The sequence below is a fragment of the Persicobacter sp. CCB-QB2 genome, from assembly GCF_001274635.1.
GTDB lineage: Bacteria > Bacteroidota > Bacteroidia > Cytophagales > Cyclobacteriaceae > Persicobacter > Persicobacter diffluens.
In genome coordinates, this window is the sequence record NZ_LBGV01000001.1 from 3,690,979 (window position 1) to 3,806,321 (window position 115,343).

The following is a 115,343-nucleotide window of genomic DNA, read 5'->3' on the forward strand; positions in this document are numbered from 1 at the left end:
CAATGATATCCCGGCGGCCGGTGAGTAATTGAGAAGTGGCTTTTAAACGCAACTTTTCAATTTCTTCATTGATCATCAGGTCTTTTTCGATGAAGGTATTGGTGGCGGCGATGTAAGCTTCCGGCTGGTAGTAATCGTAATATGAAATGAAATACTCCACCGCATTTTCCGGGAAAAATTGCTTGAATTCTCCATAAAGCTGGGCTGCAAGTGTTTTGTTGTGTGCCAATACCAGCGTCGGACGTCCTGACTCCGCAATCACATTGGCCATGGTAAAGGTTTTACCTGTTCCCGTGGCGCCCAGAAGGGTTTGAAATTTTTCCTGCCCCTCGATTCCTTCCACCAATTGCGCAATGGCTTGGGGTTGGTCTCCCATGGGTTTGTATTCCGAAGTCAGTTTGAAGTCCATATGGATGTTGATTTTGATTGGAGGGTACTCAATAATATCGCGGTTTTTTGCCGAAATAGCCAGCCATTACGCTTCTTCCCCGGTTTTTTCCGCCTGCCAGATTTCCCAGCTTTTCTCCGCCTGAAGCACCAGCATTTCATAGCCGTTTTTCGCTTTTGCACCTTTTCTCAGGCCTTCCTGCATAAAGGCGGTGATTTCCGGATTATACACCAAATCATAAAGAAAATGTTGATCGGTAATTTCTTCATAGGGCAGATCCGGCTTTTCTGCTTCATTGGGGAAAGTGCCTAGCGGAGTGGTGTTGACCACCAATTTACACTGCTTTAAAATCTGAGGATTTTCAGCAATTTCTGTATAAGTAAGATCGGCATTTTCGGCGGAACGAGAGACCATCTTGACCGTGATGCCCAGGTCTTCCAGTGCAACCCTTACGGCTTTGGAAGCTCCACCAGTCCCCAATACCAATGCGGTTTGGATTTCCGATTGTTGGGCTCCCAGCCATTTTTCAAGAGAATTTTTAAAGCCATAATAGTCCGAGTTATACCCTTCCAACTGACCGTTCTCCATAATCTTCACCACATTTACCGCTCCAATTTTCTTCGCACTTTGATCCAGCCGATCCATAAAAGGGAGTACCTCATTTTTATATGGAATGGTGACGTTGATGCCCTGCAGTCCGGCAGTCTCCTGAATGAGTTTTGGTAAAGCAGCTATTTCCGGAATTTCAAAAAGGTCATATTGGCAATCCTCAATGTCCTCTTTTTTGAATTTCTCAGTGAAATACTTTTTAGAGAAAGAATGGGTCAGTTTTTTGCCGATTAATCCAAATTGTTTCATAAAAAATGCGGTCGGTTTATTTCAATTTAGCTTTTCCACGAGCAGCGACATAATCCAGGCCATATACGAAGGCTATGGCTCCGAATATGCAGGCAATGGCGATGATGGTTTGCGGTTCGCCCTCATAAGTGGAAGGTAAAATATTTTTGGTTATTAGGGGTACTTGTTCTCCATGAGAATTGGTGCGGAAGGATAATACTTCTTTCCATGGCCATACTTTGTTCAGCGAACCGATCATGAAACCTGCCAAAAGTGCTACGGCAAGGTCATGGTATTTGGCCAGTAGCCAGGAGATAAATCGGCTGAATAAACCCAAACCCAGGATACACCCCATACCGAATACGGCGATTACATCCAGTTTAAAGTCTTTTATAGCGTTGAGGATAAATTCATATTTCCCCAAAATCAGTAAAAGAAAGCTTCCCGAAATTCCGGGCAAAATCATGGCGCAGATGGCAATGGCTCCGGATAAGAAAATGTACCCATATCCTTCCGGCGTTTCGGTGGGGGTGGCTACCGTTACAAAGTAGGCGATTAAAATGCCCAAAATTCCACTTAACAGCACTTTCCAATTCCAGTTCCGGATTTGTTTACTGACCAGAATGGCGGAGATGATGATCAGTCCGAAGAAAAAAGACCAGATGGGAATTGGGTGATTCCCTAAAAGATAGGTGATGACTTTCGCCAGAGAAATGACACTAGTGGCAATCCCGGCAAAAAGTATCAGAAGGAAGGTTCCATTGATATGATTCCAGAAGCCTTTTATATCCAATTTAAATAAAAGCCGGATGGCTGTTGCATCCACGGATTTAATGGAATTAATCAGCGTTTCGTAAATGCCGGTAATAAAAGCAATGGTTCCGCCGGAAACACCCGGTACGACATCGGCTGCGCCCATGCCCATGCCCTTCAAAAATAAAGTGAAATAGGATTTCATGATTAATAATCGTCTTTGCTTGGATCAAGCCATTTTTTGCAGCCTAAGCCGAATTATTCACCGCTAAATTCATCAGATCAAGCCAAAGGACTTATCTTCAGTTCGTTATTGGTGTTTTTCTTTGATTTTTAATAGCCCAAATTCGGGCAGGCTTGCTTTCTCTTTATTCCTCTGCTTCTTTGGCGAAAACTCGAAATCGGAAAAATTCCTTCATTTTTCCCGCCTTGCAGCTCAACGAGGATTTAAGCAGGCCTAATTCGGGCTAAATATACCCAAATGCCGTCGATCAAAAAATAAAAAAGCGAAGACCCCGGAGAATCTTCGCTTTTGGTAAGGAGGCGCTATAAATTACTGGATAGCTTCCTCAATGTTTTTGTTGGAAAGGAAATCCATGAAGGTGTCTCCTCTCAATCCTAAGCGAATGGTCTCCAAAGGAATTACCTCATTAGGGGCGAGGTTCCCTAGGTTAACATTTGGCCCGCAAAGCTTGATAAACCAAACCTGCTGCCCTTTCTTAGGGGCTTCCCAAATAATTTTTTCTGAAGGGATTTTGGTCAAAATTTCTTCCACCAAACCCGAGCGTACTTCACCGGAGGAACGGAACAAGCCCACATTGCCACCTTCACGCGCTTCTCCAATAACCTTCCAGGCACCGGCATCCAATTCCGCCTGCATAAACTCAATCCACTTATAAGGAGGAATGATTTTTTCAGCATCTTTGGACCCTACTTCAGAAAGCACAGTGAAATCCTGTGCCAGTCTCGAAATGTATTCACACTTTACATCGTGTGGCAATTCGATGGATCCGTCAGAAACTTCCACATATTCCACCCCGAATTTCTGCATGGTGCGGATATAGTCATCAAACTGTCCGCGAACCAAAAAGGCTTCAAATAATGTTCCACCAAAATAGGTAGGGATTCCTGCTTCCTTATAAAGGTTGATTTTTTCCTGAAGATTAGGAGTCACCGCAGAAGTTCCAAACCCCAACTTAACGATATCCGTGTAAGCTCCTGCAACGCTTAAGAAGTCTTCCACTTCTCTTAAAGAAAGACCCTTATCCATGACCATGGTAAAACCAGACTGTCTTGGCTTTTGGGTTCTCTCTGGAAGATCCTTCAAAAAGTAGTTCATTCTATCTGATCTTTTCTATACTGATTAATAAATTCAAACAAGGCCTTTTGCGTTTTCCTGGAAGGAAAAAAATCCAAAAGGGCATCGAATTTTTCCTGATCCAGCGAAAGAGCGGTTTTCAGGTAATCGATGGCTTCGTCGTATTGGTGTCCGAGTAATAAATAAGCGGCTGCAATATAGTGCAGTCGCGCATTTTTCTCGAGTATTTGCATACCCTCAGACACTTTCTCAAAGGCTTTGGAAAAATCATTGCGCTGGTAATACATCATGGACCAGTGCACATACAATTCCTCATTAATGCCTCCAATGGAACGGGCTCTTTCAAAACAAAGCTCCGCCTTTTCCCAATTATTGAGCATGCGTTCGGCTTCCGCCGCAATCATCCAATAAACGGGCTTGTCTTCCGTTAGCGCAATGGCTTTTTCAATAAAGTGTTTTGCCTCCGAAGGACGGTCGGTTTTGATACAACAGGAAGCCAGGCCAAACCAGCCGTCATCGTAATTTTTATCAAAACTAACTGACTTTTTATAATGGCGGGAAGCCTCCCGGGTAAGCCCCTGATGCTCATACGCCGCGCCAAGATAGCAATAAGTTTCACCGGAACTCCCTTCCAGCTCCAAAACTTTTTCATAACAACGGATCGCCTTGTCGAATTTTTCCAAATTCATGTAAACATTGCCCAGGTTGAAGTGGGCAGAGGCAAAATCGTCTTCCAAAGTAATGGCAAAATCGTAAGCATTTACTGCTTTATCCAAATGGTCAAGCTTACAACACACCACGCCAAGATTAAACCAGGCGGTAGCGGAAAACGGATCTAAATCCAGATAGTGCTCATAGCACCTCATGGCCTCCTCCGGCCGGTCGACCATTTCGAGGTTATAGCCCAGGTCTAGCCAGACATTTTCCAGATTAGGGTCAATTTCCAGCGCCTTGTTAAAGTTTTCAATGGCGATTTCGGGTTTTTGAGTGGCCTGCGCAACCAAACCCAAATTATAATGGATTTCGGCAGGTTCGTGGTGATAGAGCAAGGCTTGTTGTAAAGCATCTTCTGCCTGCTCATATTTTTCAGTAATGATCAGAATCTCCCCTTTGGCGGTCAGTAAGTCCGCATTGGTAGGGCTCATCATTAATCGTTGATCTAAAATGGAGAGGGCATCATCGTATTGAAGCATGAAGGATTTGATTTCTACCAGCATTAGTTGGGCTTCTTCCGAAAAAGGAAACTGCTCCATTAATACTTCTTCCAAATGATTCAATCCTTCCTCATGAGCGTTCTCCACAAAGATCTCCAGCAATAATTCACATTGCTCAAGACTAAGCATAGGCATGCTGCCTTCGGAAATTTCTTCCAAAAAGGCATTGGCCAGTTCTTGCTTTTCTTTCTTTTTGTGATTCGGCTCTTTCATATCTTTCCTTCAGTGCACTATTTCACCAATGGTCCTAAATAATTGGAAAATTGGTGATAACCAAACCCATTATATGAAAAATATTTAATGGATTTCGTCAAATGTCCTCAAAATTGATTTCTAATCAAAGGAATTAAGGGGAGAAGCGTATAAAACCGCTTCGATGCAAGGTAATTAGGTGTCGAAAGATTGGCAAGTCCAATCCAGGGTTTCCGCTAAGGGACGGAACTGAAAGTCCAGAAAGTCCATGACTTTGTCACTGGAGTAATAATTACTCTCGCCCACCTGTCTAATCATGTCTTTGCTGATTTTGGCCTGTCGACCGGAAATTAGTCCAATAAGCTTTTCTATAGCACGGAGGGAGGTAAGTCTTTTTTTGCCAATTTTTTTCAAAGACATGGTCAGGCCCCAGCGTTGGCGCACTTCCTTGAAAAATTCCTGATAGCCCTTAGAGGCAGCAGAAAGAATGAAACGTTCACCCAAAATTTCCTTTTCCATTAGTAAACGGACCACCTCTGCCACATCCCGGACATCCACCAGAGAAATCGTTCCCTCGGTATAGAAACGGTTGCCTTCTTTGAGATAGGCCAGTAATTTACCGGAACTTTGATTTGCCGGGCAGGGGCCCAAAACCACCGAGGGGTTTACGATGACAGCATTCAGGCCTTCATAAACACCTCTCCATACCTCCATTTCCGCTCGCTGCTTACTTAAGGCATAGGCAGATGATCCATCAGACTTTTCTTCCCAATGGTGGCTTTCATCGGTAATTTCCCCTTCCGGGGCATTCCCAATGGCGGCTATAGAGCTGATGTGAACAAATTGTTTGATTTGTTTTTCCAGCGCCAGATTGACCAGTTGGTGCGTACCCTGAATATTAGTGTGGTACATTTCGGAAGGGTCTTCATCCCCGAAGGATACCATGGCCGCGGCATGGACAATTTTGTCAACTCCTTCCAGCTGTCGTTCCAGCCACAGGAGGTCCATCAGGTCACCTTCCACCCACTCTATCAGATGCGCTACATCTTCCAAAAGCTTCATATTACTTTGAGCTCTTTTCAGACAGCGAAGCTGATGTCCGTGTAGCAATAATGACCGACAAATATAGCTGCCGATGAATCCTGTAGCGCCGGTGACAAATACCATAAAATCCGGAGTTGTTGTATCGTTTTAATTACCCGCAGGGCCTATCCCGATAAGGAAAGGGGAAGGATGCGTCAGAAAAATATCCCGTAAATATCATGAAAAAAAAAGGATATTCAGGCCTGGTGAATATCCTTTTTGGCTTTATAGCCCTTCCGCGGCTTTGTATGCTGCAAAAGTTGGTAGGATTTTATCTTTATCGGAGATATTGGGCTGTTGGATCAAATCACTGCCCCAATCAATGTTTAATTCCGGGTCATTGTAAATAATGCCGCCTTCCGCCTCTTTATTATAGCCATTGGTGCATTTATAGCTAAAAATACTGTCTTCCAAAGCCAGAAAGCCGTGTGCAAAGCCGGGTGGAACATAGAACTGATTATGTTTTTGGGCATCTAAAATGCAGGAGTCCCATTGACCAAAAGTAGAAGAGTCCGGTCTGAGGTCTACCGCAATATCCAGTACTTTTCCCATGACTACACGCACCAGTTTTCCCTGGGCATGAGGATCGCGCTGAAAGTGTAATCCCCGGAGTACTCCTTTGGTAGAAAAAGACTGATTGTCCTGAACAAATTTTTCCTTAATTCCGGCATTCATGTACTTTTCTTCTGAATAAGATTCTAAAAAATACCCCCGGGCATCTCCAAAAACGTCCGGTTGGATTTCCACCAATCCGGCTATACTTGTTTCTATTACTTTCATTGCATCATTTTTATAGTCGTAAATATTGGGAAATAGATTAGCAAATCAAACTGATCTGCTACTTGACTGTTTTTAGGATTTTTTAGCGGATCGCTGGTAATAGTGAAAAAAATAGGAAAAAGAATACTTTTTCAACCTCTTTGCTTTATTTCAATAAAAAGTTTTTGTTATCGAGGCAAATTAATCGAGTTAGATCCCAACGAAATGCAATTTAACTTGTTTAGCATACGAACTAAACCAACAAGTTATGAATCACCAATACTATAAAAATTTTATAGTGCTGCTGATCTTCGTTTTTGCTGTCACGCTTTCTTTTGGACAGGGATCGACTACCTCGAGTATGAATGGTCGGGTAACAGATGAAAATGGAGATGCGCTGCCGGGCGCCACGGTTGTTGCGACGGACACCAGGACCGGAGCAGAATACGGAAGTATTACTGATTTTAATGGATTTTATCGTATCAATGGGATGAGCGTAGGGGGACCATATAAACTGGAGGTCTCTTTTGTCGGTTATGACGCTTATTTAAAAGTTGATTTATTTTTGACCTTAGGGCAGACTTTCAAGGTGGATGTGGCCATGGGCGAATCGGTTATGGCGCTGGAGGGGGTGGAAGTAACCGCTTCCGCTGAGGACGATTTTGATGGCAACCGAACGGGAGCGCAGACAGTGGTTGGTTCAGATAAGATTGAAGCCTTACCGACAGTGGCCAGGGACCTGAATGATTTTACCCGCCTGACCCCACAAGCGAAAGTCGATAACAATGGCGGCTTATCTATTGCAGGGATTAATAACCGTTATAATGCTATTTTTATTGACGGAGCAGTAAATAATGACGTTTTTGGACTCTCCTCCCAGGGGACCAATGGTGGGCAGACCGGTATTTCACCGGTTAGTATTGATGCCATTGAACAATTCCAAGTGGTGATCGCACCTTATGATGTGCGTCAGGGTGGATTCGCCGGTGGAGGGATTAATGCGGTGACCCGTTCCGGTTCAAATCAATTTGAAGGTTCGGCTTATTGGTTGTTCAGGAATCAGAACATAGCAGGAAAAACGCCGACGGATGACCCTAATGTGGAGCGGGAGAAGCTTTCTGACTTTTCTGCTCAAACCTATGGCGCCAGGCTGGGCGGCCCGATAATAAAGAATAAGCTGTTTTTCTTCGCTAATGTAGAGATACAAAGAGATGAAACGCCTCAGCCATATAATCCTGTTGGCTATCTGGGTGACACCGATGCCGCTGGCCTGGATGACTTGCGACAAGCTTTAATTTCTCGTTACGACTATGATCCGGGAGATTTCAGAAACAATACACAGGAACTGCGGGGAGAGAAATTTTTATTGAGATTTGATTATAATATCAATCGCAATCATAAGCTGACCGCCCGCCATTCTTACACCAAAGGGGAGGCGCTGCAGCCTGACCGTTCGAGTAACACCAGTATCAGTTATTTCAATGCAGGACGTACTTTCCCTTCCGTTACAAATTCTACCGCTATTGAGCTGAACAGTAACTTCGGTTCTAAATTTTCCAATAATCTCATTTTAGGTTATACCCATGTATTGGATGACCGAACCTGGCTGGGGGGAGCCTTTCCTTCTGTACAAATTACAGACGGAGCCGGTAGAATTACTTTTGGTTCTGAGCCATTTTCCACCGCCAATAAATTGGAGCAGGATATTTTTACGATCACCGATAACTTTAGTATCTATAAGGGGCGGCATACCATCACCATCGGAACGCATAATGAGTTTTATAAGGTATTCAATCTTTTCGTTCGCCAGAATTTTGGGGAATATAGTTATAACTCAGTGGCAGATTTTTTAACCGGAGACACCGATTCTACCGCGGTGGTACAGTATAGAAGAGGGTACTCCATTTTAAACCCACCGGCTTTAGGCAATGAAAATACCACTTCGGCAGCGGACTTTAATGCGATGCAGTTGGGCTTTTATGTTCAGGATGAAATTGAAGTCAATGATAAGTTGAAGGTGACCGCCGGATTACGGGTCGATATTCCCATTTATACTGATGATCCTATAGAAAATACTAAATTTAATCAGGAGACGCTTCCTCAGATTGCAGCAGCGGGTTGGGATGTGAATGGCGTAAAATCCGGCCAGCTATTTAAAGTGCGACCCTTGTTTGCACCCAGGGTAGGTTTCAATTTTGATGTATTTGGCAATCAAACCACTCAGCTGCGTGGTGGTACCGGAATTTTTAACAGTAGAATTCCTTTGGTTTGGTTAGGAGGAGCATACACCAATACCGGTTTGTCAGTGGGTACATATACGGCGGATGATCGTTTTTTTGATCCCGATATCAGTAAACAGCCGCCATTTGGTCCGTTTCCCGATAATCCGGAACCTTCCGGACAGATGGATTTATTCCGGGATGATTTTAAATTGCCCCAGATATGGAGATCCAACCTTGCGGTGGATCAAAAATTACCTGCTGGTTTAGTGGCTACGGTAGAGTTTATGTATACCAAAACACTGAATGATGTGGTCTATAAAAATTTAAATGTGAGTCCTAATCCTTCAGGTAATTTGGAAGGTCCGGGAGATCAGCGCCCGTTTTATGATCGTGCCAATAGAATAGACGCTGATTATACGGATATTATTTTGGGAGAAAACACGAGTAAAGGGCATTCCTATAATATTTCTGCCACCATAAAACAAAGTACCGCTTTTGGTTTGGATTGGAGTCTCTCTTATACCTATGGGCAAAGTAAAGTATTGACTGACGGTACTTCCTCCCAAAACTCTTCCCAGTGGAGATTTACAGAAAACGTTAATGGTAAAAATAATCTGGATTTATCATTTTCTGATTTTGATCCGGGCCACCGAATTGTGGGTTTTGTTTCTTACCGGAAAGAATACCTGAAAAGCATGGCGACCACCATTTCCTTATTTGGAAATGCTGAATCCGGAAAACGATTTTCTTATGTTTATGGCGGGTCCACCGTGCAGGGGACTGATGGCACCACCAAAAGAGGCACAGGTCAAATTGCTTTTGATGATCCAGGGTCTTCCACCACAACCTCTGATTTGATTTATGTTCCCCGATCTGCAGACGAAATTAATTTGATTGACTATGTTCAGGATGGACGTACGATCACCGCTGAAGAGCAGTGGGAGCAATTGGATGCCTATATTCGTGGTGATGATTACCTTTCTGAAAGAAGAGGAGATTATGTGGAAAGAAATGGGGACCGCTTGCCTTTTACCTTTACAATGGACTTAAAATTGGCGCAGGAATTCTTCATCAATACCAATAATGGCAGAAGACATAAACTGACGGTTTCGTTTGATATTTTCAACTTCACCAATTTCCTGAATAAAGATTGGGGTAGAAAGTATTTCATGAGTTTTGATCAATTTCCTCTGATCCGAAATGTTGGCGGAGAAGGAACCGATCGTCCTGAGTTTATTTTTAATACGCCTTCAGGGGATATCTGGAATATTGATGATTCGGGTGTGAACGGCGCCAGATGGCAGGCGCAGTTAGGGGTGAGGTATACGTTTTGATGATTAATCCATGAACTTTTAAAAGGATCCGGCTCTTCGGGTCCTTTTTTTTATGAAAAGTATCTCCTAGTCACCTTCGTGTTTTAAAAAAGAAAGGTCTCTCGCATTTGAATTATTTTCAATTCTAAAAAAGAAAGTCGATGTGTTGAAATAATATTGAAACGAAGTTAGTTTTTCGCTTTCGATTAATCTAATTGCCAGTAGGACTGATGGTTGGTGATTACAATTACATTATGAGTGAAAAAGTAAACTCAAAAGGGTGCTTTATGTTATTTATGCGTTAACATTTATGGTGAAAACAAGTTATTATCGATCCAAAAATGTTGAAAATGAGGGCTGAGCAATAAATAAAGGGAGTTGAAAATGGCCAAATTTTAATTTTTAAGCATATTTTATTTTTAAGTCTTATAAATTACGAACACCCCAAAATATAAATAATTACTTGTGTTTAGATAAGTTGATTTTATCCATAATATATTTGTGGTATAAACTACTTTAAAACTTAATCGAAAATGCAACAAAAATTACGTCTTTTTGTCTTGGGTGTCTTTATGATGCTAGTAAGTGCAAAAGTTTTTGCTCAAGGGGTGACTACCTCATCAATTGCTGGGTCAGTGGTTGATACTAATGGAGCGGCTTTGCCAGGCGCTAACGTTTCTGTACTTCATGAACCCACCGGAGCGAAGTATGGGGTGGTGACTGATATCTCAGGGAACTTTTTTATAAACAACATTAGAGTTGGTGGGCCGTATCGTGTAAATATTTCATTTGTTGGATATAGAACGGTAGAATTTACTAATATACATCTAAAATTAGGACAGCAATTTCCCTTGAATGCTTATCTGGAGGACGAAGCAACAGAGTTAGCTACGGTAGTTATTTCAGCTGACCATTTTATGGATGCTGATAAAACGGGTGCGACAACATCTATTGGAAGTGAAGATTTTAATAAGCTACCAACACTAAGTCGCTCGATGGATGATATTACTCGCTTGACTCCTCAAATGCAAGGGGGCGGCTTTGGTGGACGTTCCAATAAGTTTAATAATATTACCGTTGATGGTGCGATATTTAATAATGCCTTTGGTCTTTCGAATTCTATTGGAGGGCAATCAGGGGCAGAACCGATTTCTCTGGATGCTATTGATCAGATTCAGGTATCCATAGCTCCTTTTGATGTTACGCAAGGGTCATTTACAGGTGCAGGAATTAATGCTGTTACGCGCTCAGGTTCCAATACTTTTGAGGGGTCAGCCTATACTTTTATCCGAAGTGGTAATTTGCAAGGCACTAAAGTGTCAGATGTAGAAGTAAACAATGGCGAGTTTTTAAGGCAACAATTTGGTTTTCGCCTTGGAGGGGCTTTGGTGAAAGATAAATTGTTCTTCTTTGTCAATGGTGAGTATGAAAATGATATTTCCCCAGCTACTACTTGGCGTTCCAGAGCAGCGGGTGAAAGTGATGATCAGTCTACACAAGTTTCTCAGATTTATACTTCTGAGATTAGTCGCCTTAGAGGTGTTTTGAATGATAAATATAGTTTTGATCCTGGATCTGTTGAGAATTTCGATAAAGTGTCAAAAAATTACAAATTTACAGCACGTTTGGATTGGCATATTAATGAGTCTCATGATTTTAATATTAAGATGAATACTTTGCGAGCATCATCTGATAATGGGTCTGGATTAAATTGGACCACTGCTAATTTTGCTTCTGGTAATATGTATCGAATGAATAATAATATGACTTCGGTAATTGCAGAGTTAAACTCAAGAATTTCGCAAAAGTATTCCAATAAGTTTCAGGTAGGGTATAATCGTCAACGTGATTTTCGAGAAAGTTTGGGGAATCAAATTTTTCCAAATGTAAAAATTGGAGACGGTCCAGGGACCTCTTTCCGTGTTCCAATGTATAACTTTGGTTCTGAAACCTATTCTGCTAATAACAAACTGGATACCGATATTTTCCAGATTTCCGACAATTTGACTGCATTTTTTGGTCAACATACGGTCACATTGGGAACATATAATGAATTTTATAAATTCAGTAATGGGTTTATGCGAAATTATTATGGAGAGTACTGGTTTGATTCTATAGAGGATTTCTCAAATGGGGGAGCACCAACGCAATATAGAGTGTCTTATTCAGCCCGACCTGATGGGCAAGATCCTTTCGCAGAGCTGTCTGCAGCTCAATTGGGTTTTTATGCCCAGGATGAATATAAGGTAACCAAGAATTTTAAATTGTTGGCAGGCTTACGAATCGATGTGCCTATTATTACCTCTGATTTGGCGGAAAACCCCGTAATTACAGATTTTTCTGAAAGAGGTTTGTGGCAAAATGGAGAGTATATTAATACCTCTGTTGCTCCTAAAACTCGTGTTATGTGGTCGCCACGTATAGGTTTTAACTGGAATGTTGGAGGAAATGATAAAACACAAATTAGGGGTGGTAGTGGCGTATTTACAGGTAGGGTACCATTTGTTTGGATAGCAAATCAAGCTAGTAATAATGGATTAAATATGGGTGAATTAGATGTTCGTGATGCTTCAGACCTTGCAGGTTACGAATTTAATCCAGATGTGAATTACTACAAACCAGAAGGGGGGGAGGCTGCTCGATCAATGGATATAAATGTGAGTGATCCAAACTTTAAATTTCCTCAGACATGGAGGACAAATTTAGCCGTAGATCATAGGTTCCCTTGGGGTACTTTAGCTACAGTTGAGGCTATTTATTCCAAAGATATTAATGGGGTTTCAATTAGAAATGTAGCCTTAAGTGAACCATCAGGTGTCGATGAGTTTGGTCGGAATTTATACTCGCACAATAGAGTGCAAGAAGATGGGTATACTATAAATGGTGCATATGTTTTGGGTAATACTAATAAGGGGTATTCGATTAATTTGACCGCTAAGTTAGAACACGAATTTCAAAGTGGTCTTTATTTGATGGGTGCTTATACCTGGTCAGATACACGAGCTGTAAATGATTTGAATTCCTCTCAATCATCTTCTCTTTGGCGATATAATTTTATCTCGAAAGATCCCAATAACCCTGACTTGGCGAGAACGTCCTTCTTGAAAGATCATAGGATTGTGATGAACGTAGGTTATACCGCTAATTACTCTAAGTATGCTTCAACTACGGTGAGTCTTTTTGGTGACTTTTCGTCTGGAATGAGATATCATTTTAGTACATCCCGCGATGTTTCAGGAGACTATCAGAACAATAATCTTTGGTTTATACCCGCTACTTTTGAGCAAGCGAATCTTGTGGATTTTGAAAAGGATGGTCAAGTGGTAACTGCACAAGAACAATGGACTTCTTTGGAAAATTACATTAATGAACATCCCTATTTATCAGAAAATAAAGGGTCATTTTCTGAGCGAAATGGCGGCCGATCACCATGGAACTTCCACTTTGATTTTCGCTTAACGCAGGATTTTTACATTTATACAGGTCAAAATAGTAAAAAGCATAATCTGCAATTTACTTTTGATGTTTTCAATGTTGGGAATATGTTGAGTAGCAATTGGGGAATAGAGCAAATTCCTACGAATCATATTAGCCATGGTCAGGTTCAGTTGGTTAGCTATAATGGAAATCCAAAATATGGTCCAGTAGGTTATACTTATGATGCCAATTTAGCTCCTGGCGAAAACTATATCAATAGTTTGGGGATTTCATCTCGTTGGAGAATGCAAATTGGAGCTAGATATACTTTCTAACAAATGAAAGGGGAAGGCTTTGTTATTTATTAATACTCGATAAATTTTGATCAGGATGATAATTTGATTCCTGTGTTTAAAAAAAGGCTGCCCAAAGGGTGGCTTTTTTTAGATGATTAAGGTATGCGTTTATAACATTGGGGTTTGTTGGATTGCTGTATGGTGTAAGGGGACTTTAATTGTTGAAATAGGGTGGAGCTATCAGTGTTTGTTTGCTCAATTTGTGGCTCAAACAATAATTCTAAATATCAATCACTTTTAAGGGGGATCAATTTTTTTCAAAATTGTCTAAAAAAAGAGGCTTGCTTACAGGTCTCTCTTTTTTTGATCCAAAAGTTTGAGTGAACAGCCTCTTTTTAGAGTTCGAATGAGGCGGAAATTTAATGGGGATAATTTACTGGTAGTTAGTGATTAGCTGATGGTGAGGGAAATAAGAAGGATTAGGATTATCCTTATTCCGTGTATTTTGTCCAGATTCGGTTTCCCGGAGGTTTTTTTTAGTGAAATTCAGTGGGATTTTGTTTAAAATTAAGAAATTTCAACAATTCGACCGATTAACCAAATTCTAATCTCTTTTTGCGTTTTATTTTAGTTTTTGGAAATTTATTCATAATCCCAATCGCTGATTTTGAGCTTTTATATCCCTTAAAAAGGTTTGAGTAGAATAATAGTAAGGGGGTGGTAAATAAATAGTAACGCTCTCATTTGAGTATTAAAATCTTACCAAAAAAGGAGGGTAATAGACCGATACAGAGCGCTTAAGCTAGATTAAAATGGCGTTTTTTGATCGCTTTGGTTTTACCGTTCTTTCGCCTTGTAATCAGAGGACTTTTTTTAGCCGAACATCTTTGCAGTGAAAATTCATTGAACTCTTCAATTCATTTTAAATGCAAAGACAATTCTACTTTCTTGTAGGACTGATGTTGATGGTCTTCACAGCGACCTTCGCTCAGGCACAGTCCGTCCTAAAAGGGCAAATTTTAGAAGACGGAACCGATGAGCCCATTATCGGTGCAAACGTAATCATTTCAAAATCTTCACAAGGTACCATCACGGATATTGATGGTAACTTTGAGCTTTCCACTAGCAAAAGCGGCAAGCAAACCATCCTGGTATCTTTCGTAGGTATGGTTACGGAAGAAATTCAGGTGGAGTTGTCTGGATCTACCGTAGATTTAGGGCAAATTGTATTAAAGTCTGATGCTGTCGGTTTAGCAGAGGTACAGATTATTGCTTCCGTAGCGCAGGACCGTAAAACGCCTGTTGCGGTGTCTAATGTAACACCAAAAGAGTTGGAAGCAAAATTAAGTAATGCAGAATTTCCATCCGTATTGAAAACCACTCCGGGTGTTTATACCACAAACCAAGGTGGTGGATTTGGTGATTCCCGTATTACTTTGCGTGGTTTCGGTAATGACAACATCGCGGTAATGATCAATGGTATCCCAGTTAACGATATGGAAAACAGTGCGGTATACTGGTCCAACTGGGCAGGTTTGTCTGATGTAACGCGTACCATGCAGGTACAGCGTGGTATGGGTGCTTCCAAATTAGCAGTACCAACTGCGGGTGGTACCATCAACATTTTGACAAAAACGACTGATGCCGAAGCAGGTGGTAATGTTGGAGTAACAATGGGTAACAATGGTTATCAGAAGTTATCATTCACTACTTCTACCGGTTTGATGGATAATGGCTGGGCGATTACTGTGTCCGGTTCAAAGACTGAAGGTGAAGGATATATCGACGGGACAGCATTTGAAGGTTATTCTTACTTTGCGAACATATCGAAAATTATTAACGAGAACCATACATTAGCTTTTAGTGCTTTTGGTGCAAATCAGTGGCACGGCCAGAACCGAACGATGCAGCAGTTGCAGACTTATGAGAACAATGGTCGTCGTTACAACGGAGACTGGGGTATTTTAAACGGGAGCCAGTACCATGCACGTGAGAACTTTTACAGCAAGCCTCAGCTTTCTTTGAATCACTACTGGACGATAAACGAGAAAATGAACTTGTCTACTTCCCTTTATGCTTCTTTTGGTCGCGGTGGAGGAAGAAGTCTGAATGAGACAGATAACAGTAAGTTGTACTACATTGGTGACAACCCGAATAACCCGATTGATTTCACTCGTCACTATGAGGAGAACGGTCAGGCAGGAGAGTCTTCATTGTACAGAATATCCGGTATGAACAACCACAACTGGTATGGTGGTATTTCTACTTTGAGCTGGGAAATCAATGATGAATTGAACTTTGTAGGTGGAGCTGATGTACGTTATTACTATGGTGAGCATTACCAAATGCTGGATGATGCCATTGGTGGTGATTATATCGTAGTTAACAGAAATATTTTCGGAGAGCGCACCGAACACGTTGCCAGAGAAGGAGAGAAAATGGGTTATGATAACGACGGTGAAGTGATTTGGGGATCTCTTTTCGGTCAGTTGGAATATGACAAAAATGATATTTCTGCATTTGCTAATGCGGCTTTGGCGAATGTTTCTTACAGAAGATACGATTATGGAAACTACGCTGAGGGTGAGCATATCTCTGATTTCGTAAATAACCAAACGGTTAGTATCAAAGGTGGAGCGAACTACAATCTGGATGCACACCACAATGTGTTTGCTAATGCTGGATTCTTCCAGCGTCCTCCAATGATGAACGCCGTGTTTATGAACCACACCAACCGTATCAATGACGGAGCCAACAATGAAGGTATTATGTCTTTTGAATTAGGTTATGGTTACCGTTCTTCTACTTTCGCCGCAAATCTGAACGCTTACTATACCAAGTGGATGGATAAGTCAATGGTAAGAACGCAGCGTGCAGGTACTCCTGGTCCGGGTGGTGAGCCATTACCAGAAGATATTTATGCCAATATCATGGGCATGAACGCAATTCATATGGGTATTGAGGCGGATTTCACCTGGAAGCCAACTCACCGTTTAACGGTTACTGGTATGGCCTCTGTTGGTGACTGGAGATGGGATAACAATGTAGATGCAACTTTCTTCGATCAGAACCAAAACCAGATTGGTGATACTGAAATCCTTTACATCAAGGATATGAAAGTTGGAAATGCTGCTCAATTGGCTGCTTCTATCGGTGCTGACTACGAGATGTTCACTAACTTCAAGATTGGTGCGGACTATGTTTACAATGGTAACAACTACTCTAATTTTGATCCTACCAGAAGAACGAATCCTGAATTAGAAGGCGAGCAGGTATTGAAATTGCCTGGTTTCGGTTTGATGGACCTGAGAGCAAACTACCGCTTCAAAATGGGTAAATTGGATGCTGTTCTTTCAGGTAACGTGAATAACCTGTTTGATACAGAGTACATCGCAGATGCTAACGATGGCGCTGACCTGATGTCTATGTACGGTTATATGGGAATGGGTAGAACTTACACTATTGGTTTCCGAATCGAATTCTAATTTTTAAGCCGGTGAATTACCGGCTCCCCCTATCTGTTAAAAGAGGAAATACAAATGAAAAATATCAATAAATTCTTCGCTTTCATGCTTTTTGGAAGCTTGATAGCCTGTGATCCACTTTCTGATGTTCGTGAGGATTTAGAGCACGGAACGGATTGGTTGAAAGAAAAGCAGATGTTCCAAAGAAGCCGTGAGCGTATGGAGGAAGATCAGATTGTATTGGAGGAAGGCGATTACTCCCTGTCATCAAATGAGTTCATCCGCCGCGACGGAACTTTCTCTGAAGAATATCCTGCTACGGAGTTTATGCCGGAAATTTTGACTAAAAAGTATTTTGGTGAGCACGTTCAGTTCCTTTCGGTAATCTACAATGAGATTCACGAGAGTAATACCGAATTGATCGAAAATGATTTGGAGTTTGAGGCTGATGATTACGCAAATACGGGTAATACTTACGGTTCTATTACCTTAGGGCGTGAGGATGAGTCTATGAATTTCTTTTTAAAGGAGAAACTGAGTAACCAGATGCCGGGTACTCGTCAGACCGTTCAATATATTGCTTATGGAACAGGAAATCGTTTCGCGAAATGGGCGAAAGTTGATGGCCAGTGGGCACAGGTAGGTGCGGAAGCTGTTCCGGCAACGGAGGAAGAGTTTGATACATCAGGTGCGTACGAATTGACCATCGCTGATTATCAGACAATGACTTCGGAAGATGAGGATGAAAGAACTCCAGCTGATAACAATAACTTCTCCGACTCTGTGCGTCCTGCAAAATGGTTGCCTGCTTTCCTTGAGAAAGCGTTCAATGATAAAAATGAAGTGACGTTGAAATATGCTTACTTCGGTAACTTTGAGAATATCCTGACTTATGCTTACGACGGCACGAACTGGGAGCGTTTTACTGCTAACGGTCATGATTGGGATTACGCTGCAGTGAGCTGGAACAGCACGCAGCTGGAGAATTCAAGCAATTTTATTTTCATGGAAGATGCAAAGGATTATTCGAATACCGAGTGGATTTCGGATCCTTATATCCTGAAGCATGTTACAGAAGGAGCGCCAACAGCTTCATACACTTTGAAGAATGAAGATTACTACTTTGTAGGTGAGGCTTATCCTAACTTTGATTTGCGTTACAATACAAATGAGTCTTTAACAGAAAAAATTGGTACCGCACTAAAAGCGAACCTTTTCAATCAAATGAAAGTAGGAGATATCTACAGAGTGGAATTTGCTACTTACGGAAACAATGATGAAATCACGATCAGTTCTCCGGCATTATTTGAAATTCTTCCTGCTAACTAATTAGCAGGAAACATATCCTTAAAAAGGCTGTCTGTTCCGGACAGCCTTTTTTATTGCCTATGAAACAGGACTATTCATGTTTAAATCCTCTTTTTGGGTAAGGCGGGAAAATGGAGGAATAGTTCCCTATTTTAAGTTTTTTTGAATAAAGTAGATGAATGATGAGAAAGCAAGTTTGCTCAAACTTAGGTTATTAATAAATAAGCAAAACCAATCCAATCCAATCTAATAGGGTTGAAAATAAACTCCTTTTATGATCTACTTAATCTGGAAGTGAATAATTCGGTTGAAGTCTGTCACCTATAAAGCAAAAGCTCTCCTTCAACAGGGGAAGGGTTTTAGTTTTACCACGTTTTGTTTTTGAACCTTTTCAGAGGGCAAAAAAAAGAGCACCGAATGATGCTCTCCAAAGATTGTTAATGCTTTCACAAAGGTAATTTTTGATAATACCATTGGTTATTTTTCTTTTCCTGAGGTTCAGGTCCAGTAGGCATTCCCCCTCTTAATCCGGTTCCGCCCATGTCAATAGCCCCCGGGGAATTTGGGTCCTGCCACCTTCCCTGCATCATCTGAGCCTGGGTATAAGATCTTTTACCTCCGAATTCACGATTGTACACCTGATCCAAGTCATCACCCATTTTACCCTCATTCTTTTTGAAATAAGGAATCTCAAGCGTTACCCCCAGATTTTTTTTAGTTTGAGCAAAAAGCACCTTCGGTACCCGAAATCGCACGGTCATTCCTGTTTCCACTGCTTCAAAATGGGCGTCAATCATATTGGGGTTTTTAGTGCGGGTAAAATCTTCTGCTTTGAAGCCTCTCAGGGTAACTTTCTTATTCTGGTTAAAGCTTTCGGCTACCACTTCGGCCAGTTTCCCGGCCAGTTGTTTGCGGTTCATTTTTTGATCTCCCGCCATAGCCAGGGCCTGCTCTAAAAGCTCTTCTTCGGTGGAAAGCATCGTCGCCCGGCACAATAAGCCGACCTCCCGCTTTTTGCCTCCCTTTGTATCAATCCACAAGTTCACACCGGCATCCAGCATTTGCATGACGATTTTAGGATCTTCGGCCTTAAAATAAAATTCAAATGCCTGATCATCAAATTGGTGATCTGCTTTAATGGACGGTCGCTCCCGAACAATAACTTCGTAAGCAAGGGGCTTTTCTGGATTATTTTGACTCAGGGCAGGGGATACTATTCCCATAGCCGCCCAAAGAAGGAGTGTTTTTTTCATTTTTTCCTGTTACCGGCAATTTTGACTTCACAAGGTACAAATTTCGTTCCCCTTTTGGTTGGTGGACTTTGCTATGGAATTAAGATGATTTCATTGGAAAGACATTAAGTCTGCTGACTGAAAATTGGGCGCTGTGGGTCACCAGAATGGCCCCATTCAGCTATTTCTCTGAAAAAGCTTAAAAATCAAATTGATGTCGGTTACGCCAATGATTTTTCTGACTTTTATAAAGGGCCAGTTCCCGGTTAGTATACATGATCTCAAAAACCTCCTGATCTTTCACCAATCTGGGATCGGTATCTACGATGGTCAGCAGGCTGGTTACAATGTCCTGCATAGCTTCCTTGATGCTGTAAAAAACCCAGTGATCCTGCTTACGGCTGTTCAGTAAGCCGGCATTTTTCAGGTAGTTCAGGTGACGGGAGGTTTTGGTCTGAGTGAAGTCCAGAATGATTTCCAAATCACTGATGCACATTTCCTCATTTCTATAAATTAAATGCAGGATACGGAGACGGGCGTCCTCGCTTAATGCTTTGAACAGATGACAGCCGGTAGGGAGGTTGACTTTTTTAATGCGCATTGTGAATGGCAGTTAAAAGTGATTAAAATTATGTCCACTTCATTTAGAAATGGAGCTGATTTTGCGTATAGTTAGGTAAATAAGTATATTTTTGGGAAAAGGAATCAAGGCAGATGCAAAAATTTATGCAATATATTTTTTCAATAATCCTCTTATTCGGTTTTTTATTTTCTGTTCAGGAGGTTTTAGCACAGGAAGGGAAGGATCGAAAGGAGCGGGCTATCATTCAGTTTTCCGGGGTGATTTTAGAAACAGGCTCAGAGCGTGGGGTTCAGGGCGTGCACGTTTTTGTGCCCAGCACCGGGCGAGGAACCACTACGAATGCCTATGGATATTTCACCATGCCTGTTTTGCCGGGAGATAGCATTATTGTCAGTTCTATTAACTATGTCAATCGGGCGATTATTATTCCTAAGGACCGCAATACCAATATTAGTGTAGCTTTGCATTTGGAACCGGATGTGCTGATGCTGCCGAATATGGATGTTTTGCCATATGCCACCGAGGAAGATGCTAAGGATGCGATTGCCCAAATGCGTTTTCCTGATGAACAACAAAGAGTAGTCATGGGGAATGTAAATCAGCAACAGGCGCAGGTATGGCAGGGGCAACAAAACTATGGCGCCACTCCAATGACGAACTATCAACAATCATTAAACCGACATTTCGACCAATATCAGGGCTTTTCAATTCCATTGCTGAACAATGGTACCTGGAAAAGATTTATCAAATCAATTGAGGGAGAGTAAAATGCGCTTCCGGGTCAGAAATGTATAAGCCGATAAAGTAGATGGAAGATTTAATCAAACAAGTGATCGCCAAAAGCCGGGGTCGGCGCAAGAGTGTCGCCGTCATTCACCGGTACCTGAGGATGAAGTATGGTATTTCTATTGACCTTTCCTTGTTGAAAGCCAGACTGGAGGCTACGCCCTCACAGTTTGCCTGAAAGAATTATTAGATTTGCGCCCCGATTATTTAGTAAAAGCCGAAAGGAGGAAGTACTTTTGTATTTCCTTTTTTTTTGGTCAAACAATTGCTTTTCAGAATCTTTAATGAGGTTTATTTATTTTCTATTAATTATTTTTTGCTATTCAGGCTTAGGTTGGGCAGACACTTACAAGGTGGTAGAAAAGTCCGCGAAGAAGGGTTTGGTAGATGAGGGTGGCAATACAATATTGCCGATGGTTTATGATGATCTGGGCTGGACGAATGGCATTAAAGAGGTTGATCCCAAAAAAGTGATTGGCTATCAGGAGTCGGGCTTGTGGGGGATATTGAATTTAGAAAATATTCGTGTAACCAAAGCCAAATACAATACCATGTATCCGGTGGGTAGTTATTTTTTGGCGGGCTATCTGGATCGGTTTTCTCAACACACTTTGTACGGGCTTTTAGATGCTAAGGGGAAGGTGGTATTGCCTTTCAGCTTTGTGAATTTGTGGCCGGTGGAAGGCAGTGAAAGCTTTTTAGCGCGTAAAAAGATAGGCAATCAGGTGTATTTTGGCGTAATCGACAAAAAAGGAAAACCACTATTAAATTTTCAGTATCCAAAAATTCAGCCATTAAAACAGCAGTTGCTGGCGGTTCAAAATAAGGAAGGAAAATATGCCCTTTCAAAAGCTGATGGAGAACTGCTCACCGCATTTCGTTTCGATAGTCTGGAAGGCTTGGGAGATCAGGCATTGAAAGTATATGAAGACGGAATGGCCGGCATTATTGATTTTAAGGGAAATCCCCTGGAGGATGCGGCATTTAAATCCATTGAATTATCGGGCCAACAGCTGACCTTGTCACCTTATGCTTCTTTAATTCAGCTGTCACTGGAGAACAAAAAACAAAATATTTACAGAGGAGATAGCCTGGTGCCGGTATCCAATACTAGTTGGGTGTTGCATCGAGGGGAGATGTGTATGTTGGTGAATGCTGAACAGAGCGATTCTTCTGAAGTAATTTATCCTTTTTTACGCCCTTTAAATGAAAATGTACTGCTGACGAAGCAGGGGAGCCGCATGGGCCTGGTCAGTACCACAGGAGAAGTATTAGCGCCCTTTGAATATGATTCCGGCCATGTACAGCATGGCTTTATCATTATGAGCAGGAATCGACAGTTCATGACCGTTTTTAATAAAGAAGGGAAAAGATTAAGCGCCCCTCATAAGGGTTTGAAAATCATTAATGAACGCTATTGGGCCTTCCAGCAAGGGAAATACTGGGGAGTAACGGATACAGAAAATAAACGCGTGCTCTATGCTCGCTACGATGATATACTGGAAGAGCATCAGGGACAGTTTTTGGTGAAATATTTAGGTAAAAATGCGGTGGTCAATGCAGAACAGCGCTGGATTGTAGCGCCACGACCTGCCGAAGTACAGTGGCATCACGGTCTTTGGTTTTCAAAAGACCAGTTTGGTTATAAGCTCATCAATACGGAGGGCAAGGAAGTGTATTTTTCCTTCGATCCAATGGAAGTCCATCCATTAGGTTTTTTAATAACTGATCATCGCCATAAAATAGGCCTGCTGGATCAAGAGGGAAAGCTGAATTTTTTCACGGAATATGACAGCCTGAGCCCAGTAGGTAATGGTTACTTTGCCATTTATCAGGAGGGGCGAGCGGCCCTGTTAGATGATAGTGGTGACGTGAAGATTCCATTTTCCCGGGGAGTGAAGCAATATGGAGCTTTTGGAGAAACGTACATTGGCGCAAAACTTGATCATCAGTATGGCTTTTTGGACATGACAGGCCTACTGCGTCTGGCCAATCGCTATGATGGGGTTGGACGCTTTTATGAAAACCGGGCGCCGGTAAAAATGCGCGGACATTGGGGCTTTATGAACGAAAGAGAGCAAATTGTGGTGCAGCCCATCTATGATGAAGTGGGGGATTTCCATCATGGTTATGTAGCAGTGAAAAGAGGGGCGCTTTGGGGGTTGGTCAACCATCAGGGAAAAGAGGTGATTCCTACGAAATATGACCAAATTCAACCGCTGCCTGCAGGAGGCTTCCTCGTGAGTTTAAACGGAAAACAGGGATTTGTCAATAAAGCCGGGCAGTTGCGATTGTCAGTGAAGTTTGATGAGATCAAGCAGGTCAATGAGGATTTTTTAATCATCCGCCGGAAGGGAAAATTCGGAGTGAGTAATACTTCGGGTATAGACCTGATTCCCATGATATATCAGGAATTATCATTTGATTATTTGTCCGGGCAATTTATTGGAAAACAGCAAGCTACGGTTCAGCATAAGCAGCTATAGGGAATCTGTGGCTCATAAAGGCTTCAAGCTATCCATTTTTTGATATATTTGTGTCTTTGGTATCTATAAATCCCTATGCAAAAGTACTTTCCTTCTGATTTCAATTTCCCGCTATGGAATATGCAGCAGCAATGTCAGGAATCCCTGATCTTGGAATTGGTGAGGTTTACGCGTGCATTTTATTACCAGCAGAGTAATCCGCTGGGGCTGGTGGATGATACCATTGCTTCTCTGCAGGATTGTCAGCAGTATCATGTGGAGGGTTTATCGGAAATCTATCAATTAATGGCGGCTATTTACCGATTTCAGAATACGGATAATCAGTTGGAGTTTATTTTCGATGGCCGTTCTTTGGAAGAAAAATTACAGGATGACTGGAAAGAGGCTTTTCATAAAATGCTTTTCGACCTGAATCTTAAAACCAGTTTTACCCGCATCATTCTCGATTATTGTATTTTGAATAAAGGAAAGAATGCCGCGGCATTAAGCACCCTCAAATCTACCGTACTCTCTTTTTTCAAAATAAAGTGGAGTAAGAAAACAGGCATAGCATTGGCTACTGCCTGAAAAGAAAAAATCGCTTTTTCTTACGGGGTAAATACCCCTTTTCTCTAAGCGCTGAAATGGTCGCTTTTTTTCCAGCCTCTATCATTTCATCAATCTTATAAAAATCTAAAGTTCCGCAGGCTTTTCTCGAAATTTTAATCAATACATCGGGGGATGGTTTTGTAACATTTGCTCGGCCATATGATCCTGCATAATGTCAAAGGAGCGGTTAATTAATTCAAAAAATCCTAATTCGTTGGAAGTGATTTGTTGCTTTTGGGCAGAAACGGTTTGATTCTGGGTGAAAAAGGAGATGAAAGTTTTGATGTTTTTTTCATAGGTTCCCTGCTCTCCCTGAATATTTAATTCACTCGGCATATTTTGTTTCATCGGTGGAGCTTCATAGGGAATGTTGGCATTGATGTCCACTGCAATGCAAATATCTCCCCGGTGCCGATGCACCCTGTTAATGGGCAATGGATTGCAAATCCCCCCATCTACCAGTTCTTTACCATGATAAAAAAAAGGGGTAATAAAAGAAGGAATAGCCACAGAGGCGCGCATGGCGGTAAAAAGACTGCCATGCCGGAAGATGATTTCTTTACTCTGATTAATGTCAGTAGCGATGGCTACATAGGGCAGATAGAGATCATCAATAAGGCGGTCGCCGATAATGGTCTTCAGGTTATCAAAGAGTTTATCCCCTTTCACTAAACCCTGCCGGGAGAGGGTAAAATCTAAAAGACCAAAAAGTCCGAATTTATCCAAAGCCCCAAACCAGTTTTTGGCAGCATCAAGTTTTCCTCTGGCATAACAGCCTCCCACCACCGCTCCTATGGAGCTTCCTGCCAGTGAGCTGATTTCAAAACCATTAGCCATTAGGGCTTCAATCACGCCAATGTGGGCCAATCCCCTGGCACCACCACTACCTAAGACTAATGCTACTTTTTGATTCATTTAAAGAAAATTTTTCATCTATTGTGCTTAAATAGATTAACGTAGGAGTTGAAGAGGGGAGAGGTGGATATAGCTGAATATAAAAAGCATGTAAGAAAAAAAGCGTTTTTCAATAAAAAAGCGAACCAATGTGGTTCGCTTCTCTTATCTATTGTAAAATTTTTTGAATCTCTTAAGCCGGATTATTCATGCTTAATCCTCGTTTAGCTGCTAGGCGGGAAAAATGAAGGAATAGTTTCCTATTTCGAGTTTTTCCCAACGAGGCAGATGAATGAGGAGAAAGCAAGCATACCCAAATTTGAGCTATTGATAATTCGATAGGGTTAGCTGCAAAATCCTGGTAACGAAACACTTATAATGGTTCGCTAAATCTAGCGGTGAGTAATTCGGGTTAATGGCTAAGTTTAATAATAAATTCATCGTCAATTCTGATCTGCATCGTTGGAGAGAAAATATTGTCCGGCTTCTCAAATAATCTGTATTTGTCCAGAACTGCCCGAATCTTTTGCTCCTTCTGCCTTTTAGTTTCACTAATTGCAATTTTGAGTGCTTTTGTAAAGCTCAAAATTGGCTCTACATTATCTTTACCCAAAATTCTGATTTGTCTTTGAATACTATTAATCAACTGATTGAAAAGGTCGAAGTCATTCATCAAACAATATTGTAATGCCAAAAGCACTTTGATCTCTAACTGTGCCATTGGATACTTTTTAAGGCTTACTTCATTCAGCAGGTTGTTGATCCATCGGGCTGCTTCCGAATACTTCCCGGCATAATAGCAACTTAAGGCACGGTAGGCAATGTAGTTTAAAAGCTTAGGAATATCCTGCATGTCCGGTTCGTAGATGGCGAAAATCGCATCATTCTCCTCATATAATTCCTGCTCATTACCTAATCGTAAAGCGCGTTCCAGTTTGGTGTTCAAAAAGTGCGACGGGAAAGTAAACAAGCTGTAGTTGCTCATCAGGGTAGGAATATTTTCATTCACCTCCTCAAAGTATTTCTCCGCCTTACGGAATACATGGTAGTGGTTGTAATACTCCAGCTTCAAGTATTCAAAGACCACACGCAGGTGATAGTAAATGGAATCCAGATGGTATTCATCCAGAATTTTATCCACCTTCAACAGCATGTCTTCTACCGGCTCCAGCTCCTCTTCACTGACATTTTCATCCGGCTCCACAAATAGTCGGTGCCAAATGTTAATGCAGCTCTTGTATACATAAAGGCGGTGAGAATCATAGAGTGAACAGGTCGAATTCACTTCTTTATTGATCAGGGAAAGCTCTAGTAAATCCGTAGGTCCCTGAGTCAATGTGTAATGACCATATTTTTTAAAGTAGTCAGCCACCAAATCTTCCGCTTTATCCACCGCAAGCATATAAGCCACATGACGGTTGTATAATTGGGAATAATTGAAATAATCAGGGCTGTGAACCTGCAATTTTTTTAAAGATTTATAGACGATCGTTAATTCATTAGAAAGATCATAGTCTAATAATTCTTTTTCCAGCTTCTTTAGCGTTGCAATGGCAATCGCCCGCTTTTTCGTAAAAATGATTTCATTAATATTCGCTACTTTTTTAAGAATATCCGTTCTCGGATTTTCCATTTGCTGTAACAAATACTCTTCAATTTTTTGATTCAAGCGAGAGCGAAGGGTATAATAAGCATTCGTATTCACTTCAAGCTCTTCCATGATTTTGCTGTCAGGAAGAGACTTTTCTCGCATCGATTTTAAAAGGTAGGCAGACTTCTCAGCATTACTGTCTATAAGGGAGTTATAAACCGCATTAAAATCTTTTTCCGAAAGTTGCCTAATTATATTCTTCAGTTTCGCCATAATCCGATACTATTTTTATTTGGGGGAGCCAAATATGGATCAATTGAGGATTAATATAGTTATTGTTGATTTAATGAAAAAAATGCCGAGTGTAATGTTTTTCGTATAGTTACAATAATTTTTATTGGAATAAGTAAACTTTTTAACAGTAAACATCAATTATACAACTCCTGTCATCATGAAATGTTGCTTTTTGTCCAAAAAAAATCATTTTTATTTAATTTTACTTCCTTCGTCTTCAGGTGTTTACGCTTTTTGGCAAGTAATGATCCGACGAAAAATGGGAGGGTTGAGTCAAAATGACATAAAAAAGGGGGATTTATGAACAAGACAGCATTTTTGATTTTTCAGTCAAAATGACCGAAAGCGTGTCATTTTTTCTCAAAACTTAGCTTGGAATGGAATTTGGGAAATGAGTCTTGTAAAAAATTAGACGATAACTATAAATAACACAGGTCATGCAAGAGAAAGGCTCTATTTCTATTCATACCGAGAATATTTTTCCCATCATTAAGAAATTCTTATACTCAGATCATGAGATTTTCTTAAGAGAATTGGTGTCCAATGCAGTAGATGCTAGCCAGAAAATTCAAAAATTGAGTTCTATCGGAGAGTTCACTGGTGAGCTGGGCGATTTGACTGTAGCGGTGGAGGTAGACAAAGAGGCGAAGACCATTACCATCAAGGATCGCGGTATTGGTATGACAGCCGAAGAGGTTAAAAAATATATTAACCAAATTGCTTTTTCAGGAGCTACTGAGTTTGTAGAAAAGTATAAAGAAACCGGTGAAGAAGGTCAGCTGATTGGGATGTTCGGATTAGGCTTCTACTCTGCCTTTATGGTAGCTAAGGAAGTGGACATCATTACCAAATCCCATACCGGAGGCGCAGGAACTAAGTGGACTTGCGACGGTTCTACTTCTTATGAAATCTCGGAAGTGGAGAAGGAAGATCGTGGTACGGAGGTAGTCCTTCATATTGCGGATGATTCTGAAGAATTTTTGGAAGAGTTCCGCATTCGCCAGATCCTGGATAAATATTGCAAGTTCCTGCCTATCGCCATTAAATTTGGTAAGGATACCGAGTTTGTGAAAGATGAGGAAGGCAATAATGTAAAGGATGATAAAGGCGAGGATAAAAAGATCGAGACAGACCATATCATCAATGCGGATGCACCGATTTGGGTAAAATCTCCATCAGATCTGACCGATCAGGATTATCTGGATTTCTATAAGAAGATGTATCCGATGTCGGAGGATCCTTTGTTCTGGATTCACCTGAATGTGGATTATCCATTCAATTTGACCGGGGTATTGTATTTCCCTAAAGTGAAGAATGACTTTGATGTGAACAAGAACAAAATTCACTTGTACTCACGTCAGGTATTCATTACTGATGAGGTGAAGGATATTGTTCCTGAATTTTTGCAATTGTTGCACGGAATCATCGATTCTCCGGATATTCCATTGAACGTTTCCCGTTCATTCCTGCAGTCGGATAGTAATGTGAAGAAAATCAGTAATTACATTACCAAGAAGGTAGCAGATAAATTAAATGAGCAATTCAGAAACGACCGTGAAAACTACGAGAAGAAGTGGGATTCTATTGGTTTGTTTGTGAAATACGGAATGATCTCAGACGAAAAATTCTATGACAAGGCGAAGAAATTTGCTTTGGTAGAGTCAACGGAGGGTAAATTCTATACAGTTGACGAGTATAAAGAAGCATTTGGTGCGAACCAAACCGATAAAGACGGTAATTTGGTGGTATTGTATGCCACTGATCTGGATGCCCAATACGGATTCGTTGATGCCGCCAAGCAAAAAGGTTACGATGTAGTGAAAATGGATACACTTATCGATAACCACTTTGTGAATGGTGTGGAGCAGAAATTCGAGAAGGTGACCTTTAAGCGTGTGGATGCTGATGTAGTGGATAAGTTGATCGATAAGGACGAGAAGAAGGAAAGCGTACTTACTGAAGACGAATCGACCAAGGTGAAGGAGCTTTATGAAAGAGTAATCGCCGATAAGAACTACACCGTAACAGTGGATTCTATGGCTACGGATGACATGCCGGTAATCATCACCCGTCCGGAATTCATGCGTAGAATGAAAGATATGCAGGCCAATGGTGGCGGTGGCATGATGATGATGGGCGGTATGCCGGATATGTTCAACCTTTCCGTAAATGCTAACCACGGCATCATTCAGAAAATTTTGAAATCTGAAAACGAAGAAGAGCAGTCCAAATTGGCGAAACAAGCGATTGATTTGGCTAAGCTTTCTCAGAATATGTTGACTGGTGCTGATTTGAGTAATTTCATCAAGCGCTCTGTGAACATTGTTTTGGAAGACTAAATATTAAAAACATTGCAATAATGAAAGGCCGGCGATTCGTCGGCTTTTCTTTTGCCCTAAATTTTAATAATTTCGAAGAATGAATTAGATTGGATCTTTTTAAGAAAAACTGGCAGCATATTATCACCACCACACCTTCATGATGCTTAAACCCTTTGCGACCTCTTTATTTGTGATGTTGACGCTTCTGAGCCTGAAGCCGGAGCAGTCTTTGGCGCAGTCTGAGGATTTTAATCTGGCCAATTATCAGCCGGTCACCCTGACGCTGAACAGGGAGGAAGTGCCGGAGGTTGAGGAAACCAAGGTGAAGAAAAAGAAGAAGAAAAATGTCTTCTATGGGATTAAAACCAAAAAGGGCTTTACCCGCAAAGGCTTTGGTAATGACGCCGTGATCGAGCAATTCCATTATATTAAAGAACCGATGCCGGAAAAGGTGAGTCAGTATATTCCGGATTTATTCTGGATTGACTTTCGTACGGGAAAGGTGAAAAATTCCCGTAATATCAACTGGGAGTATGGGCGTTTGCTTCATGGTCCCTATAAATTAGTGAAGGGAGATCAAGTACTGGAACAGGGTATTTTCTACTATGGGGTGAAGCAGGGACGCTGGGTGAAGCTGGACAGTAAAGATATTCTGCAGGATAAAAAGAAATACTTTCATGGCTGGCTGAAAGAGTCCAAAGTGGCCTACTATGATAGTGCCAGAACAAAGGTGAAAGAGGTGATTCCGGTAAGCTATGGTAAAGTGGAAGGGACGTACTATCGCTTCTTTGAAAATGGGAACCTTGCCGTGAGGGGAGATTATTCCGAGGGGCGAAAAATAGGAAAGTGGACGGAATATTATTCAGTGGGAAATCGAAGAAAACGAGTAATTGTTTATCCCAAAAACCCCTATGATAAAAAATTCATTCCTTTTATGGAGAAGGAGTGGGATAAGCGGGGGCGGACTATTTATGATGCTGTCAAGCGGAAAACTTAGGGCAAAAAAGAAGGGGCGTAAGCCCCTGTTTTATTTGATCTCTATGCCATCCAGACCCAATGTTTTGATGGGGCGGAAATTTCTTTCTTTTATATTGTTAGCCTCAAAGATGAATTTCTTATCCAGCATTTGCCCTTCATAAAAAAAGCTGATCCAGTATTGGTTATTCAGGTGAAACACTTCCGGACTGATCATCTCTATTTTAGCCGCAGTACCTGCTTTCAAATTTTGAATGATATGTCTTAACTGAGAAGTTTTCTGACTTTTGCCGGAATGGTCTTTCCCGAAACCCTGCGAATTGATGATTACCGTGTCCAGATCATAAGCATTATGATTGATCAGATAAGCATGGTATACTTCCTCTCCTTCAATCAAGCTTTTAGCCACTGCCATACTGACACCCTCTACCGCAGGTACATTGATATCTTTCTTCATTTCGATTATTTTAATTCCATTTCAAATACTTCAGCCAGATGTTGCTTCAGGCGTGCTTCGGCCTCCGCAAAATTAACCTCCCGGCCCAATTCCATTTCCAGAGAAGTCACGGCCTTATCATCAATGCCACAAGGAATAATATTTTTGAAATACTCCATCTGTGTATTGATATTAAAGGCTAAACCATGCATGGTTACCCATCGGCTGGACTTTACCCCCAGGGCACAGATTTTTCGCGGGTTTTTCATGTCTTCATAGTCCAACCAAACCCCGGTAAGGCCTTCTACTCTTCCGGCATTTAAACCATAATCGGCACAGGTCCTGATAACCGCTTCTTCCATCAGGCGCATATATTTATGGATGTCTGTAAAGAAATTCTCCAGATCCAGAATCGGATAAGCGACGATCTGCCCCGGCCCATGATAAGTAATATCTCCGCCCCTGTTTATTTTATAATAGGTCGCTTCTTTTTCTTTTAAGCCTTGCTCATCGAGTAGCAGGTTCTCCGGCTTGCCACTTTTTCCCAGGGTGTAAACATGGGGGTGCTGGCAAAACAAAAGATAATTTGGCGTGATTTTCTGAGCGGATTCTTCAATTTTTCGATTCTCAATCTTTAAATCGACAATTTCTTTGAAGATTCTTTCCTGATAATCCCAGGCCTCCTGATAGTCCACCAAACCAAGCTGGCGGAATTCTACTTCTTTATTAATATTCGGGTTCATGGTATCATTTTAGGTTTGAAGCGCATGGCAACAAATTTCAATAGCAAAAATAAACAATTTGGTCAATTGGGCGAAGCCATAGCCAAAGAGCATCTGCAAAAACTGGGCTATAAGATTCTGGATGCCAATTTTCGTTATAGAAGAGGAGAAGTCGATTTAATCTGTCAGGATGGCACTTTTATGGTTTTTGTGGAAGTGAAAACCCGCTATAATGCCGCCTATGGTTATCCCGAACAGGCTTTGGGGAGAAAGCAGTTCCGGCAAATACAGGCAGTAGCAGAACATTATTTACAGGTGAAGCGCTGGAAAGGACCCATTCGTTTTGATGTCGTTGCGGTGCTTTTCTACCCCAGGCAAGAAATCAGGGTTTTTAAAGATTTTTTCCTTTAGCCTTAATTTATGTGTCAATATTGGTTTATTGTCCGGAGTAGAGTGTTTTTTAAGATCCTGCTGAATGATTATAATTTTTCTGCCCACCAAAAGAGTTGCTCCGAATCAAGGACTAGCACTCCGGCCTTTGGGAGCGTGAAATGGGGGGTAGCATTAGGGGGGATCTCATTTTCAAAATATATTGTCGCCTGAGGACTTTTGATTTCCTGTCCGGCATTGAACCATTTTTTAACCTTTCCCTGGCTCAATTTCCACACAAATCCATCTGAAACCCGGTAAATTTGGAAGGATTGTTTAATTATTGTATCAAAAAACGTGCAATATTGAAAGGCCCCGACAATCCAGAGTCCATTATAGGCCTTTTCGATGAGTTTTGGGAGAAGTGTGTCTAATAACGGCTTTTCCTTTTCCAAAGCCCAAAATTCCATTTGCATGGTCGATTCTTCCTGATGTTCTTCACCTAACAAAATATCAATTTTTATCCCCTTCATTTGAGCTTCTGGAAATAAATGCTCCGGAATAATGACGGTGGGCGACCATTCCAGTATTTGTCCTAATTGCTCAGAAGAACATGCATGGAAGTCCAGCACTAAAAGGGCGGGTTCTTGATTGTCCAGAATGATATGGTGGCTCGACATGGTTTTCAGGAATAATTTGACGTTCTTCGTATAGTGAAATAGAGAATCTTAAAGTCTTAAGATAATGATTGTTTATAATGTAACCGTCACCATTGAGGAGAATATTGAGGATCAATGGGTCAAGTGGATGAAAGAGGAACATATTCCTGAAGTAATGGCCACCGGATATTTTAAGGAAAATAAAATGTTCCGTTTAATATCTCATTTGAAGGAAGGTGAGGGCCTTACCTATGTGGTGCAGTATTTTGCCGAATCCAAAGGAATATTGAACCAATACATCACAAAAGCGGCTCCAGTACTGCAGCAAAAAGCCGCGGATAAATTCGGAGAAAAGGCATTGGCCTTCCGCTCCCTAATGGAGCAGATCGATTAATTCTTTTCCATAAATACCCTCTGTTTTGCAATGATTAGCGATTCCTGCCAATCTGGCGTGAATTTTATTGGAACGCTTATTGCAAATAATGAGGCGTAATAAATTTGAAACAGACTATTAAATATATAAATATAGAATTATGAGTGTAGCTGAAAAAGGTAACCAAGTAAAAGTACATTATACCGGTCGTTTAACTGAAGAGCAGGGCGGTACGCAATTTGACTCCTCAGCAGGACGTGAGCCGTTGGCTTTTGAATTGGGTGCTGGTCAGATGATCCCTGGTTTTGATGCAGCCGTTCACGGTATGGCCATTGGGGATAAGAAAACCGTTACTATTCCAGCTGCTGAGGCTTATGGTGAAGCTCGTCCGGAGATGATCCAGAAAATGCCTCGTACTGCATTACCAGAAGATATGGAAGTTGCTGTTGGACAAAAGCTTTATGCGCAAGCGCCAAACGGTCAGCCTTTCCCTGTTACGGTAATTGAGTTAACAGAAACTGAGGTAACTATCGACGGTAACCACGAGTTGGCAGGTAAGGATTTGGTATTCGAAATCGAATTGGTAGAGATCGCTTAATCGGATCTGGAGATATAAAAAAAATCCCTGCTTTTTCGGCAGGGATTTTTTTTGTCTTATTTATAAATCCGGGCCCGATTAAGGGCGTTTTGGAATCTTCGGGCATTGTTCAAATGATCCGTCAGGTTGGTGGCAAATTTATGGTAACCGGAGAAATCTTCACTGGCACAAAAGTACAGGTATTTGTGTTGTTCCAGGTTCAATACGCCGTCAATAGCAGTAATGGAAGGCATATTAATAGGCCCCGGCGGTAAGCCATAGTTTCGGTAGGTGTTGTAAGGGCTGTCAATTTCTTTATGCTTATTCAATACCCTTTTAATGCCGAAATCCCCATGCGCGTAGACTAAAGTAGGATCGGCGTCCAGGTGCATTCTTTTTTGTAGACGGTTGTAATAAACGCCGGCAATCCTGGGGTATTCATCCGATTTCTTGGATTCGGCGTAAACAATAGAGGCCAGAGTGGAGACTTCCTGCAGGCTTAAGCCCAGGCTATCAGCTTTGGCTTTGCGTTGATCCGTCCAGAATTGGCGGTACTCATAGTTCATCCTTTCTATCAGTTCTTCAGGGCTTAAATCCCAATAAACGGAATAGGTATTGGGAATAAACATGGATTTATAATTGGCCTGGTCAAAGCCAAATTTTTGCATTAAAACAGTGTCGGACAAGGCTTGAGCCAGCTGACTGCTGTCCATTTCCAATTTATCCGTGATTTTCGCAGGAAGATCCTTTAGGAATCTTAAATTGTTAAATGTAATATTGACTGCCGTCTGATTGCCTGAGCGAAAAATCGCAATGGCCTGCCGGTTATTCATATTGGGTTCCAGTTTATATTTACCCGGTTTTAGGCTGGCAGGGAGTTTCATGAGCTTAGCGACAAAACTAAAAGCCACCGCGTCATTGACAATGTCACGGTCGTACAATTGGTTTTGAAGATCTTTGAAGCTGTCTCCATTTGAAATATAAATATAGGCCGGTTCACTCTTTCCCACCAAAATGTTGGGCGACTTCAAAAGTTGGTAACCGTAAAATAAAAAAGTTGCACTCAGGACTGATCCGATTAAAAGTGCAATTGCAATGATTTTTCTCGTTTCCATACTTTTGCAATAATAAGGAAAATTTCAAACCTAATGCTTCAATATGGCTGCAGAACTTATACGATTATATCCTGAAAACCCTGAACCGCGAAAGATTATTCAAATCGCCGAGGCTTTGCGTGATGGCGCCGTGATCATTTATCCTACCGATACGGTCTATGGTATTGGTTGCGACATCATGAATGCTAAAGCGGTGGATAGGGTCTGCCGGATTAAAGGCGTCAAAACGAATAAAGCGCAATTGTCTTTCATATGTTATGATATCAGTGATATTGCCCAATACACCCGTTCCATCCCTACTCCGGTATTTAAAGTCCTGAAAAAGGCCCTTCCGGGTCCTTATACTTTTTTGTTTCCGGCTTCCACCCAGGTTCCTAAAATTATTTCCGCTAAAAAGAAAATGGTCGGTATTCGTATTCCTGATAATAATATTCCAAGGGATATTGTCCGGGAATTGGGGAATCCAATTGTAACCACCTCCATTCGCGATGAGGATGAGGTGATTGAATATACCACCGATCCGGAACTGATTTATGAGAAGTTTGGGAACTTAGTAGACATCATTATTGATGGCGGTTATGGTAATAATGTCGCCTCTACCATTTTGGATACTAGTTCCGGAAGCATTGAAGTGGTACGGGAAGGATTGGGAGATATCAGTATTTTATAATTTTAATTGTTCAATGAATCAAGCTTTTCAGAATAAGGATTTATTAATCGAATTGCATTATTTTCCTTCAGTGGAATATCTGGCCTGCATTCTTCAGGCGGACAAGGTGCTGTTGGAGGTCAAGGAAAACTTTGTGAAGCAAACCTATCGGAATCGCTGCCGGTTGCTTACTTCTCAGGGAGCCAGAGATCTGACCATTCCCATCGTTGCGGGTAATAAGAAGCAGCCCATGGAAAAAATCCAGGTTGATGATAGTCAAAATTGGAGAATGATTCACTGGAGGTCCATAAAAACAGCCTATGGTAAAGCCCCTTTCTATGAACATTATATTGATTACTTGGAGGATGTCTTTTTTTCTGAAGAAAGCAGCCTGTTACAGTTCAATTATCAACTTTTAAAACTTATATTAAAGTTAATGGGGATATCCAAAAAGCTGGAATTCACCACTGATTATGTCAAAGTTTCCGATTCTGAAAAAATTATTGACATGCGTGGCAGGCTAAACCCTAAAAAGTCCTATACAGAAAATGACATTTTGGAGCCTTTGGCCTATCCCCAACTGTTTGGTAATGAATTTGTAGCAAACCTCAGTGTATTGGATCTTCTTTTTTGTGAAGGGCCCAATGCAAAATATGTGATTCAACAATCGGTAAAGTGAGAGCAACTAATGGGTTTTTATTCCGTTTTAAATAGAATATAATCTAGAAGAAGTTTAATTGACAATCGCTTAAGCTAAGCCGCCAAAGCCCTAAGGTATGGAAGCAAAATTTTCAAATAGAGTAAAAGAGGTTATTTCCCTTAGCCGGGAGGAGGCGCTTCGACTCGGTCACGATTACATCGGGACGGAGCACCTGTTGCTGGGTATTATTCGCGAGGGCGAAGGAGTAGCGGTACATTTACTCAAAAAATTAGGGGTTACTTTAGAAGAACTTCGCCAAGCGGTGGAGCAATCTACTAAAGGTACTGCCCTGAGTAACGTAAAAAACCTGACGAACATTCCTCTTACTCGTCAGTCTGAAAAAGTATTAAAAATAACCTATCTGGAAGCCAAAATATTCAAGTCACAATTGATTGGGACAGAGCATTTATTGCTATCCATCCTAAGAGATGAGGATAATATTGCGACCCAGATTTTGGAAAAATTTGACGTTAATTATGACGTCGTCAAAGAATTACTAGAGTATCATATGGAAAACAGAAATTCTGGGGAAACTGACGAGAATAAATCGCCAGAAACGCCTCAAATTTTCGGTTCCGCAGGTACTTCCAGTGGTGGTGTTGGCGGTGGAAGTAGCAAGGAGTACTCTAAAGGAAACGAAAAATCCCGCACACCTGTATTGGATAATTTCGGACGAGATTTGACCAAGATGGCGGAAGATGGAAAATTGGATCCTATCGTTGGTCGTGACAAGGAGATTGAGCGCGTAGCCCAAATTCTTTCTCGCCGTAAGAAGAATAATCCTATTCTTATTGGAGAACCGGGTGTTGGTAAAACAGCCATCGCTGAAGGTTTGGCATTGAGAATCATCCAAAGAAAGGTGTCTCGTGTTTTATTTGACAAGCGTGTATTAACGCTTGATTTGGCTTCCTTGGTGGCTGGTACAAAATACCGTGGTCAGTTTGAGGAGCGAATGAAGGCGGTCATGAATGAATTGGAAAAATCTCCGGATGTTATTCTGTTCATTGATGAGTTACACACGATCGTGGGAGCTGGAGGAGCATCGGGCTCACTGGATGCGTCTAATATGTTCAAACCGGCATTGGCCAGGGGAGAAATACAATGTATCGGAGCGACGACTTTAGATGAGTACCGCCAATATATTGAAAAGGATGGCGCTTTGGCTCGTCGATTCCAGCAGGTAATGGTGGATGCGGCAACGCCGGAAGAAACCATCGAGATCCTGAATAATATTAAGTCCAAATATGAAGAGCACCACCATGTAAATTATACAGAGGAAGCGATTCAGGCATGTGTGAAGTTATCGGATCGTTATATCAGTGACCGATTCCTTCCGGATAAGGCCATTGATGTACTGGATGAGGCAGGTGCCCGTGTTCATATTAACAATATTCATGTACCGGATGATATTATCAAGCTTGAAGAAGCGATAGAGAATATCAAATCTGAGAAGAATCGTGTGGTAAAATCTCAGAAGTATGAAGAGGCGGCGCAATTGAGAGATCGCGAGAAGAAGCTGATCGAACAGTTGGATAAAGCTAAATCTTCATGGGAAGAAGAGACCAAGACCAAGCGCTACACGGTAAATGAAGATAATGTAGCCGAGGTGATTGCCATGATGACGGGTGTGCCTACTAAACGTGTTGCTCAGAATGAAAGCCTGAAATTGGTGGGTATGGGTGATGAGTTGAAAGGGAAGGTGATTGGTCAGGATGAGGCGATCAAGAAATTGACGAAAGCCATTCAGCGGACACGAGTAGGATTGAAAGATCCCAAGAAACCGATTGGTTCGTTTGTCTTCCTGGGACCTACCGGTGTTGGTAAAACAGAATTGGCCAAAGTGCTTTCTACTTATTTGTTCGATAAAGAAGATTCTTTAATTCGAATGGATATGTCGGAGTATATGGAGAAATTCTCCGTTAGTAGATTAGTAGGAGCGCCTCCGGGTTATGTCGGTTATGAGGAAGGTGGTCAATTGACGGAGAAAGTCAGACGTAAGCCTTATTCGGTGGTGCTATTGGATGAAATCGAAAAAGCTCACCCGGATATCTTCAATCTGCTTTTACAAGTATTGGATGATGGTATTCTTACTGATGGTTTGGGCCGTCGGGTAGATTTCAGAAATACGATTATCATTATGACCTCTAATATCGGTATCCGTGAATTGAAAGATTTCGGTACTGGAGTGGGTTTTGCAACCCAGGCTAAGAGAGAGGGCGTAGATGATCATATGAAGTCTACTATTCAAAATGCCCTGAAAAAGACTTTCAGTCCCGAGTTCTTAAATAGATTAGATGATGTGATTGTCTTCAATAATCTTAAACGTGAAGATATTCACAAGATCATTGACATCTCACTTCATAAGTTATTCAAGCGTATTGAAGATCTTGGATTTAAGATTGAGCTTACCGAGAAAGCAAAAGATTTCTTATCTGAAAAAGGTTATGATCCACAATATGGAGCAAGACCACTGAATCGCGCCATTCAGAAATACCTGGAAGATGCGGTGGCAGAAGAAATCCTTAAAGGTAGCCTTTCTGAGGGTGATGTGATCATGGCCGATCATAAGGCAAAAGCAAAAGGCTTGACACTGGAGATTAAGAAAGCGGTGAAATCATCTGAAGAGGAGTAAATTATCAATATCCATAAAATTACCAAAGGCCGGGGCATTAGTCTCGGCCTTTGTTTTGGATAATATTTTTTGAAAATGAAAAGCTGCGAATAGGGTGTACGCCTGTTTTTTGGGAGGATGTCGGATCTAAGGGGCATTATATGCGACTTAACCGATTGCTGCGCCGATAGATTAAGTGTCTTTTCAATCCGATAAGATTGTGTTTGCTGATTTTTTATAGCTCAAATTTGGGCAAGCTTGCTTATATCCTCATTCCTCTGCTTTGTTGAAAGAAACTCGAAAATAGAGAACTATTTCTTCTTTTTCATTTCTCCCGCCTCGCAGCTAAAGGCGGATTTAAGCAGGCATAATTTTGCTTGAATATGCAGCATGAAGCTTAATAACTACCATTTATTTTCCGGAAGAACCACTCTAATCCCAAAAGAAGGGTAAAGAGCATCAAGATCCAGCGCAGATCAATGATTGGCCTGAACGATTCTTCTGAATATATTACACCTTTAGCTTCATTTGGTGACCATAATTGCGGATCAAGTTGATCGATTGATTGAAATCCACCCTGATTTCCGGCTAAATTTTTTAAAAGGTTAAAGTCAGCCGTAATCTGTAGAGCTTCCAGTTCCTGTTTCTTGATGAGTAGCTCTCCCTGGTTTTTGAATACTTTACCATTAATGGTGGAGGTTGCGACATAAGCGTATAGACCTTCTGTCAGGTTTTTAACTCTGAAGCGAGCGTTATTTTCCCCAGGAACAAAATCATAATCGTGCTGCTCTCCTTCCTCATTTTCTAGACTCAACTTGATGGGGAGGTCGTAAATGGGCTCAAAAAGTTCATTATAAACCTGAGCCTGGAAGATGACCTGTTCATTTTCCCAATATTCATTTTTTTGGGGGTAAACCTTAAATTGTCTTTTGTCGGTTTTTTTGGTCAGTAACTGTAATACCTTTTTAAAGAAAGTGGTGGAGGTGATGGTTTCTCCCGTTTGGGCATATTCTTTTAATCTCCAGCGGAAGAATCCACTTCCCAAAAGAGTTGCAGATCGGGTTTCTTTGGAAGTGTTGATGGCCAGCAGGGGTTTGTCGGTACTCACACTTCCTACTTGTTGAAATAGCAAGGCCTGGCCCGCTCCTTTCAATTGAGTGTCGCCATAGGGAACGTCCAAAGGCGGAAGCTGTGAGAGCTGACTTTGATGTTCAGGAAGCAGGTTGAAGCCATCAAAACTGCTATTGAATTTGGCAAATACCTGATCCTGTTCTCCTCTATGTCCGATCAGGCTGATGGTTTCATTGATTTTATTCAACTCATTCAGCTGGCTGTTTCGTCCTACCATGAATAAGGTGGGGATACCACGTCTTTCGCATTCTGCAATCATTTTTTTGCCCAGTCCCTTTTTATTAGGAATCTGATGGAAAATCATGAGGTCGAAAGGATCTTTGGGCAGTGCTTGCGCTTCGGTAGTATACAAAAGGCTGAATTCGTAATTCTTATTTTCTTCGATAATGGATCTTAAAAATTTTAAATCCGGATGTGGAGCCAGTGCGAGGCATACAATTTTTTGTTTCCCTTCAATAATTTCAATATAGGCTTGCTTACTGTTGTTTTTGGAGGTGAATTCTTCCTCCAAAGCCACAAGCGTGAGCGCATACCTTTGCATGCCTTTTTCCTCAGCATCCAATTTAAAATCTACCTCTATGAGGTCCCGGTCTTTTTCAATTTGAATGGTCTTTTTTTCTAATAATTTTCCCTGATGCTTTATTTGAATTTCGGCTTGCTTTCCGGCAAGACCAAAAGCTTCTACCTGTGCCTCGATCGGGAATTGATTTCCCTGATAAACTACTTTATTAAATCTTAATTTTTTGAGGTTAAGATCCCGTTTGGGAATAGTGTCCCCGGCACCAATGACATAAACCGGTTCATTGATGGATTGGAAAGTGGGGTTAATGCCCTGATTGTACAAACCATCGCTTAATAGTACTATTCCTGCAAGATTCCTTCCTTCATAACTGGTTTTGATGCTTTGAATGGCACCGGAAAGATTGGTTGATGTGGCATTAAAGGAAAGTTGGTCCATTTTCCTTAAATGGTTTCCTTCTAAATCCTGCACATCTACGCGAAATCCAAGCTCATCCAATTCTTCTTTCCACTGCTCTAATTTTAGCAGTCCGTTAAAAAGACTGGTAGAATCGGAGTAATCCAGGATAGAAGCAGAGTTATCCATTAAAAACACCATGGTAGGGGCCTCCGTTTTATTGGCCACTGTTTTAATCAGAGGATTCATCAAAAGGAAGGCCAATACAGTCACGACGATAAAGCGCAGAAGTGCGAGGGCATTTCGAATGGGTTTAGAGAAACGTTGCGGTTGCTGGTATTGTAAAAATGCATAGGTGAAACCTAAAATTAATGCGGGAATAATCCACCAGGCCGAAACGGGTAACTGAATCTGAATAGACTCCATATTTGAGGAAAGAGGGTTGAAAATGGGCTAATAAAGCTAATATCCTTTTTTACGATAAAGTGGAAAAACTTTCTGTTAAAAATGCAAAAAAAATAGTGATTTGGAATGATCCATGGCGGCTTATTTCCCTAAACACAAAAAAGCCGATTCCTTATTAAAGAAATCGGCTATAAAATGTGTTGCGGTTTTATCAGGTGAGCATTCCACCATCTACCTGGAATACTTGACCGGTAGTATAGGCTGACATATCAGATGCTAAAAATACGCAGGTATTTGCCACATCCACAGGGTCGCCACCGCGCTTTAATGGAATAGCATCTCTCCAGCTTTGTACTTGTTTTTCGTCCAAAACAGCCGTCATCTCTGTTTCAATGAAGCCCGGCGCTACTACATTCGCACGAATTCCTCTGGATCCAAGTTCCAAAGCCACCGATTTTGTGAAGCCAATGATACCGGCCTTAGAAGCAGCATAGTTGGCCTGGCCGGCATTTCCTTTCACGCCAACCACAGAGGACATATTGATGATGGAACCACTACGTTGCTTCATTAATTGGCGCGTAGCAGCTTTCACCGTATTGAAAACGGATTTAAGGTTCACCTGAATGACCTGGTCAAATTGTTCCTCATTCATTCGCATCAACAAACCGTCCTTGGTAATTCCCGCATTGTTAACCAATACATCCAGGCTGCCAAATTCTGCAATAACATCATTGATTAATTGCTCTGCAGCTGCAAAGTCGGAAGCATCTGAACGAAAACCTTTGGCCTGAACCCCTTTGGCTTTCAATTCTTCCTCTAACGCCTGACCTTTTTCAATGCTGGAAAGAAATGTAAATGCAATATTGGCACCATGTGCCGCAAATGTTTCTGCAATGGCACGACCGATTCCTTTGGAGGCACCTGTAATTAAGGCAGTTTTACCTTCTAAAAGTTTCATGGTTTCTATTTATGATTTGAATATTAGTGACTTAAGTGTTCTGATGAATACTCAGTGTAAAAAGCGCTCCAAATATAAGGTTAATTTTTTTCCTTCAATCCAAAATGTAGAATTATTGGTAGGGGTCGATTTATTTTCAATTTGCTTCTTATTTCATTTTCATAAAGTTAGCATTATGACCAGCGATTCTGTTTTTGTTTAATTTGCAATTAATTGATACTGAATTGTAAAAGAATTCGATAAATACTGACATTAATCGTTTTTTTTGTTGGCGTACTTCTTATTAAGCCATAAATTCGCAGCAATCAAATCCATTAGAAATAATACCATATTATAATGTCAGCAAAACATGATGTAATTATCATCGGTAGTGGCCCTGGAGGTTATGTTGCCGCTATCCGTGCATCCCAATTGGGATTAAAAGTTGGAATCGTTGAGCGTGAAAATTTGGGTGGAATTTGCTTGAACTGGGGCTGTATCCCAACGAAAGCACTTTTGAAATCTGCTCAGGTATATGAGTATATTCAGCACGCTTCTGATTATGGAATCACTGTAGGTGAAGCTTCTGCTGACTTTGACGGTATGATCAACCGTTCTCGAGGCGTTGCCGAGAGCATGAGTAAAGGAGTTCAATTCTTGATGAAGAAGAACAAGATTGATGTGATCATGGGATCCGGAAAAATTAAGCCGGGTAAAAAAGTAGAGGTTACCGCTGAAGATGGTACCGTAACTGAATATTCCGCAGAACATATTATTTTGGCAACTGGTGGTCGTTCACGTGAATTACCTTCTTTGCCAATTGACAATAAAAAAATTATCGGATACCGTAAAGCGATGTCTTTGGAAACCCAGCCAAAGAAAATGGTCGTAGTAGGTTCCGGTGCGATTGGTGTTGAGTTTGCTTATTTCTATCACTCTATCGGTACAGAGGTTACGGTGGTAGAATTCATGGACCGTATCGTTCCTGTAGAGGATGCGGACGTTTCCAAGCAATTGGAGCGTGAATACAAGAAGAAAGGTATTAAGATCAAGACTTCTTCAGAGGTAACACATGTAGATACTTCGGGTGAAGGATGTGTGGTTACAGTGAAAACCAAAAAAGGTGAAGAGAAGATTGAGGCAGATATCGTCCTTTCAGCGGTGGGAGTAACTACTAACCTGGAGAACCTTGGACTGGAAGATGTAGGTGTAATGCATGACAGAGGTAAGGTGATCGTGGATGATTACTATAAAACCAATATTCCTGGCGTTTATGCTATCGGTGATATCGTTCATGGTCCTGCTTTGGCACACGTTGCATCTGCAGAAGGAATTATCTGTGTGGAGAAAATCGCTGGTGAATCCCCGGAGCCAATGGACTATAAAAATATCCCGGGCTGTACTTACTGTACTCCTGAGGTAGCTTCTGTTGGTTATACTGAGCAGGCAGCGATTGATGCGGGTTATGAAGTGAAAGTGGGTAAATTCCCATTCTCTGCTTCCGGAAAGGCCAAAGCAGCAGGCGCTAGTGAAGGTTTTGTAAAAGTGATTTACGATGCGAAATACGGCGAGTGGTTAGGGGCGCACATGATTGGTGCTAACGTAACGGAGATGATTGCTGAGGTAGTAGCGGCTCGTAAATTGGAGGCTACAGGTCATGAGATTCTGAAAGCAGTTCACCCTCACCCAACAATGTCTGAGGCGGTGATGGAAGCAACAGCAGCAGCTTATGATGAGGTGATTCACCTGTAAGCAGTCAGTTCAAAAATACATTATAAAGACCAGCACTTTTTCGTGCTGGTTTTTTTGTGGAAAATCTTTTGAGTATTGACTTCATTTAAAGTGGATTCCCTTCGTATGGACGATGAAGTCAATTTCTATTATGTAGTGAGCTTTTGCGAAAAGCCAGTCATTTTAAAAAGAACACCAGCTTTTTTGAGAAACACCCAGGAGCATTAGGAACCGATATTGGTCATCCGATTCTTTACTTTATGTCGATTAAAGGTGAGGTTTTTACCCGAATGATTCTTTTTGATAAGAGCTAGAGATAAAATGGTTGATATGATAGAGACCATTGCAGCACCGGTTATTCCGGTGAAAAGGAAACCTAAACCAAAAGAGGTGAGGAAAACTACTCCAAAGATTATCGCCCTATTTTTGATTAATTCCGTGATCGTATAATCTTCTGCTTTAATGTCATCTACCCCGTAAGTGTGAGTTTTGCCACAGGAATTACAGGTTAAATCAAAGGTCTCTCCATGTTTCTGGACTATCTTGATTCTGGTGGCGCCTGTAATCGGGCTGTCATTTTCGGCTCTACAAGTGGTGCATTTTACGATGAGCTTCATAAAAAATAGGTGTTAGTGTAAAAAATATAAAAGCACAAGTTAAAAAAAGCGCCAAAAAGTAGCAAAGTGTGGGCAGGTTGTCTCCGAAAATAAAAAAGCCGAACCTCAAAGGCCCGGCTTTCTTTGGAACAATTCCCTTACTTAAACGGTCATGATATCGTTTTCTTTCTTAGCGAAAACTTCTTCAATCTTACCGTAGTAGGTATTCGTTAATTTTTGAACGGAATCTTCCGCATCTTTGATCATGTCCTCAGAAGCGCCGTCTCCCTTCAGTTTTTTCAAAGCATCATTGGTTTCCTGACGTACGCGACGAACCCGGATTTTACCGTTTTCAGCCTCCGATTTCGCCTGCTTAACCAATTCCTTACGACGTTCCTCTGTTACTGGCGGGATGGTCAAAATGATCATCTCACCATTATTCATAGGAGCCAGACCCAAATCTGAGTTAATGATGGAACGCTCGATCTCATTGATCAAGGACTTCTCAAATGGTTTAATGGAAATCGTACGAGCGTCAGGTGTAGTAACTGAAGATACCTGGCTCAATGGAGTAACGGCACCGTAGTATTCCACTGTGATACCATCAAGCATAGAGGCACTGGCTTTTCCGGCACGGATACGCATCATTTCATGCGATACCGCGGCTACAGCTTTTTCCATTCCCTCCTTGGCTTCCTCCAAATAAAATTCGATCTCTTCCATGAGTATGTTATTTTTTTATTCTGAAATTAATGTTCCGATGTCTTCCCCTTTAACCAACTTGGTCAAGTTACCTTCTTTGTTCATATCAAAAACGATAATTGGAAGATTATTTTCTTTACAAAGGGTGAAGGCAGTCATATCCATCACGTTCAAGCCACGCTTGTATACTTCACCAAAAGAAATATTAGTGAATTTTTCTGCAGAAGGATCCTTCTCCGGGTCAGCAGTATAAACACCATCAACACGAGTGCCTTTCAACACAACATCTGCTTCAATCTCCACGGCTCTTAAAGAGGCGGTAGAATCTGTGGTGAAATAGGGGTTACCAATACCAGCTCCGAAAATAACCACACGGCCTTTTTCCAAATGACGCACTGCTTTTCGGCGAATGAACGGTTCACAAACCTGGTTGATCTGCAGGCCAGACATTAATCGGGTTTGAATACCCTGATTTTCCAACGCACTTTGTAGGGCCATTGCATTAATCAGTGTTGCTAACATGCCCATATAATCACCCTGAACACGGTCAACGCCTGATTTTTCGGCCTGTATACCACGGAAAATGTTACCACCGCCAATTACGATTGCAATTTCCACACCCTGATCCAATGCGTTTTTGATTTCTTGTGTATATTGAACCAATTGATCAGGAGAGATGCCGTGCTTGTCGGCACCCGCTAAAGCTTCACCACTCAGCTTTAAGAGAATTCTTTTATATTTCATAGGTCTGGCACTTGTCAAATAAATCAGACAAATATACGAGACCTCCCCGAGAATCCTAAACGACCTTTCTCATAAAAAAGGGCTGATGATAAGATTTTTAGTAAAGAGCCTGTAAATTGCAGTCCTTGTACATAAAAATATTACTATTTGCCCATGCAAATAAATTTTCCGCATTCGTTCACCCGATACTGCATGTTGATCGGGATTTTTTTCATGGCTTGTAAGCCTTCATCTCAAATTCCGGTAGAAAGTCCGCCACAGGCAGATCCGCCGATGCGCCCGATCATGACGATTCCCACGGAGGTAGAAGTGGAGGGCAAACGGCAGCCTGTATATCATGGTAGTCGGGAGATGTTGCATGATTTGTTGCACACCCGATTGGATTTATCTTTTGATTGGGAGCAAAAGGCGGTGATCGGCGAGGCTGCTTTGGATTTGAAAGCTCATTTTTATCCACAAAAGGAATTGGTTTTGGATGCGGTGGGCTTTGAAGTCAATTGGGTGAAGCTGTTGAAGGGGAGGAGTGGCAGGATGTGAGTTTTGAAAATGACAGCCTTCAATTAACCATTGATTTGGGGCGAGAATATGCCAAAGAAGAAATTTTGAAAGTGCGGGTGAATTATATTGCTCGTCCTTATGAAGTGCCCTCAGAAGGAAGCGATGCGATTACCGATGATAAGGGGTTGTATTTTATCAACGCCGACGGTTCTCAGCCTGGGGTGCCGAAGCAAATATGGTCTCAGGGAGAAACCCAGGCGAACAGTAAATGGTTTCCGACCATTGATAGTCCCAATCAAAAATCTACCCAGGAGATGTTCCTGACGGTGGATAATCGCTATACCACTTTGTCTAATGGGTTGTTAGTGTACACAAGGGAAAACGAAAACGGTACGCGGACAGATTATTGGAAAATGGACCTTCCCCACTCACCTTACTTATTTATGGTGGCTATTGGTGAATTTGAAGTGACCGAGGATCAGTGGGGGGATATTTCTTTACGCTATTTGATGGAAAAAGAATATGCGCCCTATGCGAAGCACATTTTTGGAAACACGCCGGAGATGATGACTTTTTTCTCGGATAAGCTGGACTATCCTTTTCCCTGGCCAAAATATGATCAGGTAGTGGTGCGTGAATATGTATCAGGAGCGATGGAGAATACCACCGCCTCCTTATATATGGATGCGCTGAATATGGATACCATTGCCTTAAATGACTATAATTGGGATTTTATCATTGCGCATGAATTATTCCATCACTGGTTCGGGGATTTGGTGACATGTGAATCCTGGTCAAACTTAAGCCTGAATGAAGCCTTCGCAAACTTTTGTGAAGCAGAATGGCTTGGCTACAAATACGGAGCGGCAGAGGCGGCCTACCATAATTACAGTGAATTGCAGACTTATTTAAATGAAGCCAGTAGCAAACAGGTGGACTTGATTCGTTATCGCTATGCAGACAAAGAAGATATGTTCGATGCGCACTCTTATTCCAAGGGTGGGTTGATTCTTCGGATGTTGAAAAATTATATTGGGGAGGAGGCGTTTTGGGCTTCGCTAAACTTGTATTTGAAAGACAATGCTTTCCAGACAGTGGAATTGGCGAATTTGAGATTGGCTTTTGAAAAAATCACCGGTCAGGATTTGAATTGGTTTTTTAACCAATGGTTTTTGGCTTCCGGACATCCTGACTTAGGTGTGACGGAAAATTACCTGCCGGGGAAATTAACCCTTACCATAGAGCAAAAACAAAATTTCAATACCACTCCTTTATATCAGCTTCCTCTCAGGGTAGATATTTGGAGCAATGGACAAAAGCAATCCCATCAGATCTGGTTGGAGGATGAAAGGCAGGATTTTGAGTTTAGCTTATCTGCTGCCCCTGAATTGGTATTACTAGATCCCGAACAGTTATTAGTGGGGGTGGTAGAGCATGAAAAGCCACAAACTACCTGGGAATACCAGTATCGCCATGCGGAAAATCCGGTGGCGCGCTTGAGTGCTTTAATGAATATAGATGAATTTGTGCCCGATACCCTGGATTCAGAACTCAAAGTGTATCATGAGGCGCTGGAGGATTCTGTTAGCTACATTAGGGACTGGGCCCTGAATCATATCCCAATTGAAGGCACTCCGGATAAAGCACAATATTTGAAAAAGGTGGCTAAGCTAGCCGAATTTGATTCGAATAATGAGGTGAGAAGTTCTGCGATGTGGGTGTTAGGAGAAGAAGCCCCTGCGGATTACCGCATGTTGTTTAAAAGAAACCTGACTTATCCTTCTTATCAGGTGAGAGGTACCGCTTTAATGGGCTATGTGCGTTCCCGCCCGGAAGATGCGGATGAGACGGTGGAGGAATACGCGGATGCCGCCGACCTGAATCTGATTGTGGCCGTAGCAAGTTATTATGCCGAGAACGGGAAAGTAGAAAAATTACCCTGGTTTGAAGAAAAAATCGATGCCGCCCAATCTCAGGAGTTATGGTACCTGTTGCAATACTATGGGGAGCTGCTAATGAATGCCCCGGAATCAGCCCAAAGAGAAGGGGCTGAAAGGTTGAAGAATCTGGCGATAAATGCTGATGATGAGTTTACCAGAATGGTTGCTTTCCAGTCCATGAACTTTTTGGAATTTAATGGTTTGCAGGAGTTGATGCAAGAAGTGGCTGCCTCCGAGAACAACCAAAAATTATTACGCCTTTATGATGGTTGGAATGAAGAATAAGCATATATTTGCACCCAAAACAAATGGGGCCTTTCAGTAGGCTAAAAATCAAAGGTTTAAGCTTTTTAAAATTTATCGGAATTATTTGATAAATGAAAAAAAGCGTATACCTTTGCAATCCGTTTGTTGGGGCGTTATTCGCTTATTCGCGGGGCTGAGGCTGATTTTCAGTGGTTTATCTCATAAATTACCGACAGCTTTCAGTTTAGGGTTTTGCCCTGTTGCTCGCTGATTAAATGAAGAAAACGCTTAAACGAGAATTACTCTTTACTATTAATAACAAAACTGAGGATTTAGAAACATGGCTAAAGAAACCTTTGACCGTTCGAAGCCGCACGTTAACATCGGTACTATCGGTCACGTTGACCACGGTAAAACCACTTTGACAGCGGCAATTTCTAGCGTATTGGCTGGTAAAGGACTTGCTGAGCAGAGAGATTTTGGTTCTATCGATAACGCTCCTGAAGAAGCTGAGCGTGGTATCACCATTAACACTTCTCACATCGAGTACCAAACTGAGAACCGTCACTATGCACACGTTGACTGTCCTGGTCACGCCGATTACGTGAAGAACATGGTAACTGGTGCTGCTCAGATGGACGGTGCGATCATCGTAGTTGCTGCTACTGACGGTCCAATGCCACAAACTCGTGAGCACATCTTGTTGTCTCGTCAGGTAGGTGTACCTGCATTGGTTGTGTTCTTGAACAAATGCGACATGGTAGACGACGAAGAGCTTCTTGAGTTGGTTGACATGGAGGTTCGTGAGTTGTTGTCTGAGTACGATTTCCCAGGTGATGATATTCCTGTAATCCAGGGTTCTGCTTTGGGTGCGTTGAATGGCGAGCCTGAGTGGGTTAAGACTGTAGAAGAATTGATGGATGCTGTTGATTCTTACATTCCAGAGCCTGAGCGTTTGACTGACCGTGACTTCTTGATGCCGGTAGAGGATGTATTCTCTATCACTGGTCGTGGTACTGTTGCAACTGGTCGTATCGAGCGTGGTACTATCAACTCTGGTGATCCTGTTGAAATCTTGGGTATGGGTGCTGAGGACATGACTTCTACCGTAACTGGTGTGGAGATGTTCCGTAAGATCTTGGATCAAGGTTTGGCTGGTGACAACGTTGGTTTGTTGCTTCGTGGTGTTGATAAAGCTGACATCAAGCGTGGTATGGTAATCGTTAAGCCTGGTTCCGTAACTCCACACGCTCATTTCAAAGCTGAGATTTACGTATTGTCTAAAGAAGAAGGTGGTCGTCACACTCCATTCTTTAACAACTACCGTCCTCAGTTCTACTTCCGTACAACAGATGTTACTGGTAACATCAAGTTGGCTGAAGGAGTTGAGATGGTAATGCCTGGTGATAACGTAACTATCGAGGTAGAATTGATCAACAAGATCGCTCTTGAGAAGAACTTGCGTTTCGCGATCCGTGAAGGTGGTCGTACTGTAGGTTCAGGTCAGGTAACTGAGATCTTGGACTAAGATAAAGCTATCAATTAGTGTTTGTTGTATCTTCTTTGGTACAGCGTTTGCACTACTGATAATAAATCTTTAAATTTGCGTCCCGCTATTTTGTGGGACGCTTTTTACGGGTGTAGCTCAATTGGTAGAGTAGTGGTCTCCAAAACCATTGGCTGAGGGTTCGAGTCCTTCCACCCGTGCTAAAATTTTTTAATTTTTCAGGTTATGTTGAAATTGAAAACGTTTATCAGCGAGTCGTACGTAGAAATGCGCGACAAAGTGACTTGGCCTCCGTACGGTGAGTTGCAGAATTCTACTATCCTTGTGATTGTAGGGTGCTTGGTGTTCACCGCCATGATTGGATTAATGGACCTGTCATTTGACAGCCTGATGAAATTTTTCTACGGACAGTTCTAATTTACGCTTAAAGGTAACTGATGAGTAGCGAGTTGAAATGGTATGTTGTTCGCGTAGTGAGCGGGCAAGAGAAAAAAGCAAAATCATATCTGGAAACAGAGGTTCAGCGCCATAATCTTGAGGATTATGTAGCGGAAGTTCTTATCCCAAGTGAGAAAGTTTATGAAATGCGTAACGGCAAGAAGCGCGTTCGTGAGCGTAACCATTTTCCGGGTTATGTGATCGTGTCTGCAGATCTTTCTCATGGTGAAGCGCTGCATATCGTAAACAGTACCCCAGGTGTAATTGGGTTTTTAGGAGATACCTCTGGTGCAAATGCCAAGCCAGTGCCATTAAGAGAGGCCGAGATTAATCGGATTCTGGGTGTTGGTCAGGAAGAAGAGCCAGAAATGGAAGAAGCCACTACGGATATGGTATTTACTGTGGGAGAGTCTGTGACTGTTATGGACGGGCCTTTCAGTGGTTTTACCGGTGCTGTGGAAGAGGTATACGAAGAGAGAAAGAAGCTTAAGGTGATGGTGAAGATCTTCGGTCGTAACACACCTGTTGAGCTGAATTATATACAAGTTGAAAAACAAGACTAGTTTAAAAAATGGCTAAAGAAATTGCCGGTTATTTAAAACTGCAAATTAAGGGAGGTGCTGCGAATCCATCGCCACCGGTTGGACCTGCGCTTGGTAGTAAGGGTATCAATATTATGGAGTTCTGTAAGCAGTTCAATGCTCGTACGCAGGACAAAGCAGGTCAAGTATTGCCTGTATTGGTGACTTACTACGCTGACAAGTCATTTGAGTTTGTTGTAAAAACTCCTCCAGCTGCTGTTCTATTGATGAACGCTGCCAAGTTGAAGAAAGGTTCTTCCGAGCCTAACCGTGTGAAAGTTGGTTCTGTATCTTGGGATCAAGTAAAAGAAATCGCTGAAACTAAAATGCCTGATTTGAATGCATTTACTGTTGAAGCGGCAATGCGCATGGTTGCAGGTACTGCTCGTAGTATGGGTCTTAAAGTAGAAGGAACCGCTCCTTGGGAAGCGTAAAAAACAGGAACAATGGCGAGATTAACTAAGAAAAGAAAAGATGCCTTAGCTAAATTCGACAGAGAAAAGGATTATTCTTTGTCTGAAGCTTCAGCTCTAGTAAAGGAGATTACATTCACTAAGTTCGATGCTTCTGTAGATATCGACGTGCGTTTGGGTGTAGATCCTCGTAAAGCAGACCAAATGGTACGTGGTGTTGTTGCCCTTCCTCATGGTACTGGTAAAAACGTTCGCGTTTTGGCCTTGGTAACTCCTGAGAAAGAAGAGGAAGCAAAAGCTGCCGGAGCGGATTACGTAGGTATGGATGAGTTTATCAAGAAGATCGAAGGTGGTTGGACTGATATCGATGTAATCATCACTATGCCAACAGTAATGGCGAAGATCGGTCGTTTGGGTCGTGTGTTAGGTCCTCGTGGTTTGATGCCTAACCCAAAAGCAGGTACTGTAACGATGGATGTTGCTAAAGCAGTAAAAGAAGTGAAAGCTGGTAAAATCGACTTCAAAGTTGATAAAACTGGTATTATTCACACTTCTATTGGTAAATCCAATTTCACTCCTGAGCAAATTCAAGAGAACGCGACAGAGTTGTTGAACACACTTTCTAAATTGAAGCCTGCTTCAGCGAAAGGGACTTACTTCAAGTCTATCAGCATCTCTTCTACTATGAGCCCAGGTATTAAAGTTGATAAAAGTAGCATAGCTGGATTGTAATTATGAATAGAGAAGAAAAACTTCAGATCATTAATGACCTGACTGCTAAGTTGAAAGAAAACAATGTCTTCTACATTACAGATGCAGCTGGGCTAAGCGTAGCCGATGTAAACGATTTACGTCGCGCGTGTTTCAACAAAGGTGTTGAGTACAAATTGTACAAAAATACTTTGATTCAAAAAGCATTGGAGAATTTAGGTGCTGATGTATCTGATTTCGAAGGTGGCAAGGTATTTGCTGGACAGTCGGGAATCATGTTCGCGACGGAGGAAACTGCTTCCATCCCGGCAAAAGTGATTAAAGAATTTAGAAAAACGAATGAGAAACCGATCCTTAAAGGTGCTTCCATCGATTTCGATCTGTTCGTTGGTGATGATAAAGTAGATACGCTGAGCAAGCTTAAATCTAAAGCCGAACTTATTGGCGAGGTTATTGGATTGCTTCAGTCTCCTGCGAAAAACGTTATCTCTGCACTTTCTTCAGGTGGAGACAACTTGGCAGGTATTATCAAAACCCTTTCTGAGCGTTAATATTAGATTTTAAAAGAAAACAATTTTAATTTTACAAAAAGATGGCAGATCTTAAAGAATTCGCAGAACAGCTAGTAAACCTATCCGTTAAAGACGTTAACGAATTAGCTACAATCCTAAAAGAGGAGTATGGTATCGAACCTGCTGCTGCTGCTGCACCTGTAATGGTTGCTGGTGGTGGTGAAGGTGAAGCTGCTGCTGAAAAAACTGAGTTCGATGTAGTATTGAAAGCAGCTGGTTCAGCTAAATTGAAAGTTGTTAAAGCGGTTAAAGAATTGGCTGGTCTTGGCTTGAAAGAAGCTAAAGAAGTAGTTGATGGTGCACCTTCTACTATCAAAGAAGGAATCGCTAAAGACGAAGCTGAAGCACTTAAGAAAGAATTGGAAGCTGTAGGTGCTGAAGTAGAGTTGAAATAATATACTCCGAATTTTGAAATGTCTAGCTTAAGCGGGCAATTCGAAATTTGATTTCGACCGGGCTTATCATAGTCCGGTCTTTTGCCGTTTATGCACATTTTCACTAAATTGTTATAAACGGTTTATTTTCCCGGATTCTCTCCTTTTCCAGTTTATCATTTAAATCTTACTGCCTTGGCTATTCAAACTGAAAGAAAAAGTTTCGCGTCGATTAAACACGTAATTGACTATCCTGACTTTCTGGATGTTCAACTTAAGTCGTTCAGGGACTTTTTCCAAATCGATACGCCTGCCGAAAAACGCGAGAATGAAGGCCTTTTTAAGGTTTTTCAAGAAAACTTCCCGATTAGCGACAGCCGTGAGAACTTCGTCCTGGAGTTTGTGGACTACATGATTGATCCTCCGAAATATACGGTGGATGAAAGCATAGACAGAGGCTTAACTTACTCTGTACCACTAAAAGCAAAGTTGCGCCTTTCCTGCAACGATGAGGACAATGAAGATTTCGAAACCCTTGAGCAAGAAGTATTCTTGGGGAACATCCCTTACATGACAGAGAAGGGATCCTTCGTGATCAACGGCGCTGAGCGTGTAATCGTATCCCAACTTCACCGTTCTCCTGGTGTGTTCTTTGCACAATCCAAGCACACCAACGGTACTACGTTATATTCGGCACGGATTATTCCTTTCAAAGGATCATGGATCGAGTTTGCTACAGACGTGAACAACGTGATGTTTGCTTACATCGACCGTAAAAAGAAATTTCCCGTAACAACATTGTTACGAGCTATTGGCTACGGATCGGATAAGGAGATTTTGGATCTCTTTGGTCTTTCCGAAGAGGTGGAAGCGACTGATGCTGCTTTGAAAAAAGTAGTAGGACGTAAGTTGGCCGCTCGTGTTTTACGTTCCTGGACAGAGGACTTCGTGGATGAAGATACCGGTGAGGTTATCTCTATCGATCGTAACGAAGTAATCTTTGAGCGTGATCACGTGATTGGCGAAGAGGATATCGAGGAAATCGTAGATTCAGGTCAGGATGCAATCGTTTTGCACCGTGATGACGTGAATATTGCGGAATTCCAGATTATCCACAATACGCTACAAAAAGACCCATCTAACTCCGAGAAAGAAGCGGTAGAGCAAATCTATCGTCAATTGCGTAATTCCGATGCACCGGATGAAGCAACTGCTCGTGAGATTATTCATAATTTGTTCTTCTCCGACAAGCGTTATGACTTGGGAGAGGTAGGACGTTATCGTATCAACCGCAAGCTGAAGATTGAAGAGTCTTTGGATATGCGCGTTTTGACGATTAAAGATATTGAGTTGATCGTGAAGTATTTGATTCACCTGATTAACTCTAAGGCGGTAGTGGATGATATTGACCACTTGTCCAACCGTCGTGTACGTACCGTAGGTGAGCAGCTTTACAGCCAGTTTGGTGTAGGTTTGGCGCGTATGGCACGTACCATTAAAGAGCGTATGAACGTTCGTGATAATGAAGACTTCAAGCCGGTTGATTTGATCAACGCGCGTACCTTGTCTTCTGTGATCAACTCTTTCTTCGGAACAAACCAGTTGTCACAGTTCATGGACCAAACTAACCCATTGGCAGAGATCACGCACAAGCGTCGTATGTCAGCTTTGGGTCCTGGAGGTCTTTCTCGTGAGCGTGCCGGTTTCGAGGTTCGTGATGTTCACTACACACACTACGGTCGTCTTTGTACTATTGAGACACCGGAGGGTCCAAACATTGGATTGATTTCTTCTCTTTGTGTTCACGCAAAAGTGAACGATATGGGATTCATCGAAACCCCATACCGTAAGATCAATGATGGTGTAATCTCTAATGAGGTTACTTATTTGACTGCCGAAGAGGAAGATTATAAAAACATTGCACAGGCCAATGCTCCACATGATGCGGAAGGTAACTTCGAAGAGCGTCAGATTAAGGTGCGTTATCAGGGTGACTTCCCATTGGAAGGTCCTGAAAATATCGCCTATATGGACGTTGCGCCTAACCAGATTGTATCCGTTGCAGCATCAATGATTCCTTTCTTGGAGCATGATGATGCCAACCGTGCATTGATGGGATCGAACATGCAGCGTCAGGCAGTGCCATTATTACGCCCTGAGGCTCCAATCGTAGGTACTGGATTGGAGAAACGTGTTGCTGAGGATTCTCGCGTATTGTTGAGAGCCGAAGGTGACGGTAGCGTTGCTTATGTAGATTCAGAGAAGATTACCATCCGTTACGATTTGACCGACGATGAAAAATTGTCCGGCTTCGATAATGAATTGGTGACTTACGAATTGGTGAAATTCCGTCGTACTAACCAGGATACCTGTGTTAACCTTCGCCCAATCGTATTGAAAGACGATCGCGTGTTTAAAGGTCAGGTATTGGTAGATGGCTATGCTACTGAAAAAGGGGAGTTGGCTTTAGGCCGTAACCTATTGGTAGGGTATATGCCATGGCAGGGATACAACTTTGAGGATGCGATTGTTATCTCTGAGCGTATCGTTCAGGATGATGTTTACACCTCTATTCACATTGATGAGTATGAGCTTGAAGTTCGTGATACTCGTCGTGGTGAGGAAGAATTAACTACTGAGATTCCTAACGTTTCTGAGGATTCAGTGAAAAACCTGGATGAGCATGGCGTTATCCGAGTGGGTGCTGAAATCAAAGAAGGGGATATTTTGGTAGGTAAGATTACCCCTAAAGGAGAGACTGATCCTACTCCTGAAGAGAAATTGTTGAGAGCGATCTTCGGTGATAAAGCCGGTGATGTGAAAGATGCATCATTGAAAGCTTCTCCATCATTAAATGGTGTAGTAATTGACACTAAATTATTCTCTCGTCCTAAGAAGGATAAGGATCTAAGAGCGAAAGCGAAGAAAGATGTTGAAGCTTTGAAGCAGCGTTATTCAAGTGATTTGAATAAGGTAAAAACAACCATGATTGAGAAAATGGTTCGTTTGCTTGAAGGCAAAACTTGTCAGGGTATCAAGCATAAGTTTGGCGATGAGATCATGAGCGCAGGCGTTACTTTCTCTGCGGCTAACATCACCAATAACTTGTTCCCGGAAGAAAACATCTATCGCGATGAGAGCTCTTATGCAGTATCAGCTGAAGCAAACTTGGTTGCGGACTTGAATCTGGACAACTGGACAGATGATGAGCGCATCAACGAGTTGATCGTGATCTTGGTGAAAAACTACATCAACAAGCGTAACAAAATTACTGGTTTCTTCAAACGCGACCGATTTACTTTGGAAGTGGGAGATGAATTGCCAGCAGGTATTGTTCAGTTGGCGAAAGTATATGTAGCCAAGAAGCGTAAGCTTAAAGTGGGTGATAAAATGGCGGGTCGTCACGGTAACAAAGGTGTGGTTGCGAAGATCGTACCTATTGCGGACATGCCATTCTTGGAAGACGGAACTCCATTGGATATCTGTTTGAACCCATTGGGTGTACCTTCCCGTATGAACATCGGTCAGATTTTCGAGACCGTATTGGGATGGGCAGGACGTAAACTAGGTAAAAAATATGCTACTCCTATCTTTGACGGTGGTACAATGGACGAAGTTCAAGGAGAATTGAGAGCAGCTGGATTGCCAGATTATGGACGTTCATTCTTGTTTGACGGACGTACAGGTGAGCGTTTTGACCAGCCGGTTACTGTTGGTATTGCATATATGCTGAAATTGGGTCACTTGGTGGATGATAAGATGCACGCGCGTTCTATCGGACCTTACTCTTTGATTACGCAGCAACCATTGGGTGGTAAAGCTCAGTTTGGTGGTCAGCGTTTTGGAGAGATGGAGGTTTGGGCACTGGAGGCATTCGGTGCGGCGCATATCCTTCAGGAGATTTTGACCATTAAGTCCGATGATGTTATCGGTCGTGCGAAAGCTTATGAGTCTATCGTTAAAGGAGACAATATGGGTAAACCAAATATTCCTGAGTCCTTTAACGTATTGGTACACGAGCTTCGTGGTCTTGCACTTGAAGTTACTTTAGACTAATCCATCTACTCGATTTAAAATATTCTCCTTAAGAAATATGAGTTTCAGAAAGAATAAAAAAATCAATAATGACTTCTCAAGAGTAACCATCTCATTGGCCTCTCCAGAATCTATTCTGGAGAGTTCATATGGAGAGGTAACTCAGCCAGAAACCATCAACTACCGTACTTACAAGCCGGAGATGGGTGGTCTTTTCTGTGAAAGAATCTTCGGTCCTGTAAAGGACTGGGAGTGTCATTGTGGAAAATATAAAAGAATTCGCTACAAGGGTATCGTTTGTGACCGTTGTGGTGTTGAAGTAACGGAGAAAAAAGTACGTCGTGAGCGTATGGGACACATCGAATTGGTGGTTCCGGTAGCACACATTTGGTACTTCCGTTCTTTGCCTAACAAGATTGGTTATTTGTTAGGTCTTCCTACCAAGAAGTTGGATCAGATTATTTACTACGAGCGTTATGTAGTAATTCAGCCAGGTATCAAGGAGGAAGATGAGATCCAGAAAATGGATTTCTTGACTGAGGATGAGTATTTGGAAATCATGGACAAATTGCCTCGTGAGAACCAAATGCTTGATGATGATGATCCAAGCAAGTTTATTGCGAAGATGGGTGCGGAAGCAATGGAAATGTTGTTGGCACGTACTGATCTGGATTCATTATCTTATTCATTGCGTCACCAGGCCGCGACCGATACCTCTCAGCAGCGTAAGGCAGAAGCTTTGAAGCGTTTGAAGGTGGTAGAAGCATTCCGTGATTCCCGTACACGTATTGATAACCGCCCAGAGTGGATGGTGATCCGTATGGTACCGGTTATTCCACCGGAATTGCGTCCATTGGTGCCATTGGATGGTGGTCGTTTCGCAACCTCTGATTTGAACGATCTTTACCGTCGTGTAATTATCCGTAACAACCGTTTGAAGCGTCTGATCGATATCAAAGCACCTGAGGTGATCTTGAGAAACGAGAAGCGTATGTTGCAAGAGGCTGTCGATTCTTTATTCGACAACTCTCGTAAAGTAAATGCGGTTCGTTCTGATGGTAACCGTGCGTTGAAATCCCTTTCTGATATGTTGAAAGGTAAGCAGGGTCGATTCCGTCAAAACCTATTGGGTAAGCGTGTTGATTACTCTGGTCGTTCGGTAATTGTTGTAGGTCCTGAATTAAGAATGCACGAATGTGGTTTGCCTAAGAATATGGCAGCCGAGCTATTTAAGCCATTCGTAATTCGTAAGTTGATTGAGCGTGGTATTGTAAAAACCGTGAAATCAGCGAAGAAAATTGTTGACCGCAAGGATCCTGTTGTTTGGGATATTTTGGAGAATGTACTGAAAGGACACCCTGTATTGTTGAACCGTGCTCCTACGCTTCACCGTTTGGGTATCCAGGCATTCCAGCCAAAGTTGATTGAAGGTAAAGCGATCCAGTTGCACCCATTAGTGTGTACTGCATTTAACGCCGATTTTGATGGTGACCAGATGGCGGTTCACGTTCCTCTAGGTCACGAAGCCGTGTTGGAAGCACAGGTATTGATGTTGTCTTCGCACAATATTCTGAACCCTGCCAACGGAGCTCCAATTGCGGTACCTTCTCAGGATATGGTATTGGGTCTTTACTATATGTCTAAAGGCCGTCCGAATACGGAAGCTTATCCGATTAAAGGAGAAGGCATGGTTTTCTATGGTGCAGAAGAGGTAATCATTGCGATTAACGAAGGCGCTTGTGATAAAAATGCCAATATTAAAGTAAGAACTCAGGTTCGTAATGACGAAACCGGTGAGTTGGAAACTAAAGTGATCGATACTGTTGCAGGTCGAGTTTTAGTGAACCAATTCGTTCCAACGGAAGTAGGTTTTGTTAACGAATTGTTGACCAAGAAGAAATTGCAGCAAATTATCGCCTATGTGTATAAAATCACAGGTATGGCGAAAACTGCTAAATTCTTGGATGATATTAAACACCTAGGATTCCAGACTGCATACGCAGGTGGTTTGTCCATGGGTCTTAATGATATCATGATCCCTGACCAAAAAGCACCATTGGTGTCTCAGGCACAGGAAGAGCGTGACGAAGTGATGATGAACTACCAGATGGGTCTTATCACGGATACGGAGCGTTACAACCAGATCATTGATATTTGGACGCGTATCAACAGCCAGTTGACTACCGTATTGATGAAGCAATTAGCAGAAGATCAAAACGGTTTCAACGCGATTTATATGATGATGGATTCCGGAGCCCGTGGTTCTCGTGAGCAGATTCGTCAGTTGGGTGGTATGCGTGGTCTGATGGCTAAGCCTCAGAAAAACGTAGCTTCATCTGTTGGAGCAATTATCGAAAACCCGATTCTTTCGAACTTTAAAGAAGGTTTGGATGTATTGGAGTACTTTATCTCTACTCACGGTGCGCGTAAAGGTTTGGCCGATACCGCATTGAAAACTGCCGATGCGGGTTATTTGACGCGTCGTTTGGTAGACGTAGCGCAGGATGTGGTGATTAACGAAGCAGACTGTGGTACTTTGAGAGGTATCGAGATGGAAGCACTTAAAGATAATGAGGAGATCGTGGAGCCATTAGGTGAGCGTATCCTGGGTCGTGTTTCTGTTCATGATGTTGAGGACCCTTTAACTGGAGATATCATCGTTGAGGCTGGTCAGGAGATCAGTGAAGTACTGGTACAGCGTATTGAAGAATCCGCTGTAGAAATGGTAGAAGTTCGTTCAGTATTGACTTGTGAAACCCGTAAGGGAGTTTGTTCGAAGTGTTACGGACGTAACCTGTCTACTTTGAGAATGGCGCAAGTCGGGGATTCAGTAGGGGTTGTGGCAGCACAATCTATTGGTGAGCCGGGTACACAGTTGACCCTTCGTACGTTCCACGTAGGGGGTACTGCATCTGCTATTGCAGCTGATGCTTCTGTAATTGCGAAATTCCCTGGTATTGTGAAATACGATGAGATCCGTTCTATTCCTGTAGATGCTGATTTGGATGATGAGCCAGCAGATGTAGTAATGGGCCGTACTGGTGAGGTTCGTATCGTAGATGAGAAAACGGGTAAAACTTTGATGACGAATAACGTACCTTACGGTTCTTATTTGAAATTGAAGGATGGCGCTAAAGTAGAAAAAGGCGATAAAATCTGTCAGTGGGATCCGTTTAACGCGGTTATTCTTTCTGAGTTCGGTGGTAAAATCGGCTTTGATGCTTTAGAGCAAGGATATACTTTCAAGGTGGAGATGGATGATACCACAGGTCACCAATCGAAAGTCGTAATGGATTCTAAGGATAAGACCAAGAACCCTGCGATTACGATTGAAGGCAGTGAAGGTATTATCAAATCTTACAACTTGCCTGTAGGTGCTTACATCAACGTGGATAACGGAGATCAGATTAAGCCAGGTACGATCATCGCTAAGATTCCTCGTGCTGCTGGTAAGTCTGCCGATATTACCGGGGGTCTTCCTCGAGTTACTGAGCTTTTCGAGGCACGTAACCCATCTAACCCAGCTGTAATTTCTGAGATTGATGGTGTGGTAACTTATGGTGGTATTAAGCGTGGTAACCGTGAGGTATTCATTGAATCTAAAGATGGCGTGAAGAAGCGTTACTTAGTATCACTTGCTAAGCACATCTTGGTTCAGGAGAATGACTTCGTTAAAGCGGGTATGCCATTGTCTGATGGAGCCAAGACACCAAATGATATCTTGAATGTAGAAGGACCAACTTCTGTTCAGGAGTACTTGGTGAATGAGATCCAGGCAGTATACCGTCTACAGGGTGTGAAGATTAACGATAAGCACATTGAGGTGATTGTTCGCCAGATGATGCAGAAAGTTACTGTTGTAGATTCAGGTGACACGATCTTCCTGACTAACCAAATTGTTGATAAATTCACTTTTCGTGAAGAGAACGACAAGATTTTGGATATGAAGGTCGTAACTGATGCCGGCGATTCTACCAATTTGGAGCCAGGTCAGATCATCACTGCGCGTCGTCTACGTGATGAGAACTCTAACTTACGTCGTCGTGATTTGAAATTGGTACAGGTACGTGATGCGCAAGCAGCCGTTTCTAAGCCAACCCTTCAGGGTATCACGCAGTCTTCTTTGGGTACTGATTCCTTCATCTCAGCGGCTTCCTTCCAGGAGACTACTAAGGTGTTGTCTGAAGCATCTATCCGCGGAAAGCGAGATGAGTTACTTGGATTGAAAGAAAACGTGATCGTAGGTCACCTGATTCCGGCAGGTACAGGTGTTCGTGATTTCCGTAAGTTGATTGTAACTCATGAAGATGAGGAGCAGGAATTGCGTGAAATTCGTGAGCGTAGAGCAGAAAGCGAGCGTGTTTAATCCATTGTGATGTACAACACTCAAAATATATTGATTTAAGAGTTATAGACTATCTCCAAATGGGGGTAGTCTATTCTTTTTTATACCCACATCAAATTTAACTTTTATGCAAGAGCAAGATCAAAACCCAAAAAATGCCGGGAAAATCGATATCGAACTTCCGGAGGATATGGCGGAAGGTGTATATGCCAATTTGGCCATGATCGCCCACTCCAACAGTGAATTTGTTTTGGATTTTATCCGTATCATGCCCGGGGTTCCAAAGGCGAAAGTAAAATCTCGTGTGGTATTGACCCCCGAACATGCGGTACGGTTATTGCAAGCATTGCAGGACAATGTAGCCAAGTACGAATCCATGCACGGTCCAATCGGTCGAAATGGTCAGCAAGATGGTGGGCCTTATAATTTTGGCGGGCCGGTAGGTGAAGCTTAAGCTGCAGGTTTTTGTGTTAGAATTTGCCTAAAAAGCAATATTTGATCGCTTGAAAAATGTGCTTCCAAATTATTTTTTCAAGCTTTCAGACAAATAAGGTTTAAAGGGTTTGATTAGTCTGTGATTATCAATACCTTTGCAAACCTATTTTAAAATAGTAATTTCATACTTTAAACGATTTCATTAAATGCCTACTATTCAGCAATTAGTACGCAAGGGCAGAAAAAGCTTGATTGATAAATCAAAATCTCCTGCCTTGGACTCATGTCCACAACGTCGTGGAGTATGTACTCGTGTTTACACGACTACTCCAAAGAAACCAAACTCAGCGATGCGTAAAGTAGCTCGTGTGCGTTTGACTAACGGTAAAGAGGTGAACGCCTACATTGGTGGTGAAGGTCACAACTTGCAAGAGCACTCGATCGTGTTGATCCGTGGTGGTCGTGTAAAGGATCTTCCTGGTGTGCGTTACCACGTAGTTCGCGGTGCTTTAGATACAGCCGGTGTTAGCGGTCGTCTTCAGGGACGTTCTAAGTACGGTGCTAAACGTCCTAAGGACAAAAAATAATTAAAAAATTAAAGTACATTATTGTAGTAAAAAGCAATGAGAAAGGCTAAACCAAAAAAGCGGTATATTCTTCCTGATCCAAAGTTCCAAGATACTTTGGTAACGAAATTCGTTAACTATTTAATGTTAGACGGGAAGAAGAGTATTGCCTATAATATTTTCTATGACGCCATCGACTTAGTTGAGGAGCGCGTAGGTGAGAACGGTCTTGAGGTTTGGAAAAAGGCTTTGAATAATGTAATGCCAGCTGTCGAGGTTAAATCTCGTCGTGTGGGTGGTGCTACATTCCAAGTGCCTATGGAAGTTCGACCTAGCCGTAAATCATATTTGGGAATCAAATGGTTGATTCGTTATTCACGTTCCCGTGGTGAGAAAACCATGAAAGAACGTTTGGCTGGGGAGATCATTGCTGCTTCCAAAGGCGAAGGCGCAGCGGTGAAGAAGAAGGATGATACACACCGCATGGCGGAAGCTAACAAAGCATTCTCTCACTTTAGATTCTAATACAAATGGCTAAGGATTTAACTTTCCTGCGTAACATCGGTATCATGGCTCACGTCGATGCCGGTAAGACCACTACCACTGAGCGTATCCTTTATTATACTGGATTGTCTCACAAAATTGGTGAAGTACACGATGGAGCTGCTACCATGGACTGGATGGAGCAAGAGCAAGAGCGTGGTATCACCATTACTTCTGCTGCAACTCAAACGCAGTGGCACTACCCAACTGATAAGGGTACACACGTAAAAGGTTTGACTAAGCCTTACACTGTTAACATCATTGATACTCCAGGTCACGTTGACTTTACTGTAGAGGTAGAGCGTTCATTGCGTGTATTGGATGGTGCTGTTGCATTGTTCTGTGCTTCTTCAGGTGTTGAGCCTCAGTCTGAGACTGTATGGCGTCAGGCTGATAAGTACCGTGTGCCACGTATCTGTTTTGTGAACAAAATGGACCGTGCTGGTGCTAACTTCTTGGGAACTGTTCAGGAAATCATCGACAAATTAGGTGGTAACCCTGTTCCATTGCAGTTGCCTATCGGAGCTGAAGATACTTTCACTGGAGTAGTTGACTTGATCAAAAACAAAGCAATCATCTGGAACGAAGAAGACATGGGTATGACCTATGTGGAGCAAGAAGTTCCTGAGGATATGCTTGATGAAGTTGCTGAGTGGAGACAGAAGTTGGTAGAGGCTGTAGCCGAGTATGATGAGGAGTTGTTGGAGAAATTCTTCGAAGACGCTGATTCTATTACTGAAGAAGAAATGATGGCCGCTATCCGTGCAGCTGTAATTGACATGTCAATGCAGCCTGTAATGTGTGGTTCAGCATTTAAGAATAAAGGTGTACAAGCAGTATTGGATGCTGTATGTTCATTCTTGCCATCTCCATTAGATCTTCCTGCTATCGAAGGTGTTAATCCTGATACTGACGAAGAAGTTGTGCGTAAGCCAACAGTAGAGGATCCATTTGCAGCATTGGCATTTAAAATTGCTACTGACCCATTCGTAGGTCGTTTGTGTTTCTTCCGTGTGTATTCTGGGTCATTGAACGCAGGTTCTTATGTATTGAATACGCGTACAGGTAAGAAAGAACGTATCTCTCGTTTGATGCAGATGCACTCTAACAAGCAAAACCCAATTGATATCGTAGAAGCTGGTGACATCTGTGCAGGTGTTGGTTTCAAGGATATCAAAACTGGAGACTCTTTGGTAGACGAGAAGAACCCGATCATCTTGGAGGAAATGACTTTCCCTGAGCCTGTAATCGGTATCGCTATCGAGCCTAAGAAGCAAGCTGATGTTGATAAACTAGGTATGGCTTTGGGTAAATTGATCGAAGAGGATCCAACCTTGCGTGTACAAACTGATGAGGAAACTGGTCAGACTGTATTGCGTGGTATGGGTGAGTTGCACTTGGAGATTATCTTGGATCGTTTGAAGCGTGAATTCAAGGTAGAGGTTTCTGAGGGTGCTCCTCAAGTAGCTTACCGTGAGCAAATCACTACTGCTGTTGAACACCGTGAGGTTTACAAAAAGCAGTCTGGTGGTCGAGGTAAGTTCGCAGACATCGTATTCGAATTGATGCCTCGCGAAGATGATAAAGTTGGCTTGGAATTTGTGAACGAAATTGTGGGTGGTGCTATTCCTCGTGAATTCATCCCTGCTGTACAAAAAGGATTTGAGTCTTCTATGGTGAATGGTCCTTTGGCTGGTTTCCCTGTAGAGGCGATCAAAGTTCGTTTATTCCACGGTTCCTTCCACGATGTCGATTCTGACTCTTTGTCTTTCGAATTGGCAGCACGTATGGGATTCCGTGAGGCAGCCAAATTGGCTAAGCCTCAAATTTTGGAGCCAATCATGGCGGTAGAAGTTGTTACTCCAGATGATTACACTGGTCCTGTAACAGGTGACTTGAACCGTCGTCGTGGTATCATGAAAGGTATGGATACTAAAGGTAACGCTTCCGTTATCAAGGCTGATGTACCTTTGTCTGAGTTGTTCGGTTATGTAACTGACCTACGTACCATTTCTTCTGGTCGTGCGTCTGCATCATTGACCTTCTCTCACTATGATCCGGTTCCAAACAACCTAGCTAAAGACATTATCGCAGAAGCGAAAGGAGAATAAGAGCGTTAGATAGATATGAATCAAAAAATTAGAATAAAATTGAAGTCTTACGATCACAACTTGGTAGACAAGTCTTCTGAGAAGATCGTAAAGGCGGTAAAGGCGACTGGAGCTGTGGTAAGCGGCCCAATTCCATTGCCAACTGAGAAAGAACGTTTCACTGTATTGCGTTCACCTCACGTAAACAAGAAATCTCGTGAGCAGTTCCAAATCTGCACTTACAAGCGTTTGGTAGATATCTACTCAAACTCTGCAAAGACTGTAGATGCTTTGATGAAATTGGAATTGCCTTCAGGTGTTGATGTAGAGATCAAAGTTTAATGGTCCCATCGCCTGAGCGATAAGTATTGAAAAGGTCTGGAACTTCGGTTTCAGGCCTTTTTTTGTGCCATTTGCGCAAAGAGGCTTGAGAAAAAGGTTGCGCTTTATTTGAAAAATGCAATTTGGTGGTCTTCTGAAAAAATCCTTAAAATTTATCTTTAAACCGTGTTTTCAGCATGCTTTTTGACTAAATGGCAAGGGGGTTGAAAAGGTCTGGAAGATTAATATTGTTGTAAGTGGCTTTTTTTAAGTTAGATGCAGTGTGATAAATCGGAAAATGTTTTGTTTCTGATATTAATTTCCTAACTTTGCAGTCCTTTAGAATGGCGAGCGAGTGTTCGTTCGTTAATTTTAATTTATTTTATACTAAAACGTTAGTATGTCTGGTATTATCGGTAAAAAAATCGGAATGACTAGCATCTACAGTGCCGATGGACAGAATGTCGCATGCACATTAGTAGAGGTTGGTCCTTGTGTAGTAACACAAGTAAAGACCGTCGAGACAGACGGCTATGATGCTGTTCAGCTTGGCTTCGGCGATAAGAAAGCTAAGAACACTTCAAAAGCGATGCAAGGGCATTTCGCTAAGGCAAACACTACTCCAAAGAGAAAGCTTGTTGAGTTCCGCAACTTCGAAGGTGAAGCTGCATTGGGCAACGAGATTCGAGTAGAGGAAGTATTTGCAGAAGGTGATTTCCTAGACGCTGTAGGAACCTCCAAAGGTAAAGGTTTCCAAGGTGTTGTGAAACGTCACGGTTTTGGTGGGGTTGGACAAGCTACCCACGGTCAGCATAACCGTCTTCGTGCGCCAGGTTCTATCGGTGCGGCTTCGTTCCCATCTCGTGTATTCAAAGGTCTTCGTATGGCTGGACGCATGGGTGGCGATCGCGTAAAGATTCAGAACTTGCGTGTTATGAAAGTGTATGGCGACAAGAACCTAATCGTAGTGAGCGGTTCTATCCCAGGCGCTAAAAATTCATTTGTAATTCTAGAAAAGTAATTCAATGGAGATTTCGGTATTAAAAGTTGACGGTAGCGAAAGCGGCAAAAAAGTTGAGTTGCAAGACTCGATCTTCGCTGTTGAGCCCAACGATCACGCAATCTACTTGGACGTGAAACAGTACTTGGCTAACCAAAGACAAGGTACGCACAAGTCTAAAGAACGTGCTGAGATCGCAGGTTCTACTAAAAAAATCAAGAAACAGAAGGGTACAGGTACTGCACGTGCAGGATCTTTGAAGTCTCCTGTTTTCGTTGGTGGTGGTAGAGTTTTCGGTCCAAAACCACGTAACTACGGCTTTAAGCTGAACAAAAAAGTAAAAGCTTTGGCTCGTATGTCTGCGCTTTCTTACAAGGCGAAAGGCCAGGACATCATCGTTATCGAGGATGTGACTATGGATGCGCCTAAGACTAAGGAGTTCGTGAACATTTTGAACGGATTGTCTTTGTCAGGTAAGAAAGTATTGGCTGTCACTGGTGATTTGAACGCAAACGTAAACTTGGCTGCGCGTAACATTCGCAAAGCTAAAGTTGCTGATGCAGCTTCAATTAACACTTATGATGTGTTGAACGCAGATAGCCTAGTGCTTTTCGAAAGTTCTATTGAGAAAATTGAAAAATTATTCGCTTAATCATGAGTGTACTTAAGAAACCTTTGGTTACCGAAAAAGCCTCTTTCCAAAATGAGAGTGGTGTTTATGGTTTCATCGTAGACCTTAACGCCAACAAATTGGAAATTAGAAAAGAGGTTGAGCGTATGTACGGCGTAAACGTTGTAGCTGTACGTACAGCACGCTACTTGGGCAAAAAACGCACACGTTATGCTAAGTCTTCGATCATTACTGGTCGTAGCAACAGCTATAAAAAGGCGTTTGTACAAGTTGCAGAAGGTGAAGTTATTGATTTTTACAGCGGAATCTAAAGAAGTTAGACAATGGCAGTAAAGAAATTGCGTCCTACAACTCCAGGACAAAGATTCAGAGTAGCGCCTTCATTCGAGGAAATCACTAAATCCACTCCAGAAAAATCTCTTACTGTAGGTTCACGTAAGTCTGGTGGTCGGAACAACAGTGGTCGTATGACGATGCGTTATTTAGGTGGTGGTCACAAGCGTAAATTGCGTTCTGTAGACTTCAAACGTCAGAAATTTGGCGTTCCAGCTACCGTAAAAGCGATCGAATATGATCCAAATCGTACAGCTTATCTTGCATTGCTTTTTTATGCAGATGGTGAGAAAGCCTATATTCTTGCACCGGAAGGATTGCAGGTAGGTACTCAGATTGTTTCTGGTGCTGATGCAGCTCCTGAAGTGGGTAACCACGTACTAATGGCCAACATTCCATTGGGTACTATTATCCACAACATTGAGCTTACTCCTGGTAAAGGTGGTTTGTTGGTACGTTCAGCTGGTGCTTATGCACAGTTGGTAGCGAAAGAGGGTAAATATGTTACCATCAAGCTTCCTTCTGGTGAAATGCGTTTAGTATTGGCTACTTGTTACGCTACGATCGGTGAGGTTTCTAACGGAGACCACATGAACGTTCGTTTGGGTAAAGCGGGTCGTAACCGTTGGTTAGGTCGTCGTCCACGTGTTCGTGGTGTTGCTATGAACCCGGTTGATCACCCAATGGGTGGTGGTGAAGGCCGTTCTTCTGGTGGTCACCCACGTTCTCGTAACGGTGTATACGCTAAAGGTGGTAAGAGCCGTAAAGCCAACAAGTACTCTGATAAATTGATCATTTCAAAGCGTAAGAAATAATGGCAAGATCACTTAAAAAAGGACCTTATATTGACTTCCGCCTTTCTAATAAGGTAGATGCCATGAACGAGGGTGGCAAGAAGACCGTGATCAAAACTTGGTCTCGTCGTTCTATGATTTCTCCTGAATTCGTAGGTCACACATTCGCAGTTCATAATGGAAATAAATTTATTCCAGTTTATGTAACTGAAAACATGGTAGGTCACAAGTTTGGAGAATTTGCTCCTACTCGTACCTATAAGGGTCATATTAATAAAAAAGACAAGGGCAAGAGATAATTATGAAAGCTGTTGCAAGACTAAGAAACTGTCCGACCTCGCCGCGTAAAATGCGCTTGGTAGCAGATATGATCCGCGGTCAGCGCGTGGACACAGCATTAAATATTTTGAAATTCGATCCAAGACATTCTTCGAATCGTCTGGAAAAGCTGTTGCTTTCTGCGATTGCTAACTGGGAAAATGCAAACGAGGGTGAGTCCTTGGAAACTGCAAACCTGGTAGTTAGCGAAATCTTCGTAGATAGCGCCCGTATGTTAAAGCGTTTGCGTCCAGCACCGCAAGGCCGAGCTCACCGTATTCGTAAGCGTTCGAATCACGTGACGCTTGTTGTGGATTCATTGTCAACCAAAACTGAAGAAAACTAATCAATTATGGGACAGAAAGTTAATCCAATTGGCCTGCGTTTAGGTATCGTAAGAGGCTGGGACTCTAACTGGTACGCGAACTCTCGCGATTTTTCTGACAAATTGATCGAAGATCAAAAAATCAGAAAATATGTATTGGCGCGTATTCCTAAAGGTGGAATCAGCCGTATCGTGATCGAGCGTACGTTGAAGCGTATTACTTTGACCATCCACACTGCCCGTCCGGGTGTTGTAATTGGTAAAGGTGGTGCAGAAGTGGATAGAATTAAAGAAGAGTTGAAGAAGTTGACATCTAAAGATGTTCAAATCAACATCTTCGAGATCAAGCGTCCTGAATTGGAAGCGAAATTGATCGGTGATTCTATCGCGCAACAACTACGTGCTCGTATTTCATACCGTCGTGCTATGAAGCAAGCGATTGCTTCTGCAATGCGTGTAGGTGCTCAAGGTATCAAAGTTAAATTGAGCGGTCGTTTGGGTGGTGCTGAGATGGCACGTACCGAAATGTACAAAGAAGGACGTATTCCTTTGCACACATTGCGTGCCGACATCGACTACGCAATCTGTGAGTCAGATACGATCTACGGTAAAATCGGTATCAAAGTTTGGATCTTCAAAGGTGAAGTTTACGGTAAGCGTGACTTGACTCCAGCTGGTGATAACGATCGTCGTGGACGTCGTCGCAAAGATGGTGGTAACAACAACCAACAAGGCGGCCGTCGCAGAAGAAAGTAATCGCATAAGAAAGTAAAACAGCTTAGAAATGTTACAACCGAGAAGAGTAAAACATAGAAAAGTTCAGAAAGGCCGCGTTAGAGGTCTTGCTGGAAGAGGCCATGAGATTGCCTTTGGTAGCTTCGGTATCAAGTCTCTTGAGGCAGGTTGGATTACCAGCCGTCAGATTGAGGCAGCTCGTATTGCGGTTACTCGTGCAATGAAACGTGAAGGTAAAGTTTGGATCCGTATCTTCCCTGACAAACCTATTACTAAGAAGCCTGCAGAGGTTCGTATGGGTAAGGGTAAAGGTGCTCCGGAATACTGGGTGGCTTGTATCAAGCCAGGTACCATTTTATTTGAATCAACAGGTGTACCTTTAGCACTAGCGCAAGAGTCAATGCGTTTAGCGGCACAGAAATTGCCTGTAAGAACTAAATTCGTTGTACGTAGAGATTACGTTGAAGCATAAGAGTTATGAAAAATTCTGAAATCGCACAACTAAGCAAGGAAGAGTTGATCCAAAAGATCACTGCTGAAAAGGAAGCTTTGCAAAAATTGCAGTTTGCGCACGCGATCTCTCCGATTGAGAATCCGATGAAGATCCGTAGCAGTCGTCGAATGATCGCAAGGTTGGAAACCGCATTACGTCAACTTGAAGCTAAGTAAGATCATGGAAAGAAACTTAAGAAAAGAACGTATCGGCGTTATCACTAGCAACAAAATGGATAAGTCCATCACTGTTCAGGTAACCCGTCGTGTAAAGCACCCTATATACGGTAAATTCGTAACTAAATCCACTAAATTCATGGCTCACGATGAGAACAATGATTGTGGTATTGGTGATACCGTACGCATTGCAGAGACACGTCCGTTGTCTCGCAACAAGCGCTGGAGATTGGTAGAAATCATTGAAAGAGCGAAGTAATTATGATCCAACAAGAAAGTCGTCTAAACGTAGCGGATAACTCAGGAGCTAAAGAAGTTCTTTGTATCCGTGTTTTGGGTGGAACTGGTAAACGTTACGCTTCTATCGGTGACAAAATTGTTGTTACTGTGAAGTCTGCCCTTTCATCCAGCAACTTGAAAAAAGGTACAGTATCCAAAGCTGTAGTGGTTCGTACGAAAAAAGAAATCCGTCGTAAAGATGGTTCTTATATCCGTTTCGAAGATAACGCTGCAGTATTGTTGGGTGCTAATGATGAGCCAAGAGGTACACGTATTTTTGGACCTGTTGCCCGTGAATTGCGTGAAAAGCAGTTCATGAAGATTGTTTCCTTGGCACCGGAGGTACTTTAATTAATTAAAGTAAAAGATCATGTCTAAAGTAAAAATCAAAATCCGTAAAGGAGATACAGTAAAGGTGATCGCCGGTAACGATAAAGGTAAAACTGGAATCGTACAGGAGATAATCACCGCAACTAACCGCGTAATTGTTGAAGGTATCAACGTTGTAACTAAACACGTGAAGCCTTCTGCAACTAACCCTAATGGCGGTATCGAGAAAGTCGAGGCTCCTATTAATATCTCTAACGTAGCGTTTGTAGATCCTACTTCAGGTGAAGCTAGCCGCGTTGGACGTAAAGTAGTTGATGGTAAAATCGTGCGTTACGCCAAAAAATCAGGGGAGGAAATTAAGTAATGGCTACTCCAAGACTTAAAGAAAAATATCAGAACGAGATTGCTGCTGCACTAAAGGAGAAATTTGGTTACAAATCAGTAATGCAAATTCCTGCAGTAGAGAAAATCTGTATCAATAAGGGTATCGGAGAAGCTGTTTCCGATAAGAAATTGATCGATCAAGGTGTGGAAGAGTTGACGACTATTGCTGGTCAGAAAGCTGTTCCTACTAAGGCAAAAAATTCTATCTCCAACTTTAAGTTGAGAGAAGAAATGCCGATCGGTGCACGCGTTACTTTGCGTGGAGACCAAATGTACGAATTCTTGGACCGTTTGTTAACCATCGCGTTACCTGCAGTTCGTGACTTCCGTGGGGTTTCTGCCAAAGGGTTTGATGGCCGTGGTAACTACACTTTGGGTGTAAAAGAGCAGATCATCTTCCCAGAGATTTCTATCGAGAAGGTAAACAAAATCTCTGGTATGGATATCACTTTTGTTACTTCAGCTAACACTGACGAAGAAAGCTACGAGTTATTGAAAGCTTTCGGTATGCCTTTTGCTAACAAAAAATAATAAGATAAAATGGCTAGAGAAGCAGTAAAAGCTCGTGGGCGCAAGCGCGAGAAAATGGTAGCGAAATACGCTGAAAAACGTAAAGCTTTGAAAGAAGCTGGCGATTATATCGGTTTGGATAAGTTGCCTCGCAACGCCTCTCCAGTTCGTTTGCACAACCGTTGTAAATTGACTGGTCGTCCAAAAGGTTATATGCGTAAGTTCGGCATCAACCGTGTTACTTTCCGTGAAATGGCTTCTGCAGGTTTGATTCCTGGAGTGACCAAAGCATCGTGGTAAGATAACCCTTTGAGAAATAAGATATAATTATTACCTTTGCACGCCCTGCTACTTTTGGCAGGGCATTGCATATAATTTCAATTAATATTTATCATGACTGATCCAATAGCAGATTTCTTAACGCGTATTCGTAACGCGCAGAAAGCGACGCACAGAATCGTGGAAATCCCTGCATCTAACGTCAAGAAAAACATGACGAAGGTGCTATTTGACAAAGGCTACATTCAGTCGTATAAATTCGTAGAGGACGGACCTCAGGGCACTATTAAAATCGCCTTGAAGTATCACCCTGTGACGAAAAAGCCAGCCATCGAGAAGTTGGAGCGCATTTCGAAACCGGGTCTACGTAAATATACGAAGAATGGAGATATGCCTCGCGTATTGAATGGCTTAGGTATTGCCATTTTGTCCACTAACAAAGGAATTATTAGTAACAAAGAAGCTCGCGAACTGAATGTTGGTGGCGAGGTTTTATGTTACGTTTACTAATTTAATATTACAATGTCGAGAATAGGAAAGAAGCCGATTACTATTCCTGCGGGTGTAAGCGTAGAAGTAAATGCTGAAAACGTTGTTACAGTAAAGGGTCCAAAAGGAACTCTTTCGCAAGAGATCGATCGTGACATTACTGTAGAGATCAACGATAATATTGTGACTTTGTCACGCCCTACCGACCAAAAAAGACACAAAGCGTTGCACGGTCTTTACCGTTCACTTGTTAATAACATGGTTGTTGGAGTTGCTGAAGGTTTTAAGAAAACCTTGGAACTTGTTGGTGTTGGTTACAAAGCGACATCACAAGGTAAAACTCTAGAGTTGAACTTGGGATACTCACACAGCATTTTCTTTGGCGTTCCTGCTGAAGTAGAAGTAAAAGCAGAAACTGCGAAGGGTAAAAACCCTATCGTAACTTTGGAATCTGCTGATAAACAATTGTTGGGTCAAGTTACCGCTAAAATCAAGTCGCTTCGTCCGGTTGAGCCTTACAAAGGTAAAGGTATCCGTGAGGAAGGTCAGTACATCAGAAGAAAAGCGGGTAAAACGGCAGCTAAAAAATAATAGTTATGGCAATTAAGAACGAAAAAATCGCGAGAAGACTGAGAATCCGTCGCGGAATCCGCAGAAAGATCTCAGGAACAGCTCAACGTCCGCGTCTTTCAGTGTACAAAAGTAACACAGCCATCACAGCGCAATTGATTGACGATATTAACGGCGTAACCCTAGCTGCAGCTTCTTCTGCAGAGTTTGGTGCCCGTAAAAACTGTAATATCGAGCTTGCTGAGAAAGTAGGTGCGAAATTGGCAGAAAAAGCGACTGCTAACTCTATTGCTGAGGTAGTATTCGATCGTAGTGGTTACCAGTACCATGGTAAAGTTAAAGCGTTAGCTGAAGGTGCCAGAAATGGCGGATTAAAATTCTAAGCAAATGTCCAATAAAACTGTAAAAAGCGTTAAGGCAAGCGAGCTTGACCTTAAAGAAAAAGTTGTAGCTATCAACCGTGTAGCGAAGGTAGTGAAAGGTGGACGTCGTTTTAGTTTTTCCGCTATTGTGGTAGTGGGAGATGGAAACGGTGTTGTAGGTCATGGCCTTGGTAAAGCAAATGAGGTTACTGATGCGATCACTAAAGGTATCGAGGATGCTAAGAAAAACTTGGTAAAAGTTCCTTTATTCAAAGGTACTATTCCTCACGAGGCTACTGGTAAATTCGGTGGTGGTTACGTGTTAATGAAACCAGCATCTGAAGGTACAGGAGTTATCGCCGGTGGTGCAATGCGTGCTGTACTTGAGGCAGCAGGTGTTCACAACGTATTGGGTAAATCCAAAGGATCATCCAACCCTCACAACGCAGTGAAAGCTACTTTCGATGCGTTGGCTAAAATGAGAACTCCACAACAAGTTGCTGAGCAACGTGGAATTAGTGTTTCTAAAGTATTTAACGGTTAATAAGATGGCTAAAGTACGTATCACACAGGTTCGTTCTACAATCAACCGTCCGAAACGTCAGGTTGACACTATCAAGGCTTTGGGTCTTGGTAAAATCAATAGAACCGTTGAACATGAGAATACTCCTCAAATTGCGGGTATGATCGCTAAAGTAAAACATTTGATTACTGTAGCTGAGGTATAATTATGAAATTACATACATTAAAACCAGCCGAGCGTTCTGTTAAAGCAGGTAAGCGTATCGGTCGTGGTCAGGGGTCCACTCGTGGTGGTACTTCTACACGTGGTCACAAAGGTGCGAAGTCTAGATCTGGTTACTCTCAGAAAATTGGTTTTGAGGGTGGACAAATGCCTTTGCAAAGAAGAGTTCCTAAATTTGGATTTACCAATCCAAATAGAGTAATTTACAAACCGGTTAATCTTGATGCTATCCAGGCCTTGGCTGACAAGCTTGGTGTTACTGCTATCAACGTAGAATTGATGCGTGAGAATGGTATCGTAGGGAAATCGGATTTGGTAAAAGTACTTGCAAATGGTGCTTTGACTGCCAAAGTAGATGTTACTGCTAATAAATTCTCAGCATCAGCAGTTGAGTTGATTGAGAAAGCAGGTGGGACGGCAACTGTTATCTGATAATATATCATGAAAAAGTTTATTTCTACTATTCAAAATATTTTTTCCATAGAGGAGTTGAGGACTAGAATCCTCAACACCTTGGGTTTATTGATCATTTTTCGATTAGGTTCCTTTGTAGTATTGCCAGGTGTTGATCCTGCGCAACTTACTAGCCACGAAGGTGGTATCTTTGGACTCCTAAACACCTTTTTGGGTGGAGCATTCTCCAATGCTTCGATTTTTGGTTTAGGTATCATGCCTTATATTTCTGCTTCCATTGTGCTGCAGTTGTTAACGGTAGCTGTGCCTTATTTCCAGAAAATGCAAAAAGAAGGTGAATCTGGTAGAAATAAAATTAATCAGATTACCCGGGTATTAACCATCATCATCACATTAGCACAGGGTATCGGTTATGTGACCGCTACCATTCCTGAAAACGCGATCTTAATTGATCCTTGGTTCTTTAAAGCTTCTGCTTTATTGATCTTGGTTGCAGGAACGATGTTTTGTATGTGGTTGGGAGAGAAGATTACAGATAAAGGTATTGGTAACGGTATCTCTATGTTGATCATGATCGGTATCATCTCTCGTTTGCCTGGTGCCTTGGTAGCTGAAGCAATGACCAGAGGAGGAGCACAAATGTTGTTCTTCGTTGCTGAATTGGTGGCTTTGTTTTTCATCATTATGGCAGTGGTTATGCTTACTCAGGCTACTCGAAAAATTCCGATTCAATATGCTAAGCAGGTTGTAGGTGGTCGTACTTATGGCGGTCAGCGTCAGTATCTACCATTGAAAGTGAATGCTGCAGGTGTAATGCCAATTATCTTTGCTCAGTCCTTAATGTTCTTGCCCTCTTTAGGTGCTAGTGCTTTTGCTGACAAATATGATTGGGCCGCGTCTATCGCTACTACATTCGCAGATATTACTTCATGGCAATACAATGCGTTGTTCGCAGTATTGATTATCCTTTTCACCTTCTTCTATACAGCAATTACGATTAATCCAAATCAGATTTCTGACGATCTTAAGCGTAATGGTGGATTTATCCCTGGTGTTAAGCCTGGGCCACAAACTGCAGAATACATTGACAGCGTGTTGACTAAAATCACATTGCCTGGTTCAATTTTCCTAGGTTTGGTCGCTATTATGCCTGCCTTCGCAAGAATCGCCGGTGTTGACGGGAACTTCTCTCAATTCTTTGGTGGTACTTCTTTGTTGATCATGGTAGGGGTAGTATTGGATACTCTTCAGCAGGTAGAGTCTTACTTGTTGATGCGCCACTACGAAGGTCTTATGAAGTCAGGTAAGATTAAAGGAAGATCAAATAAAGTGGCAGTAGCCTAATGATTTATCTTAAGACTGAAGAAGAGATTAATCTTATAAAAGAAAGTGCCGATATTCTCGGTAGAGCCCACGGTTTGGTTGCACAGCATATCAAACCGGGGATTTCTACTTTAGAGCTTGATCGTCTGGCATTTGATTTTATTAAAGATAATGGTGGTTCGCCATCGTTCAAAGGGTATAATGGTTTTCCATCTACCCTTTGTATTTCTGTAAACGAACAAGTTGTTCATGGTATGCCCTCCAAGTATGAACTTCAGGAGGGCGATATTGTGTCCGTAGATTGTGGTGTGTTCTACAAGGGGTTTCACTCCGACTGTGCTTATACTTATCCGGTAGGAGAAGTGAGTGCAGCCACAATGGATTTGCTTCGTCGCACCAAAGAATCTTTATATCTGGGAATTGAAGCTGCTACGGCAGGTAAATTTACCGGAGATATTGGTTTCGCTGTTCAGCAGCATGTTGAGCAGTTTGGTTATGGTGTAGTTCGTGAATTGGTGGGACATGGTTTGGGAAGAAATCTTCACGAAGATCCAGAAGTTCCGAATTACGGACGCCGAGGAAAAGGTAAGAAATTGAAGGCTGGTATGGTTATTGCTATTGAGCCTATGGTCAATTTGGGTACTAAGGATATTGTACAGGAAGCTGATGGCTGGACCATCCGTACTACTGATTACAAACCTTCCGCTCACTTTGAACATACCGTAGCAATTTTGGCTGACCGCACCGAGATTCTTACTACGCACAAATACATAGAAGAACATATCAAAATATAATATGGCCAAACAGTCATCCATTGAGCAAGACGGTACCATTGTAGAGGCTTTGTCCAACGCAATGTTTCGTGTGGAGTTGCAAAACGGACACCAGGTGATCGCTCACATTTCCGGTAAGATGAGAATGAACTACATTAAGATTCTTCCTGGAGACCGCGTGAAGCTGGAAATGTCACCATACGATTTGACCAAAGGACGAATTGTATATCGTTACAAACAATAAATAGAACAATGAAAGTTACAGCTTCTATTAAAAAGCGTAGCGCAGACTGTAAAGTAGTGCGTCGCAAAGGAAAAATTTACATTATTAACAAAAAGAACCCTAAGTTCAAGCAAAGACAAGGTTAATTTATGGCACGTATTTCAGGCGTTGATATCCCGTCAAATAAGCGGGGTGTAGTTGCATTGACCTATATCTTCGGTATAGGTAATTCATCCGCTGCCCAAATCTTGGCAAAAGCTGAGATCTCCGAGGATAAGCGGGTAAAAGATTGGACAGACGAGGAAGCTCAAGCTGTTCGTAACATTATCGCTGAAGAGTTCAAAACCGAAGGTGTTTTGAAATCTGAAGTTCAGATGAACATCAAGCGTTTGATGGACATCGGTTGTTACCGTGGTTTGAGACACAGAAAAGGCCTACCACTACGTGGTCAGCGCACTAAGAACAACTCGAGAACTCGAAAAGGTAAGCGTAAAACTGTTGCTAACAAGAAAAAGGCAGTAAAGTAAACTAATTTAGGTTATGGCACAAAAGAGAAAAGATAAAGCCAAGAAGAGAGTTGTTCACGTAGAGGCAGTAGGTCAGGCGCACATTAGAGCCTCTTTCAACAACATTATTATCTCTCTAACAAATGCTCAAGGTCAAGTGATCTCATGGGCATCTGCGGGTAAAATGGGCTTCCGTGGATCTAAGAAAAACACTCCATATGCAGCACAGGTAGCAGCTCAAAACTGTGGCCAGGTAGCATATGACTTGGGTCTTCGTAAAGTAGAAGTATTTGTAAAAGGTCCTGGTTCAGGTCGTGAGTCTGCGATCCGTACTATCCAATCTGTTGGTATTGAAGTGACTGCAATCAAGGATGTGACTCCACTTCCTCACAACGGTTGTCGTCCTCCAAAACGCAGAAGAGTATAATTATTAGGTATCCTAATTATTTGTTGAAAAAATATGGCAAGATATAGAGGCCCTAAGGCGAAAATCGCCAGACGTTTTAATGACCCTATTTTCGGACCTTCAAAAGCTGTTTCTAAGAAACCTTACGGTCCTGGACAGCACGGTCGTGGTCGTCGTCGCAAGCAATCTGAATATGCAATTCAGTTGATCGAAAAGCAAAAAGCTAAATATACATATGGAGTTTTGGAACGTCAGTTCCGTAACTTGTTTGATAAAGCTTCTCGCAAATCAGGTATTACAGGTGAGGTTCTTCTTCAATTGTTGGAGTCTCGTTTGGATAACGTTGTTTTCCGTTTAGGTATTGCTCCTACTCGTCGTGCAGCGCGTCAGTTGGTTTTGCACAAGCATATCACTGTTGACGGTGTGGTGGTAAACATTCCATCATTCACTGTTAAAGCTGGATCTGTTATCGCAGTTCGTGAAAAATCCAAGTCTTTGGAGGCTATCACTAACTCATTAGCAGTTCGCGCTAATCGTTATGGTTGGATGGAGTGGGATAACTCACAAATGGCAGGTAAAATGACAAATGTACCAGCACGTGAAGATATTCCAGAGAACATCAACGAGCAGTTGATCGTCGAGCTCTACTCTAAATAATCATTTATTCTTATTAACTTATTTCTTAACTTATTCTGTAACCAACGGAAAAACTATGTCGATTTTAGCGTTTCAAATGCCCGAGAAAGTGGTCATGGAGAAGGCGGATGATTTCCACGGACTATTTACATTCAAACCGCTTGAAAAAGGGTATGGAGTTACCATTGGAAATGCATTGCGTCGTATTTTGTTGTCCTCATTAGAAGGATATGCCGTAACCGGTATCAAAATAGCGGGTGTTTTGCACGAATTCTCAACCATCGAAGGTGTGGTCGAAGATGTAGCGGAGATTATTCTTAACATCAAGCAAATTCGTTTTAAGAAGATCTCGGACATAGTTGAGAATAAGTTAAATGTGAGCATAAAGGGACAAAGAACCTTTACCGCCGGTGATATTTCCAAGTTCACTTCTTCATTTGAGATTTTGAACCCTGATTTGGTAATTTGTAACCTGGACGAATCTAAAGAATTCGAAATTGAATTCACTTTAGAAAAAGGACGTGGTTATTTGCCAGCAGAGGAAAATAAACCAGCAGAGCAGGTATTCGGATTTATTCCGGTTGATGCCATCTTTACTCCGATTAAAAATGTTAAATATCATATCGAGAATACGCGTGTTGAACAGCGTACCGATTATGAGCAATTGACGTTAGACATCGAAACGGATGGATCTATTCACCCGGAAGACGCCCTGCAAGGAGCGGCGAACATTTTGATTCGTCACTTTGCCCTATTTACCAAAGATTCAATGATCTTGGAGCAAAGCGGAGGTGGTGAACAAGAGCCAATCGATGAGGAAATGCTTCACATGAGAAAAATGTTGAAGACTCCTTTGAATGACCTAGACCTTTCTGTTCGTGCTTACAACTGTTTGAAAGCAGCGGACGTGAAGACACTAGGTGATTTGGTGACTTTAGAGATCTCCGATATGATGAAGTTCCGTAACTTCGGTAAAAAATCGCTTTCTGAATTGGAAGCATTGGTTGCCGATAAAGGTTTGACCTTCGGGATGGATATTTCCAAGTACAAACTTGATGAGGATTAATTAAAAAATGAGACACGGTAAGAAATTTAACCATCTTGGAAGAAAGACGGCTCACCGTAACGCTATGTTATCGAACATGGCTACTTCCTTGATTTTGCATAAGCGTATTCAAACAACTGTAGCAAAGGCTAAAGCATTGCGTAAAGTTGTTGAGCCCTTGTTAACGAAGGCGAAACAAGATACTACTCACTCTCGTCGTGTGGTATTCTCTTTCCTTCAGGACAAAGAGGCAGTTAAGATTTTGTTTGATGAGGTAGCGACAAAAATCGCTGGTCGTCCAGGTGGATATACTCGTATTATTAAGACGGGTACTCGTTTGGGTGATAACGCTGAGATGGCGTTCATTGAGTTGGTAGACTACAATGAATTGTTGATCGGTGGCGAAGCTACTGAAAAGAAAAAGACGCGTCGTAGTCGTCGTGGTGGTGGCGCTAAAGCTACTACTGATGCGGCTGCTGAGGCTTCTAACGAAGATTCAGCTGAATGATTCGTTAGTTAAAATATTAAAGGGATTAGTTTTGCTAATCCCTTTTTTTATGTCAAGTTGATTTTTTCTGTCAACTTGATGCAGATCACAATTTATGTTTCCTGAATTCTTTAATTTTATATTGTAATATCAAACACCCATGAAGTACACGTATAAGTCTGAAGCTGTTTTAATGTTGGAAGATGGAACTGTGTTCCACGGTCGCGCTATTGGAAAAATTGGTACCAAAGGCGGGGAAATCTGTTTTAATACTGGAATGACTGGTTATCAGGAGGTTTACACAGATCCTTCGTACTTCGGACAAATCATCGTTACGACTAACTCCCATATTGGTAATTATGGGGTTCATGAAAATGAATCTGAGGGATTAAATCCTTCGATTTTTGGTGTAGTGATCAATACTTTTAGCGATATTTACAGCCGCAAAGAGGCCGAGTCCAGTCTACAGGACTATTTGGAGCTTCACGGTATCGTAGGTATAGCCGATATTGACACTCGTAAATTGGTTCGACATATTCGTTCCAAAGGTGCGATGAACGCCATTATCTCCTCAGAGATTCACGATTATGAGGTACTTCGTGCACAGTTGAAAGAGGTTCCTTCTATGAAAGGACTGGAGCTATCTTCTCAGGTTTGTGTTAAGGAGCCGGTAATCCGTAAAGCGGAAAATGTAGAGACTAAGAAACGCGTAGCTGTTTTAGACTTGGGAATTAAGGAAAGCATTCTTAGACATATGGAGTCTAGAGGTATGGAGTGTAAGCTTTTCCCATCCACTACCCCTTACGAGGAATTGAAAGCATGGGGTGCGGACGGATACTTTATTTCTAATGGCCCTGGTGACCCTGCAGCAATGGATTACGCTGTAGATACGGTTAAACAAATTATTGCTGATGATCAGCCATTATTTGGAATTTGTATGGGACACCAGATTTTGGCTCGCGCTACTGGCATCTCAACTTATAAAATGCATAGTGGTCACCGTGGATTGAACCATCCGGTGAAGAACTTGCTAACGGGACGTTGCGAAGTAACATCCCAAAATCACGGTTTTGCAGTTTCTGCAGAAGAAGTGGAAAAATCAGGTAATGTGGAAGTGACCCACATCAACTTAAATGATAATACAGTAGAAGGTATCCGTGTAAAGGATAAGAAAGCTTTTTCTGTACAGTATCACCCGGAGTCTTCTCCAGGACCACATGACTCGCATTACCTTTTCGAGGACTTTTTATCATTAATGGATAACTAAATACAATTACAATGAGCTTTATTGAGGAAATCAAAGCACGTCAAATTCTTGATTCTCGTGGTAACCCAACTGTTGAGGTTGATGTAATTACCGCAAATGGTTGTTTAGGTAGAGCTGCCGTTCCATCTGGCGCTTCTACTGGTGAGTACGAGGCAGTTGAGTTGCGTGATGGCGATAAGAGCGTTTACTTGGGTAAAGGTGTTCTTAAGGCTGTTTCAAACGTAAACGACATCATTGCTAAGGAATTAGTAGGAATGGACGTGTCTGAGCAAGCGGCGATTGACCAATTGATGATCGACCTTGATGGCACTCCAAACAAAGCAAAGTTGGGAGCTAACGCTATCTTGGGTGTATCTTTGGCTGTAGCTAAAGCTGCTGCTGAGGAAGCAGGTTTGCCTCTTTACAAATATGTAGGTGGTGTTTCTGCGAAAACAATGCCTGTACCAATGATGAACATCATCAACGGTGGTTCTCACTCTGATGCACCTATCGCATTCCAGGAATTCATGATCCAGCCAGTTTCTGCGCCTGATTTCACTACTGCTATCCGTATGGGTTGTGAAGTATTCCACGCGTTGAAATCTGTTATCCACGATCGTGGTCTTTCTACTGCTGTAGGTGACGAAGGTGGTTTCGCTCCAGCTTTCGAATCTACTGAAGATGCTTTGGATTCAGTTAAATTGGCTGTTGAAAACGCTGGTTACGTTTGGGGTAAAGACATCACTATCGCTTTGGATTGTGCTGCTTCTGAGTTCTTCGTAGACGGTAAGTACAACTACGAGAAATTTAACGACATGAAAGGTGGTGTTAAAACTTCTCAAGAGCAAGCTGAATATTTGGCTGAACTAGTTGCTAAATACCCAATCACTTCTATCGAAGATGGTATGGATGAGAACGACTGGGCTGGTTTCAAAGCGTTGACTGACTTGGTAGGAGATAAGTGCCAGTTGGTAGGTGACGATTTATTCGTAACTAACGTAGAGAAATTGGAGCGTGGTATCAACGAAGGTATTGCTAACTCTATCTTGATTAAAGTTAACCAAATTGGTTCTTTGACTGAGACTATTGCAGCTGTTGAAATGGCTCACCGTGCAGGTTATACTTCAGTAATGTCTCACCGTTCAGGTGAAACTGAAGATAACACTATTGCTGACTTGGCAGTAGCATTGAACTGTGGTCAAATCAAAACTGGTTCTGCTTCTCGTTCTGACCGTATGGCGAAATACAACCAATTGTTGAGAATCGAGGAAGAATTAGGTAAAACTGCAGTTTACCTAGGCATGAAAGCTTTCAAGCAAGAATTCAACTTCTAAGAAGTAATTTTTGTAAATATTATTAAAGCCCTGACGAAAGTTGGGGCTTTTTTTTATTTTGCAGTCAGAGAACTTTCAAAATTTATTCATGCAAGAAGACATTGAGCGAATCCCGGCTATTTTTCGCTCCGTATATTTCTATTTAGTAGCCTTATTCATTGTTTGGATGGTGTTTTTTGATTCTAATGATTGGGTCAATCAGTATAAATTACATCATAAAATGGTGGAGCTGGAAGAAGAAAAAGCTTTTTACCAAAAGGAGATTGAAGTCGTGCAAGAGGAAAGAGAGGAGTTAATGACCAATAAGGCCCTTTTGGAGAAATTTGCAAGAGAAAAATATTTGATGAAAAAGAGGCATGAAGATGTTTATGTCATCGAACATGCTGATCAATAAAACCGCAAACCTTCAATAATACTCCTATGAAAAAAGCCCTTTTGAGCCTATTGCTGTTTTTGGCATCTTTATCTTTTGCCAATGCGCAAATTGATTACGTGAAAGAAGATAAACCCCCATTGAAGGACCGTTTGTTTTTTGGCGGTAATTTTGGCCTTTCCTTTGGTACTTTTACTTATATAGAAGTTTCACCAACTGTAGGAGTAATGGTAACCCCAAAATTTTCCACAGGGCTAGGGGTAGTTTATCAATATTATGAGGATAAACGTTTTGATCCCAAATTAACCAGTAGTACCTATGGCTTCCGTTGGTTTGGCCGGTATAATATTTATAAAAACTTCTTTTTACGAGGGGAGGTCGAGGGCCTGAATTTGGAGGTTTATAATGTTCGGGAAACCAAAAGAGAATGGGTTCCTGGCGTTTTTTTAGGAGCAGGTTACTTTCAGCCTTTTGGGAAAAGAGGTGGGGTTTCGGTTTCCGTCTTGTATAATTTCACTTATGACGAATTCAAAAGCCCTTATAGCGACCCTTACGTAATTCGCGTAGGCTTTGCCATATAAAAAAACAGGCGACTCCAAAAGGGTCGCCTGTTTTATTTAAAATTCTAAGTTGAATTTATCTGCCAAACTCTGTAAGTCTTTCACCACAGGTTCCAAAAGCGGAATACCTTCTTTCCTTCTTAATTCCTCTGACTCCCTTTCCGGATCTCCGGGAATCAAAACTTTTTTCTGCCCCTCAACAGGAGTGGAATTTCGAAATCTCCTGATCCAGTTGTCCATATGATTTTTATAATCCTCCGCCGGACGGAAAGCATCTACCCGCATAGCACCTACAAAATGTCCTACGCCTTCTCCGACCGGGTTTTCAGGCAGGGGAACGTAGCTTGGAAATGGGGGAACCCAAGGGCCATAATTGGCTCCCGACAATACTGCGGAGAAAATATCCACGATGGAACCCAGGCAATAGCCTTTGTGGCTGGAATGCACGCGGTCACTTCCAAGAGGTAAAAGTGCCCCTCCTTTTTTCAATATTCCGGCATCTTCCGTTGGCTGACCTTCTTTGGTTTGTACCCAGCCGATAGGCGCTTCCTCTTCCTTTCGCTGTAAGATTTCCAGCTTTCCATTGGCAGCGGTTGTCGTGCTGAAATCGGCTACAAAGGGCGGCTCTTCATTGGTGGGGCAGGCCACGGCAATAGGGTTGGTGCCGAGCATGCGTTCTTGTGAAAAAGTTGGTGCTACAAGCGCAGAGGCGTTGGTCATGGATATTCCCATCATATCGTGTTCCAGCGCCATCATGGAATGGAAGCCCGCAATTCCATAATGATTGGAATTTTTGATAGCTACCCAGCCGGTGCCTGCCACTTTTGCTTTTTCAATCGCGATTTTCATGGCGTAAGGAGCGATTACCAAACCTAAGCCACGATCCCCGTCGATGGTAGCGGTACTTGGGGTTTCATGCACAATTTTGATGTCTGGTTGCGCATTTACTCGCTCAGCTTCCCACAAACGAACATAACCAATCAGTCTGGCCACACCGTGAGAATCTATGCCTCTGAGGTCCGCACTCAACAGTACTTGAGTGGCCTGCTGAGCATGCTCGGGAGAACAGCCCATTTTCAGGAAAACCTCTTGGGTGAATTTTTGAAGTTTATCTACAGAAAAGATCATATTTAGCATTTTTCAGCGCTCAATTTAAGCCTTTTTCACTAATAATGATGCTGATAAATGCGGGCTGTTGACAAAATTAAATCAGGATTAGGATATGGCTTTGTTGAAGCGCTCCAATATTTGGGTCAATAGCCCTTCTTTAAGGGCGTAAGAACTCACCCGTATATTTTTAATATGGTATTCTTGTAAAATGTATTTGACTAAAAGCGAGGAAACCACAATCATATCCGCTCTCAAAGGAACCATGCCCGGTACCAATAGTCGCTCATCCCGATTTCGGCCCACCAGAAGTTTGTGAATGGCCAGGTAAGACATTAAAGGAAGCGTTCTTTCGGTTCGGAATCCCGTAATGGCGTGCTCATACTCATCAGTCTCATGATAAATTTCCACCAGGGAATCAAAGGTGCCCGAGCAACCGATTATTTCTACGGGTTTGAATTTTTCGCAGGCTAATTTTAAATCAATCAGAGTATGATCTAAATAATCATTAAGTTCTTCGATTTTTTCTTCCGGAATCGGATCAATCTGATGAAAGCGATCTAATAGTCTTTGGCCTCCAATTTCAAAGCTTTGTTTCCAGTGGATGCCCTCTTTATCTGCTATAATAAATTCAACTGACCCGCCTCCAATATCAATAATTAGGGAAGGGAAAAATTTCATTTTTACGGCAGTTTTTACGCCGTGATAAATATATTCTGCCTCTTGATCTCCATCAATAATTTGAATTTCAATTCCGGTTTTTTCCTTTACCAATTCAATGAATTCCAGGCTGTTTTTGGCGCATCGTAAGGCAGAGGTTCCGGTAGCATGAATGTGCTCCACCTTGAGTTTTTTTATAATTCGGCGGAAACGGATCATGGCATTGAGCGCCCGTTTTTGAGCTTCTGCGGTAATATATCCCTCATTAATTCCGCCCCTGCCTAAACCTACGGCAATTTTCTCCCGATAGATCACCTCAAAGGTGTCTTTGGCGGGGTCTACTACCAACAGGTGGAAAGTGTTGGTGCCGAGGTCAAGTATTGCAATGCTGGAATTTTCCATTCAAAATCAAAAAAAATTTGCCGAATATACTATAAACTACGTGAATAAATGCGCAGGTGCCGACAAAAATCTAACTTATCCGCATTTTTAATAGCAAATCCGTAACTTGCAGTTATAAAAATTAAGAAATTTTGAGAGAATGTGTTTTTGTTACATATTGTGATTCAGGGTTTTGTGATTTGATTTATAGCGCTTTTATATATAGAAAATGAAAGAAATTTGTTTTGCAACGAATAACCCTAATAAAATTGCCGAAATCCAGGCAATGATGCCGGAGCATATAAAAATAATTAGCTTAAAAGACATTGGTTGTGAGGTAGAATTACCGGAAACGCAAGATACCCTGGAAGGTAATTCTTTGCAGAAGGCTCAATATGTATTCGATCATTTTCAGGTGGCTTGCTTTGCAGATGATACCGGTTTAGAAGTGCATGCACTTGGTGGTGAGCCAGGCGTTTATTCAGCGCGTTATGCAGGGCCTCAGCGGGATAGTCACGATAATATGGAGAAATTGTTGGTTGAGCTTAATGGAAAAGAGGATCGTTCCGCTCAATTCAGGACGGTGATTACGCTTTTGAATGAGGACGGTCAGCAGCAGTTTGAGGGAATCGCCAAAGGCGAAATTATTCAGGAACTAAGTGGAGAACAAGGCTTTGGCTATGATCCCATATTTAAACCTGAAAATCATCAGGTGACTTTCGCTGAAATGGACAAGCATCAGAAAAATAAAATTAGCCATCGAGGGCGCGCAGTTCAGAAATTGATTGAGTACATCAAAGAACATTATTAATTTTCGTTGATTGATTTATTATGCCCACAATAAGGTCTTATTTTTGCAGGAGAGCCTGTGGCGTAATTTTCGGATGAAGTCCTTATGGATAAAAATACAATAAAACCCTTTGTGGTGGGGATTACAGGAGGTAGCGCCTCCGGCAAAACCACATTTTTAAAATCTCTTTTGGATAAATTTACTCCGGAAGAAGTGTGTTTACTTTCTCAGGATAATTATTATCGAGATCGGGAGGTGCAGCCGGTGGATGAGAATGGGGTAATTAATTTTGATTTGCCCAAGTCCATTGATACCCCTGCTTTTGCAGCAGATATTCTTGCTTTGAAAAGTGGTAAAACGATCCAAAGAAAGGAATACACCTTTAATAATGAGGGAGGTGAGCCCAATATTTTGACTTTTCACCCTGCACCTATTATAGTGGTTGAGGGGTTATTTGTCTTTTATGAACCCCTGATTTCCGAGCATCTGGATTTGAAGGTTTTCATTGATGCAGAGGAGCATGTTAAGTTAAAGCGAAGAATTATCAGAGATAATGCCGAGCGTGGATATGATCTGGAAGAGGTGTTGTATCGTTATGAGCAGCACGTGATGCCAACTTATAAGCAATATATTGCGCCCTTTAAATCCACATCAGATTTAGTGGTGCCGAATAATGATACCTTTGATATGGGACTAGAGGTGGTGGTACAGTTTTTAAAAACCAAGGTGCAATGAAAAAACCGTTGGTGATTGGAATTACGGGAGGGAGTGCTTCAGGAAAAACCACTTTTCTGAATAATTTGATGAGTGCTTTCAGTGCTGAAGAAGTCTGCTTGATTTCTCAGGATAATTATTATTTGCCTAAGGAGGAGCAGCCGGTAGATGATGAAGGGGTTCAAAATTTTGATTTACCGGAGTCGGTCAATCTTCAGGCCTATGCTAAAGATATAGAAAAGTTAAAGGGCGGAAGTACGGTTCAACTGAAAGAGTATACTTTCAATAATCCGAACATTACTCCCCGCTTGCTGAATTTTGAATCAGCACCGATCATTATTGTGGAAGGTTTGTTCGTTTTTTATGATCAGAATTTATCTGACCTGATAGATATTCGGGTGTTTATCGATGCTCAGGAGCATATTAAATTGAAGCGGAGAATCATCAGAGATAGCGAGGAAAGGAATGAGGGGCTGGAGGAAGTGTTGTATCGATATGAAAAGCATGTTCAACCGACTTATGATAAGTATATCGCACCATTTAAAAGCTCTGCACATTTAATTATTCCAAACAATACAACCTTTGATGTGGGTTTAGAGATTCTAATCTCTCATCTGAAAAAACATGTACAAGCATGAGAAACAGTAAAATTGCGGTGATTGGTTTAGGGCAGATGGGAATGGCCCTGGCGGTACAACTATCCGAATATGGAGCAGAAGTGATTGGCATTGATCACAACCTGACGGTAGTCGAGGGGGCGAAAGATAAGATAGCCTATGTGGTCAATATGGATTCTACTGATCAGAATGCTTTGCTATCTCAAAATATTGAAGAGGTAGATACGGCTGTAGTCACCATAGGAGAGAACTTCGAAAATGTAGTTTTAACCACCGTAATTTTACAGGAGATAGGTGTAAAGCATATCATATCTCGGGCAACCAATAAACATCAGCAGTTGATCCTGGAGAAAATGGGGGTGCATGAAATATTGAATCCAGAGGCCAATGAGGGGAAATTGCTGGCACATAGATTGATACACCCTTCCATCAAAAAGTTTTTTCCCTTGCCGGATGAGTATGAAATCGTGGAGATTGATACGCCTAAACGAGTGGCCAATATGATGCTGAAGGATATGGGCTTGCGGGAGCGGTACAACTTAAATTTGATCACTATTAAATCTTGTTTTGAGACTTTGGATCCGGTAACGGGAAAGACAAAACAAGAGGAGCATATTACTGGTGTTCCCAAAGCGGATTCCGTAATTAAAGGTTCAGATAAAATCGTTATCATGGGAAAAAAAGGGGATGTCAATCGTTTTATTGAAGTGAACAGCTAATAAAGTGATGAAGGGAATATAGGAATGTGACCAGGGATTTGGACTTAATAAAGTGCTACATTTCAGTGGAATATATGGTATTTTATCGATAAAAAATTTTGTTTAGAGTATTGTTGTTGATTTTATAGATTGATTACCAACAATTAAAAAAGGGGGAGTTTTGTGCTTGCCCCTTTTTTATTTAGTTTTGCAGTCAATGAATCAGAAGACGAACATATCGATGGCGCATTTAATGGTGCTTTTGCTTTCCACATTATTGGTGGTAGCGGGGCCTGTCGTGCAGTCGTATATGTCTTCGGATTTAGCAGAAGTGCAGGAAGTGGTAGTCGGTGACTCGGAAGAGTCCGAAGGACAGCCCGTTCCGGCTGCTGATTTAGTACTGAAGCCCTTTCAGGCCATTAGCAGTTTCTCCCTTCATTTTTTTGCCATTGATGCGATTATTGCACCTCAGACAGACATGCAGTTGGTGCGTTCAGCTATTTTTCATCGCCTATCAATTTATAATGCCTCTTTCTTACTGAGGTTATTGGAGTGCCAATTGGCCCCAAATGCCCCCTAATTTCCTTCAGCATAATGTGTAACTTTAGCCAGTGGTTTTGGTGTGTTACATGCTTATATTCAATTAATTAAATACTTTTTTATTTTATAATTTCTACAACAATGCGAAACAAGGGTTTCATTGTGACGCTAACGTTGATTGTTACAGCTTTGTGCCTGTACTACCTTTCGTTCACGTTAGTTTCGTCAAACATTCAAAAGGATGCTACCGCCTATGCCACGGTTTTGGGTGAGGATGGTCAGCCTAGAATTGACTTTAACAAAAAACAAAAATACCTGGATTCTCTTTGGAATGAGCCGGTATACAACTTTTTAGGGAAGCCATTTACTTTCAAAGAAGTGAAAGAAACCGAGCTTGGTCTTGGTCTTGACCTTCAGGGTGGTATGGCGGTAACATTGGAGGTTTCTCCGGTAGAGATCGTTCGTGGAATTGCTGGTAACTCTAAAGATGAAGACTTTACAGCTGCTTTGAACGCAGCAAATGCCGCTTTCCGTCAGACTGGTGGTGATTTTGTAGGTTTGTTTGCTTCAGCATGGAAGTCTCAGACAGATCGTAAGATGAGCGAAGTATTTGCTAATGCAGCAAATAAAGGTCGTATCTCATTGGATTCTTCTAATGATGCTATTCTTAAAGTGTTGAACACTGAGGTTGAGGGTGCGATTGATCGTTCTTTCAACATTTTGAGAACTCGTGTAGACCGTTTCGGTACTTCACAGCCAAATATTCAGCGTTTGCAGGGAACTGGTCGTATTCAGGTGGAGCTTCCAGGGGTTGATAATCCAGAGCGTGTTCGTAAACTTTTACAAGGAGTTGCGAAATTGGAGTTCTTCGAAGTTTATAACATTCAGGAATATCAGCAGTCTTTGATGGCGATCAACCAGAAATTGGTTGCAGAGCAAAAGGTAAACCCATTAGCAGCCGGTGAATTGAAAACGGATGCGGATGCAGTTGTTCAGTCTTCTGATGAAGATGATTTAGCATCTTTAACAGGTGATGATGCTGCAGTTCCTACGGATTCTGCTTCTGAAGCACAAGCAGCTGCAGATAGCCTTGAGGCGGTAATGAATGCCAATGTTTCTCCTTTGCTTGCATTGAATATGAGCCCTTACGGTTTGGTATACAATGTTAAGGATACTGTAAAAATCAACCGTATTATCGAGCGTGCTGATATCAAATCATTGTTGCCAAGAGATTTGAAATTTGCCTGGGATGTAAAAGCTACGGATAACGAAGGTGTTCAAATGTTGACTTTGAATGCATTGAAAACACGTCGTGGTCAGGCTCCTTTGACTGGTGAAGTAATTACAGATGCTCGTCAGGATTTCGATCAGACTGGTCGTGCGGCAGTTTCAATGCAAATGAACTCTGTGGGTGCGAAAAAATGGAAGAAATTAACTTCTGAGAATATTGGTCGTCAGGTGGCTATCGTATTGGATGGTTATGCTTACTCTGCACCGGTGGTAAACGGTGAGATTCCTAACGGTTCTTCTTCTATTTCCGGTAACTTCTCCATTGAAGAAGCGAAAGATTTAGCGAACATTTTGAAAGCAGGTTCTTTACCAGCGCCTACTCGTATTGTGGAAGAAGCAGTAGTAGGACCTACTTTGGGTAAAGAAGCACAGAACCAAGGGATCTATTCAGTATTGTTGGGTCTTGGTTTGGTCGTGTTGTTTATGGTGGCATTCTATGCTAAAGGTGGTTTGATTGCGAACGCAGCATTGTTGTTCAACATCTTCTTCATCTTGGGTATTTTGGCTAACCTTTCTGCGGCGCTAACACTTCCAGGTATTGCGGGTATCGTATTGACGATCGGTATGTCCATTGATGCAAACGTACTGATCTTTGAGCGTATTCGTGAGGAGATGCGTTTGGGTTCTTCTATTTTGAATGCGATTAATCGTGGATATGAAAAAGCTTTCAGCTCGATCTTTGATGCCAACGTGACCACCTTCTTGATTGGTGTAATTCTTTACGTATTGGGTCAGGGGCCAGTGAAAGGTTTCGCTATTACTTTGATGATTGGTATCGCTTCTTCTTTCTTCTCAGCGGTATTCATTACGCGTGTAATCGTATCTTGGTTGACCAAGAAAGGGGAGCAGTCCAAACTTTCTTTCGAGACTGGCCTATCGAAAGGCTTCATGCAGAACGTGAACTTCGATTTCATGGGTATCCGTAAGAAAGTTTATATCGGTTCCATTTCTTTCATTCTTTTGGGTGCGGTATTGATCGTAGCGGAAGGTGGATTGAACCTGGGCGTAGACTTTAAAGGGGGACGTTCCTATGTGGTAGATTTCGGTAAGTCAATGGTGGCTTCTGATGTGAAGACTGGTTTGAGTAAAGTGGAAGCTTTCCAAAAAGCAGGTATTGAAGTAAAAACTTATGGTGCGTCTGATGTATTAAAAGTAACCACTTCTTATTTGGTGGAAGATGATTCTGACGAGGCAGATGTTCAGGTTCGTCAGGCCATTATTTCAGGTTTAGAGCAGTCCACCGGATTGAAAAATATCAGTGATGCAAATAATGTTACTGAGGCTGATTTTGCAGTGGTTTCTTCATCAAAAGTAGGTGCGACGATTGCAGATGATATCAAATCATCTTCTTTGGAGGCAGGTTTCTTTGCCTTGATCGTATTGTTCCTATATATCTTGATTCGTTTCCGTAAAATGGGATTCTCTGCAGGTGCTATTGCCGCATTGGTGCACGATACTTGTTTCGTATTTGCTGCTTTTGCCATCGTGGCATTGTTCGGTGTGAATTACGAAATCGATCAGGTATTCGTAGCGGCGATTTTGACCATCATCGGTTATTCTATTAACGATACCGTGGTAGTATTTGACCGTATCCGTGAGGATATGGCGCTGAACCAGGGTAAGGATATGGAAACTGTATTTAATAAGGCGATTAACAATACCATGTCTCGTACATTGATGACTTCTGCTACTACTTTGATTGTAGTATTGGTGTTGTTCTTGTTCGGTGGTGAAGTATTGCGTTCCTTCTCTTTTGCGATGTTGGTAGGGGTATTGGTGGGTACCTATTCTTCTATCTTCGTAGCGACTCCAATCGTGTTGGACTTCACCTACAGTGAGGAAAAGCGTAAAGCAAAAAAAGCAGGTAAGTCTGTGACTGCCTAAAAAAATATCGTTTACAAATCACTGTAAACAAATCAATTAAAAGGTCGGCGAGTTAACGTCGGCCTTTTTTTTATGCATTAATCCGTGTTTTTTTAGTTCTATTCCGTAAATTATTAAAGAAGGATTAGATACTTTATAGTACACTTCCTGGCAGAGAAGATCGATTCCTTGTCAGGCTTCGGCGAAATCAGGGAATAAAAATGGTTCCCGTTCTAAAAAGGCAGATAGCTGCTGGCCATGCATCTTTTCACCTTTTCAACACTAACCGTATGGATAATAGCCCAGCAGCTGAATCAAAGATTTTCGTTCTTGATACCTCCGTTATCCTATTTGATCACCGTTCCTTTCTCAATTTTGGGGAACATGATGTCGCGATTCCGATTACTGTTTTGGAAGAGCTGGATAATTTTAAAAAGGGAAATGACTCCATAAATTACGAAGCACGGCAGTTTATCCGCATGTTGGATGATTTGTCAGAAGGCCATACCATCCGGGACTGGATTCCGCTTCCCGGAGAGAAAAGAGGGCGCTTGAAGGTGATCTTAAACGGAAAGGGGGAGATCGATGCAGAAGTGGTATTTGAGTCCCATAAAATGGATCATAAGATTCTGAATGCTGCATTGACCATCAAGAGTGAGGAGAAGGAAAAGACGGTAGTGATGGTGACCAAAGATGTTAATCTTCGTCTCAAAGCGAAAGCACTTTCCTTGAAAGCGGAGGATTATCGCACTGGTAAGGTGACTGATGTGGCTGACCTTGATAAGTCCACTAAAACTATTGATGGCGTAGATAAGGAGTGTATTGAGCGCCTTTATGATATTGGCTTTTCCGACGTTCCGGAGGCGATTCAGGAGCGCATGTCGTTGAATGGTTACTATATTCTAAAGAATAGTGAGCAATCCGTAATGGCTTTTTATTCTGCAGCCATGCAGCGCCTGGAGCGGGTAGAGAAATACACGGCCTACGGGGTAAAACCCAGAAATGCGGAGCAGGCCTTCGCACTGCATGCAATTTTAAATCCGGATATTAAATTGGTGACCATTGGTGGAGTGCCGGGCTCCGGAAAAACCCTTTTAGCTTTAGCAGGTGCATTAGCGCAAAGAAGAGATTTTAAACAAATTTATTTGGCGAGGCCTATTGTGCCGCTAAGTAATAAAGATGTGGGTTATTTGCCAGGCGATATCAAATCCAAGCTGAACCCTTATATGGAGCCACTATGGGATAACCTGAAGTTTATTAAACATCAGTTCAATGAACATGATAAGGAATATGTGCAGCTTAGCAAGATGGTAGAAGATGAAAAGTTATTGGTGACACCACTAGCTTATATTCGGGGGAGGAGCTTATCAAATATCATTTTTATAGTGGATGAGGCGCAAAATCTCACGCCACATGAAATAAAAACGATTATTACAAGGGCAGGCGAGAATACGAAAATTATCTTCACTGGAGATATTCATCAGATTGACACTCCTTATCTGGATACCCAGTCCAATGGTTTGTCTACTTTAATGTCGAAGATCAAAAGCCATGAACTCTTCGCGCAGATTTCTTTGGAGAAAGGGGAGCGTTCAGAGTTGGCGAACTTGGCTTCTACCATGTTATAGCGGAATGGATGTGCACAAAAAAAAGGACTACTGATCGGTAGTCCTTTTTTTATTGAGCAATATGGTCTAGTTCAAAAATGATTTGCCGGCACATTTTTTCCACTCTTTGACACAATTCTTTTTGAACAGCAGGGTCGAAATTTCCATCTTTAAACCACTCCATCGCTTCAGACATGGTCTTCTTAAGTTCATGTAACTCTAGCAATTCAAAAGAGGAATAGAGTTTATGGTTTAAAAATCGAAAGGCCTCATAATCTTTGTTCGCCAGGAAGTTTCCGAAACTCATTTGAAAATCAATAAAGGATTTTCTGTATAAGTGGGTAAGTTCTTTTTTGAGGGAAAGATCCTCCTCGCAGAACTGATCTAGCTTAAGGTGTATATTGAAATGATTCGGTTGAATGGGGGCGGTAATGGTGGAGTGGGGTTGAATCATTCTTACTGTGTTTTTTTTCAATCATAACGTCTTGCCTTCCTTAAGGTTAATGACATTGCCAAGAGTGAAAATTACACATGTTAGATTTGTGGGCTTTTTCAATCAAACAGCTTCTTTCGTGAATGGAAATAGGGTTGACTTCTTAGAAAAAGATAGCTGGATTGCTTAATAATTTAATTTGAGGGGTGTTTTGAAAAATTTCCTTAAGTAAGTTGCAGGCATAAAAAAAGCCCTGATAAATCTACCAGGGCTTTGCAGAGAGTGAGGGATTCGAACCCCCGGTACCTCGCAGTACAACGGTTTTCAAGACCGCCTCATTCGACCACTCTGACAACTCTCTAAAGTTTTGGATCCGGAAGACTGGCAGAGAGTGAGGGATTCGAACCCCCGGTACCTCGCGGTACAACGGTTTTCAAGACCGCCTCATTCGACCACTCTGACAACTCTCTGGATAATCAACTATCCGGATCACAATAAATTTTTAAAAGAAAATAAGCAGAGAGTGAGGGATTCGAACCCCCGGTACCTCGCGGTACAACAGTTTTCAAGACTGCCTCATTCGACCACTCTGACAACTCTCTGTATTTCTTTAATGCCGCGGACCTTTTGTCCTGGCAGAGGGTGAGGGATTCGAACCCCCGGTACCTCGCGGTACAACAGTTTTCAAGACTGCCTCATTCGACCACTCTGACAACCCTCTGTGATTGCTTAACGGATTGCAAAGGTAGGTAAAAAATCTTTAGCTGCAAGCCCTCATGGGTAAAAAATCAAACTTTTTTCCAATTGGGCATATAAACCGTTGGAATTCAATCAGGAATCTTCCGAGATATTTTCTTCCGTAAAAAAGGGTTGAAGGACCTCTACAATTTCCTTCGGCGCAATGGTAGGTTTGCCGGTTTTCATATCTACAAAGACCAGGGTGGTTTTGCCATGATTGATTAAGGTACCGGCTTCATTAATGACTTCGTAAAAGAAAGTAATTCGCATGCCATCCGGTAAAGTTTTTATCATGGTTTTGACCGTAAGCAGATCATCATAGTGGGCAGGTCGGATAAATTTGTTGTGAAGCTCCAGGACCGGAAGCATGACGCCTTGTTTTTCCATTTCGCGGTAATTCAGCCCCAGGCTTCTAAGAGCCTCCGTCCGGCATACCTCGTAGTAGGTCGCATAATTCCCGTAGTACATATAGCCCATTTGGTCCGTATCGGCATAGCGAACCCTGATTTGTGTTTCGTAAGTAAACATATATTCGAGTTTTAGCGCAAAGCTACATTATTCCAGTAAGCATCGCAATCTAGATTTTTATGAGGTATTCATTTGAGTATTAATAGTAATAAAGTAATACGGCTAAGGGCTTGTTAAAAAAAATATACAAAGTGATTCCATCTGTTGAAAAATACCATTACTTTTGTCCCGCAAATAAACTACCTAAAGTTATTTGCCATGTCTCTCGATCAAGAAAAATTTACTTACGAAGCATTAACTTATGATGACGTTTTGTTACGTCCAGCCTACTCAGAAGTTTTGCCTCGTGACACAAACACCACTTCCTTAATCACCCGAAACATAAAATTGAACATTCCATTGGTTTCTGCAGCTATGGATACCGTTTCGGAAGCGGATTTGGCCATTGCAATGGCTTTGGAAGGTGGAATCGCTATTATCCACAAAAACATGCCGATTAAAGAACAGGCGAAGCAAGTGCGTCGTGTGAAGCGTTCTCAGTCGGGTATGATCCTGGATCCAATCACTTTGAATATTGACTCTACAGCAGGTGACGCCATCCGTTTGATGCGTGAGTTCAAAGTTGGCGGTATTCCTGTGGTAGATTCGCAAAACCATTTGGTGGGAATTGTAACCAACCGTGATTTACGTTTTCATAAAAATATGAAATCTCCTGTAGTAGAGGTGATGACTAAGGAAAACTTAGTGACAGCTTCAGCAGGGGTTACACTAACGGAAGCGGAAGAAATTTTACAACAACGTAAAATTGAAAAATTACCCATCGTAGATGATACCAATGTGTTGAAGGGCTTGATCACCTACAAGGATATTTTGAAAAATAAGGACCGTCCAAATGCTTGTAAAGATGAGTTCGGTCGTTTGCGTGTAGGTGCAGCGGTTGGTGTGACTGGTGATTTAATGGAGCGCGTAGAAGCTTTGGTGGGTGCCGGAGTAGATTTGATTTCCATTGATACCGCACACGGGCATTCCAAAGGGGTGATTGAAGCTTTGAAGAAAGTAAAAGAAGTTTATTCCGATTTGGATGTTATCGTGGGTAATATTGCCACTAGTGAAGCCGCTACTGCTTTGATTGAAGCGGGAGCAGATGCACTAAAGGTAGGTGTTGGCCCTGGTTCTATTTGTACTACTCGTGTGATTGCTGGTGTGGGTGTGCCTCAGTTGTCTGCTGTTTATGAGTGTGCGAAAGCAGCCAAAGGTTCAGGGGTTCCGGTAATTGCAGATGGTGGTATTCGTTTTTCAGGTGATTTGGTGAAAGCCATCGTTGGTGGAGCAGATACCGTAATGATCGGTTCTCTGTTAGCAGGAACCGAAGAGGCTCCGGGTGAAATGATTATTTACGAAGGACGTAAATTTAAGTCTTACCGCGGTATGGGCTCATTGGAGGCCATGGAGCACGGTTCTAAAGACCGTTACTTCCAGGATGCGGAGGATGATATCAAGAAATTGGTGCCAGAGGGTATTTCAGGTCGTGTGCCTTATAAAGGTCGTGTTGCAGAGGTATTGTATCAGATGGTCGGTGGATTAAAGGCCGGTATGGGATACTGCGGTGCAGCAAGTGTAGAGGATTTGAAAAAGGCGAAATTTGTAAAAATTACTTCCGCTGGTGTGCATGAGTCTCATCCTCATGATGTTACGATTACTAGAGAGGCGCCTAACTATTCTAGATAATAAAAAGAAACTCAGATTATAATAAAAGCTGCCTGAAATCAGGTAGCTTTTTTTTTATATATAGGACATAATGAATTATTATTGGTATCTTCACTTCATGTGATCTTTAGAGCGTATTCTATTTTTATGCCTTCGGATAAATATATAGTAAGATTTAGTTTTTTTGTAGCAACGCTGGCATGGCTGGCGATGTCAGTATCTGATGTGCTTATCGGACATGGCAATGAGCTTCAATATTCCAGAGGGTTGGATCACCAGCTTCCGGAAGTGTTTTTTGTGCTCTTTTGTTTTTTTTCCTACGTATTTTTTCGATATCAAACTTCTTCCAGGGAACGAATACAAATTCAGGAACTGCTTTGGAGGATGTTTGTCACGGGGCTTGCCGCAACGATTATCGCTTTGGTCCTGTTCTTTTTTCTGGAAACGGAGCTCGGACTTAAACTAAACGGCAATGCTATTTTCAAAACATTCATCAATCATGTCATGATTGGGCTTTCCGTTTTGTTTTTAATATCCGCTTTTTCTGTATCAAAAAGGCTGGTGCTTTATCAGAAATCGAGAACACTGCTTTTCATTTGGCGATTATTCGAATACAGTTTATTCGTGGGGATGATTATCAGTATTTTTTCTCCCTTCCGGATGTCGGGCTTCCAGTTGATTTTTGCAGCTTATTTAATGGTGCTGGCGATTCTCTTGTCGGTGAATATGAAATGGGTGGCTTATCTGGATTCCGGTCAAAAGTGGAAAAGTATTTTGTTAATTTTATTAACGCTGGCTTATCTTTTTTACTTCATCCGGGCCAATTATTTTAATCATGTTTCCAGTACATTAAGTCTGGACTTAGCGGAATTTCCGCCCGTTTTGGCGGCGGCATTTTTCGTTTCTCTCTATTTAGTCTTTTCCCTTTTAGTAACATTATTCAATCTTCCGACTTCTTCTGTTTTTGAGCAAAAATTAAAAGAAGCCATTAATTTTAGTCGCCTGGCGGAAAGGATTTCAGGTTCTACTCCGGAGCAGGTGTACGAAATTCTGTTAGAATCCTCTGCTTCCACGGTAGCGGCTAATGCGGCCTGGCTGGAAATAAAAATTGAAGATGATCCGGAGCCCTATCTGTTAAAGCATGGCATTTCAGAGGAAGAAATTGAAGAGCTCAAGAATAACTTCATTGATGGACAGAAAGTGGAGTTGATTTTGAACCGGCATGTGTCCAAATCACTGATTCCTATCAAAAATACCATTAAGCTCAATCATTATGATTACCGCTCCTTAATGGTCTGTCCGATTATCATCAAAGACCGGGTAGTGGCCAGCCTGTTCCTTTTGAAAGACGTAACCGATGGTTTCAATAAGGAGATGGAGGATATTGTGGTGACCTTTATTAATCAGGCAACAGTTTCTTTGGAGAATTTCCGTCTGATGTCTGATGCCCTGGATAATGAGCGTTACCGCGAGGAGATTAAAATTGCCAGAAGGGTTCAGCGTAGTTTGTTGCCCCAATATGAGCTGGGTAAGGAATATTTCGACTTGGCCTCTTTCTCAAAGGCGGCCGACCAGGTGGGGGGAGATTATTACGATTTTCATCAGGTGGATGAGCATCGCTTCGCTTTGATTGTGGCCGATGTCTCCGGAAAAGGAACTTCTGCGGCCTTTTATATGGCACAGATGAAGGGGATTTTTCATTCATTGGTCAACATTGGAGTGACCCCGGTAGATTTCTTCGATTTGGCCAATGATGCCTTAAGTAGATGTCTGGATAAATCTACTTTCATCACAGCTTCCTACTTTTTAATAGATACCAAAAGAAGAAAAGTAGAATATTCCCGAGCAGGACACTGTCCTACTTTGCTTTACCAAACCAAGGATAAGAAAATCGAATTTTTAGAGGATCAAGGGATAGGTTTGGGCATTATTCGCGATAAAAATCTTTTTAAAAATTATATTTCTAACTCCACCTTCAGTTATGAAGAAGGAGATGTTATGTTTCTCTATACCGATGGGATTGTAGAGGCTCACAATATGGCCAAACAGGAATTTGGCTATGACCGCCTGAAGATGTTGGTGCAATCTTATGCCCAATTTGATGTGATGAAAATTCAGGAAGTGGTGATTGAAGGTTTATACGCATTTTGCGATGATCATCCACCAAATGATGATTTCACCACCATGGTAGTCAAGTTTAAATAAAAATAACTAACAGTACTTTTTTCCGTATATCTGATTATGGTAGAAATCCGTAAGTCACTCGAAGACGAAAAATATATTATTGAAGTCATTGGGGAAGTTGATGCCAGTTCTTCCATCCACTTGGATACTGCAATTGAAGAAGCATTTTCCGAAGGGCGAGAGAAGATTATGGTGGATTTAACGAGGTTAACCTATATAAGCTCTGCCGGTTTGGGTGTTTTTATGTCCTACCTGCAGGAAATTAAAACCAAAAACATTGGTTTCGTGCTTTTTGGTCCGGACCCGAAGGTGAAAGGGACTTTCTCTATTTTAGGGCTGGATCAGTTAGTAACTATTGTGGATAATCAGGATCAGGCAAAAGCATTTTTGGATGGAATTTCGGCATAAAGTAAGTTGTAGTACAAGCAGGCTCGAAGAGGTCCGTAGGTTTGTGCTGCAAACACTTAACTCACTTCAGATACCCGAGGAAACAGCGCATTTTTTGATGCTGGCCGTCGATGAGGTGTGTGCTAATGTAATGATACATTCACACGGCTGTCAGGAAAATGATTTCATCGTGTTATCAATTTCTAAAAAAGGAGATGCGGTGGTATTTGAAATTGAGGATTTTAATGCTGAAGGCTTTGATATTGCCGGCTATGATGCCCCCTCGGTAAAACAGATTATCAATACCGGAAGAAAAGGAGGGTTGGGGTTAAAGCTGGTCAAGGAAATTATGGATGGAGTGGAATATGAATCCCTCCCCAGTAGAAATATTTACAGATTGTTTAAATCAGTCTGAAAAGGGGCCATGAGCCCCTTTTTTTATATAAAAATTGTTAAATATTGGCTTTGCAGTCCTTTAGATTTGCATGCCGGATAGGCTTTTTTTACCTTCAAAGGTTTATTTTTTGATTATGAAAAGCCTAAGATTAACATTATTCACCTCCGTCATTTTATCTGCATGCCAAACCTTTCAGGGAGGCAAAACCAGCCCGGAACAAGGGGACATGCTGGTAGTGGGAGAGAAGCGGGTGAGCACCCCGGCATTCGTTTATGCTTTTGAAAAAAGTAATAGAATAACGGAGCAGGATCCGGATAAGCAACAAGTAAATGAGTATCTGGACTCCTATATCGATTTTCAAAGAAAAGTACTGGCTGGTCAGGCGGAGGGGATTGACACCACCAAAGCCTTTCAGAAAGAATACCAACAGTATTTAGACCAATTGGCCAAGCCCTATTTGATGGCCAGCAGGCTGGAAGATACCTTGCTGACGGATGCTTACCAGAGAATGCAACAGGAGGTCAGAGCGTCTCATATCCTGTTGCGAATTGATCCTTCAAAGGCCAGCCCTGCTGATACTTTAAAAGTGTATAACCGCTTGTTGGCAATTAAAAAGGAATTTGATGAAGGGAAGTCCTTTGAGTATTTAGCCAGAAACAATTCCGAGGACCCCTCTGCAAAAGTAAATGCGGGCGATTTGGGTTACTTTTCGGCATTTCAAATGGTTTACCCTTTTGAATTGGCGGCCTTCAATACGCCGGTAGGGGAGGTGAGTGATCCGGTGAAAAGTCAGTTCGGTTATCACCTAATTTATGTGCGCGATAAACGTGCGGCACAGGGTAAGGTAAAAGCGGCGCATTTGATGTTACGCGTTGAAAGAGGTGACAGCACTGGTGCCGAAGCGGCATTTCAGAAAATCAACAGCTTAAAGAAAATGCTGGACAATGGAGAAGATTGGGCACCATTAGTGAAAGAATTTTCTGAAGATCCGGGCTCAAAAGGTTCAGATGGAGAACTTCCCTGGTTTGGTCGAGGACGCATGGTTCCTGAATTTGAGCAGGCTGCTTTTGAATTGAAAGAAGAGGGAGAGATTTCTGATCCGGTCCGAACTGCTTACGGGTGGCATCTGATAAAGTTAATCGACCGAAAGGGCGTGGCCCCTTTTGAGGAAGTGAAGCCGGAGATTGAACGTAAAATGCGTCGGGTGTTAGCGGACGGGGAAAGAAAGGAGCTGTTGATTAAAAAACTTACTGCAAAGTATAATGTAGAACCCACAGGGGCATTGGATTCCCTGAATCAACTGAAAGATTTTAACCGGGCATTTGTTACAATTAATGAGCAAGCAGTGTATTCCAGCATTTTATCCGCTAAGCTTCAAAAGGCTTCGAATAAAGAAGGGGTTTACAAAAACTGGTTGTCGGATACGCTAAAAGTGATTGAAAAAGCACAATTGGGAGAAGAATTTCCGGAGTATAAGTTTTTGGCGCAGGAGTATCATGATGGCATGGTGCTGTTTGAAGTGATGGAGGATAAAGTCTGGGGGAAGGCCTCCAAAGATTCCTTAGGATTACAGGGCTATTATGTCGCGCATAAAGCTGACTATAAGACCTCCGAAAAATATCAATTAGTAGCCCTGGGAGCACGCGATACGGCAAAGCTTGCCTTGGCCAAAGCGGACTTTTTGCAGGGGAAAACAGGAAATGCGCTCGAAAAATCTTTTAACGAAGGCGCTGAACTGAATTTGCAGGTAAAAGAAGGCGCCTATTCAAAAACAGATTTTGCTGCCCTTTCTTCTGTAAAAAAATTGGGTGTGGGAGAATATGAACTAGAAGGTGATGGTTGGTATTGGTGGGTCAAAGTAACGGAAGTAATACCGGCCAAGGAGCAGCCATTGGATAGTTGTCGATTAAAAGTGTTGAATGATTATCAGGAAGCTTTGGAAAAAGCGTGGTTGAAATCCTTGAAAAAAGAGTATCCTGCAAAAGTAAATAAAGGTGAATTACAAAAAGTATATCAAGAAGTCCTTTAAGTTTTTATTGCTATTCATGATAGTGGGTGGATCATCCTGCCAATATTTCAGCCCTAAAGAAGGCGAGTTAGGTACGGAGGTGGACCCGCTATTGGCTCGTGTAGGAGAGCAGGCGCTCTATTTAAGTGAGCTCTCGGAATTTACCGGAGATAAGGACTATGGAAAAGACAGCGCTGCTCACTATCAGCGTTTGGTGCATAGTTGGGTGAAGCAGCAGTTATTAATTTCCAAGGCAAAAGAGGAAGGGATCGATTTGGCAGAAATCAACCAGCGGGTAGATGCCTATTTGAATTCATTATTGGTTTATGAATTTAAAAAGCGCTACATCAGCCGGAATATGGAAGCTTCAGTGAAGGATGAAGAGATTCTCACTTATTATGAGACGAATAAGAAAAATTTTGAGCTGAAGCAGAATATTGTGAAGGGATTTTTTGTCCAGCTTCCGGCAAATTCACCTCGGTTGAAAGATTTCAGGAAATGGTTCCGGTCTTCGAAGGAAAATGATTTGGATAAAATGAAGGCCTATTGCTTTCAATATGCTCAAAATTATCATATTGATGAGACCATTTGGATGCCCTTTGACGGGATAGTGAAAAATACCCCTTTTGGATCATTAGAAAGTAAGGGCAATTTCCTTAAAAAGAATAACTTTGCAGAACGGACCGAAAACGAGATGATTTACTTCCTAAAAATTAAGGAATATAAACTGATCGGGTCCACTCCACCTTTGGATTTTATTAAAGATCAGGTCACCGATATTGTCCTGAACAAAAGGAAGGTGGAGATGCTGAAGAATTTAGAAAAAGATATTTATAACAGAGCGGAGAGAAATCATGAAATTGAGATCATTGCCCAGCCTAATCGCTAATTTATTTGTACTGCTTTTGGTGGTCACGAGCTTAGAAGCGTTGGCGCAAGGTGGGCCAAAACCAGTGGTGGCAGATAAGATTGTGGCCAAGGTGGATAATTATATTGTGCTGAAGTCTGAATTGGAGCGTGCTTATCTGGAGTTTCTTTCTCAGGGGAAAATGGATGCCGACATGGACAAATGCAAAATGTTGGAGTCCCTGATTGTAGATAAACTGATGGTGGCCAAAGCGGAAATTGATTCCGTGGAGGTATCCGAAGATATGGTCAATGGTGAGCTGGATCGACGCATGGCCTACTTTGCACAGCAAGTGGGGGGCGAAGATAAAATTCAGGAATATTACGATAAGTCGGTGGAGGAATTCAAAGAAGAAATTTTCGATCGCGTAAAGGAGGATATTACCAAGCAAACCATGCATCAGGAAATTACTTCCGGTGTGAGTGTAACCCCGAATGAAGTAAAGAAATTCTTCAAAAAAATTCCAAAGGACAGCTTGCCTTACTATTCCACAGAGGTGCAATTAGGGCAAATTGTGAAGGAGCCGGAACCAAGTGAGCAGGAAGATGAAATTGCTCGTCAGACACTTTTGGATATTAAGCAGAAGGTATTGGCCGGTGGTGATTTTGAGGAATTTGCCAAGCAGTATTCTCAGGATCCGGGTTCAGGCGCATTTGGTGGTAATTTGGGCTGGATGTCCCGTGGACAATTGGTGCCGGAATTTGAGGAGTCTGCCATGACCATGAAAGTAAACGAGATTTCTGATCCGGTGAAGTCAGATTTTGGTTATCACCTGATTCAGTTGTTGGATCGTCGTGGTAATGAATTTAACTCACGTCATATTTTGATAAAACCAAAAATTGGAAGTTCAGACCTGGACATTGCCAGAGATTATCTGGACAGCCTTAGAACTTTGATTTTAGCCGATTCCATTGAATTTGAAAGAACGGCCAAGGACCATTCCGATGATCAAATGACGGCTAATGCCGGTGGGTATTTTACCGATGCTACCGGAGGTAATGTGGTTTCCGTAGAGACTTTGGATCCTACCATTTTCTTTACGATTGATACCATGAAAGTGGGCAATATCAGTAAACCGGTCGAATTCCGTCAGCAAGATGGAACCAATGCCGTGAGAATTCTTTATTATAAGAAGAAAGTATCTCCACACGTTGCCAACCTGGTGGATGATTATCTGAAAATTCAACAAGCCGCTCTGAATCAAAAGCAAGGAGAGAAAGTCAGCAAATGGTTTTCCACTGCTAAAGATGATGTTTTCATCTCCGTAGATGAAGAGTACAGAGATTGCGGTATTTTGGATGATTAATTCATAAATGAGTCTAAAGAGAGGCAAGAGGACCAACCTTTTGCCTTTTTTTATGCAAAAAAATTGGACGATTCGGAGAGATTTTTCCAAATTGGACGGACGCTATACTTTTCTTCTACGTTTGTAAAAAAAAGTATAAGGAAAGCTATCTAATTTAAGCCCTTCTAACCCTATGAGTATATTTGATTCGGACGTAACTGCGGCAGATCAACTGGCCGAAGATTTTGGTAAATTAAAAGCAGAAATTGGCAAGGTGGTCCTTGGTCAGGATAAAGTGGTGGAACAGGTTTTGACCTCTTTATTTTGTAAAAGCCATAGTTTGTTGGTCGGGGTTCCCGGATTGGCCAAAACGCTTTTAATCAAAACCATTTCCGAAGTTTTGGACCTCTCCTTCAACCGAATTCAGTTTACCCCGGATTTAATGCCTTCGGATATCCTGGGGGCTGAAACGCTGGATAAAGAAAGAAATTTCAAGTTTATCAAAGGCCCTATTTTTTCGAATATTGTGCTGGCCGATGAGATTAACCGTACCCCACCCAAAACCCAGGCGGCACTATTGGAATCCATGCAGGAATATTCGGTAACGATCGCTGGAAAGCATTTTAAGCTGGATCAGCCTTTTTTCGTTTTGGCTACCCAAAACCCCATCGAGCAGGAAGGAACTTACCCTTTGCCTGAGGCGCAGTTAGACCGATTCATGTTCAATATTTATTTAGATTATCCTACCTACGAACAGGAAGTGAGTATTGTAAAAGCCACTACCGCAGGAGAAACCCCTCAGGTGAATCAAATCATGGGTAAGGAAAAAATATTAGCTTATCAGGATTTAGTTCGCCGGGTGCCAATTGCTGATAATGTGGTAGAATATGCGGTGAAGTTGGTGAATAAAACACGACCGAGCAGCCCTATGGCGCCGGACTTCGCTCGGAAATATTTAGAATGGGGGGCAGGCCCAAGAGCTTCTCAATGGCTGGTAATTGCCGCAAAATGCCATGCCCTATTGCATGGAAAATATTCTCCGGACATTGAGGATGTACAAGCAGTAGCGGAGCCGATCCTGAGGCACCGTGTTTTCCGGAACTTTAAGGCAGAAGCCGAAGGCCTGACCATCGAAAAACTGATTCAGGATTTATTATAGTGATAAGCATAAATGGAAAAAGCCATCTTCATACTGAGGATGGCTTTTTTTGTCTATAATTTGATCTCTGTTCCGATCGCTTTCAGAAAGGCGGCGATCCATTTGGCATGTCCTGGCCATGCTGGGGAGGTGATTAAGTTTCCATCTACCACTACATCAGTTACAGGAACATTTACATATTCTCCTCCTGCCAGCTTTACTTCAGGTGCAACTGCCGGATAGGCTGTTAGTTTTTTCCCTTTTACCACCTCAGCGGCGGTCAGAATCTGTATGCCATGGCATACCGCTGCGATTACCTTGTCATTTTTATGAAAATGTTGGACAATTTCCAGCACGCGTTCATTTAATCTGAGGTATTCCGGCGCCCGTCCACCGGCAATTACGATGGCGTCATAATTTTCAGGAGCTACCTCATTAAAATCAAAGTTCAGCTGAAAGCGATGTCCCTTGAGTTCCACATAGGTTTGATCTCCCAAAAAATCATGAACAGCGGTTTGGATGGTGTCACCTGATTTTTTGTCTGGGCAAACCGCATGGACGGTATGTCCCACCATTTCCAGCATTTGAAAAGGAACCATAGTTTCGTAATCCTCGGCATAGTCACCGGTAAGCAGCAGAATGTTTTTTGCAGCCATTGAGTTAGATGTTTAGGAGTATGGTAACACTTTGGAGTCCAGTCCAAAACTTCAGGGCCAGGTCAAGGGTAGCAATGCCAATTAGCTTTAGAGCAATGTTTATGACCACAACACCCGACTGCAAATTCTAATGATTGGAAGCGATTTTAGCTGATGATTAACAATTGTGAGGTTATCCTGTTGGAATTTACCTGTATCACTTCTGCCATTATTCGAAATTTCATTAAGAATGCTGGTTTTTAAACACACTTCCACCACCTACTATAGTTACTGATTACCATAATTTTGGAAAGTAGGAAACTATTGCATTATCATACTCTGATTGAAAATAAAGATTAGACCGTTTCGGCATTTTTATTCAAACGTGATTTCAAAGCTTTCTTGAGCTTTCCAAAGCTGGATTTAAACTTTTTCAAATGGATCTCACTCTGCTGGAATTCTTCTTCGCACAAGGCTTGCTCCGGTAGCTCTGGCGCTTTTTCGGCGAAGTCAGCATAGAACAAGGAGTGAGCAGAAATAATTTGACGGAGCTTATTCAATAAACGTTCATGATGCGCCAATTGATTGACGATCTTTTTTTGCTCTTCTGCAGGCAGGTGGTAGATATTTCGCTCCTGTTGTTTTTTGAAAAAATTAATTTCCGATTGCCAAAAATCTATATTGGAAAGCCACTGCTTAAATTTCTGATGTAGGGATTCATGCGTGATAACATTCATATGCACAGGGGTTAAAATAAAACCATGAGTCAAAAAAATATCCTGTGTATAAAAAATCATCTGTCAGAACATTTATTCGACTGCTTTAACTAAATTTTTCAAATCGATGAGTAAAGTTTTTGTACACCTTAATTTAAGGTTTTTTCCGAATTTTTCAGTCTTTTGTCTCGTAAAATATTGGGAATCTGAATGGTGCAGGCTTAATTTTTTATTTTGCTATAAGGCGGGAGTAGTAGGAAGAAGAGGAAAGGGAAGTCCCTTAATTAAAGTTTTTTCCAGAAAGCAGCACGCAAGCTTTTCCAAATTTTGACTATTACCCCGAATATGCATGCTTAAACTCTGGTTTAGCCGCAAGGCGGGAAAAATTAACCCGGATTATTCATTCTTAAATCCCCATTTAGCTGTAAGGCGGAAAAAATGAAGGAATAGTTTCCTATTTCGAGTTTTTTTCCAACGAAGCAGATGAATGAGGGGAGAGCAATCTCAGTCAATTTTGAGCTAATGCAAATGCAGGAGGAACACAATTGAGATGAAATGAATTTATGCACTTTGGTGGAGATGCATTAATATGACAGCGCATAGTTTTGGATAATGCGGCTTAGTCAAACATAAAAAAGGACAGTAACTTTTAGCTACTGTCCTCTGATTAGGTTTTACTCATTCGTAGAGAAACCTGCCGACATTGTGTCGGTAATTCAAGTATTAGGAGGCATTGACGGATCAAATACCACCTTGGGGCAGATCGTAATACAATCTAATAACTTAACAATAAAAGGTTATGAATGTTTAGTGAAACGTCCTTAAATTTCCGTTTTTGCGGTGACCTTTTTAGAGTCATTGATAGCATTGCGATCCCGCAGGTTTTTAAATTCCCGGTACCTTCTGTTGGTGGCAATTCCAAAGCCAATCATCACCAAAAGAGTACCGATCCATAATACATTAATGAAAGGTTTTTCAAGCGCTTTTAAGACGATATAATCCTTTTGGGTAGTCTGTGCCTCAAAGACAAAAATACCTTCTTCAGGCTTGATGTTAGCAAGACTGAGCTTAATGCCGAGGTCTTCAATTACTTCCGGGATTTTACCCACCTGATTTCCTTTAATCAGGAAAATAGGCTCCGCAAAGTAGGAACGTTCGCTATCGAAAATCTGAATTTTGGCTTGTACCGCAACATCGTTCGGCCCAAGGCTCATGCCACCTACGGAAGGTAAAGTGATCAGGGAGTCAAAGCGGCAAACGAAATCATTAACGATGAATTGCGCTCCCATTTTGGCTTCAAAGGATTTTGCGGCACTCCATTCTGCTTCCTGGTCTGGTGTGATGAAAGCGGTTACGTGAGTATATAAATCACGATTAAATCCGCGCTTGATATCCGGAGAGATCACCATACCCATATTAGGATTTACCTGTGCTCGTGGATAAAGGGTGAATTTTTCTCCTTTCTGATCCGTATAATCTACCTCAAAATAGATGTTTTCCGGATGTACTTCTACGGTGTCCCCTTGATTGAAATAGGTTTTGCCGTCATAAGCTAATTCCGTCTTGGCAACTCTTTTACGTTCATTGCCGGTAGTGCTTAATAAATTATGGTCCACATAATTTGGCATGCCCATCACTTCTAGTCTTCTGCCCTTATAATTCAGCTGGTAATTTTCCATGGGGCGATTCCGATTGATCCAAAGTACAATGTTCTCCTGATCAAATTTTTCATCTGCCGCATCCTTAAAAATAGGCATGCCGCTTTGATTCAGGGAAACTACATTGGAATATCCTGCGGAAAATAAAATCCCAATCAGCATTAAAGCCATACCAATGTGCGTTACGGCACCTCCCGAAAGCTTGGGACTTTTTCGAATCAGATTGAAAAGGATGGTGCCATTGGCTGATAGGCAATAGACGGCAGCGGTAAGCAGGGCGATATAGGATAATTGCGCAACCGGATAAAGCAAAATGATGGCGCCGGAGGAAACTAAGGTAATCAGGAATGGCACCGTCAGCGCATCCCACAGTTTTTTAGAATCCATTTTCTTCCAGTAGAAGAACTGGCCTGTTCCTGAAAGCAATGCGATGGCTACGGCAAACCATAATTGAAATTTGGAGTAGAAAGCAACCTGATCAGTGGGTAAGGCTACATTAGAAATCCCACCAAATGCTTCTACAATGGCATTCCACACCGGAATGGACGTAGGAATAATCACCTGGAAGCCCATCAGACACAGCGTCGTCGCCCCTATGAAAATCCAGAACTCTCTGCTGTAAACCGAAGGCTCATCCTGCTCTACAGGTAAATCTTTCCAACGATAAAGGAAAATACCAAAACCTCCCAGGGTAAAAGCGGCAAGGTAAATTAATAGCTGTCCGCTTAAGCCCAGATCCGTGAAACTGTGCACAGAGGCATTTCCTAAAATTCCGCTTCGGGTAAGGAAGGTGGAGTAAACTATTAATACAAAGCCTGCAATACAAAGTCCCAATGAGCTTTTTAATGCCGTATGGTTTTTCTTGAAAACGATCATGGTGTGGATGGCTGCTACCAATACCAACCAGGGCACATAAGAAGCATTTTCTACCGGATCCCAGTTCCAATAGCCACCAAAGTTCAAAGTTTCATAAGCCCAATAGGCGCCCAAAAGAATTCCTAGGCCTAAAATGGCAGCCGAGAACAAGGTCCATGGTAATGCAGGACGTACCCAATCGCGGTATCTTTTGGTCCAAAGTGCCGCTACGGCGTAGGCAAATGGAATCAGGGTAGTGGCAAATCCCAGGAACAGAATTGGAGGGTGAATCACCATCCAGTAGCTTTGTAATAATGGGTTCAGGCCGGAGCCATCCTCTGGAATAAAGTCAGGATTGGATTGGAAAATGGGCGCATCCATCGCATCGCGCATCAGGGCGAAAGGCGACATGCCAATTTGCATATTGCCGATGACTGTTCCCAATATCATGGAAGCCAAATAGGCCTGCACGAGTGCGAAAACGGCCATCAATGGCCCTTCCCAGGATTTATTGGTGAAGATCAGCACCATTCCCAGTAGAGCATTCCACACCATCCAGATCAGAAAACTACCTTCCTGACCTTCCCACATAGCGGAAAGCATATAATACCAGGGCAAATGAATGGAAGAATGGCTCCAGGCATAGTGGTATTCAAAATAATTGCCACTTACGATGGCAAACAGCGTCGCAAAAACCCCTACAATGGATAAGGTGTGCAGGCTAAATGCCCAACGGCCATTTTTAAGCCATTCGTTCTTTTTGAGTTCATTGGCATTGGTCGCTTTGAAATAAGCAAAGGTGGCCACCAGTGAAGTGATGAATGCAAAAACCGTCAGAAAGTGCCCGAGGTTTCCAATAAATGTATTGATCATTGATTAAAATACTTCTGTAGTAGGAAAACGGTTTGTAAAACCAAAAAATGACAGCTGTTAAATGGTTTGCTCTTCTTTATATTTAGAAGGGCATTTGAGTAAAATTTTGTCGGCAATGAATTGTTCTTGATTTTTATAGGAACCAATGACCACCACCTGCTCTGAACGGGCAAAATCCTGTGGCATGGGTTCATTGTAAAAAACGGTTTCCGTCTTGCCATCATTATCGATCATGGTAAAGGAGAAAGAAACCATATCTCTGCCGGACTGTATGCCCACCACTTTCCCCTGAGGGTCTTTTGTTAATTGTCCCACCACATGGATGGCTTCTTTATTTCCGTCCTGCGCCATATTTTGCGCAACAGTAAAGGTGGTATAAGTACTGGAATCACCAATAGTACTGACGATCACCATAATGGCAATAGCAATAATTACGATTCCAAAAATATGTGCCTTTTTCATTATTGTTTGATTTCTAAGGGGTTATTGTGCAAAGGTAGCCTAATTTGCTGATATCTAAAATAATGTACGGAGAGGGTATTAAAGATCCAGTATTCGAAACGAAAATTAGATAGTGAAACGCGATATCCGATCATAATAAGAGAATAGCATGGCTATAGTCGAATAATATCCAAAAATCGCTGCTCTTACTTCGAATTTGCTTCGGTGGAGGTGATTTTTAATACCAGATTAGGCTTGCTGCCCGATCTCTGTTTCCAATTTCTTCAACTTTTGATCCGTCTTCCAGGCATATCCTGCAAAGCCACCCAAAACGGTTAATGCTACAGCGACCACCACGTATATCTTGCCTTCTCCTCTGAAGTTGTCCGCCATCTCTACTTTTTGGTTGGCGTAATCCTGATCAGTAATGGCTGTTTTTTCCTGCGCCATCGCCAGACTAAAAGAACCGGCTGCGAACAATGTTAATAATATCTTTTTCATGGGATTAGTTTTTGGAAGAAAAGGCGGAAGCCTCAATTGCACGGTTTAAATAATGTTGTTGGATGATCGCCATTCTCGCTCTGAGGTTACCCATCCATGCCCCCACCAGTATCCAACCGATAACCGCAGGGTAAAAAACAATTCTCAGCTGGCTGTCCAGGTCATAAGCATTAAAGCCCGGGTTTCCGCCATTGCCGGGATGCAGGGAATCTGTTAATCTGGGCAATATAAAGAGTAATGGAATCAATAGGGAAAAAGCAAAAATATTGTAAATCCCACTGATTCGCCCTTTTTGCTGAGGGTCTTCCAGTGAGCCCCTTAATACAAAATAGGCGAAATATATCAGCAGACCAATGGCCGCCCCATTCTGCTTGGGGTCATTGCTCCAGGGTTCTCCCCAGGTGAAGTTCGCCCAGATCATTCCGGTCAAAATCCCCAAAACCCCCATAAACACGCCCACCTGCGCGAATTGATCTGCATAGGCATCCAGATAATCCGCTCCTTTGGCGAGGTATCGAATGGAATAGATCACCGAGATCATGAGCATTACAATCATGCCAAACCACATTGGCACGTGGAAATGCAGATTCCGGATGGTTTCATTTAAAATATCGAGTCGGGGAGCATTAAATAAGAAGCCGCCCACTATGGAGTAAGCCACTAATAAGACTCCCAAAATTTTCCACCAATTGCGTTTCATGTTTGTTGAGTTCATTTAAAAAGTCCTTAAAAATAGGCGGAATAAACCTAAAAAGCACGCTTCAGCTTAACAGTTCCCTCAATAATACTATCGGAAATATTGATAGTTACTTTAGATTTGAATTTAGCGAAGATTTCTTTTGATGATTGTTCTCAAAGGTCAATAAACCCTGAGGCCGGAATTTTCATTTCTATATTCTCGTTTAGCTGAAAGGCGTGAAAAATGAAGGAATTTTTCCTATTTCTTTTTTTCCTGGAAGCAGATCAATGAGGAGAAGACAAGCTCACTCGAGTTTGAGCTAAAAAAACAGGGTAAAGTCATCAAAAAAACACGGACAATAAGGTGCTCATGGTGAATTACTAAACCCAGCGGTGCTTCATTCGGCTTAACTTCTCCACAGATAGGGGAAAAGTATAACAGACATCGCGCCCACAATCACATTAATGGCCAGTAGCGTAAGCAAATGGGGTGCACTGGCCTCCCAACCTACCCCTAATAATGCCCCTTTGGATAATTTCAGCGCCATTAATAGTACAGGGATTATCACAGGGAATGATAAAATAGCCATGAGGGTGCCGGAATTATTGGCCTTGGCGGCAATGCCTGAGACCATGGTCAGAGTGAAGCTAAAGCCACAAAGTCCTAGAAAGAGGGTAGTCAGGAAGACACCATAATGCTCAATAGGATTTCCAATAACCATACTATAAAAGCCGAGGCACACGATGCCTAATAGCAATAATAAGAATGTATTGTAAATCCCTTTCGCTATTATGATGTATTCTGGTGAAGTGAGCTGATACCAATAAAGATTACGCCCCTCGCTTTCCTGTAAAAAGCTCTTCGCTACAGCATTAATGCCTGCGAAGAGCAGGATGATCCAAAAAAGTGCATTCCAGGTGGGAATGTTGATGGCTCCGGATTGTAAGTGAAAACTTAAATAGCAAATAAAAACGGTGGCTCCCACATATAAAAGCAATCCATTGATGGCATATTTCTGTCGCCATTCCATTTTCACTTCTCTTTCGATGAGGGTAAGTATTTGATTGAGTCCTGACATTTGATCATTGATTTGGACTCAAAAATACGTTTGAAAAACTCATCATCAAGCAAAAACATTACATTTTGATGAGTTCAATGCCGAGCGAATCCTTTTTTTGGGAAGTGGTAAGCCTCAATAGGATAGGGAGGATTTTTTTAAAACCATGCCTTTTTATTGCACTAGAGCAGGTAATAACTGGAGTAATTATGGTAATCCGGCTTAATAAGTGCTGTTTAATGATTTTCTAATGATGGTTTCCCGGAACGGCTTAATCTTTGAACATTCTTTGTTTCCTGTACATTAAGCAATACCTTTGCGGAAATATTTTCCCGAAAGTGTCTTTTGTGGAAAGTGCAATGGAAGGATCTCCGCTAAGTGCCCTATGGGACTGAAGGGGCGAAGCTGTATCTAAAGCAATAATTACGTTAACCAAATATTTTTGTTTCCCGTGCGAATAAAAAATTACATGCCTTCAATGAGGTTGCTGTTTTCATTGGTAGGCCTTTTTTTCTTCATGTTTCAAATCCATGCCCAGTCATTGGAAGGATTGGATAACATTGACTTCACCGGTAAATCAGTAGATGATTTGTCCGATGCGCAAATCATGCAAATCCAGCAGGAAATGACCAAGCGTGGTTTGGGAATGGCCGAGATAGAAATGTTTGCTCAGGCAAAAGGCATTCCTCAATTGGAAGTGAATAAACTTAAATCCAGACTGGCAGAAGTGAGCACGATGGGCGCCAGTTCGGCTTCTGGTTTAGAGGGTGATTTTATGAACTCCCAATTGCCAGAGGTGACTACCGAATATTCCGAAAAGGAAGAGATTCCACAGGAATCCATCCCAATGAGTGTTTTTGGTTCCAAGTTGTTTAATGCGAAGAACCTTACATTTGAGCCTTCCATAGCCTTGAATCCTTCCAGTGATTACCGCTTAGGCGTTGGGGATGAAGTCCGGATAGATATTTGGGGTGCTTCACAACAGAACTATAAATTACTGGTCGATAAGACCGGTTCTATTAATATTCCGAATATCGGCCCTATCCGGGTATCGGGTATGCATTTAAAAGATGCGCAAAATAAAATTCTAAACCGACTGTCAGCCATTTACAGTGGGATGAAAGGCAGTCAGCCGAATACCTTTGGGCAGGTAAGCATGGGCATGTTACAGGGGATCAATGTAAATGTGATTGGAGAGGTGATTTTGCCGGGTACGTACACACTACCATCCACAGCCTCTTTATTTAATGCCTTGTATTTATCCGGAGGCCCCAATGATATCGGTTCCTTCCGTAAGGTACAGGTAATTCGTGGTGGGAAAATTGCTCAGGAAATTGATGTGTATGATTATTTGGTGAAAGGTAAAGGGAACGCCAATATCCAATTAGAGAATGATGATGTTATAAAAGTACCACCTTACCAAAATCGTGTGGTGATGGCTGGAGAATTTAAACGTACAGGGATTTTTGAGGGGAAACACGGAGAATCGGTGATGGATATGGTAGACTATGCCGGTGGATTCACGGAAAATGCCTATACGCACCGATTAGAAATTTTTAGAAAAAACGGAAGAGAGCAAACCGTGAGGGATGTGACTTTTGATCAACTCACTACTACGGTTATTCAAAACGGGGATTCTATTTTGGTGAAGCCTGTTTTAGAACGCTATGCCAATCGCGTTCAAATTACAGGAGCCGTTTTTCGTCCGGGCACTTATGAAGTGGAAGATGGACTTCAGCTTTCTACCTTAATTCAAAAGGCCGAAGGCCTGAAAGAAGATGCTTTCCTGGAGCGTGGATATATTTATAGAAAAGGAGAAGATCTTTCTGATGAAGTGATTTCTTTCTCTGTGGTAGATGTGGTTTTAGGAAAAGAAGATATCGTTCTGCAACGTGAAGACTATGTAGTGATTTCTTCTCTTTTGGAGATGAGAGAAGAGTTAACCATTGATATTGGAGGACCTGTGATGAAGCCGGGAGAATATACTTACGGCGAGGGCATGAAATTGAAAGATTTGATCGTTGTTGCTGGTGGTTTTAAAATTGAAGCCTCAGGCGCACGGGTGGAAGTGGCCCGACGCCTAAGAGGAGAGGATGCGGAGAAAGCCTCGGATAAAATCGCTGAAATCTTTGTGATGGACATTAGCAAAAACCTGACTGTTTCAGAAGCGGATGGGGAATTTGAATTAAAGCCATTCGATAAGGTATTTGTAAGAAAAGCACCCGGATCAAAAGTGCAGCGCACGATTACCATTGCCGGAGAGGTGGTTTACCCTGGCAATTATTCGCTGAGCTCGGAGCGGGAAAGAATCTCGGATGTCATGAAACGTGCAGGAGGATTTAACTCCAATGCCTTCTTGGAGGGTGCGATGTTAACCCGTAGAATCACTAAATCCGAAAAAGAATTGGCCATTCAGGAAGAGATGCTGCGAAGAGATCAATCCATAGAATTAACTAATCTGGAGTTTGAAGTGGTCGGCATTCAGTTAGATAAAATTATGAAAAACCCCGGAGGCAAACTGGATATCTATCTGGAAGCAGGAGATGAAATTTTAGTGCCCCAACGTGCCCAAACGGTCAGGATTTCCGGAGAGGTACTTAATCCGGTCTCCACAACTTTTGAGCCGGG

Annotated in this window: 113 protein-coding genes and 5 tRNA genes (2 of these 118 only partly in view); 83 read left to right on the forward strand and 35 right to left on the reverse strand. The window is 42.0% G+C overall.

The genetic code is table 11. The annotated features are described in order from the left end of the window. The 7 genes from uvrB to rfbC all read right to left on the reverse strand — a co-directional run. Nucleotides 1-409, reverse strand: the 5' end (the start) of a protein-coding gene (uvrB, locus tag NG22_RS16390) for an excinuclease ABC subunit UvrB (RefSeq protein ID WP_053406690.1). Its footprint begins 1,610 nt before the window's first position; the window shows 409 of its 2,019 coding nt (coding positions 1-409); the start codon lies at nt 407-409; its stop codon lies off the left edge, out of view. A gap of 66 nt (nt 410-475) precedes the next feature. Further along, nucleotides 476-1,246, reverse strand: a complete 771-nt coding sequence (locus tag NG22_RS16395) for a shikimate dehydrogenase (protein ID WP_053406691.1) — start codon at nt 1,244-1,246, stop codon at nt 476-478. Nucleotides 1,247-1,262: 16 nt separating this feature from the next. Further along, the gene (locus tag NG22_RS16400; protein WP_053406692.1) at nt 1,263-2,183 is read right to left on the reverse strand and encodes a DUF368 domain-containing protein; all 921 of its coding nucleotides are present in this window, start codon (nt 2,181-2,183) and stop codon (nt 1,263-1,265) included. Between the two features lie 348 nt (nt 2,184-2,531). Continuing rightward, on the reverse strand, nt 2,532-3,317 hold the full coding sequence (locus tag NG22_RS16405) for a phosphosulfolactate synthase (RefSeq protein ID WP_053406693.1): 786 nt from the start codon (nt 3,315-3,317) through the stop codon (nt 2,532-2,534). Continuing rightward, nucleotides 3,314-4,723: a tetratricopeptide repeat protein gene (locus NG22_RS16410; RefSeq protein ID WP_053406694.1), complete on the reverse strand. Its 1,410-nt coding sequence runs from the start codon at nt 4,721-4,723 to the stop codon at nt 3,314-3,316. The genes NG22_RS16405 and NG22_RS16410 overlap by 4 nt, the downstream gene beginning before the upstream one ends. Before the next feature lie 174 nt (nt 4,724-4,897). Beyond that, nucleotides 4,898-5,869 carry an NAD-dependent epimerase/dehydratase family protein gene (locus NG22_RS16415; protein ID WP_053406695.1) on the reverse strand — a complete coding sequence of 324 codons (972 nt, stop codon included), beginning with the start codon at nt 5,867-5,869 and terminating at the stop codon, nt 4,898-4,900. A gap of 141 nt (nt 5,870-6,010) precedes the next feature. Further along, nucleotides 6,011-6,565: a dTDP-4-dehydrorhamnose 3,5-epimerase gene (rfbC, locus tag NG22_RS16420; RefSeq protein WP_053406696.1), complete on the reverse strand. Its 555-nt coding sequence runs from the start codon at nt 6,563-6,565 to the stop codon at nt 6,011-6,013. Between the two features lie 247 nt (nt 6,566-6,812). Here rfbC and NG22_RS16425 point away from each other — a divergent pair, with 247 nt between their 5' ends. The 4 genes from NG22_RS16425 (at nt 6,813) to NG22_RS16440 (ending at nt 18,585) form a co-directional block, all read left to right on the forward strand. Continuing rightward, nucleotides 6,813-10,100 (forward strand): TonB-dependent receptor, encoded by a 3,288-nt coding sequence (locus tag NG22_RS16425; RefSeq protein WP_053406697.1) that lies wholly within the window; start codon nt 6,813-6,815, stop codon nt 10,098-10,100. Between the two features lie 512 nt (nt 10,101-10,612). Beyond that, complete coding sequence (locus NG22_RS16430) at nt 10,613-13,831, forward strand: carboxypeptidase regulatory-like domain-containing protein (protein ID WP_082305115.1); 3,219 nt, start codon at nt 10,613-10,615, stop codon at nt 13,829-13,831. Nucleotides 13,832-14,718: 887 nt separating this feature from the next. Further along, nucleotides 14,719-17,277 (forward strand): TonB-dependent receptor, encoded by a 2,559-nt coding sequence (locus tag NG22_RS16435; RefSeq protein ID WP_053406699.1) that lies wholly within the window; start codon nt 14,719-14,721, stop codon nt 17,275-17,277. Between the two features lie 54 nt (nt 17,278-17,331). Then, a complete protein-coding gene (locus NG22_RS16440) occupies nt 17,332-18,585 on the forward strand; it encodes a hypothetical protein (protein ID WP_053406700.1) in 1,254 nt (417 codons plus the stop codon). A 425-nt stretch (nt 18,586-19,010) separates the two neighbouring features. On the opposite strand, the gene NG22_RS16445 is transcribed toward NG22_RS16440, so the two are convergent. Together NG22_RS16445 and NG22_RS16450 are read right to left on the reverse strand one after the other, a co-directional pair. Next, entirely contained in the window at nt 19,011-19,817 is an 807-nt protein-coding gene (locus NG22_RS16445; protein WP_053406701.1) for a hypothetical protein, read from the reverse strand. 178 nt (nt 19,818-19,995) lie between these two features. After that, nucleotides 19,996-20,397, reverse strand: coding sequence for a metalloregulator ArsR/SmtB family transcription factor (locus tag NG22_RS16450; protein ID WP_053406702.1), 402 nt, complete (start codon nt 20,395-20,397; stop codon nt 19,996-19,998). Between the two features lie 125 nt (nt 20,398-20,522). On the opposite strand from NG22_RS16450, the gene NG22_RS16455 reads away from it, so the two are divergent. The 4 genes from NG22_RS16455 (at nt 20,523) to NG22_RS16465 (ending at nt 24,218) form a co-directional block, all read left to right on the forward strand. Further along, nucleotides 20,523-21,146: a carboxypeptidase-like regulatory domain-containing protein gene (locus NG22_RS16455; RefSeq protein ID WP_172674389.1), complete on the forward strand. Its 624-nt coding sequence runs from the start codon at nt 20,523-20,525 to the stop codon at nt 21,144-21,146. Nucleotides 21,147-21,187: 41 nt separating this feature from the next. Then, complete coding sequence (locus NG22_RS17880; RefSeq protein WP_157601176.1) at nt 21,188-21,343, forward strand: hypothetical protein; 156 nt, start codon at nt 21,188-21,190, stop codon at nt 21,341-21,343. 175 nt (nt 21,344-21,518) lie between these two features. After that, complete coding sequence (locus NG22_RS16460; protein ID WP_172674390.1) at nt 21,519-23,651, forward strand: WG repeat-containing protein; 2,133 nt, start codon at nt 21,519-21,521, stop codon at nt 23,649-23,651. A gap of 75 nt (nt 23,652-23,726) precedes the next feature. Then, nucleotides 23,727-24,218: a hypothetical protein gene (locus tag NG22_RS16465; protein ID WP_053406705.1), complete on the forward strand. Its 492-nt coding sequence runs from the start codon at nt 23,727-23,729 to the stop codon at nt 24,216-24,218. A 138-nt stretch (nt 24,219-24,356) separates the two neighbouring features. Here the strand turns inward: NG22_RS16465 and NG22_RS16470 are convergent, their stop codons facing one another. After that, nucleotides 24,357-25,154, reverse strand: coding sequence for a patatin-like phospholipase family protein (locus NG22_RS16470; RefSeq protein ID WP_053406706.1), 798 nt, complete (start codon nt 25,152-25,154; stop codon nt 24,357-24,359). A gap of 391 nt (nt 25,155-25,545) precedes the next feature. After that, nucleotides 25,546-26,997 (reverse strand): hypothetical protein, encoded by a 1,452-nt coding sequence (locus NG22_RS16475; protein ID WP_053406707.1) that lies wholly within the window; start codon nt 26,995-26,997, stop codon nt 25,546-25,548. A 458-nt stretch (nt 26,998-27,455) separates the two neighbouring features. Here NG22_RS16475 and htpG point away from each other — a divergent pair, with 458 nt between their 5' ends. Continuing rightward, nucleotides 27,456-29,357 (forward strand): molecular chaperone HtpG, encoded by a 1,902-nt coding sequence (gene htpG, locus NG22_RS16480; protein WP_053406708.1) that lies wholly within the window; start codon nt 27,456-27,458, stop codon nt 29,355-29,357. A gap of 139 nt (nt 29,358-29,496) precedes the next feature. Further along, on the forward strand, nt 29,497-30,336 hold the full coding sequence (locus tag NG22_RS16485) for a toxin-antitoxin system YwqK family antitoxin (RefSeq protein ID WP_253275708.1): 840 nt from the start codon (nt 29,497-29,499) through the stop codon (nt 30,334-30,336). Nucleotides 30,337-30,366: 30 nt separating this feature from the next. Here NG22_RS16485 and NG22_RS16490 read toward each other — a convergent pair whose 3' ends face one another. Further along, complete coding sequence (locus tag NG22_RS16490) at nt 30,367-30,771, reverse strand: hypothetical protein (RefSeq protein ID WP_053406709.1); 405 nt, start codon at nt 30,769-30,771, stop codon at nt 30,367-30,369. Nucleotides 30,772-30,776: 5 nt separating this feature from the next. Next, nucleotides 30,777-31,493, reverse strand: a complete 717-nt coding sequence (lipB, locus tag NG22_RS16495; RefSeq protein ID WP_053406710.1) for a lipoyl(octanoyl) transferase LipB — start codon at nt 31,491-31,493, stop codon at nt 30,777-30,779. A gap of 24 nt (nt 31,494-31,517) precedes the next feature. On the opposite strand from lipB, the gene NG22_RS16500 reads away from it, so the two are divergent. Continuing rightward, the gene (locus NG22_RS16500; protein ID WP_053406711.1) at nt 31,518-31,883 is read left to right on the forward strand and encodes a YraN family protein; all 366 of its coding nucleotides are present in this window, start codon (nt 31,518-31,520) and stop codon (nt 31,881-31,883) included. A gap of 68 nt (nt 31,884-31,951) precedes the next feature. On the opposite strand, the gene NG22_RS16505 is transcribed toward NG22_RS16500, so the two are convergent. Further along, complete coding sequence (locus NG22_RS16505; RefSeq protein WP_053406712.1) at nt 31,952-32,521, reverse strand: hypothetical protein; 570 nt, start codon at nt 32,519-32,521, stop codon at nt 31,952-31,954. A 64-nt stretch (nt 32,522-32,585) separates the two neighbouring features. On the opposite strand from NG22_RS16505, the gene NG22_RS16510 reads away from it, so the two are divergent. Then, entirely contained in the window at nt 32,586-32,894 is a 309-nt protein-coding gene (locus tag NG22_RS16510) for a DUF4286 family protein (RefSeq protein ID WP_053406713.1), read from the forward strand. Nucleotides 32,895-33,033: 139 nt separating this feature from the next. Next, the gene (locus tag NG22_RS16515) at nt 33,034-33,471 is read left to right on the forward strand and encodes a peptidylprolyl isomerase (RefSeq protein WP_053406714.1); all 438 of its coding nucleotides are present in this window, start codon (nt 33,034-33,036) and stop codon (nt 33,469-33,471) included. A 56-nt stretch (nt 33,472-33,527) separates the two neighbouring features. Here the strand turns inward: NG22_RS16515 and mltG are convergent, their stop codons facing one another. Further along, complete coding sequence (mltG, locus tag NG22_RS16520) at nt 33,528-34,565, reverse strand: endolytic transglycosylase MltG (protein ID WP_053406715.1); 1,038 nt, start codon at nt 34,563-34,565, stop codon at nt 33,528-33,530. Nucleotides 34,566-34,608: 43 nt separating this feature from the next. On the opposite strand from mltG, the gene NG22_RS16525 reads away from it, so the two are divergent. From NG22_RS16525 to NG22_RS16535, 3 genes are all read left to right on the forward strand, one after another. Further along, complete coding sequence (locus tag NG22_RS16525) at nt 34,609-35,235, forward strand: L-threonylcarbamoyladenylate synthase (RefSeq protein WP_053406716.1); 627 nt, start codon at nt 34,609-34,611, stop codon at nt 35,233-35,235. A gap of 13 nt (nt 35,236-35,248) precedes the next feature. After that, on the forward strand, nt 35,249-35,893 hold the full coding sequence (locus NG22_RS16530; protein WP_053406717.1) for a WbqC family protein: 645 nt from the start codon (nt 35,249-35,251) through the stop codon (nt 35,891-35,893). Between the two features lie 97 nt (nt 35,894-35,990). Beyond that, complete coding sequence (locus NG22_RS16535) at nt 35,991-38,546, forward strand: ATP-dependent Clp protease ATP-binding subunit (RefSeq protein WP_053406718.1); 2,556 nt, start codon at nt 35,991-35,993, stop codon at nt 38,544-38,546. A 376-nt stretch (nt 38,547-38,922) separates the two neighbouring features. On the opposite strand, the gene NG22_RS16540 is transcribed toward NG22_RS16535, so the two are convergent. Continuing rightward, nucleotides 38,923-40,998 (reverse strand): hypothetical protein, encoded by a 2,076-nt coding sequence (locus tag NG22_RS16540; RefSeq protein WP_053406719.1) that lies wholly within the window; start codon nt 40,996-40,998, stop codon nt 38,923-38,925. Between the two features lie 190 nt (nt 40,999-41,188). Then, complete coding sequence (fabG, locus tag NG22_RS16545) at nt 41,189-41,935, reverse strand: 3-oxoacyl-[acyl-carrier-protein] reductase (protein ID WP_053406720.1); 747 nt, start codon at nt 41,933-41,935, stop codon at nt 41,189-41,191. 336 nt (nt 41,936-42,271) lie between these two features. On the opposite strand from fabG, the gene lpdA reads away from it, so the two are divergent. Then, nucleotides 42,272-43,666 carry a dihydrolipoyl dehydrogenase gene (lpdA, locus tag NG22_RS16555; protein WP_053406722.1) on the forward strand — a complete coding sequence of 465 codons (1,395 nt, stop codon included), beginning with the start codon at nt 42,272-42,274 and terminating at the stop codon, nt 43,664-43,666. 203 nt (nt 43,667-43,869) lie between these two features. On the opposite strand, the gene NG22_RS16560 is transcribed toward lpdA, so the two are convergent. The 3 genes from NG22_RS16560 to pyrH all read right to left on the reverse strand — a co-directional run bounded on the left by NG22_RS16560 (nt 43,870) and on the right by pyrH (nt 45,687). Further along, on the reverse strand, nt 43,870-44,262 hold the full coding sequence (locus NG22_RS16560; RefSeq protein WP_053406723.1) for a hypothetical protein: 393 nt from the start codon (nt 44,260-44,262) through the stop codon (nt 43,870-43,872). A gap of 141 nt (nt 44,263-44,403) precedes the next feature. Continuing rightward, complete coding sequence (frr, locus tag NG22_RS16565; RefSeq protein WP_053406724.1) at nt 44,404-44,964, reverse strand: ribosome recycling factor; 561 nt, start codon at nt 44,962-44,964, stop codon at nt 44,404-44,406. Between the two features lie 15 nt (nt 44,965-44,979). Beyond that, nucleotides 44,980-45,687: a UMP kinase gene (gene pyrH, locus NG22_RS16570; RefSeq protein WP_053406725.1), complete on the reverse strand. Its 708-nt coding sequence runs from the start codon at nt 45,685-45,687 to the stop codon at nt 44,980-44,982. A gap of 153 nt (nt 45,688-45,840) precedes the next feature. Between pyrH and NG22_RS16575 the strand changes: the two genes are divergently transcribed. The 50 genes from NG22_RS16575 to NG22_RS16815 all read left to right on the forward strand — a co-directional run bounded on the left by NG22_RS16575 (nt 45,841) and on the right by NG22_RS16815 (nt 83,402). Continuing rightward, nucleotides 45,841-46,224: a hypothetical protein gene (locus NG22_RS16575; RefSeq protein WP_157601178.1), complete on the forward strand. Its 384-nt coding sequence runs from the start codon at nt 45,841-45,843 to the stop codon at nt 46,222-46,224. Continuing rightward, on the forward strand, nt 46,185-48,410 hold the full coding sequence (locus NG22_RS16580) for a M1 family metallopeptidase (protein ID WP_053406727.1): 2,226 nt from the start codon (nt 46,185-46,187) through the stop codon (nt 48,408-48,410). Before NG22_RS16575 ends, NG22_RS16580 begins: the two co-directional genes overlap by 40 nt. 301 nt (nt 48,411-48,711) lie before the next feature. Then, a complete protein-coding gene (tuf, locus tag NG22_RS16585) occupies nt 48,712-49,899 on the forward strand; it encodes an elongation factor Tu (RefSeq protein ID WP_053406728.1) in 1,188 nt (395 codons plus the stop codon). A 106-nt stretch (nt 49,900-50,005) separates the two neighbouring features. Continuing rightward, nucleotides 50,006-50,078: transfer RNA gene (locus NG22_RS16590), tRNA-Trp, on the forward strand. A 25-nt stretch (nt 50,079-50,103) separates the two neighbouring features. Then, entirely contained in the window at nt 50,104-50,295 is a 192-nt protein-coding gene (secE, locus tag NG22_RS16595) for a preprotein translocase subunit SecE (RefSeq protein WP_338237449.1), read from the forward strand. 20 nt (nt 50,296-50,315) lie between these two features. After that, on the forward strand, nt 50,316-50,879 hold the full coding sequence (gene nusG / locus NG22_RS16600; protein ID WP_053406729.1) for a transcription termination/antitermination protein NusG: 564 nt from the start codon (nt 50,316-50,318) through the stop codon (nt 50,877-50,879). Nucleotides 50,880-50,887: 8 nt separating this feature from the next. Beyond that, nucleotides 50,888-51,331: a 50S ribosomal protein L11 gene (rplK, locus tag NG22_RS16605; protein WP_053406730.1), complete on the forward strand. Its 444-nt coding sequence runs from the start codon at nt 50,888-50,890 to the stop codon at nt 51,329-51,331. A gap of 12 nt (nt 51,332-51,343) precedes the next feature. Then, nucleotides 51,344-52,042, forward strand: a complete 699-nt coding sequence (rplA, locus tag NG22_RS16610; RefSeq protein WP_053406731.1) for a 50S ribosomal protein L1 — start codon at nt 51,344-51,346, stop codon at nt 52,040-52,042. A gap of 2 nt (nt 52,043-52,044) precedes the next feature. After that, complete coding sequence (rplJ, locus tag NG22_RS16615; protein WP_053406732.1) at nt 52,045-52,572, forward strand: 50S ribosomal protein L10; 528 nt, start codon at nt 52,045-52,047, stop codon at nt 52,570-52,572. Nucleotides 52,573-52,613: 41 nt separating this feature from the next. Beyond that, complete coding sequence (gene rplL / locus NG22_RS16620; RefSeq protein WP_053406733.1) at nt 52,614-52,988, forward strand: 50S ribosomal protein L7/L12; 375 nt, start codon at nt 52,614-52,616, stop codon at nt 52,986-52,988. A 174-nt stretch (nt 52,989-53,162) separates the two neighbouring features. Continuing rightward, nucleotides 53,163-57,023 carry a DNA-directed RNA polymerase subunit beta gene (gene rpoB, locus NG22_RS16625; RefSeq protein ID WP_053406734.1) on the forward strand — a complete coding sequence of 1,287 codons (3,861 nt, stop codon included), beginning with the start codon at nt 53,163-53,165 and terminating at the stop codon, nt 57,021-57,023. 37 nt (nt 57,024-57,060) lie between these two features. Further along, on the forward strand, nt 57,061-61,368 hold the full coding sequence (gene rpoC, locus NG22_RS16630) for a DNA-directed RNA polymerase subunit beta' (protein ID WP_053406735.1): 4,308 nt from the start codon (nt 57,061-57,063) through the stop codon (nt 61,366-61,368). Between the two features lie 106 nt (nt 61,369-61,474). Next, nucleotides 61,475-61,801: a DUF3467 domain-containing protein gene (locus NG22_RS16635; protein ID WP_053406736.1), complete on the forward strand. Its 327-nt coding sequence runs from the start codon at nt 61,475-61,477 to the stop codon at nt 61,799-61,801. Between the two features lie 187 nt (nt 61,802-61,988). After that, complete coding sequence (rpsL, locus tag NG22_RS16640; protein ID WP_053406737.1) at nt 61,989-62,369, forward strand: 30S ribosomal protein S12; 381 nt, start codon at nt 61,989-61,991, stop codon at nt 62,367-62,369. Nucleotides 62,370-62,405: 36 nt separating this feature from the next. Further along, complete coding sequence (gene rpsG, locus NG22_RS16645) at nt 62,406-62,873, forward strand: 30S ribosomal protein S7 (protein WP_053406738.1); 468 nt, start codon at nt 62,406-62,408, stop codon at nt 62,871-62,873. Between the two features lie 5 nt (nt 62,874-62,878). Further along, on the forward strand, nt 62,879-65,002 hold the full coding sequence (fusA, locus tag NG22_RS16650; protein WP_053406739.1) for an elongation factor G: 2,124 nt from the start codon (nt 62,879-62,881) through the stop codon (nt 65,000-65,002). A 15-nt stretch (nt 65,003-65,017) separates the two neighbouring features. Beyond that, nucleotides 65,018-65,323, forward strand: a complete 306-nt coding sequence (rpsJ, locus tag NG22_RS16655; protein ID WP_053406740.1) for a 30S ribosomal protein S10 — start codon at nt 65,018-65,020, stop codon at nt 65,321-65,323. A 379-nt stretch (nt 65,324-65,702) separates the two neighbouring features. Further along, nucleotides 65,703-66,323: a 50S ribosomal protein L3 gene (gene rplC, locus NG22_RS16660; RefSeq protein ID WP_053406741.1), complete on the forward strand. Its 621-nt coding sequence runs from the start codon at nt 65,703-65,705 to the stop codon at nt 66,321-66,323. Between the two features lie 4 nt (nt 66,324-66,327). Next, nucleotides 66,328-66,954: a 50S ribosomal protein L4 gene (gene rplD / locus NG22_RS16665; protein WP_053406742.1), complete on the forward strand. Its 627-nt coding sequence runs from the start codon at nt 66,328-66,330 to the stop codon at nt 66,952-66,954. Nucleotides 66,955-66,956: 2 nt separating this feature from the next. Next, nucleotides 66,957-67,244, forward strand: a complete 288-nt coding sequence (gene rplW, locus NG22_RS16670; protein ID WP_053406743.1) for a 50S ribosomal protein L23 — start codon at nt 66,957-66,959, stop codon at nt 67,242-67,244. Nucleotides 67,245-67,256: 12 nt separating this feature from the next. Beyond that, nucleotides 67,257-68,081, forward strand: coding sequence for a 50S ribosomal protein L2 (gene rplB, locus NG22_RS16675; protein ID WP_053406744.1), 825 nt, complete (start codon nt 67,257-67,259; stop codon nt 68,079-68,081). Then, the gene (rpsS, locus tag NG22_RS16680) at nt 68,081-68,359 is read left to right on the forward strand and encodes a 30S ribosomal protein S19 (protein WP_053406745.1); all 279 of its coding nucleotides are present in this window, start codon (nt 68,081-68,083) and stop codon (nt 68,357-68,359) included. The genes rplB and rpsS overlap by 1 nt, the downstream gene beginning before the upstream one ends. 2 nt (nt 68,360-68,361) lie before the next feature. After that, complete coding sequence (gene rplV, locus NG22_RS16685; protein WP_053406746.1) at nt 68,362-68,724, forward strand: 50S ribosomal protein L22; 363 nt, start codon at nt 68,362-68,364, stop codon at nt 68,722-68,724. A 6-nt stretch (nt 68,725-68,730) separates the two neighbouring features. Then, the gene (gene rpsC / locus NG22_RS16690; RefSeq protein WP_053406747.1) at nt 68,731-69,459 is read left to right on the forward strand and encodes a 30S ribosomal protein S3; all 729 of its coding nucleotides are present in this window, start codon (nt 68,731-68,733) and stop codon (nt 69,457-69,459) included. A 28-nt stretch (nt 69,460-69,487) separates the two neighbouring features. Further along, nucleotides 69,488-69,910, forward strand: coding sequence for a 50S ribosomal protein L16 (gene rplP / locus NG22_RS16695; RefSeq protein ID WP_053406748.1), 423 nt, complete (start codon nt 69,488-69,490; stop codon nt 69,908-69,910). A gap of 5 nt (nt 69,911-69,915) precedes the next feature. Further along, on the forward strand, nt 69,916-70,107 hold the full coding sequence (gene rpmC / locus NG22_RS16700; RefSeq protein ID WP_053406749.1) for a 50S ribosomal protein L29: 192 nt from the start codon (nt 69,916-69,918) through the stop codon (nt 70,105-70,107). A gap of 4 nt (nt 70,108-70,111) precedes the next feature. Then, on the forward strand, nt 70,112-70,366 hold the full coding sequence (gene rpsQ / locus NG22_RS16705) for a 30S ribosomal protein S17 (protein ID WP_053406750.1): 255 nt from the start codon (nt 70,112-70,114) through the stop codon (nt 70,364-70,366). Between the two features lie 2 nt (nt 70,367-70,368). Further along, nucleotides 70,369-70,737 (forward strand): 50S ribosomal protein L14, encoded by a 369-nt coding sequence (gene rplN / locus NG22_RS16710; RefSeq protein WP_053406751.1) that lies wholly within the window; start codon nt 70,369-70,371, stop codon nt 70,735-70,737. Nucleotides 70,738-70,756: 19 nt separating this feature from the next. Further along, nucleotides 70,757-71,080, forward strand: coding sequence for a 50S ribosomal protein L24 (rplX, locus tag NG22_RS16715; RefSeq protein ID WP_053406752.1), 324 nt, complete (start codon nt 70,757-70,759; stop codon nt 71,078-71,080). After that, the gene (rplE, locus tag NG22_RS16720; RefSeq protein ID WP_053406753.1) at nt 71,080-71,631 is read left to right on the forward strand and encodes a 50S ribosomal protein L5; all 552 of its coding nucleotides are present in this window, start codon (nt 71,080-71,082) and stop codon (nt 71,629-71,631) included. Before rplX ends, rplE begins: the two co-directional genes overlap by 1 nt. Before the next feature lie 9 nt (nt 71,632-71,640). Beyond that, nucleotides 71,641-71,910: a 30S ribosomal protein S14 gene (rpsN, locus tag NG22_RS16725; protein ID WP_053406754.1), complete on the forward strand. Its 270-nt coding sequence runs from the start codon at nt 71,641-71,643 to the stop codon at nt 71,908-71,910. A 93-nt stretch (nt 71,911-72,003) separates the two neighbouring features. Further along, a complete protein-coding gene (gene rpsH, locus NG22_RS16730) occupies nt 72,004-72,399 on the forward strand; it encodes a 30S ribosomal protein S8 (protein WP_053406755.1) in 396 nt (131 codons plus the stop codon). Nucleotides 72,400-72,411: 12 nt separating this feature from the next. Further along, complete coding sequence (gene rplF / locus NG22_RS16735) at nt 72,412-72,969, forward strand: 50S ribosomal protein L6 (protein ID WP_053406756.1); 558 nt, start codon at nt 72,412-72,414, stop codon at nt 72,967-72,969. A 5-nt stretch (nt 72,970-72,974) separates the two neighbouring features. After that, nucleotides 72,975-73,331, forward strand: a complete 357-nt coding sequence (gene rplR, locus NG22_RS16740; protein WP_053406757.1) for a 50S ribosomal protein L18 — start codon at nt 72,975-72,977, stop codon at nt 73,329-73,331. Between the two features lie 4 nt (nt 73,332-73,335). Beyond that, nucleotides 73,336-73,854, forward strand: coding sequence for a 30S ribosomal protein S5 (gene rpsE, locus NG22_RS16745; protein ID WP_053406758.1), 519 nt, complete (start codon nt 73,336-73,338; stop codon nt 73,852-73,854). 4 nt (nt 73,855-73,858) lie between these two features. Next, nucleotides 73,859-74,038: a 50S ribosomal protein L30 gene (gene rpmD, locus NG22_RS16750; protein WP_053406759.1), complete on the forward strand. Its 180-nt coding sequence runs from the start codon at nt 73,859-73,861 to the stop codon at nt 74,036-74,038. A 2-nt stretch (nt 74,039-74,040) separates the two neighbouring features. After that, nucleotides 74,041-74,487 carry a 50S ribosomal protein L15 gene (rplO, locus tag NG22_RS16755; protein WP_053406760.1) on the forward strand — a complete coding sequence of 149 codons (447 nt, stop codon included), beginning with the start codon at nt 74,041-74,043 and terminating at the stop codon, nt 74,485-74,487. A 9-nt stretch (nt 74,488-74,496) separates the two neighbouring features. Then, nucleotides 74,497-75,813, forward strand: coding sequence for a preprotein translocase subunit SecY (gene secY / locus NG22_RS16760; RefSeq protein WP_053406761.1), 1,317 nt, complete (start codon nt 74,497-74,499; stop codon nt 75,811-75,813). Next, nucleotides 75,813-76,586 carry a type I methionyl aminopeptidase gene (map, locus tag NG22_RS16765; protein WP_053406762.1) on the forward strand — a complete coding sequence of 258 codons (774 nt, stop codon included), beginning with the start codon at nt 75,813-75,815 and terminating at the stop codon, nt 76,584-76,586. The genes secY and map overlap by 1 nt, the downstream gene beginning before the upstream one ends. Before the next feature lies 1 nt (nt 76,587). Continuing rightward, on the forward strand, nt 76,588-76,809 hold the full coding sequence (gene infA / locus NG22_RS16770) for a translation initiation factor IF-1 (RefSeq protein WP_053406763.1): 222 nt from the start codon (nt 76,588-76,590) through the stop codon (nt 76,807-76,809). An 8-nt stretch (nt 76,810-76,817) separates the two neighbouring features. Beyond that, nucleotides 76,818-76,934, forward strand: coding sequence for a type B 50S ribosomal protein L36 (gene ykgO / locus NG22_RS17490; RefSeq protein ID WP_071932151.1), 117 nt, complete (start codon nt 76,818-76,820; stop codon nt 76,932-76,934). 3 nt (nt 76,935-76,937) lie between these two features. Then, on the forward strand, nt 76,938-77,315 hold the full coding sequence (rpsM, locus tag NG22_RS16775) for a 30S ribosomal protein S13 (RefSeq protein ID WP_053406764.1): 378 nt from the start codon (nt 76,938-76,940) through the stop codon (nt 77,313-77,315). Nucleotides 77,316-77,328: 13 nt separating this feature from the next. Next, a complete protein-coding gene (gene rpsK / locus NG22_RS16780; RefSeq protein ID WP_053406765.1) occupies nt 77,329-77,721 on the forward strand; it encodes a 30S ribosomal protein S11 in 393 nt (130 codons plus the stop codon). A 33-nt stretch (nt 77,722-77,754) separates the two neighbouring features. Further along, the gene (rpsD, locus tag NG22_RS16785; protein WP_053406766.1) at nt 77,755-78,357 is read left to right on the forward strand and encodes a 30S ribosomal protein S4; all 603 of its coding nucleotides are present in this window, start codon (nt 77,755-77,757) and stop codon (nt 78,355-78,357) included. A 55-nt stretch (nt 78,358-78,412) separates the two neighbouring features. Then, complete coding sequence (locus NG22_RS16790) at nt 78,413-79,402, forward strand: DNA-directed RNA polymerase subunit alpha (RefSeq protein WP_053406767.1); 990 nt, start codon at nt 78,413-78,415, stop codon at nt 79,400-79,402. A gap of 7 nt (nt 79,403-79,409) precedes the next feature. Then, complete coding sequence (gene rplQ / locus NG22_RS16795; protein WP_053406768.1) at nt 79,410-79,889, forward strand: 50S ribosomal protein L17; 480 nt, start codon at nt 79,410-79,412, stop codon at nt 79,887-79,889. Nucleotides 79,890-80,028: 139 nt separating this feature from the next. Further along, nucleotides 80,029-81,135: a glutamine-hydrolyzing carbamoyl-phosphate synthase small subunit gene (gene carA, locus NG22_RS16800; protein WP_053406769.1), complete on the forward strand. Its 1,107-nt coding sequence runs from the start codon at nt 80,029-80,031 to the stop codon at nt 81,133-81,135. A gap of 11 nt (nt 81,136-81,146) precedes the next feature. Beyond that, nucleotides 81,147-82,448 carry a phosphopyruvate hydratase gene (gene eno / locus NG22_RS16805; RefSeq protein WP_053406770.1) on the forward strand — a complete coding sequence of 434 codons (1,302 nt, stop codon included), beginning with the start codon at nt 81,147-81,149 and terminating at the stop codon, nt 82,446-82,448. 88 nt (nt 82,449-82,536) lie between these two features. Further along, nucleotides 82,537-82,842: a septum formation initiator family protein gene (locus NG22_RS16810; RefSeq protein WP_053407003.1), complete on the forward strand. Its 306-nt coding sequence runs from the start codon at nt 82,537-82,539 to the stop codon at nt 82,840-82,842. 26 nt (nt 82,843-82,868) lie between these two features. Beyond that, nucleotides 82,869-83,402: a hypothetical protein gene (locus NG22_RS16815; RefSeq protein ID WP_053406771.1), complete on the forward strand. Its 534-nt coding sequence runs from the start codon at nt 82,869-82,871 to the stop codon at nt 83,400-83,402. Between the two features lie 36 nt (nt 83,403-83,438). Here the strand turns inward: NG22_RS16815 and NG22_RS16820 are convergent, their stop codons facing one another. Together NG22_RS16820 and NG22_RS16825 are read right to left on the reverse strand one after the other, a co-directional pair. Beyond that, complete coding sequence (locus tag NG22_RS16820) at nt 83,439-84,509, reverse strand: Ldh family oxidoreductase (protein WP_053406772.1); 1,071 nt, start codon at nt 84,507-84,509, stop codon at nt 83,439-83,441. 87 nt (nt 84,510-84,596) lie between these two features. Beyond that, the gene (locus NG22_RS16825; protein WP_053406773.1) at nt 84,597-85,550 is read right to left on the reverse strand and encodes a hypothetical protein; all 954 of its coding nucleotides are present in this window, start codon (nt 85,548-85,550) and stop codon (nt 84,597-84,599) included. 208 nt (nt 85,551-85,758) lie between these two features. On the opposite strand from NG22_RS16825, the gene NG22_RS16830 reads away from it, so the two are divergent. The 7 genes from NG22_RS16830 to NG22_RS16860 all read left to right on the forward strand — a co-directional run bounded on the left by NG22_RS16830 (nt 85,759) and on the right by NG22_RS16860 (nt 93,669). Then, nucleotides 85,759-86,340: a non-canonical purine NTP diphosphatase gene (locus tag NG22_RS16830; RefSeq protein ID WP_053406774.1), complete on the forward strand. Its 582-nt coding sequence runs from the start codon at nt 85,759-85,761 to the stop codon at nt 86,338-86,340. A gap of 84 nt (nt 86,341-86,424) precedes the next feature. Further along, entirely contained in the window at nt 86,425-87,054 is a 630-nt protein-coding gene (locus NG22_RS16835) for a uridine kinase (RefSeq protein WP_053406775.1), read from the forward strand. Further along, nucleotides 87,051-87,671, forward strand: coding sequence for a uridine kinase (gene udk, locus NG22_RS16840; protein ID WP_053406776.1), 621 nt, complete (start codon nt 87,051-87,053; stop codon nt 87,669-87,671). The genes NG22_RS16835 and udk overlap by 4 nt, the downstream gene beginning before the upstream one ends. Beyond that, nucleotides 87,668-88,369 carry a TrkA family potassium uptake protein gene (locus tag NG22_RS16845; protein ID WP_053406777.1) on the forward strand — a complete coding sequence of 234 codons (702 nt, stop codon included), beginning with the start codon at nt 87,668-87,670 and terminating at the stop codon, nt 88,367-88,369. The genes udk and NG22_RS16845 overlap by 4 nt, the downstream gene beginning before the upstream one ends. Nucleotides 88,370-88,565: 196 nt before the next feature. Then, entirely contained in the window at nt 88,566-88,928 is a 363-nt protein-coding gene (locus NG22_RS16850; RefSeq protein WP_053406778.1) for a hypothetical protein, read from the forward strand. Between the two features lie 101 nt (nt 88,929-89,029). Further along, complete coding sequence (secDF, locus tag NG22_RS16855) at nt 89,030-92,062, forward strand: protein translocase subunit SecDF (protein ID WP_053406779.1); 3,033 nt, start codon at nt 89,030-89,032, stop codon at nt 92,060-92,062. Between the two features lie 269 nt (nt 92,063-92,331). Then, nucleotides 92,332-93,669, forward strand: a complete 1,338-nt coding sequence (locus NG22_RS16860; RefSeq protein ID WP_053406780.1) for a PhoH family protein — start codon at nt 92,332-92,334, stop codon at nt 93,667-93,669. Between the two features lie 49 nt (nt 93,670-93,718). On the opposite strand, the gene NG22_RS16865 is transcribed toward NG22_RS16860, so the two are convergent. The 6 genes from NG22_RS16865 to NG22_RS16885 all read right to left on the reverse strand — a co-directional run bounded on the left by NG22_RS16865 (nt 93,719) and on the right by NG22_RS16885 (nt 95,347). Then, a complete protein-coding gene (locus NG22_RS16865; protein ID WP_053406781.1) occupies nt 93,719-94,102 on the reverse strand; it encodes a hypothetical protein in 384 nt (127 codons plus the stop codon). 255 nt (nt 94,103-94,357) lie between these two features. After that, nucleotides 94,358-94,442 (reverse strand) — tRNA-Ser (locus NG22_RS16870). 21 nt (nt 94,443-94,463) lie between these two features. Then, nucleotides 94,464-94,551: transfer RNA gene (locus tag NG22_RS16875), tRNA-Ser, on the reverse strand. Between the two features lie 47 nt (nt 94,552-94,598). Further along, nucleotides 94,599-94,683: transfer RNA gene (locus NG22_RS17885), tRNA-Ser, on the reverse strand. A 31-nt stretch (nt 94,684-94,714) separates the two neighbouring features. Next, nucleotides 94,715-94,802, reverse strand: a tRNA-Ser gene (locus NG22_RS16880). A 110-nt stretch (nt 94,803-94,912) separates the two neighbouring features. Beyond that, nucleotides 94,913-95,347, reverse strand: a complete 435-nt coding sequence (locus NG22_RS16885; RefSeq protein ID WP_053406782.1) for a thioesterase family protein — start codon at nt 95,345-95,347, stop codon at nt 94,913-94,915. 198 nt (nt 95,348-95,545) lie between these two features. Here NG22_RS16885 and guaB point away from each other — a divergent pair, with 198 nt between their 5' ends. The 8 genes from guaB (at nt 95,546) to NG22_RS16925 (ending at nt 105,321) form a co-directional block, all read left to right on the forward strand. Then, a complete protein-coding gene (gene guaB, locus NG22_RS16890; RefSeq protein WP_053406783.1) occupies nt 95,546-97,015 on the forward strand; it encodes an IMP dehydrogenase in 1,470 nt (489 codons plus the stop codon). 126 nt (nt 97,016-97,141) lie between these two features. Then, complete coding sequence (locus NG22_RS16895) at nt 97,142-99,199, forward strand: GAF domain-containing SpoIIE family protein phosphatase (protein WP_053406784.1); 2,058 nt, start codon at nt 97,142-97,144, stop codon at nt 99,197-99,199. Between the two features lie 36 nt (nt 99,200-99,235). Beyond that, a complete protein-coding gene (locus NG22_RS16900; RefSeq protein ID WP_053406785.1) occupies nt 99,236-99,586 on the forward strand; it encodes an STAS domain-containing protein in 351 nt (116 codons plus the stop codon). After that, nucleotides 99,570-99,980, forward strand: a complete 411-nt coding sequence (locus tag NG22_RS16905; protein ID WP_072159142.1) for an ATP-binding protein — start codon at nt 99,570-99,572, stop codon at nt 99,978-99,980. Before NG22_RS16900 ends, NG22_RS16905 begins: the two co-directional genes overlap by 17 nt. A gap of 115 nt (nt 99,981-100,095) precedes the next feature. After that, the gene (locus tag NG22_RS16910) at nt 100,096-101,991 is read left to right on the forward strand and encodes a peptidylprolyl isomerase (protein ID WP_172674393.1); all 1,896 of its coding nucleotides are present in this window, start codon (nt 100,096-100,098) and stop codon (nt 101,989-101,991) included. Further along, nucleotides 101,957-102,859, forward strand: a complete 903-nt coding sequence (locus NG22_RS16915) for a hypothetical protein (protein ID WP_157601180.1) — start codon at nt 101,957-101,959, stop codon at nt 102,857-102,859. The genes NG22_RS16910 and NG22_RS16915 overlap by 35 nt, the downstream gene beginning before the upstream one ends. Continuing rightward, nucleotides 102,825-104,183 carry a peptidylprolyl isomerase gene (locus NG22_RS16920; protein WP_053406789.1) on the forward strand — a complete coding sequence of 453 codons (1,359 nt, stop codon included), beginning with the start codon at nt 102,825-102,827 and terminating at the stop codon, nt 104,181-104,183. Before NG22_RS16915 ends, NG22_RS16920 begins: the two co-directional genes overlap by 35 nt. 172 nt (nt 104,184-104,355) lie before the next feature. Further along, entirely contained in the window at nt 104,356-105,321 is a 966-nt protein-coding gene (locus NG22_RS16925; protein ID WP_053406790.1) for a MoxR family ATPase, read from the forward strand. 53 nt (nt 105,322-105,374) lie between these two features. Here NG22_RS16925 and NG22_RS16930 read toward each other — a convergent pair whose 3' ends face one another. From NG22_RS16930 to NG22_RS16960, 7 genes are all read right to left on the reverse strand, one after another. Beyond that, complete coding sequence (locus tag NG22_RS16930; RefSeq protein ID WP_053406791.1) at nt 105,375-105,956, reverse strand: DJ-1/PfpI family protein; 582 nt, start codon at nt 105,954-105,956, stop codon at nt 105,375-105,377. A gap of 335 nt (nt 105,957-106,291) precedes the next feature. Continuing rightward, nucleotides 106,292-106,672, reverse strand: coding sequence for a hypothetical protein (locus NG22_RS16935; RefSeq protein WP_157601182.1), 381 nt, complete (start codon nt 106,670-106,672; stop codon nt 106,292-106,294). An 800-nt stretch (nt 106,673-107,472) separates the two neighbouring features. After that, nucleotides 107,473-110,037, reverse strand: coding sequence for a heme lyase CcmF/NrfE family subunit (locus tag NG22_RS16940; protein WP_053406793.1), 2,565 nt, complete (start codon nt 110,035-110,037; stop codon nt 107,473-107,475). Between the two features lie 57 nt (nt 110,038-110,094). Continuing rightward, nucleotides 110,095-110,499, reverse strand: coding sequence for a cytochrome c maturation protein CcmE (locus tag NG22_RS16945; RefSeq protein ID WP_053406794.1), 405 nt, complete (start codon nt 110,497-110,499; stop codon nt 110,095-110,097). A gap of 228 nt (nt 110,500-110,727) precedes the next feature. Then, a complete protein-coding gene (locus NG22_RS16950; protein ID WP_053406795.1) occupies nt 110,728-110,979 on the reverse strand; it encodes a CcmD family protein in 252 nt (83 codons plus the stop codon). Between the two features lie 4 nt (nt 110,980-110,983). Further along, nucleotides 110,984-111,679, reverse strand: a complete 696-nt coding sequence (gene ccsA / locus NG22_RS16955; protein ID WP_053406796.1) for a cytochrome c biogenesis protein CcsA — start codon at nt 111,677-111,679, stop codon at nt 110,984-110,986. 385 nt (nt 111,680-112,064) lie between these two features. Beyond that, on the reverse strand, nt 112,065-112,736 hold the full coding sequence (locus NG22_RS16960; protein ID WP_172674394.1) for a heme exporter protein CcmB: 672 nt from the start codon (nt 112,734-112,736) through the stop codon (nt 112,065-112,067). A gap of 457 nt (nt 112,737-113,193) precedes the next feature. Between NG22_RS16960 and NG22_RS16965 the strand changes: the two genes are divergently transcribed. Further along, nucleotides 113,194-115,343, forward strand: the 5' portion of a protein-coding gene (locus NG22_RS16965; protein ID WP_053406797.1) for an SLBB domain-containing protein. The gene runs 271 nt beyond the window's last position; 2,150 of the gene's 2,421 nt are visible here — the first part of the coding sequence; the start codon lies at nt 113,194-113,196; its stop codon lies off the right edge, out of view.

Coding starts and splice junctions, on each gene's coding strand:
- NG22_RS16860 (WP_053406780.1), top strand. CDS start 92,332: ATGGATAATAGCCCAGCAGCTGAATCAAAGATTTTCGTTCTTGATACC.
- NG22_RS16435 (WP_053406699.1), top strand. CDS start 14,719: ATGCAAAGACAATTCTACTTTCTTGTAGGACTGATGTTGATGGTCTTC.
- NG22_RS16465 (WP_053406705.1), top strand. CDS start 23,727: ATGCAAAAGTACTTTCCTTCTGATTTCAATTTCCCGCTATGGAATATG.
- rplK (WP_053406730.1), top strand. CDS start 50,888: ATGGCTAAAGAAATTGCCGGTTATTTAAAACTGCAAATTAAGGGAGGT.
- rpsK (WP_053406765.1), top strand. CDS start 77,329: ATGGCACAAAAGAGAAAAGATAAAGCCAAGAAGAGAGTTGTTCACGTA.
- NG22_RS16525 (WP_053406716.1), top strand. CDS start 34,609: ATGGCTGCAGAACTTATACGATTATATCCTGAAAACCCTGAACCGCGA.
- rplJ (WP_053406732.1), top strand. CDS start 52,045: ATGAATAGAGAAGAAAAACTTCAGATCATTAATGACCTGACTGCTAAG.
- rpsG (WP_053406738.1), top strand. CDS start 62,406: ATGAGAAAGGCTAAACCAAAAAAGCGGTATATTCTTCCTGATCCAAAG.
- rpmC (WP_053406749.1), top strand. CDS start 69,916: ATGAAAAATTCTGAAATCGCACAACTAAGCAAGGAAGAGTTGATCCAA.
- NG22_RS16470 (WP_053406706.1), bottom strand. CDS start 25,154: ATGAATCAAAAAGTAGCATTAGTCTTAGGTAGTGGTGGTGCCAGGGGA.
- NG22_RS16540 (WP_053406719.1), bottom strand. CDS start 40,998: ATGGAGTCTATTCAGATTCAGTTACCCGTTTCGGCCTGGTGGATTATT.
- NG22_RS16925 (WP_053406790.1), top strand. CDS start 104,356: ATGAGTATATTTGATTCGGACGTAACTGCGGCAGATCAACTGGCCGAA.
- rfbC (WP_053406696.1), bottom strand. CDS start 6,565: ATGAAAGTAATAGAAACAAGTATAGCCGGATTGGTGGAAATCCAACCG.
- NG22_RS16425 (WP_053406697.1), top strand. CDS start 6,813: ATGAATCACCAATACTATAAAAATTTTATAGTGCTGCTGATCTTCGTT.
- eno (WP_053406770.1), top strand. CDS start 81,147: ATGAGCTTTATTGAGGAAATCAAAGCACGTCAAATTCTTGATTCTCGT.
- NG22_RS16815 (WP_053406771.1), top strand. CDS start 82,869: ATGAAAAAAGCCCTTTTGAGCCTATTGCTGTTTTTGGCATCTTTATCT.
- mltG (WP_053406715.1), bottom strand. CDS start 34,565: ATGGAAACGAGAAAAATCATTGCAATTGCACTTTTAATCGGATCAGTC.
- fusA (WP_053406739.1), top strand. CDS start 62,879: ATGGCTAAGGATTTAACTTTCCTGCGTAACATCGGTATCATGGCTCAC.
- NG22_RS16920 (WP_053406789.1), top strand. CDS start 102,825: ATGAAATTGAGATCATTGCCCAGCCTAATCGCTAATTTATTTGTACTG.
- rplQ (WP_053406768.1), top strand. CDS start 79,410: ATGAGACACGGTAAGAAATTTAACCATCTTGGAAGAAAGACGGCTCAC.
- NG22_RS16500 (WP_053406711.1), top strand. CDS start 31,518: ATGGCAACAAATTTCAATAGCAAAAATAAACAATTTGGTCAATTGGGC.
- rplV (WP_053406746.1), top strand. CDS start 68,362: ATGAAAGCTGTTGCAAGACTAAGAAACTGTCCGACCTCGCCGCGTAAA.
- NG22_RS16635 (WP_053406736.1), top strand. CDS start 61,475: ATGCAAGAGCAAGATCAAAACCCAAAAAATGCCGGGAAAATCGATATC.
- NG22_RS16930 (WP_053406791.1), bottom strand. CDS start 105,956: ATGGCTGCAAAAAACATTCTGCTGCTTACCGGTGACTATGCCGAGGAT.
- NG22_RS16405 (WP_053406693.1), bottom strand. CDS start 3,317: ATGAACTACTTTTTGAAGGATCTTCCAGAGAGAACCCAAAAGCCAAGA.
- nusG (WP_053406729.1), top strand. CDS start 50,316: ATGAGTAGCGAGTTGAAATGGTATGTTGTTCGCGTAGTGAGCGGGCAA.
- NG22_RS16940 (WP_053406793.1), bottom strand. CDS start 110,037: ATGATCAATACATTTATTGGAAACCTCGGGCACTTTCTGACGGTTTTT.
- NG22_RS16900 (WP_053406785.1), top strand. CDS start 99,236: ATGGTAGAAATCCGTAAGTCACTCGAAGACGAAAAATATATTATTGAA.
- NG22_RS16560 (WP_053406723.1), bottom strand. CDS start 44,262: ATGAAGCTCATCGTAAAATGCACCACTTGTAGAGCCGAAAATGACAGC.
- rplW (WP_053406743.1), top strand. CDS start 66,957: ATGAGTGTACTTAAGAAACCTTTGGTTACCGAAAAAGCCTCTTTCCAA.
- rpsM (WP_053406764.1), top strand. CDS start 76,938: ATGGCACGTATTTCAGGCGTTGATATCCCGTCAAATAAGCGGGGTGTA.
- NG22_RS16905 (WP_072159142.1), top strand. CDS start 99,570: ATGGAATTTCGGCATAAAGTAAGTTGTAGTACAAGCAGGCTCGAAGAG.
- ccsA (WP_053406796.1), bottom strand. CDS start 111,679: ATGAAACGCAATTGGTGGAAAATTTTGGGAGTCTTATTAGTGGCTTAC.
- NG22_RS16535 (WP_053406718.1), top strand. CDS start 35,991: ATGGAAGCAAAATTTTCAAATAGAGTAAAAGAGGTTATTTCCCTTAGC.
- fabG (WP_053406720.1), bottom strand. CDS start 41,935: ATGAAACTTTTAGAAGGTAAAACTGCCTTAATTACAGGTGCCTCCAAA.
- rpsE (WP_053406758.1), top strand. CDS start 73,336: ATGTCCAATAAAACTGTAAAAAGCGTTAAGGCAAGCGAGCTTGACCTT.
- NG22_RS16865 (WP_053406781.1), bottom strand. CDS start 94,102: ATGATTCAACCCCACTCCACCATTACCGCCCCCATTCAACCGAATCAT.
- NG22_RS16505 (WP_053406712.1), bottom strand. CDS start 32,521: ATGTCGAGCCACCATATCATTCTGGACAATCAAGAACCCGCCCTTTTA.
- rplE (WP_053406753.1), top strand. CDS start 71,080: ATGGCTACTCCAAGACTTAAAGAAAAATATCAGAACGAGATTGCTGCT.
- NG22_RS16450 (WP_053406702.1), bottom strand. CDS start 20,397: ATGCGCATTAAAAAAGTCAACCTCCCTACCGGCTGTCATCTGTTCAAA.
- rplN (WP_053406751.1), top strand. CDS start 70,369: ATGATCCAACAAGAAAGTCGTCTAAACGTAGCGGATAACTCAGGAGCT.
- NG22_RS16820 (WP_053406772.1), bottom strand. CDS start 84,509: ATGATCTTTTCTGTAGATAAACTTCAAAAATTCACCCAAGAGGTTTTC.
- NG22_RS16515 (WP_053406714.1), top strand. CDS start 33,034: ATGAGTGTAGCTGAAAAAGGTAACCAAGTAAAAGTACATTATACCGGT.
- NG22_RS16910 (WP_172674393.1), top strand. CDS start 100,096: ATGAAAAGCCTAAGATTAACATTATTCACCTCCGTCATTTTATCTGCA.
- secDF (WP_053406779.1), top strand. CDS start 89,030: ATGCGAAACAAGGGTTTCATTGTGACGCTAACGTTGATTGTTACAGCT.
- NG22_RS16485 (WP_253275708.1), top strand. CDS start 29,497: ATGATGCTTAAACCCTTTGCGACCTCTTTATTTGTGATGTTGACGCTT.
- rpsD (WP_053406766.1), top strand. CDS start 77,755: ATGGCAAGATATAGAGGCCCTAAGGCGAAAATCGCCAGACGTTTTAAT.
- rpsJ (WP_053406740.1), top strand. CDS start 65,018: ATGAATCAAAAAATTAGAATAAAATTGAAGTCTTACGATCACAACTTG.
- rpsC (WP_053406747.1), top strand. CDS start 68,731: ATGGGACAGAAAGTTAATCCAATTGGCCTGCGTTTAGGTATCGTAAGA.
- lpdA (WP_053406722.1), top strand. CDS start 42,272: ATGTCAGCAAAACATGATGTAATTATCATCGGTAGTGGCCCTGGAGGT.
- rplO (WP_053406760.1), top strand. CDS start 74,041: ATGAAATTACATACATTAAAACCAGCCGAGCGTTCTGTTAAAGCAGGT.
- rpsN (WP_053406754.1), top strand. CDS start 71,641: ATGGCTAGAGAAGCAGTAAAAGCTCGTGGGCGCAAGCGCGAGAAAATG.
- map (WP_053406762.1), top strand. CDS start 75,813: ATGATTTATCTTAAGACTGAAGAAGAGATTAATCTTATAAAAGAAAGT.
- NG22_RS16490 (WP_053406709.1), bottom strand. CDS start 30,771: ATGAAGAAAGATATCAATGTACCTGCGGTAGAGGGTGTCAGTATGGCA.
- infA (WP_053406763.1), top strand. CDS start 76,588: ATGGCCAAACAGTCATCCATTGAGCAAGACGGTACCATTGTAGAGGCT.
- rplA (WP_053406731.1), top strand. CDS start 51,344: ATGGCGAGATTAACTAAGAAAAGAAAAGATGCCTTAGCTAAATTCGAC.
- NG22_RS16835 (WP_053406775.1), top strand. CDS start 86,425: ATGGATAAAAATACAATAAAACCCTTTGTGGTGGGGATTACAGGAGGT.
- rpmD (WP_053406759.1), top strand. CDS start 73,859: ATGGCTAAAGTACGTATCACACAGGTTCGTTCTACAATCAACCGTCCG.
- NG22_RS16575 (WP_157601178.1), top strand. CDS start 45,841: ATGCAAATAAATTTTCCGCATTCGTTCACCCGATACTGCATGTTGATC.
- rpsL (WP_053406737.1), top strand. CDS start 61,989: ATGCCTACTATTCAGCAATTAGTACGCAAGGGCAGAAAAAGCTTGATT.
- pyrH (WP_053406725.1), bottom strand. CDS start 45,687: ATGAAATATAAAAGAATTCTCTTAAAGCTGAGTGGTGAAGCTTTAGCG.
- rplR (WP_053406757.1), top strand. CDS start 72,975: ATGGCAATTAAGAACGAAAAAATCGCGAGAAGACTGAGAATCCGTCGC.
- udk (WP_053406776.1), top strand. CDS start 87,051: ATGAAAAAACCGTTGGTGATTGGAATTACGGGAGGGAGTGCTTCAGGA.
- rplP (WP_053406748.1), top strand. CDS start 69,488: ATGTTACAACCGAGAAGAGTAAAACATAGAAAAGTTCAGAAAGGCCGC.
- secY (WP_053406761.1), top strand. CDS start 74,497: ATGAAAAAGTTTATTTCTACTATTCAAAATATTTTTTCCATAGAGGAG.
- secE (WP_338237449.1), top strand. CDS start 50,104: ATGTTGAAATTGAAAACGTTTATCAGCGAGTCGTACGTAGAAATGCGC.
- NG22_RS16830 (WP_053406774.1), top strand. CDS start 85,759: ATGAAAGAAATTTGTTTTGCAACGAATAACCCTAATAAAATTGCCGAA.
- NG22_RS16850 (WP_053406778.1), top strand. CDS start 88,566: ATGAATCAGAAGACGAACATATCGATGGCGCATTTAATGGTGCTTTTG.
- carA (WP_053406769.1), top strand. CDS start 80,029: ATGAAGTACACGTATAAGTCTGAAGCTGTTTTAATGTTGGAAGATGGA.
- NG22_RS16935 (WP_157601182.1), bottom strand. CDS start 106,672: ATGAATGTTATCACGCATGAATCCCTACATCAGAAATTTAAGCAGTGG.
- NG22_RS16810 (WP_053407003.1), top strand. CDS start 82,537: ATGCAAGAAGACATTGAGCGAATCCCGGCTATTTTTCGCTCCGTATAT.
- NG22_RS16430 (WP_082305115.1), top strand. CDS start 10,613: ATGCAACAAAAATTACGTCTTTTTGTCTTGGGTGTCTTTATGATGCTA.
- NG22_RS16845 (WP_053406777.1), top strand. CDS start 87,668: ATGAGAAACAGTAAAATTGCGGTGATTGGTTTAGGGCAGATGGGAATG.
- guaB (WP_053406783.1), top strand. CDS start 95,546: ATGTCTCTCGATCAAGAAAAATTTACTTACGAAGCATTAACTTATGAT.
- rplX (WP_053406752.1), top strand. CDS start 70,757: ATGTCTAAAGTAAAAATCAAAATCCGTAAAGGAGATACAGTAAAGGTG.
- NG22_RS16960 (WP_172674394.1), bottom strand. CDS start 112,736: ATGTCAGGACTCAATCAAATACTTACCCTCATCGAAAGAGAAGTGAAA.
- rplC (WP_053406741.1), top strand. CDS start 65,703: ATGTCTGGTATTATCGGTAAAAAAATCGGAATGACTAGCATCTACAGT.
- rpoC (WP_053406735.1), top strand. CDS start 57,061: ATGAGTTTCAGAAAGAATAAAAAAATCAATAATGACTTCTCAAGAGTA.
- NG22_RS16950 (WP_053406795.1), bottom strand. CDS start 110,979: ATGAAAAAGATATTATTAACATTGTTCGCAGCCGGTTCTTTTAGTCTG.
- NG22_RS16410 (WP_053406694.1), bottom strand. CDS start 4,723: ATGAAAGAGCCGAATCACAAAAAGAAAGAAAAGCAAGAACTGGCCAAT.
- NG22_RS16455 (WP_172674389.1), top strand. CDS start 20,523: ATGCAATATATTTTTTCAATAATCCTCTTATTCGGTTTTTTATTTTCT.
- NG22_RS16395 (WP_053406691.1), bottom strand. CDS start 1,246: ATGAAACAATTTGGATTAATCGGCAAAAAACTGACCCATTCTTTCTCT.
- ykgO (WP_071932151.1), top strand. CDS start 76,818: ATGAAAGTTACAGCTTCTATTAAAAAGCGTAGCGCAGACTGTAAAGTA.
- frr (WP_053406724.1), bottom strand. CDS start 44,964: ATGGAAGAGATCGAATTTTATTTGGAGGAAGCCAAGGAGGGAATGGAA.
- NG22_RS16530 (WP_053406717.1), top strand. CDS start 35,249: ATGAATCAAGCTTTTCAGAATAAGGATTTATTAATCGAATTGCATTAT.
- NG22_RS16440 (WP_053406700.1), top strand. CDS start 17,332: ATGAAAAATATCAATAAATTCTTCGCTTTCATGCTTTTTGGAAGCTTG.
- tuf (WP_053406728.1), top strand. CDS start 48,712: ATGGCTAAAGAAACCTTTGACCGTTCGAAGCCGCACGTTAACATCGGT.
- NG22_RS16825 (WP_053406773.1), bottom strand. CDS start 85,550: ATGGAAAATTCCAGCATTGCAATACTTGACCTCGGCACCAACACTTTC.
- rpsQ (WP_053406750.1), top strand. CDS start 70,112: ATGGAAAGAAACTTAAGAAAAGAACGTATCGGCGTTATCACTAGCAAC.
- htpG (WP_053406708.1), top strand. CDS start 27,456: ATGCAAGAGAAAGGCTCTATTTCTATTCATACCGAGAATATTTTTCCC.
- rplL (WP_053406733.1), top strand. CDS start 52,614: ATGGCAGATCTTAAAGAATTCGCAGAACAGCTAGTAAACCTATCCGTT.
- NG22_RS17880 (WP_157601176.1), top strand. CDS start 21,188: ATGGAAGATTTAATCAAACAAGTGATCGCCAAAAGCCGGGGTCGGCGC.
- NG22_RS16445 (WP_053406701.1), bottom strand. CDS start 19,817: ATGAAAAAAACACTCCTTCTTTGGGCGGCTATGGGAATAGTATCCCCT.
- NG22_RS16510 (WP_053406713.1), top strand. CDS start 32,586: ATGATTGTTTATAATGTAACCGTCACCATTGAGGAGAATATTGAGGAT.
- NG22_RS16895 (WP_053406784.1), top strand. CDS start 97,142: ATGCCTTCGGATAAATATATAGTAAGATTTAGTTTTTTTGTAGCAACG.
- rpsS (WP_053406745.1), top strand. CDS start 68,081: ATGGCAAGATCACTTAAAAAAGGACCTTATATTGACTTCCGCCTTTCT.
- lipB (WP_053406710.1), bottom strand. CDS start 31,493: ATGAACCCGAATATTAATAAAGAAGTAGAATTCCGCCAGCTTGGTTTG.
- rpsH (WP_053406755.1), top strand. CDS start 72,004: ATGACTGATCCAATAGCAGATTTCTTAACGCGTATTCGTAACGCGCAG.
- NG22_RS16790 (WP_053406767.1), top strand. CDS start 78,413: ATGTCGATTTTAGCGTTTCAAATGCCCGAGAAAGTGGTCATGGAGAAG.
- NG22_RS16475 (WP_053406707.1), bottom strand. CDS start 26,997: ATGGCGAAACTGAAGAATATAATTAGGCAACTTTCGGAAAAAGATTTT.
- NG22_RS16945 (WP_053406794.1), bottom strand. CDS start 110,499: ATGAAAAAGGCACATATTTTTGGAATCGTAATTATTGCTATTGCCATT.
- rplF (WP_053406756.1), top strand. CDS start 72,412: ATGTCGAGAATAGGAAAGAAGCCGATTACTATTCCTGCGGGTGTAAGC.
- rplB (WP_053406744.1), top strand. CDS start 67,257: ATGGCAGTAAAGAAATTGCGTCCTACAACTCCAGGACAAAGATTCAGA.
- rplD (WP_053406742.1), top strand. CDS start 66,328: ATGGAGATTTCGGTATTAAAAGTTGACGGTAGCGAAAGCGGCAAAAAA.
- NG22_RS16885 (WP_053406782.1), bottom strand. CDS start 95,347: ATGTTTACTTACGAAACACAAATCAGGGTTCGCTATGCCGATACGGAC.
- NG22_RS16415 (WP_053406695.1), bottom strand. CDS start 5,869: ATGGTATTTGTCACCGGCGCTACAGGATTCATCGGCAGCTATATTTGT.
- NG22_RS16400 (WP_053406692.1), bottom strand. CDS start 2,183: ATGAAATCCTATTTCACTTTATTTTTGAAGGGCATGGGCATGGGCGCA.